Genomic DNA, 111,885 nt, shown 5'->3' with positions numbered 1-111,885 from the left:
GCACCTGGGCCTGGAGGATGAGGTGCCGAGGAAGGACGAGATCCTCGCCCTCGTGCGGGACGGCAAGCAGGTGCAGGCGATCAAGCTGTACCGCGAGGCCACCGGCGCGGGCCTGGTCGAGGCCAAGCAGGCCGTCGACGCGATGAGCTGAGCGCGGGCCCGGGCCTCAGAGGCCCTTCGCCCCACGGCCCGCGTGGCGCCGCGACCAGCGGCCCCCGCCTCCACGCGGCACGCCCGCCGGTGCGCGCGTGCGGCGGGAGACGAGGGCCGGCCCTCGGCCCCTCGGCGGCGCCGGACACGTGGTCGCTGCCCTCCGCGTCGCAAGCTCACCGAAGCGCACGTGCGAAGGCGCGTGGGGGGACGGCCTCATGGTCTCCACGGCGGCGGCGTAGCCTTCGGCGGTGCCGGACAAGGCCTCGCCGGAGCCAGCGCGGCACGCCTGCCGGAGCGCGCGTGCGGCGGGCGGGTGGGGACGGCGCTCGGCCCCACAGCCCTTCGAGCCTTCGGCGGCGCCGCACAAGTGGTCGCTCCCCCCGGCGCCGCCCGCCAGCCCGTGCGTGCCACGGGCGAGTGGGGCACCGCTCCCTGTGCCCCTTGGCCTTCGGCCTTCGGCCTTCGGCCTTCGGCGGCGCGGCCCTCGGCGGTGCCGGACAAGGCCTCGCCGGATTCCGGGTCGCCCGCGCACCGAACCGCGCGGGCCGCGCCCGTGGCGGGGTGGCTGGGACGTCGGCCCCGGCCATGGCGGCACCGTCGCCCCGACGGTGTCGTCACCTCAGACCTGCAGCCGCCCCTGTCGCGCGACCTCCGCGAGCCGGTCCGCGCCGAGTTGGGTCATCGCCTGGGTGACCTCGGCCCGCACCTCGCCGAACCCGCCGTTGGTGAGGACGATCGTGTCCTCGCCGACGCGGAGCGCCGCGAGGTCCACGGTGAGCCGGGCCGGGGCGGCGTCCGGTCCGCCGCCGGTCAGCGTCACCCGCAGCGCGGCGCGGGCGTCCCCGGCGGTGTCCGGCAGCGGCAGCTCCGTCACCTCGACGTCCTGCGCACCGGACCGGGCGGTCCTCGCCCGGAACCGCGCGCACTTCTCGGGCAGCGTGCGCAGCCACTCCAGCGCGCGCTCCACGTCCTCCGGCCCGTGCGCGCCGACCTGCTCGCGCAGCTGGGTGCCCTCGGCGGTGTCGTCGAGGGTGACCGAGGCGCGCGGCCCGGCCGGCGCGCCGAACGGCTCCTCCGTGTAGAGGACCTCCAGCAGCCGCCGGCAGTCACCGTCGTCCGCGGTCGCCTTCAGCGTGCCGTCCCGCCACAGAGCGGGCCCCTGGGCGGCGGCCCACGCCGGGCCCAGGTCCGCCTCGGTGATCAGCGCGGCCTTCAGCTGCTCGTCGTTCAGCACGGGCGTGGACCGCCCCGGCACCGCGGAGGACGACGCCGTCGCCGAAGGGGAGGGCGACGTCGCGGCGGGCGGCTCGGACACCCCCTGGGGCAGCGCCCGCGGCACGTCCCGCTCGTAGGCCACGCAGGCCGCCGTGATCAGCAGGACGGTGACCGACAGGGCGGAGGCGACGAGAGTGCGGGCGCGGGCAGGGGCGCGGGTCATCGGGATGCCTCCTGGGGGCCGGGCCGTCCACGGGACGTGGCGGTCGTGGTGGACGTGCTCCTACGGCACCACCGGCACAGTCCTCCCACCAGCGCGGCGAGCCGTCCGGGTGAGCGGCCCGCACGCCCGTCGCCGGCGCCGCGAAAACCGCGTGCGCCCGCCCGCCGCCCGTTGCTACCGTCCGCGCCATGCAGCGCGCCCACGTGTTCCGCACGACGACGCCGGAGACCGTCCCGGCGCGCTGACAGCTGACCACTGACGAAGCCCCGGGGCGAGTGCCCCGGGGCTTCGCCGCGCGTGGTGCTCGCCTCCCGACCTCCAGGAGGACACCGTGCGCGACCTCGACCACCGACGCCTCGGCCGTGAACTCGGTCTGTTCGACACCGACCCGCTGATGGGCGCGGGCCTCCCCTACTGGCTCCCGGACGGCGCCGTCGTACGGCACACCCTGGAGGAGTACGTCCGTGAGGCGGAACGCGCGGCCGGCTACCGGCACGTGTACTCGCCCGTGCTCGGCAAGCGCGAGCTGTACGAGCTCTCCGGGCACTGGGACCACTACCGCGACGACATGTACCCGGCGATGGACGTGGGCGGGGAGCAGATGCTGCTGCGTCCCAGCCTGTGCCCGCACCACGCCCTGATCTTCCGCTCCCGCACCCGCAGCCACCGCGACCTGCCGTACCGGATGGCCGAGCTGGGCGGCATGTACCGCTCGGAGCGGTCCGGCGTGCTCGGCGGGCTGACCCGGGTGCGGGCCATCCAGCTGAACGACGCGCACATCTTCTGCACCCCGGACCAGGCCGTCGAGGAGGCCGCCGGGGCGCTCGCGCTCATCTCCCGCGCCTACGCGGACCTGGGCATCCGTGCCTCCCGGCACCGGCTGTCGCTGCCGGGCGGCGGCGGGAAGTACGTTTCCGACCCGGCGCTGTGGCGGCGGGCCACCGCGCTGCTGCGCGAGGTGCTGGACGCGTCCGGCGTCCCGTACGAGGCCGTCGAGGGTGAGGCGGCCTTCTACGGCCCGAAGATCGACGTGCAGATCACCGATCCGGCGGGCCGTGAGTCCACCCTGTCCACCGTGCAGATCGACCTCCACCAGCCGGAGCGCTTCGGCCTGCGCCACATCGGGCCGGACGGCGCCCGGCACCGGCCGGTCATGGTGCACCGCAGCGTCATCGGCAGTGTGGAGCGGGCCGTCGCGCATCTGCTGGAGGAGCACGGCGGAGCCTTCCCGCCGTGGCTCGCCCCTCTGCAGCTGGTGGTGCTGCCGGTGGGCGAGGAGCAGGAGGAACACGCCCACGCCGTCGTCCGGGAGGCGGCCGCGCTCGGTCTGCGGGCCGAGGTGAGCGGCCCGGCCGAGGGCAGTCTCGGCGCCCGGGTCCGCCGGGCGCGGCTGGTGCCGTACCAGACGGTGCTCGGGGCGAGGGAGGCCCAGGACGGCCTGCTCGCCGTGCGGCTGCGGGACGGACGGCGGCCCGGCGTGCTGCCGGTGGCGGAATTCCTGCGACGCGTCGAGGGGCGGGTGCGCGCACGCGGGACCGCGCTCTGGGAGCCCGCGTAAGGTCGACGGGCAGACCTCGCCCGAAGAAGGAGTCCGTCGTGGCCAACGGCCGGCAGCAGGTCCCGGTGATCATCGACTGCGACACCGGCGTCGACGACGCCCTGGCCCTGCTGTTCGCCGTACGGCACCCCGGGATCGATCTGCGGGCCGTCACCTGCGTCGCCGGGAACACTGACGTGGACGGCGTCGTCCGCAACACGCTGACCGTGCTGGAGCGGGCGGGAGCGGCGGACGTGCCGGTGGCGCGGGGCGCCGCGCGTCCGCTGATCGAGGCGCCGCGCTCCGCCCGCCACGTCCACGGCCACGACGGCATGGGCGACCTCGCGCTGCCCGCCCCGCGCCGCACCCCGGTGGACGCGGACGCGGTGACGCTGCTGCGCCGCGAGATCCTCGCCTCGCCCCGCCCGGTCACGCTCGTGCCGACCGCGCCGCTCACCAACATCGCCCTGCTGCTGCGGACGCACCCCGAGGTGACCCGCAACATCGAGCGGATCGTGTTCATGGGCGGCGCGGCGGGTGCCGGGAACGCCACGCCGGTGGCCGAGTTCAACGTGTGGCACGACCCGGAGGCCGCCGCGATCACGCTCACCGCGGGCGTGCCGATCACCATGTACGGGCTGGACGTGTTCACCCGGGTCGTCGTCCCCGGCGACGACGTGCGGCGGCTGCGCGCGAGCGACGAACCGGGCGCCCGGCTGGCCGGCGACCTGCTCGCCCACCGCCCCGCCCACCCGGGCAGCCGTCCCGACGACCCCGGCGAGGACTCCGGCGGCCTCGGCGACGCGGGCGCGCTGTGCGCGGTCGCCGACCCGGAGGGGCTGACCACCCACCGTCTCCCGGTCGAGGTGTCCCTGGCGCCCGGCCCGGCGCGCGGCCAGACGATCGTCGACCGCCGCCCCCGCATCGGGGAGTCGGAGCTGCACGAGGGCACCCGCGAGCAGACCCTGGTGGACGTCGGTCTGGACGTGGATGTGCAGCGCTACGTGAAGCTCTACCTGACGACGGTCGAACACGTCACGCCCTAGTCGGACGCCGGTTCGACCTAGGGGCGCCCGGCGGACGTGCGGTCCGCCACACCCGGGGGGAATGGCACCCCGTTACCGGTGCGTTCGCTTTTACGGTGTTCTGGTCAGTTTCTCCGCCGGTACCCGCACACCCAGAGGAGACCCCGCGTGACCGACCGCCCCACCGCGCCCGACCCCCGGCCGCCGCACCCCGCCCCCGACGCCACGCCCGACCTCTCCTCCCGCGACCCCGACTGGTGGCGGCAGGCCGTCGTCTACCAGATCTACCCCCGCAGCTTCGCCGACGCCGACGGCGACGGCCTGGGCGACCTGCGCGGCATCACGCGGCGCCTCACGCACCTGTCCGCGCTGGGCGTCGACGCCCTGTGGCTCAGCCCGTTCTACCCGTCCGAGCTGGCCGACGGCGGCTACGACGTCGCCGACCCGCGCGACGTCGACCCGCGCCTGGGCACCCTCGACGACTTCGACGCGCTGGTCCGCGAGGCGCACCGGCTCGGACTCAAGGTGATCGTCGACATCGTCCCCAACCACACCTCCCACCAGCACGTCTGGTTCCAGGAGGCGCTGCGGGCCGGGCCCGGCTCCCCGGCCCGCGACCGCTACGTCTTCCGCGACGGCCGCGGCGAGAGCGGCGAACTGCCGCCCACCGACTGGCAGTCGGTGTTCGGCGGCAGCGCGTGGCAGCGGGTGCCGGACGGACAGTGGTACCTGCACCTGTTCGCGGCCGAGCAGCCCGACCTGAACTGGGACCACCAGGACGTCCGCGAGGACTTCCGCACCACGCTGCGCTTCTGGTCCGACCGGGGTGTGGACGGCTTCCGCATCGACGTGGCGCACGCCCTCACCAAGGACCTCGAGGAGCCGCTGCGCGACCTCGGCGACCACGCGGCGGGCGGTGAGGCGGCGCTCGTCGACTTCGCGCCCGGCACGCACCCGTTCTACGACCGCGACGAGGTGCACGAGGTCTACCGCGACTGGCGGAAGATCTTCGACACCTACACCCCGCCGCGTACGGCCGTGGCGGAGGCGTGGGTGCCCGGCGCGCGGCGCGCCCTGTACGCCCGCCCGGACGAACTGGGCCAGGCCTTCAACTTCGAGTACCTCGAAGCCGCGTGGGACGCGGACGAACTGCGCCAGGTCATCACCGACTCGCTGGCGACCGCGCAGGCGGCCGGCGCCTCCGCCACCTGGGTGCTGTCCAACCACGACGTGGTCCGGCACGCCTCCCGGCTGATGCTGCCGCCCGCCACGGACACCAACGCCTGGCTGCTGTCCGGCGGCAACGCCCCCGCCGTCGACCCGGAGGCGGGACTGCGGCGGGCCCGCGCCGCCACCCTGCTGATGCTGGCGCTGCCCGGCTCGGCGTACGTCTACCAGGGCGAGGAGCTGGGTCTGCCCGAGGTCGCCGACCTGCCCACGTCCGTCCTCCAGGACCCCATCTGGGAGCAGACCGGCCACGTCCGCAAGGGCCGTGACGGCTGCCGCGTCCCGCTGCCGTGGACCACGGCCGGCCCGTCGTACGGCTTCGGAGCGAACGGCGCGTGGCTGCCGCAGCCGCCGTCCTTCGCCGCGTACGCCGTGGAGGCGCAGGACGGGGTGGAGGGCTCCACCCTGGAGCTGTACCGGAAGGCCCTGCGTCTGCGCCGCAAGCTGATCGACGGCGAGACGCTGAGTTGGGCGGAGGAGACCCCGGAGGGTGTCCTCCAGTTCGACCGCGGGAACGGCTGGCGCTGTGTGACGAACCTGTCCACCGAGCCGGTCCCCCTCCCGGCGGGCGAGGTCGCCCTCACCAGCGCCCCGCTGTCCGGCGGCCACCTGCCCCCGGACACGACGGTTTGGCTGACGCGCTGAGGTGACGGAGTCGGCGGCGCGTCCGCGGCGCGGGTGACGGGTGACGGGTGACGGGTGGCGGGTGGCGGGTGGCGGCACGGTGCCGGTGCCGCCACCCTCCCGGTCTCACGGATCGTGACCCGTTCACGTGTCCGGCGTCCCGCCGGCGCACGGGCACCGTCGAACGGCCGGACGGCTCGTGCCCCGGGGACCGCGGCCGCGAGGGCCGGGCCCCGTGGCGGGGAAGCCCGCCACCCGGACGGGGGCCGTGGGCGGGCGGGTGGTGAGGGGTGCCCTCAGAGTCGGTCGCAGGTGTGTCCGACGTCCGCCGTACAGGGAGCCCGTCCGCTATGAACAGGTCCGGCAAGGCAGCGGCCGCCGTGTTGACGGCTGCCGGGGTTCTCACCGGCGGGTGGGCGGCCGCCGGACCCGCGTCCGCCGTCGAGGGGACCGCCCCGCCGCCGCGCGAGCGGGTGCTCTGGGGTTCCGTGACGATCCCGCCCGGGCGGGACGGCATCGTCGAGGCGTCGGGGCCGTCCGGGTCCGCCCTCGGATTCGGCTCCAGCCTGACGCTGAGCGCCCCGGCCGGGGCCAAGGTCACCGCGGTACCGCTCACCGCCGCCGGCTACCGGGGCGAGGTGGCCGCCGACGGCCGCAGCGCCGCGTACACGGCCACGTCGGCGGAGGGCCCGTGGCGGACGGGGACCTTTCCCTTCGTGCTGGCGGTGCCCGCCGACGCCGTGCCGGGGACCCGGCTCGGCGGATGCGTGCTGCGGCTCGCGGACGCGGGGGGTACCGAGCGGGCGAGCGGGGGGTGCCAGGTGACGGTGGGGTTGCCGTCGCCGGTGCTGTCCCGGCCCGAGTCGGGGGTGCCGCTGGGCCACCGGCCGGCCGCGTCGGGCACGGCGTACCCGGGGGCGCAGGTGACGGTGTCCGACCAGGACGGGAACGAGGTGTGCGTGGACACGGCGGGAGCCGACGGGGTGTGGAGCTGCGCTCCCGGCGGTGACCTGCCCGCCGGGGCGAACCGGCTTCAGGCGACGGCGACGATGAACGGCGTGTCGGCGTCGGGCGAACAGATCCAGATCACGGTGGGTTCCCCCGCCCCGGAGCAGGCCCCGGCGGCGCCCGCTGTTCCGGCCCGCTGAAAGGTGCCGCTTCCGAATCTGACGTCGCGCAGTTCCCCACGCACCTTCTAGGGCGCGGGCGCGGGGAACTGCGCGAACGGCAGGGCAGGGTGCGACGCCCTGAATCCCGCCCGCCGGGACCGGCAGGTCAGACGTGCCCGGGTCCGCCACTGCCGAACGCCCCGCTGGACCCCGGCAGCCACCGTTTCCTCTGCTGGTCCTTACCGGTCCTGGTACTCGCATGATGCAGCTCGTACGGCATGAGCCGTGAACCGCTGCGAGGCGTGAGAGGTATCTCGTCGGGCTCACGCATCTCCCGCATCTCGCGTACCGCGCCGCCGTCCGGAAGCCTCGGCTGTTCGTCGGGCTGGGGGCGCGGGGACTCCTGGTCCATGTACCGCATTCCCGCGCGCACGGCCCAGACCAGGCCACCTGCCACGATGATGCCGCCGACGAAGGCCGCTGCCACGGCCCACTGGTGGGTGTCGGCGGCCAGCTGTACAAGCGTTGCCGTGTTCATGTTTCCGAGTATGGACCAGGAAATGTGATAAAGCTCCTGCGATGTCCGAATTGGGCCGCAGTCCCCATTCGGCTCTTCCGGAAGGCGGCGCCCGGCACCGGGTGGCAGGCTGCGGCCAGAGGGAAGGCCGGGACGGGCCGTCGCGTCCCCACGTGTGCAGCTCGGGGCCCGGCCCCGGCCTTCCCGTCTCCGTCCCGCCGCTACACAGTCGTCCGCCCGGCGACCGGCTCCCGCGCCTCCGCCGCCCGGCCGGAAGCGGCGTCACCGTCGAGCCGGGGCGCGTCCCGGAACAGCTTCCCCGGCCACCAGAACCACCGGCCGAGGTCCAGCGCCAGCGCCGGCACCATGACCGTGCGCACGAGGAACGTGTCCAGCAGGACGCCGATGCCCACCAGCACGCCCATCTGCGCCATCGTCACCAGCGGCAGCCCGGCGAACACCGCGAAGGTGGCCGCCAGCACCACACCGGCCGAGGTGATCACCCCTCCGGTGCTGGTCAGGCCCTCCAGGACACCCCGCGTGACGCCGAGCCGCGCGGTCTCCTCCCGTACCCGGTGCATGAGGAAGATGTTGTAGTCGATGCCCAGGGCCACCAGGAACACGAAACCCATCAGCGGGATCGACCAGTCGACGCCCGCGTAGCCGAGGACGTGTTCGAAGAGCAGGTTGGACGCGCCGAGCGCCGCGAGGTACGACACCACCACGGTGGCCAGCAGCAGCACCGGCGCGACCAGCGCCCGCAGCAGCCCGATCAGCACGGCGAGGACGACCAGCAGCACCACGGGCACCACGGTGGTCAGGTCCCGGTCCGCGGCGCGCGCGGTGTCCAGGCTCTCAGCGGTGGTCCCGCCGACCAGGGCGTCCGCGCCGTCCACCGCGTGCACGGCCGTGCGCAGCGCGTCGACGGTGTCCTTGGCGGCGTCGCTGTCCGGGGCGTCCTCCAGCACCACCGACAGCATGGTGAGGGAGCCGTCCGGCGTGCGGTCGCCGCCCGGCTCGACCCGGGCCACGCCGTCGACCCCGTCCGCGGCGGTCCGCACCTCGCCCGCTGCGGCGGTGCGGGTGACGATCTGCGCGGGGTCGGAGGCGCCGGACGGGAAGTGCTCCGAGAGCCGCTCCTGCGCGACGACGGACTCGGGCTTGTCCTGGAACATCTGCGACTGGGTGAGGCCCAGGGAGATCCCGGCCGTGGACAGCGCGAGCACCCCGGTGACGGCCACCGACATCAGCCACGACCGGCGCGGACGCCGCGCCACCAGGGTGCCGGTCCGGGACCAGACCGTGTGCTCCTTGCGCGTGGGCGTGCCGAGGCGGGGGACGAACGGCCAGAACACCCAGCGCCCGGCGAGCACCAGCAGTGCGGGAAGCACCGTGACCATGGCGAGGAACGCGCAGACCACGCCGACCGCGCCGACCAGGCCCAGCGAACGCGAGGAGTTGATGTCGGCCAGTGCGAGGCAGGCGAGGCCCACGGCGATGGTCCCGGCCGAGGCGAGCACGGCAGGTCCTGAGCGGGTGAGGGCGATCCGCATGGCCCGGTGCCGGTCCTCGTGCCGGTGCAGCTCCTCGCGGTAGCGGGCGATGAGCAGCAGCGCGTAGTCGGTGCCGACGCCGAAGACCAGCACCATCAGCACGCCCGCGCTCTGCGGGTCCACCGGCAGCGAGGCGTGCCTGGCGAGCAGGTAGGTGGACGCCTGGGTGAGGACGGCGGCGAAGCCGACCGACAGCAGCGGGAACAGCCACAGCACCGGGCTGCGGTACGTGATCAGCAGCAGGGCGGCCACGACGAGTCCGGTGGCGATCATCAGGGTGGCGTCGAGGCTGTCGAACACCGCGACGCTGTCGGTGAGGGAGGCGGCGGGTCCGCCGACCTCGACGTCCGTGCCGGGCGGGGCGTTGGCGCCCGCGATGTCGCGCAGGGCGTCGACGGTGTCGGTGACCTCGTCCTCCGTGTCCAGCGGGACCACCGTCATCAGCGCCTCACCGTCGTCCGACGGCACCGGGCCGGTGATCCGCTGCCCCTCGGCGGTGAACCGGTCGAGGGCGGAGCGGTCGGCGTCCGCCGCCTCCCGGGCGCCCGCCCCGGTGTACACGACGACCACGGGCATGACCGTGTCCGTACGGAACTTCTCCAGTTCCGTGTTGACGCGGGCGGACTCGGCGCCGTGCGGAAGGAAGGCGTTGCTGCTGGTGTCCTCGACGTCGCCGAGCTTCCCGGCCAGCGGGCCGAGGGCGACGGCGACGATCAGCCAGGCCGCGAGCACGGCCCACTTCCCGCGGCGCCCGCCGGGCGCACGCGCGATGCGCTGCAACAGGGCGCGCATGAGTACTCTCCTTGGTGTGAGGCGCACCGCCGGCCGGTGACGGCCGGCGCGGGGCGCACGGATCCCGCACCACGGCGCTCAGGGTGTGACGACCTGCCGTGGTGCTCGGGTCGGGGTGTGTCCGGGGCGTGTGCTTCCTTCGTACGGCCGGGAGTTGCCGCTCCCGGCCGTACACCTGCGCGCACACGCGGACCGGGTCATTCGATCTCGCGCATCATCTTCTCCATCGACCCGACGGCGAGCCGGGTCTGTGCCAGTTCCTCCAGCAGCCGGCGCTGCTCCTCGGCGGTACGGCGCTGCAACTCCACGGTGTCCTCCAGGAGTTGCGCGTACCGGGTGGCGAGCTCCTTGTACTGCTCCTCGCGCGCGGCCAGCAGGCGGGCGCGCCAGGTGGCCGCCACCTGCCAGACGATCACGATCATCAGGGTGAAGAACCCGGCCGCGCCGACGGCCCCGACCAGCACGCCGAGTTCTTCGGCGCCGGCGGCCTGCGTCACCAGTTCGTCGTTCACTTCGCTTCCTCTTTCGCGCCTCGGTCCGAGCGGCCCGTGCCGCGGTCGGCGGTGCCCGCGCCGTCGTCGGTGAGCGTCGCGGCCGCGCGGGCGACGGTGTGCGGGGTGAGTTCGCAGACGAACGGCGTGACGTCGTAGTACTTCACCGTCTTGCCGTCGTCCGCGGCTTCGAGCGTGCCGGTGACGAGGCCCGCGGCCTCCAGCCGCTGCAGGTGCATGTGCAGCAGCGGCCGGCTGATGCCGATCTCGCGCGCCAGCGCGCTGACGTATGTGCGGTTCTCCACGAGCGCCGCCACGATCCGCATCCGGTGCGGGTTGCCGAGCGCGGTCAGGATCTTCAGCAGAGCGTCACCCGTGGGCGCCGGCGGCGGGACCTCGGGCATCAGGGCCCCTTTCCCTCGTACCTGTCAGAAAATGCTGACAGGGGTCGGAGACACCTGTCAAAGATTTCTGACACATCTCAGGGTCGGATGGGGGATCCCTCAGGGTCGGCTCCGGGAGGCCCCGACAGCAGAGTGTTCCGGCCGAGGCGTACGGGGAGTTCGGTGAGGCCGCGCAGCAGCGTGCCGGCACGCCAGGTGAGGGACTCGGGGTCGGCGTCGAGGGTGAGAGCGGGGTGCCGTTCCAGCAGCAGGCGCAGGGCGACGGCGGTCTCCGTGCGGGCGAGCGGGGCGCCGAGGCAGTGATGGACGCCGTGTCCGAATCCCAGGTGACCCTGGGGGCGCCGGGTGAGGTCGAAGCGGTCCGGGTCGGGGAAGGCGAGCGGGTCGCGGGAGGCCGCGGCCAGGGAGACCAGCACGGCGTCCCCGGCGGCCACGTGGGTGCCGGCCAGCTCCAGCGGCTCCGCCGCGAACCGGAACGCGCCCGCGTGCACCGGCGAGTCGAGCCGCAGCGACTCCTCGGCGGCGGCGCCGGCCAGCTCCGGGCGGGCGCGCAGCAGGGCGAGCTGGTCCGGATGGGTGAGCAGGCGGAGGACGGTCGCGGAGATCAGGTTGACGGTCGTCTCGTGCCCGGCGACCAGCAGCAGGAACGCCATGCCGAGCGACTCCTCGGGTGACGGCCCGTCGGACGCGCCGGGGGCGGCCAGGTCCGCGAGCAGGGTGCCGTCGGGGGTGCGGGCCTTCCGGGCGATCAGGTCCGTGAGGTAGCCGGTGAGCGCGGCGGCCGAGGCGGCGGCGGCCTTCGCGCCGGTGGGCGCGACCAGTTCGTTCGACCAGACGTGGAAGTCCTCGCGGTCCCCCGCGGGCACGCCGAGGAGGTCGCAGATCACGGTGACCGGCAGCGGCAGCGCGTACCCGCCCACCAGGTCGGCGGCGCCCGCCTCCGGCATCCGGTCCAGCAGGCCGCGGGCCACGGCCTCGACACGGGGGCGCAGCGCCGCGATCCGGCCCGGGGTGAAGTGGCCGGCGACCAGCCGTCGCAGCCGGGTGTGGTGCGGCGGGTCGCTCTGCAGCATGTTGCGGCCGACGGCGTGCCCGCCGTCTGTCTCCCAGCCGGCCGAGTGCCGGATGTCGTTGCGCAGCCGGGGATCGGTGAGCGCCGCGCGCACCGCGTCCCGGGTCACCACCAGCCAGGCGTCTCCGCTGCCGGGTACGTGCACCCGGTGCACCGGGCCTTCGGCGCGCAGGGCCGCGAGCCGGTCGAAGGGGAAGGGCGTGGGGGCCCACTCCAGGGGCGCGGGTCCGTCGGCGCACACGGTGTGTCCTCTCCGGCAGCCATAACCAGGGAGCACTCCCCAGTTTTCTCGGGGACGATAGCATCCGCCCGGGGAGCACTCCCCGGTTCGTACGGAGGGACCCATGACCGTCGGTGAAGGACCCGAGAAGCCCGCTCCGCCCCGGCTGCGGCGGGACGCGCTGCGGAACCGGGAGCGGCTGGTGGAGGCGGCGCACGCGGTGTTCGCCGAGCAGGGGCTCGAGGCGCCGCTGGACGTGATCGCGCGGCGCGCCGGGGTGGGCAACGCGACGCTCTACCGCCACTTCCCCACCCGGGCCGCGCTGGTGGACGCCGTGTTCCGCGGCCAGCTCACGGGGACCATGGAGGCCGGTGAGCGCGCGCGCCGCGCGCCCGACGCGTGGGCCGGCCTGGCGGGCTATCTCGACGCCGTGTTCGCCACCCTTGCGGCCGATCGCGGCACCAACGACCTGATGACCACCCGTCTGCCGGACGTCGAGACGCTCGGCGCGGTGCACGCGCACAACCGCGAGACCGTCGACGTGCTGCTGGGGCGCGCCCGCGCGCAGGGCAGCGTGCGCGCCGACGTCACCACCGAGGACCTTCTCTTCACCCTTGCGGCACTGGGCCGTGCCGTGCCTCCGCTGGCCGTCGCCGCCGGCCCCGACGCCTGGCGACGTCCTCTCGCCCTGTTCCTCGAAGGGCTGCGCTGCCCCGCGCGTGAGCCCCGCCCGCTGCCCGGACGGCCGCTCGACGAGGAGGTACTGGGCCAGGTGCTCGGCGAGATGGGACCTCACCGGGCCCGGCCCACGGACGGGCCAACCGGCGGGGCCGCGGCGGACGGCAAGGCGTGACCGAGGACATCTGCTCGCGCCACGACAGATTTTCCGCCGAGGCGACTAGAGTTTGTCGGTGGGGAACCTGTCCCCGTGGCGGACCGTGACGCTGTGGTCCGCGGAAAGGTGCGTATGCCCTCGGAAAGTCAGCCGTACGCCGACGGCCGGCAGCCGGACCAGGACCGGCCGCCCGTCGCCGACCTGCTCGACGACGACCACTTCCCGGCCTACACCATGGGCAGGGCCGCGGAACTGGTCGGAGCGACACCCGCGTTCCTCCGCGCTCTCGGTGAGGCGCGGCTGATCACCCCGACCCGCTCGGACGGTGGTCACCGGCGCTACTCGCGCCACCAGCTGCGGCTCGCCGCCCGCGCCCGCGAGCTGGTCGACCAAGGCACCCCGGTGGACGCCGCGTGCCGCATCGTGAGCCTCGAGGACCAGCTCGAGCGGGCCGAACGGACGAACGAGGAGCTCCGTCGGCAGGGTGTCGACACGGTCCACGGACACCGGTGAAAATCTGTCCCGGCCGACGCAGAATTTCCGCCCCGTCCGCGAGAAATTCCTTTCGCTAAACATGCCGTCCGGGTTTATTCCAGTGATTTTCCTCGCTTGCCGAGAATCTTTTCCGTGCTAGGCTGACGTCAGTTGCAGTTGTGGTTGCCAGTTTGAACCGGTTCTCCGGGCAGGTGATCATCGCGACGATGTAGGGATTCGTAAAGTGCGATTCCCGCACTGTCTCAGGAGAAAATTATGGCCACCGGTACGGTCAAGTGGTTCAACTCGGAAAAGGGCTTCGGCTTCATCGAGCAGGACGGCGGCGGCGCTGACGTGTTCGCCCACTACTCGAACATCGCCACCTCGGGCTACCGCGAGCTCCAGGAAGGCCAGAAGGTGACCTTCGACGTCACCCAGGGCCAGAAGGGCCCGCAGGCGGAGAACATCGTTCCCGCCTGACCTTCCTGACCTGCACGCAGGTTTGGATGAGCGGGTGCTCGCACGTTATGTGCGGGCACCCGCTTTTCGTTTGTTCACGGACATTCTTTCCGTACGTTTTCCGCCGCGTCCGGCGTGACGGTCAGCGCGACGAGCGGAACGCCCTCGCGCGCAGCGCGTCCACCGCGATCCGCGCCGCCGTGCCGATCACCGCGTCGGCCGCCGGCAGGGTCGCCGCCGTGTGGGCGGTCCGGGTGAAGACGGCGACCGCGTAACGGCCCCCGTCCGGGTACTCGACCACGCCCACCTCGTTGCGCAGGGTCGGCAGGCTGCCGGTCTTTCCGGCGACATGGACGTCGTCGAAAGGAAAACCCGAGGCCAGACGGTGCGGCCACACCTGAAGTCCCATGATCCGCCGCATGGCGGCGCCGTGCTCCGGGGTGCACGCCTCGTCCCGCCACACGGCGCCCAGCAGCCGGGTCATGTCCCGCGGGGTACTGCGGTTGGTGCGCGCCGGGTCCAGCGCCCGCAGCCGGCTCACCACCCGTGGATCGGCCAGCGCCCGAGCCCCCTCAGGCCCGGCGTCCTCCTTGATGGTGGCCAGCATCTCGCCGAAGGAGTGCACGGCCCTCGTCCGGGTGAGGCCCAGCCGGCCCGTCGTCGCGTTCACGGCGTCCATACCCACCCGGCGCAGCAGCAGGTCGGCGGCCGCGTTGTCGCTCACCGCGATCATCAGATAGGCGAGGTCGCGCAGGGACATCCGGGCCGCGTCCAACATGGCCGCCACGCCCGTCGGCCCCGCCGTCCGCCCCTCCGGCACGCTCTCCACCTGCTCGGCCAGGTCCAGCGCGCCCCGCGCCGCCTGCTCGTGCAGCGCGACCAGCAGACACAGCTTGTGCACGCTCGCCGTGCACACCGGCTGGTCGGCCCCGGCGTCGAGCTGCTCGCCGGAGTCGATGTCCAGGGCGTGCAGCCAGCCGGTGACCCCGGCGTCGGTGAGGGCCGCGTGGATGCGGGCGACGGCGTCCGTCACAGCCAGTACTCCGATGCCGGTCGCAGATGCAGGGGACGGGCGGGCACGTCGGGGACCGCGCCGGCAGCGGTACGCAGGGCGTGCGTGGCCGCCTCCGCGAACGCCTGCACGGCCGCGTCACCGCGCCCCTTCGGCCAGGCCGCGGAGTGCCGCAGCGCGGGCGCCCCGCCGGTCAGCGGACGCCACACGACGTCCGCCTCCCCGTCCCCCTGCCCCGCGGGGGCCGCGTCACGCGGGCACAGCGCGACCGCCCCCGAGGACAGCACGAGACCCTTGACGAAGCTGGTGCCCTGGCCGTGGCGGACGGCGCCGGGCGTGAAGCCGCCGCGGGCGCAGGTGGTCAGCAGCTCGTCGTAGAGGGCGGGGGCCGCCGTGCGGGGGAAGAGGATCAGGTCGCGGCCGGACAGCGAGGGCAGCGGGACCTCGTCGAGGGCGGCCGCCGCGGTGCCGGCGGGCAGCAGCACGCCCATCTCCCTGCGCAGCACCGGGCCCAGCTCCAGACCCGTCACGTCGCACGGGTGGTGGACGACGCCCACGTCCAGGTCGTGCGCGGAGAGCCGGTCGAGCTGCTGGGCGGTGGACAGCTCGTGCAGCTCCAGTTCCAGCCCCGCGTGACGCCCGCCGAAATCCGCGAGCAGGGCGGCCACCGTCTCGCCGGAGAGGTCCGGGGGCAGCGCGGCGCGCAGCAGACCCGTCTCGCCGTCGCGCACCCTGCGGGCGGCGGCGAGGAACGCCTCCGTGCGGGACAGCACCTCCCGCGCCTCGGCCAGCAGCAGCGTCCCGGCCTCCGTGATCCGCACCTGACGGCTGGTGCGCTCGAAGAGCCGCACGCCCAGCTCGCGTTCGAGCCGCTGCACGCGCTGCGAGAGAGGGGGCTGCGCCATGCCGAGACGTGCGGCGGCACGGCCGAAGTGTGACTCTTCGGCAACAGCCACGAAGCACTCCAGGTGCCGCACCAGGTCCACGACCAGTCATCATATCGAGTGTTTATCGGTCCATGATTGATAGCGGACTTGGACGGATGGCCCTGGGCACTGCTGTGGTCGGGGCATGAACACGTTTCCCGACCTTCCCCGTACCGGTCCCCGCCGCCGCCCCCCTACGGCGGTCAAGGCGCTCGTCGCCGTCACGGCGGTCGCCGCCGTCGGCGTCGGCGGCGCCTGGGGCGCCGGGCTCGGCCCCTTCGCGGGCGAGTCAGGGCCCGACCCGGAGGCGGCGGCCGAGGCTCGCGCGTTCCTCGCCGACTGGGCCGCCGGACGCCTCCCGGACGCCGCCGCCCGCACCACCGGACCCGACCGCGCCCAGGAGGTGCTGAGCAGCTTCACCTCCGGGCTCGACATCGAGAAACCCGTGCTCACCGCGGGCGAGCCCGTGGAGGACGCGGAGTCCGACGGGCGCGCCGTCACCGTGCCGTACACCGCGCGGATGCCCGTTGCCGGCCTCGGCACGTGGACGTACACCGCCGAGCTGCCGCTGCGGAAGCGGGGCGGCGAGTGGAAGGTGGACTGGCGGCTGTCGCTGGTGCATCCGCGGCTGAGCGGCACGGAGAAGTTCCGTCTGGAGCGGGAGGAGGCCGAGCCGGTCCGCGCGAACGACCGCGCCGGCCGCGCCCTGTCGGCGGCCACCCATCCTTCCCTCGGTCCGGTCCTCGCCCAGCTCGGCCGTGCCACGGGCGGCGGCGGGCCGCGCGGGGCGGTGCTGCTCGTCGACCGCGTCACCGGGGACGTGCGCCGCACCGAGGCGGCCTTCGGCCGCAGGACGCACGAGGACGAGGGGCCCGTACGCACCACCCTCGACACACGCTGGCAGTCGGCCGCCGAGCAGGCCTTGAAGAAGGCCGACGGCAAGAACGCGGCGCTGGTCGCCCTGCGCGTGGACGACGGACAGATCCTCGCCGTGGCCAACTCCCCGGCCGACGGCTTCAACCGCGCCGTCTCCGGCACCTACGCCCCCGGATCCACCTGGAAGATCGTCACCAGCAGCGCCCTGCTGCTGAAGGGCGCGGTCGCCCCGGACGACGTCGTGGACTGCCCCCGATACCTCACCGTCGGCAAGCAGTTCCAGAACGTCGAGACCTCCGCCCACCCGGGCGCCACCTTCCGCAAGGCGTTCACCGAGTCCTGCAACACCGCGTTCATCGGCCTGCGTGGCCGGCTCGGTGACGGCGAGCTCGGGGAGGTCGCGGCGAGGCACTTCGGCGTCGGCCAGACCTGGCACGTGGGCGTCCCCTCGTACGACGGGTCCGTGCCGGAGCCGCGGGACGCGACGGAGAAGGCCGCGTCGATGATCGGCCAGGGCAGGGTGCAGGCCAACCCGCTGATCATGGCGTCGGTCACGGCGACGGCCGTGTCCGGCCGCTTCCACCAGCCCGTCCTCGTCGCCGGCACCGAGGACACCACCAGGACCGAGCCGCTGCCGCCCCGCGTCGTCGGTCAGCTCCGCACACTGCTGCGGGCCACGGTCACCGAGGGCACCGCGCACGCCCTGGCCCCGCTGGCCGGGGAGGTCGGCGGGAAGACCGGCACCGCCGAGGTCTCCGACGAGCAGGAGAACAACGGCTGGATGGTCGCCCACCGCGACGGCGTCGCCGTGGCCTGCGTCGTCGAGGAGGGCGTCACCGGCGGCGGCTCGGCCGGACCCGTGCTGCACGCCCTGCTGTCCGCCGCCCCCAGCTCCTGAGCCACCCCCCTACCGTTGAAGGACGTCCCGTCATGACCCCACGCCTCTCCCGCCGCTCGCTGCTGCTGACCGCCGCCCTCGTCCCCGTGGCGGGCTGCGCCACCGACACCCAGGACCGCGCCCCGGCCTCCGGCTCCTCCGCGACCGCCGGCCGCGGCACACCGTCCCCGGTCAGCCCCCGGAACCTCGCCGCGCTGGAACGCGAGTACGGCGCCCGGCTCGGGGTGTTCGCCGTCGACACCGGCACCGGTGCCGCCGTCGTCCACCGCGCCGACGAGCGCTTCGCGCTCTGCTCCACCTTCAAGACGCTCGCCGCCGCCGCGGTCGTGGACCGGCGCCCCGGCGCCCGCCTGGACGAACGGATCCCCTACGGCACGGCCGACCTGGTGCCGTACTCGCCCGTCACCGAGAAGCACACCGGGGAGGGCATGACACTGCGGCAGCTGTGCGACGCGGCCGTCCGTTACAGCGACAACACGGCCGGCAACCTGCTGCTGCGGGACATCGGCGGCCCGCGCGGCCTCACCGCGTACGCGCGCCGGCTGGGCGACCGGGTGACGCGGCTGGACCACACCGAGCCCGAGCTGAACAACAACCCGCCCGGCGACCCGCGGGACACGACCTCGCCCCGCGCGATCGCCGCCGACTACCGCGCCCTCGTGCTCGGCGACGCCCTGCCCGCCGCCGGGCGCGCCCTGCTCACCGACTGGCTGGTGCGCAACACCACCGGCGACCACCGGGTCCGGGCGGCGGTGCCGCGCGGCTGGAAGGTCGGCGACAAGACGGGCAGCGCCGACTGGGGCCGCGCCAACGACGTGGCCGTGCTGTGGCCCGGCGGGGGCCGCTCCCCGCTGGTGCTGTCGGTGCTGACGGAACACCCCGACCGCGCCGCGTCCGGCCGGGACGAACTGGTGGCGGAGGCGGCGCGGCGGGTGCTGGACGTGCTGGGGTGACGTCCGCCGGTCAGTCCTGGCGGGGCGCCGCCTGCTGGACCACCTCGAAGGACCACAGGGTGGCGTCGGTGGCCGCCGGACGCGGCTTGTCGCCCTGCGGGCCGGCGTGGGCGGCCTGCCCGCGGCCGTCCCTCCAGCGCTCGAAGTCCTCCTCGCTGCGCCAGCGGGTGTAGACGAGGTAGGTGTCGGTGCCCTCGACCGGGCGGAGCAGCTCGAACCACTCGAAGCCGTCCGAACTCTCCACCGCCCCGGCCCGCGCGGCGAACCGCTTCTCCAGGGTCTCGCGCTGGTCCTCGGGAACCGTGAGTACGTTGATCTTGACGACGCTCATGCCGCGATTGTCCCGCAGTCCCCGTCCGGACCGCCGGTCGGGGCGGTGCGGTCAGCCGAGGCAGATCACCAGCAGGCAGAGGCGGGGGTCGCGCGGCTCGTCGGCGGGCGGCGGGGTGCTGGGCGCCGGCTGGGTGGCCGAGCCGTCGCCCTGGTCCGGACCGCCGTCGCCGCCCGTGTCGCCGCTGCCGTCGTCGGCGGAGGGCGGGGGCGAGGAGGGGCGCGTGGGGGCCGTCGAGCCGCCGGAGCCCGGGACTGTGCCTCCGGTGCCCTGGCTCGCCTCGGAACGGTCACCGGAACGGGAGACCGACTCGGACGCGTCCGAGCGTCCCCCGGCGGGCACCTCGGTGGCGGCGGCGCCGTCGGTGCGGGTGCCGGACGGGGGCGCGGTGGTGGTGGGCGCGGCCTCGGGACGCGTGGTGGTGCGGCGGTCCGCTGCCCGCGGCGGGGTGGTCGTACGGTCCGGGGAGACGGACGGGGCGTCGGCCGCCTCGTCCGTGGTGCCACCGGTCCCGCCCATGCCGTGCAGGTCGGGCGCGGTGGCGGCCTGGGTGCGGTCGCCGCCGCCCCGGTCCGTCGAGGCGAGGGTGATGCCGCCGCCGACGAGCGCCACGGCCGTGGCGACCAGGGCGCGCCGCTGCGTCTTCTTCCAGCGCGCCAACTGCCGCCGTCGCGCGGCACGTCCGGTCCCGGGGCCTGCCGGCAGGGACCGTGCGGTGTCGGCGGCGGTGCCGCCGGCCTCCTCGGGCCGCGCGGTCTCGGCGGGCGGTGCCGGGGCGGCGTACACCGCGGCCTCGGCACGGCGGGCGGGGACGACGGATCGTATGCCTTCGGCGGGGGGCGCGGTCTCCCCGCCCGGCCGGCCGGCGCCGACGGGGCGCGGGGCGCCGCCCGCCCGTGCGCCGCCGAAGGGCCGCGCGGCGCCCGCGGAACCGGCGGGCCGTGCGGCCTCGTCGGGCCCCGCGGTGTCGCTGGTCCGTTCGGAACCGCCCGGCCGCGCGGATTCATTGCCGATCGCGCCGTGCCGCGTGGGGTCGATGGGCCCCGTGGTGCCGACGGCCCGTGCGGAACCGGCTGGCCGCAGACCGTTGTTCGGCCGCGCCGTCTCCGCGGGCCGTCCGCCGCCGGCCGGCCATGTGGTGTCGGCGGACCGTGCGCCGTCGAGGGACCGACCGGCGCCGGTGGTCCGTGCGGAACCGGCGGGCCGTGCGGCCTCGTCGGGCCCTGCGGAGCGGGCCGGCCGTCGGCCGTCGTTGGGCCGCGTAGTCTCCGTGGGCCGGGCGGGAGCGGTGAACCATCCGCCTTCCGCGGGTTCTTCGGCGGCGCGGTGCGCCGGTCCCGTCGTCGCCGCTCGTCCGGGGACGCGGTGGCCGCCCACCATGCCGGGGGCGATGTCGGGGGCGTAGGCGCCGCAACCCGGGCAGACCAGGGCGCCGTTCAGGTGCCGGCGACACGTGGAGCAGTAGTCCATCCGCTGTCTTCCTGAGGTGTCGTACCGGGCGTCCGCGCAGGCGCGGCCGGCCCGGTCCGGGCAGGGAACAGCCACGCTAGCCAGGCACTCGTCCCCCTGTGTGCAGCCCGTGTGCCGCTCCTGCGCACATTCTCGGCGTGCCCGGGGTGAAGGTCGTGAGCACGCGTGCCGCACCACCGCACAACGGACACACTGCTGAGCAACGTTCTGGGCCCGGCCGGACGTCGGCCCCGACGCCGCACGGAGTGCCGCGTCGGCCGTCCAGCTCCACCCCCATGCCGCACGCCCCGCCCGGAAGGCACCCCCATCTTGAAGCCCCGTACCACCGCTGCCGCCGCACGCCGTTGCGCCCTGCTGCTGACCGCTTCCCTCACGGCCCTCTCCCTCACCGCCTGCGGTGCGCTCGGACCGGGTGACGACGAGGACAGCGCCGACGCGCGCGTCGACTACGACATCACAGTGGGCCTGCTCCTGCCCGACCGGGACACGGCGCGGTTCGAACAGTTCGACTACCCGCTCATCAAGGAGCGCATCGCCTCGCAGACGAACAAGCAGGGCGACGTCGTCTACGCCAACGCCGAGGGCAGCAAGGAGAAGCAGAGCGAGCAGTTCCGGCAGATGATCGGCCGGAAGGTCGACGTCATCCTCGTGGACGCGGTGGACGCGTCCGCCGTCGCCCCCGACGTGCGCCTGGCCAAGCGGGCGGGCATACCCGTCATCGCCTACGACCGGCTCGCCGAGGGCCCGATCGACGCCTATGTGTCGCACGACAACGAACTCGTCGGCCAGGTGCAGGGCCGCGCCCTGGTCAACGCGCTCGGTGAGAAGGCCGAGAACAAGAAGGTCGTCATGATGAACGGCGAGCCCGCCGACCCGAACACCGCGCTGTTCAAGAAGGGGGCGCTGGACGAGCTGGACGGCGCGGTGGACATCGCCGCGTCGTACGACACCAGGAAGTGGCTGCCCGAGGTCGCGGCGGAGAACATGCGCAAGGCGATCAAGAAGGTCGGCGCGGGGAACGTCGCCGCCGTCTACTCGGCGAACGACGGCATGGCCGGCGCCGTCATCGAGGAGCTCCAGCAGGCGGGGCTCAGCGAACTGCCGCCGGTGACCGGGCAGGACGCGGACCTGGAGGCGGTGCGGCGGGTCGTCTCCGGCACCCAGTACATGACGGTGTACAAGTCCTTCCTGCTGGAGGCGACCGGGGCCGCGGACATGGCCGTGGCGAAGGTGCAGGACCGGGCGATCCAGTTCGACGCGCTCGCGCAGGACGTCATCGACAGCCGGTCGCGGAAGGACATCCCGGCGATGCTGGTGCCGGTGGTCGCCCTCACCCGGGAGAACATCGAGGACACGGTGATCGCCGACGGCGTCTACACCGTCAAGGACATCTGCACCCCGGCGCACGCGGACGACTGCGCGGAGATCGGGCTCACCGGCTGAAAGTGACGCGGGTCACGTCCGGCCGCCGATCAGTTCGCGTCCTCCCTCCGGTCTTCATGGGCGTAGGTGTCCGCGAGCGGAGGAAGGACCGGTCGTCATGAGCGCACAGGTGAAGGGCCCCGCCAGCTATTTCCCGTCCATCGAGAAGAAGTACGGCCGCCCCGTGGCCGAGTGGAAGGAGCTCATCCGCTCCTCGCCGCTGACCCGGCACATGGAGTTGGTCGCCTGGCTCAAGACCGAGCACGGCCTGGGCCACGGGCACGCCAACGCCCTGGTCGCCCACACCCTCGCGGAGAAGGGCTGACCGCGGGGCGCGCCGGCGGGTGCGACCGCGGGCGCGGCGGGCGGGCGTGAAGGCGGGCGCGGACGCCGGGTCGTGCCTAGGATCGCGGCATGTCTGCGCCCACGAGCGACGTGAACCGGTTCCTCGCCGCCAGGCCCCGGCTCGAGGCCATCGCCTACCGGCTGCTCGGCTCCGCGAGCGAGGCCGAGGACGCCGTGCAGGAGACGTATCTGCGCTGGCAGGGCGCGGACACGGGGCGGATCGAGGTGCCCGAGGCGTGGCTGACGAAGGTGCTCACCAACATCTGCCTCAACCAGCTCACCTCGGCCCGTGCCCGGCGCGAGACGTACGTGGGCCAGTGGCTGCCCGAGCCGCTGGTCGCCGGGGACCCGATGCTGGGGCCCGCCGACACCGCCGAGCAGCGGGAGTCGGTGTCGTTCGCGATGCTCGTACTGCTGGAGCGGCTGTCCCCGGACGAGCGCGCGGTGTACGTGCTCCGGGAGGCGTTCGGCTACGCGCACAAGGAGATCGCCCAGATCCTCGACGTCAGTGAGGCCGCCAGTCAGCAGATCCTGCACCGTGCGAGGAAGCACGTGGCGCAGGGCAGGGCGCGCCGGGAGATCGACGGGGCCGAGGCGCGGCGGGTCGTCGAGGAGTTCCTCGCGGCCGCCACCAGCGGACGGACCGAGCCGCTGGTCGCGCTGCTCACGCGGGACGCCGTCGCGGTCGGCGACGGCGGCGGGAAGGTGCCGGCGCGCGCGAAGGCGTTCGAGGGCGTCAAGGCGGTGGCCACGTTCCTGCGGGGCCTGTTCACGCCGGGCGCCGGGAAGCGGGCGGTGGCGGGCGGTTCGCCCGAGCTGTACGCGACGACCGCGAACGGCGATCCGGCCGTCGTGGCGGTCGTCGACGGGCGGGTGATCGGCGTGATGTGCCTGGAGGTCACCGAGGACGGCATCGCGGCGGTCCGCAGCCAGGTCAACCCCGACAAGCTGGAGCGTGTGGCGGAGCGGTGGGCCGCCGTCGACCACGGGGAGCCGCTGGTGAGGGCCGTCTACTGAGCCGCCTCCGCGCGATGTGACGCAGGTAACATTCCGGAGGTGTCAGGGATCGGCGGGCTGCCCGGTTCAAGGGGCGAACCAGTCGACGACAGGAGCCTGCCATGCAGCACCGCATCATCGTCCTCGGAGCCGGATACGCCGGAGCCTCCGCCGCCGGACGCCTGGCCAGGCGGCTGCACCGCGACGACGTCTCCCTCACCCTCGTCAACGCCGAGCCCGACTTCGTCGAGCGGGTCCGCAACCACGAGCTGGCCACCGGACGTGAGCTCCCGCACCGGCCGCTGGCCGACGTGCTCGCCGGGACCGGCGTCGACCTGAAGGTCGCCCGCGTCACCGGCGTCGACGCCGACCGCAAGGTCGTCGCCGTCACCGGCGACGGCGGCGCCGAGGAGCTGGCGTACGACACGCTCGTCTACGCCCTCGGCAGCCGCTGGGACGACCACGGCGTCCGCGGCGCCGCCGAGCACGCCCACGAGATCGCCGGGCGGGCCGGCGCGCTGCGGGTGCGTGAGCGGCTGGCGGGACTCGCCGCCGGGCAGCCCGTGGTCGTGGTGGGCGGCGGCCTCACCGGTCTCGAGGCGGCCACCGAGATCGCCGAGGCACGTCCGGACCTGGAGGTCACCCTCGCCGCCCGCACCGGCCTCGGCGACTGGCTGTCGCCCAAGGGGCAGGGTCACCTGCGGGCGGTGTTCGACCGGCTCGGCATCACCGCGCGCGAGAACGCCGAGGTCACGGCCGTGGAGGACGGCCGCGTGGTCACTGCCGACGGGACGGTCCTGCCGTCCGCGCTCACCGTGTGGACCGCCGGCTTCGCCGTCCACCCGATCACCCGCGCCACGACCCTGAAGGTCGGTGACACCGGGCAGATCGTGGTCGACGGCACCATGCGCTCGCTCTCGCACCCGGACGTGTACGCGGTCGGCGACGCGGCGCTGGTGCAGGGGCCCGGCGACAAGCCGCTGCGGATGTCGTGCGCGACCGGCACGCCCACCGCGTGGCAGGCCGCCGACGCGATCGCGGCCCGCCTCACCGGCGGCAAGCTGCCGCACGTGCCGCTGCGGTACTTCAACCAGTGCATCTCGCTCGGCCGCAGGGACGGCCTCATCCAGTACGTCACCGCCGACGACCGTGCGAGGAGCGCCGCGCTGACCGGCCGCGTCGCGGCGCTCTACAAGGAGCTGATCTGCAAGAGCGCGGCCTGGGGCGTCGCCCACCCGACCCTCGGCCTCCCCACCCGCCGTCGCCGGATCACCCACCCCGCCCCGACGGCATCCGCGGCCCCGGCGCCGGCACCGGAGTCGGCTGCCTGAGCACGGGATCCGGCCGCCGGGTGTCCACGGCACCCGGCGGCCGGGCGGACAGGTCCCAGGCTCGGCGCGCGAAGATCACTGTGCGGGCCGCGGAGGAGTCGGACCTGCCGGCCGTGCCCGCCCTCCACGGCGAGCTGAACCCGGACGACCCCCCGCTGCCTCCCGCGTCCGCCGCCGCCGTCTGGGCGGCCATGCCGGATCAGCAGGGCCGGACGGTCCCGGTCGCCGTCGTCGGCGAGGCCGTGGCCGGGACGGCCGACTGCATCGTCGTACCGAACCTCACCCGCGGCGGACGGGCCGTGCTGTTCGCGGAGAACCTGGTCGTGGCCGCGGCCTGTCGACGGCGCGGCGTGGGGCGTCGGTTGACGGGCGCCGGCCTGCGGCTGGGCGAGGCCGCCGGGTGCTACGAGGTCCAGCTGCCGGCGGCGGACGACGCCTACGTCCACACCTTCTACTTCCACGAAGCGTGCGGCCTCACGGGCCGGGCCGCGGGCTTCCGCCGCTCCCTCGCCCGCCCCGAGTAGGGCCCTCGGCCCTCCTTCTGCACCCAGCGACAGAGACCCGGATCCCCCTTGAGCCGGAGGGGGAGGCAGGGGTCCGCGACCTAGCCTGAACGGGTCATGAAACGCATCGACGACCGGCTGGTACCGGTCCTGCTGTTGTGCGCCCAGGCCCTGGTGTGGCCGGGGGCGGCACTGGTGCGCGGCGAGGTTCCGTCCGCGTCCTCCCTGCTCGTGGCGGTGCTGGTCGCCGGCCCTGTCACCGCCGTACTGGCGCTGCGCCGGAGCCGCCCGGTGACCGCCCTCGTCGTGGTCGCCGTCGCCTGCGCGCTGGGCGCCGGTCCGCTGCCCGTCGGGGCGACGGCGGTGCTCGGGACCGCCGGGGTCGCGCTCGCGCTGTGGACCGTGGCCGTCGAACGGGACGCCTTCACCACCGTGCTGTGCGGGGTGTCCCTCGCCGTCTGGCAGCTCCTGCACGGGCTGACCCTGCACCGGCTCAGTGAGCGTGACGGGCTGGACCTGGTGCTCACCGCCCTGCTGTACGCGGCCGCGTGCGGGACCGGGCTGCTCGTCCGGCGGTCCCGGGGCGCGCGCCGGGCGTCCGAGGACCTGCTGCGTCGCGCGGAGTCGGAGCGGCACCGGCTGCCCGCCGTCGAACGGCGGCGGATGGAACGGGAACTGCACGACGTCAGCGCCCACCATCTGACCGCGGTGGTGGTCACCGTCGGCGCCGCGCTGGGGCTGCGTGACCGGCGTCCCGAACTCGGCGACGAGGCGCTGCGGTTCGCCGTGGACACCGGGCACGAGGTGACCCGGGCGCTCGGTGCGGTGCGGTCCCCCGCCCCTTCGCGGAGCGGCCTGCCCGCGCCCGAGGAGCGGCTGCCGGCCCTGGTCGAGGGGTTCCGGCGGATCGGCCAGCCCGTCGACTGCGCGACCGACCCGCTGCCGGAGGGCGCCGTCGCCGACGCCGTGTACGGCATCGTGCGGGAGGCGCTCACCAACGTGGCCCGGTACGCGCCGGGCGCGGCCACCACCGTGCGGTGCCGGTACGGCGACGACCGTACGGACGTCGTGGTGACCAGCGGCGCTCCGCTGCCCGGTACTCCCGCGCACGGCGCGGACCTCGGCGGCGGACGCGGCCAGGGCATCCTGCGCTCCCGCGCCCGGGAGGCCGGCGGCACCCTGACCACCGGTCCGACGGAGGACGGCGGCTGGGAGGTGCGGGCGGTCCTGCCCGGACGGACCGCCGGAGCCGTTGACCGGCCGGGTGCGCGGGGCCACCGCGCCGCCCAGGTCACGGCTGCCACCGGACTCGTCCTCCAGCCGCTGCTGCCGGTGCTGGCGATACGGACGGAGGACGCCTCGACGGGGCCGGAGGTGTCGGCGGGCGTGCTGTTCGCCCTGCTCGCGGCCGCCCAGGCGGTCACGCTGCTGTGGGTGCGGAGGGCTCCGCGCACCGCGTACGGCGTCCTTGGCGTCCTCGCCCTGCTGTGGCCCGCCGCGGCGGTGGCCGGCGGATACTCCGGGCCGGTGCTGCTGCCGCCCTTGCTGGGCGCGGTCGCCACGTGCGCGGCACTCGCCGTGGACGGGGCGGTGCGGGCCGGAGGGAGCTGGTCACGCGGTTCCCGGCGCCTCTTCAGGGCGCCGGCCGGGCCGCCCGCCCAGGGGCGCGGGGAACCGCGCGAACGGCCACGACGGCGCCGCAGCCGCCCACTGACCCGCCTTGACCTCCTCGTCGGCGCGATCGTGGTGCACACGGCCGCCGTCACCACTGCCGTGCTGGACCGGGGAACCACCGCACCCGTCTGGGCGGTCGTCACCGCGGCCCTCGCGGGGACGGCCCCGGTGATGTACGCGGCGCACCGCATCGCCACCCTGCGCGCCCGCCGGGCACGGGCGGCCCGCGCCGAACGGGACGGCCGCCTCGGCGCGCTGACCGGCGAGGCGGTCCGCGACGCGTGGGCCGAGCGGCGCCGGATCGCGGGCGGACTCGAGTCCACCGTGCTGGCCCGCACCGCCGACATGGTCGCCGAGGCCGAGGCGGGCAGGCTGGAGGCGACCGCCGAGCGCGCCCGGGAGGCGCTGGCGGCGATGCGCGCCCTGCTGGACACGGTCCGCGACGGCGAGGACCGGCCGGCGCTGCGCCCGCAGCCCACGCTCCAGGCGCTGGACCTGCTCGCCCGGCAGTGCCGGGCCACCGGCCGGGAGGTGGAGATACGCCTCACCGCGCGGGTACCCGGTCGGCTGCCCGCCGCCCTGGACCTGACCGCCTACCACGCCGCCGAGACCGTGCTCGCCGCCGGCGGGGAACAGCAGCCGGCCACACTCGAACTGGACGCGGACGGCGGTACGTTGACGCTCAGCGCGACCGGGGTTCCGTCCGCCGTCCACCCGGCCGTGCGGGAGCGCCTGGCCGCGCGCGTCGCGGCGCTCGGCGGCGCGCTGACCACCGGACCGGCGGACACCGTCCGTCTGCTGCTGCCCCTCGCGCCGGACGACGGGGAGGAGAGGGAACGATGAGCCTCAGGGTGCTGGTCGCCGACGACCAGGGCATCGTGCGCGCGGGATTCGCCGCCGTGATCGACGCCGAGGAGGACATGACCGTCGTGGGTGAGGCCGCCGACGGTGCGGCCGCGGTGCGGCTCGCCGGACAACTGGCGCCGGACGTCGTGGTCATGGACGTACGGATGCCCGAGCTGGACGGCATCGCCGCGACCCGGATCATCACCGGCCGCGCGGGTGCGCCCAGGGTGCTGGTGCTGACCACCTTCGATCTCGACTCCTACGTCTTCGACGCGCTGCGGGCGGGCGCCTCCGGCTTCCTCCTCAAGGACGTGTACGCCTCCGAACTGCTGCGCGGGATCCGTGTGGTGGCGGCGGGCGAGAGCGTCCTCGCCCCGTCCGCGACCCGTCGGCTCGTCTCCCACTACGCGACGGCGGGGGACGGCCCCGCGGCGCCGGTCCCCGAACTGTCCGGTCTGACCGGCCGGGAGCGCGGTGTCCTCACCCTGGTCGCCGCCGGCCTGACCAACGCGGAGATCGCCGACCAGCTCGGCATCGCCGTCGGCACCGTGAAGTCCCATGTCAACGCGTTGCTGCGGAAGTTGGGGCTCCGCGACCGGGTGCAGGCGACGATTCTCGCCTACGACCTCGGCCTCGCCCGCCCCCACCCGCCCGGCACCGCCCTTTAGAACCGGCGTTCCGCGCGCCACCTGTACCCACCACACCGACCCGAGGATCATGAACATGACCACCATCAGCACCGGCGGCAGCGCGCCTCAGGAGCCCACCATGACCGGACGTGACCGCACCCTTCTCACCCGCCTGCGCCACCTCTACGGTGACGTCTTCGCCCTCGCCTACCTGGGCGTCTGCGTCGCCCTCACCGTGTGGGCGTTCGCGGCGAGCGCGGGTGAGAACGAGGACGCGTCCTTCGCGGGCGTCATCCCCGTACTCGCCACCGCCCCGGCGAGCCTCGTCGGCCTCGCCCTGCCGGGCGGTCTGCCCACCTTCGTGTTCGCCGTGGCGATGGGGGCGCTGGTCAACGCGGCGGTCATCGGCTGGTGCGCACGCCGCCTGCGCGGAGCCCCGACCCGCTGAGACGCGCCCGTTTCACGTCGGGACCGACGTCGGCCCGCCCGCGCAAGCACCGTGGACGCACACGCGTCCGGACGCGGGAGGGGTGACCGGTGCCCGCGACGACGGGCCGGTCGCCGCAGGGGCGCCTCCCGAGGCGCCCCTGCCCCGGGAGGCGCGGACCGGCGCCCGTCCGGACGGTCCGCCGGACGCCGGGGCGCGGCTCGGCACCCCAGGCGCGCGGGACGCCGCTCACATGGGGCGCGGGCGAGCCGGAGCCGGGACCTGCGCGGCCCCTGCACACCCGAGGGCGCACCGCACACCGCCCCCGAGACGCAGGAGCCCACGGCACGGAGGCGAGGGCGGGCGCGCCGGTCCGGACGGCCCGCCCCCGTACTCCGACGCTCCCGTGCGTCCTCGGCGGTCCGGGTGACCGCACCGCGTGGCCTGGGGTGAGCGCGCGGACGACGTGACCCGGACGCGCCCTTCACATTCCCGTCGTGTCGAACACCTCCACCGCCGAGAGGAGGTCCTCCGACGCCTCCTCACCCAGGCGCTGTTCGGACCAGATCGTCTTGTCCTGGCGGCCGTGGCGTACGCCCCAGTGGGCGCTGAGGCGCATCACGATGTACAGGCCGCGTCCGCCCTCGTCGCCTGCGCGGGCGTGGCGGAGGTGAGGGCTCGCGCTGCTCGCGTCCGTCACCTCGGCGAGCAGGCGTTCCTCGTCGTGGATGAGGCGCAGGCGGACAGGGCCCTCGCCGTGCAGAATCGCGTTGGTGACGAGTTCGCTGACGATGATCTCGGTCGTGAAGGTGCAGTCGTCCAGGTCCCAGGCGGCGAGCTGCTGGCCGACCAGCCGGCGGGCCGTGCCGACGACGGAGGCGTCCGAGGGCAGCGTCCAGTCGCCGACCCGGTCGGACGGCAGGCACTCGGTCCGGGCGAGAAGCAGGACGGCGTCGTCGTGGCGCGAGGGCGTCATGCGGTAGACGGCGGTGTCGCACAGCTCGTGGAGCGGCCGCGACGGAGTCGCCAGCACATGCTCCAGGCGGCGCACGGCGTCCGCATGGCCGTCGCCTTCCTCCTCCGCACCCAGCAGCCCGTTGGTGACGTGTGCGATGAGGCAGCCCGGCGGGAGCTGGGTGACCGCCGGGACGTACGCGGCGCCGCCCTCCGAGCCCAGCGGCGGGCCGAGCGGCACGTCCACGTGGATCGGCGCCCCGTCGGGGTCGACCAGGACGGGGGCGGGATGTCCGGCCCGCGTCATGGTGCACTGCCGGGAGACCGGGTCGTAGACGGTGACCGCGCAGGTCGCCAGGTAGGGGTGTGCCCCGCGGGCGTCGACGGCCGTGAGCTGTCCTGCGACCTCGTCCAGATGGGTCAGCACCTCGTCGGTCTCCAGGTCCTGCAGCGCCAGGGTGCGCAGCGCGACGCGCAACTGCCCCATGGTGGCCGCGGCCTCGATGCCGTGACCGGCCACGTCCCCGACGACCAGCGCCACCCGGGTCCCGGAGAGCGGGATGACGTCGAACCAGGCCCCGCCCGCGCTGTCCGGCAGATACACGTGCGCGGTCTCCACCGCCGACAGCCGCGGGGTCACGCCCGGCTGGAGCCGCCGCTGGAGGGCGGACGCCACCGTGTGCTCACGGCGGTAGCTGCGCGCGTTGTCCAGGTGCACGGCCGCGGTGGCGGCGGCCTGCCGGGCCACGTCCAGGTCGGCGTCCTCGAAGGCGTCGCCCCGGCTGCGGTACAGCGTCAGCAGTCCCAGCACGGTGTCCCGCGCGGTGAGCGGCGCGACGATCATGGAGTGGACCTTCCGGCCGAGCAGGACGGCGAAGCCGTCCGGGTCCGTCGCCAGCCACGGGTCGTCCGGGGTGACCTGCACCAGACGCGCGTGCGCGTCGCTGAGGGCCTGGGTGTACGGCGTGGGGAACGGGAAGGGACGGCTGTCGCCGGTGTGCCGTGACGGCTCGACGGAGTCGGGGGCGGCGAACGCGACCCGGCGCAGCGGCACGGACGTTGGCAGGGGACCGGACGGGGGCGCCGCCCCGGAGGGGTCGTCGTCCAGCAGATCCACGGACGCCGCGTCGGCGAAGTCCGGCACCAGCGCGTCGACCAGGGCGTCCGCCGTGGCCCGCACGTCGAGCGTGCCGCCGACGGTCCGGTGCACCGTGCTGAGCACGGCGAGACGGTCCGTCGCGGCCTGCCGGTCGGTCACGTCCTTCACCACGCCCACCACACCGGGGCCGTCGTGGAGCGGGAACAGGGACACCTCCACGGCGAGCGTCCGGTCGGGTTCGGACGGGGAACGGCCGCGCAGCAGCCGCCCGAGCACCGGCTCGCCCGTGGCGAGCACCTTGTCGATCAGCTGCCCGAGCTCCGGTTCGAGGTCGGGCGCGAAGTCGCGCACGTCGTGGCCGACGACGTCCTCGGCCGGAAGGGCCCGCACCCCGCGCGCGGACAGGTTGTACCGGCTGACCTTGCGGTCGGCGTCGAGCACGAACAGGCCCTGGGGCGAGCCGGTGAACAGCGCGTCCAGCACCGCGGCGTCGTCGACGGGACCGTCCGGCACGGCACCCTCCCTTCGCGGGCCATCCCCCTCCCGGCCTTCTCTCACCTTCTCGCATCATCCGCACGCGGCAACTCGGCCGGACGGGTCACCGCGTCCGCAGCAGCAGCAGCGCCACGTCGTCACTGCGGTGCGCGCTGCGCCGTACGTCCTCGACGAGCACGTCGGCGAGACCTTCCTCGTCCAGGTCACCGGCGTCGGCCCGCCGCGCGGCGAGCGCCTCGAAGGAGTCCAGGAGGTCGGTGCCGGGCACCTCCACCAGGCCGTCGGTGCAGAGGACCAGGACGGAGCCGGGCGGCAGGTCGACCTGGGTGCACGTGCAGTCGGCGGCGGCGTCGACGCCGAGCAGCAGGTTCGGCGGGACGCGCAGCACCTGGGCGCGCCCGTCGGGCCGGCGCAGCACCGGCGGCGGATGCCCGGCACCGGCGAGCCGCGCGCGATGCCGGGCCAGGTGGACGTAGAGGCAGCTGGTGAACAGGCCCGGGCCGAGGCCGGTGAGCAGGCGGTTGGTGCGGACGAGCACCCCGGCGGGCGGCGCGCACCTGGCGGCGCCCCTCGGGACCTGACCCTGTGGACGCCGGGAAGAACCGGATCCGCGCGGCCGCTGCGGCAGGCCGGACCGTTCCGCCGCCCCGGGCGCCCATACCGGGACGGTATGCCCGGTGCGCGGGGCGGGCACTCGGTGGAGGGCCCGGCCGGGCGGCCGTCGGAGCGTGGGCCGGGCACCCGGTGGCGGGCGGGCCGGGCGGCCCCACGGACGCCCGCGGGAAGTCCGCGCGGAGAAACTTCCCGGCGGGTGTCATCCGGAGGGCGGGGGGCCGGGGTTTGTACGGATGGAGAGGCGCCCTCCGCCCGTCAGACCACCTGGGCCCGCAAGGGCCCGTCATCCGCGAGGAGTTGCCCGCATGAAGCGGACCCCGAAGTACCTGGCCGTCACGGCCGTCACGGCCGCCGTGGCCGGCATGGCCACGATGTCGTACGCGGCGCCCCACGACTCGGCCGGCCGGGCACCGCACTCCGCGACCGTGACGGCGGCCGCCCCGGCCGCCGCCCCCGCGGCCGTGGCGAAGCACGCCCCCACGCCCCGCATCGTCCAGCCTGGCGAGCGCGTCACCGGCGCGCCGGGCTTCGAGCTGTGGCTGACGCCCGAGGGCAAGCACTGGACCACGCCGGACATGCCGGAGGGCCAGTTCCGCAGCGTCGTCGACGGCAACGTCGACCTGAGCCGCCCCGGCGTCTCCGTCCAGTCCGAGGGCACCCCGGAACTCGTCTACCTCTCCGGCCTGTACTACGGCGGCAAGGGCACGGCGTCGACCGTCGAGCTCCGTACGGCCGCCGGGACCCTGCAGGGCAAGCTCATCGAGCTGCCCGGCCGTCCCGGCTGGGGGGTCTGGTACGCGGTCGCCGACACCGTTCCGAGCGACGGCTCGTGGAGCTTCGTGTCCGAGGTGACGGTGCGCAACACCAAGGGCAAGGTCTACGCCTCGCTGTCGCTGCGCTGACCCCGCGGGCGGGGGACCGGCCGGTCCCCCGCCCGGCCGCCCCCCGTACCCGACGCAGAGGAACCTGTCCGTGCCGCACGAGACGTCCGCCGCCTTGCCGGAACACCCCGACTTCGCCGCCTACGCGGGTGCGGCCTGGGCCCGTCTGGTGCGGACCGCCCTCCTGCTCACCGGGGACTTCCACGAGGCCGAGGATCTCGTGCAGACCACGCTGGCCAAGGTGTACGCCCGCTGGGGACGCGTCCCGCCGGACGACGTCGACTTCTACGTCCGGCGCTCCCTGGTCAACAACAACATCAGCCGGACCCGCAGACGCCGGGTCACGCATCTGCTGATGCCGTTCCTGCCGGAGCGGGTGCACCAGCGCGACCAGGGTCACGCCGAGTCCGTCGAGTCCCGGGCCGAGATCACCGAGGCGCTCGGCTCGCTGTCCACCCGGCAGCGGACGGTGCTGGTGCTGCGGTACTGGGAGGACCTGCCGGAGACCGCCATCGCCGAGGTGCTCAACTGCTCGCCCGGCACGGTCAAGACGCATGCGCGGCGCGGCCTCGAGGCCCTGCGCTCCCATCCCGCGTTCGCCGCCGCCGAGCGCCCGCACCCCCTTCCCGGAGCCCGCCCATGAACCACCTCGACCCCGGAGCAGAACGGGACGCCGAGCCCGCCGGGACCGGACGCCTGCGCGAGTCCCTGGCCGCCGCCGCGTACGACGTCACGCCGTCCCGGGTGCCGCTGGCGGCCGTGGAGCGCCGCGGCCGGACGATCCGGCGCAGGCGCCGTACGACGGTGCTGGGCGCGGGTTGCGCCGTGCTGCTTGCGCCGCTGGCCTTCGTCACCCTGCACGGCCCGGACGGCGGTGACCGTGTCACGCGCCCGGCCGCCACGGTGTCCTCCTCGCCCGCGCCGTCCGCCTCACCCACCGTGTCCGCGCCGACGCCGCGCATCGTCGATCCGGGCGAGCGGGTGACGGCGGCGCCGGGGTTCGTGCTGTGGCTGACGGAGGAGGGGAAGCACTGGACGACGCCGGACATGCCGGAGGGGCAGTTCCAAAGCGTGGTGGACGGCAACATCGACAGGACGCGGCCCGGAGTCTCGCTGCAGACCGAGGGGATGAGCGGCGGAACGGTGCTGGCCTCGGGCGTCTACTACGGGGGTGAGGGGACGGCGTCGGTCGTCGAGGTCGCGTCGAAGGACGGCCCGGTGCGCGGCAAGCTGCTGGAACTGCCCGGCCGGCCGGGGTGGGGCGTCTGGTACGCCGTCGCCCCCACGGACGTCGAGACGCCGGTCACCGTCCGCGACACGGAAGGCCGCGTCTACGCCACGTTCCCCTGACGGGGGGGGAACGTGGGAGGGCGGCCACGACACCCCCCAGCCGGTGTCGTGGCCGCCCGTTCCTCCTGCTCGCCCACCCGCCTACTTGCTGACGGCGAACCGCATCAGGGCGTGCTCGTCGCCCTGCTTGATCTTGCCGGTCTCGTTGATCACCTGGAGCTTCCAGCCGTTGCCGACCTTCACGGCCTTGGCGACGGCACAGCCGTTGTCCTGGCTGAGCATGCTCGGCCAGATGTCGGCGACCTGCTGGCTGCTGCCGCCGGTGGCGTCGTAGACCTTGAAGCTGATGTTGCGGGCCTTCTGGAAGGAGCTGCCCTTCTTGTAGGCGGCCGCGACGAACACGATCGAGGTGATCGCGCCGGGCAGGCGGGAGAACTCGACGGTCACCGTCTCGTCGTCCCCGTCACCGTGGCCGGTCTGGTTGTCGCCGCTGTGCAGGAGGGAGCCGTTGCCCATCGGGTCGAGCGAGTCCAGGCCGGCCAGGCGCACCGGGTCGCCGCCGGACATGGCGATGGCGATCAGGTCGAGGTCCGTACCGGTCTTGCGGCGCAGCTTGCCGAGCACTCCGCCGCTGGATCCGGCGGTCGGGTCCCAGGAGACGCCGATGGAGAGGTGCGTGACCCCGTCCAGGTCCGCGGGGCCGTCTTCCTTGGTCAGCGTGATCATGAACGAGCCATCCTTCGTCGACGGGTGTACGGCCTTGAGTCTGCCTGGCGCCGCTCCATCCTGAACAGGCGGGTCTGCCCTGGAACGTGATTGTTGCGGACGCTCAACGCACCGGGAAGCCGAAGGAGTAGCCCTCCTCCTTCAGCCAGGGCAGCACGCGGCGCAGCGCCTCGACGGTCTGCGCGCGGTCGCCTCCCGCGTCGTGGAAGAGGATCGTCGGGCCGTTGGGCAGCTCCCGCTGCACGGTCTCCACGATGGAGTCCGCGCCCGGCTGCTCGAAGTCCTTGGTGTCGACGTTCCAGCCCAGCGGGCGCATGCCGCGGGAGGCTGCGACGGCGCGGCTGTGCGGGGTGAACGCACCGCCGGGCGCCCGGTAGTAGAGGGGACGGACACCCCCGGACGCCTCGGTGATCATGCGCTCGGCGTCGAGGATCTCCTTCGACTGGTACGCCTCGGATTTCCGGTCCATGGCGGTGTCGTGGGAGACGGAGTGGTCGCACAGCACGTGCCCGTCCGCGACGATCTCCTTGACCAGGCCGGGGTGGGTCCGCGCCTGGATGCCGGTGAGGCAGAAGGTGGCCTTCACACCCTCCTCGCGCAGCAGCTCCAGCACCTGCGGCGTCCAGCGCGGGTCGGGGCCGTCGTCGATGGTGATGTTGACGCCGCGCGGGCCCGCGTCGGAGGCGTGGGCGATCGTGGGGGAGACCCGCTTCACGGCGGCGGGCTTCGCGGACGCGCCGGCCTCCGGGACGCCGTTCACGACGTCGGCCTGGGCGGTGTACACCGAGGCGCCGACGGCGAGCATCGTCACCCCGAGCGCCGCCCCGGCCACCTTGCCGTACCAGCTCCGTCCACCGCTGTGCCGCGCCATGTCCCGCCCCGCTTTCCTGCTGTCGCTCGTCGCCCGCGTCCCGGACTTCTCCGGGAACCACTGGGCAGGACGGGACACGGACGTCCCCGGATGCGTCCGTTACGGATCACGGACACATCCGGGGACGTTCACGGACAGAACGGGGATGTCCGTACGGACCGGGGGCCCGGTCACCGTGGTGACCGGGCCCCCGGGGGGTGGTGCGATGACGCGGTGCAGCGCGTCACCACCGGTACCAGCGGCCGCGACCACCGCCCGCGTTCGTGGAGCGCATGACGAAGCCGAGCAGCCAGATGACGAGGACCGCGATGGCGATCCACCACAGGACCTTCACGGCGAAGCCGGCGCCGAAGAGGATCAGGGCAAGAAGCAGAACGAGCAGCAAGGGAACCATAGTTATCGACCTCCTGCCGCTCCGTTTGCCCTCGACCCGCAGTCGCACACCTCGCTGTCGCCTTGTTTGTGAAGGGGAAGTGGGGGCACCCGTGGCCTGACCACACAGTGCCCGAACGCTACGAGGAGGCATGTTCCGTGAGTGCCGGTGAGAAGGCCAAGGCGAAGACCGAGCAGGCGCAGGGCAAGGCCCAGGAGGCCCTGGGACGCGCCGCCGGGAACGAGCGCATGGAGGCGGAGGGCCAGGCCACGAAGAGCAAGGGCGACGCCCGCGAGGCCAAGGAGAAGACGAAGGACGCGTTCAAGCACTGACCCGCTTGTCGCACGCCCGTGTGGGGCCCCCGGTGCGCAACCGGGGGCCCCACACGGGTGTGCGCGTCTCAGGCTCGCCGGGTGGCGAGGCGGTGGATGCCGTAGGTGATGCGGTGGATGCCGTAGGTGATGCCGAGGATGACGTCGACGGCGGCCCGGAGTGCGATGAAGCCCGACGCCGATGGCGGTGCCCGTGTCGCCGGATGCCCGTACCGGGCCCGGGCGGGAGCCGTAAGACTTTCGTCATGGGCCGGGCGGCCCGGCGCGCCCCGCCTTCCTGTTGACTGGCGGAACCGAACGATCACAGGGGTGGGGCGACATGGGACGCGTGCGCAAGGCGATGTCCGGGCCGCGGACGGCCGGAGTGCTGGTGGGGGTGGTTGCCGTGGCGGGCTTCGGGCTGTACTGGTTCCAGCCGTGGAAGCTGTGGCAGGACGAGACGGTGCGGGAGGCGCTGCCAGGAGCCGCGACGACCGCCCCGGACGTAGTCCTGCCGGACGCACCGTCTGCCCAGCCCTCCCGCAGCCCGGTCACCTTGGCGAGCGGTGAACTGATCAGCCACGAGCACGCGACCACCGGCACGGTGAGCCTCGTGCGTCTGGCCGACGGCAGTCACGTGGTGCGACTGGAGGGGCTCGACACCAGCAACGGCCCCGACCTGCGCGTGTGGCTGACCGACGCGCCGGTGAAGGAGGGACGCGCCGGCTGGCACGTCTTCGACGACGGCCGGTACGTCGACCTCGGAGCGCTGAAGGGCAACAAGGGCGACCAGAACTACGCCCTCCCCCATGACGTGGACCCGTCCGGCCACAGCAGCGTCAGCATCTGGTGCGACCGTTTCAACGTCTCCTTCGGAGCGGCGGAACTCGCCCCGGCGGTCTGACCCCGCCGGTCACGCGGCCGGTCAGGCGGCCGGTCCCGTGACGAGGTCGCCTTCCTCGTCGTACGGCCAGGCGTTCGCCATGCAGCCGTTCAGGCCCTTGATCTGCTGCATCATCACGGGCGCGAGCCGTCCTTCGCCGCCGCAGGTCATGTGGGAGTGGCCGAGGAAGTGGCCCATCTCGTGGTTGATGATCAGCGCGCGGTAGTCGTGGATCGGCCCGTCGAAGGTGGGCGAGCCCTCGACCCAGCGCCGGAGGTTCACCACCACCCCGTCCGGCACCTCGCAGTTGTACTCGCCCCCGGTGTCCTGCCCGATGCCCTCCCAGCACAGGGCGTCCGCCGTGGCAGGGGTGGCGATCTTGATCGAGAGGTCGTGCGGGGCGCCCGCGCCCACCAGCCGGAACGCGTTGTCCGGATCGTGGGTCCAGCCGCGAGGGGCGGCCAGGATCCCGGCGATCTCCTCGGCCGCGTCGGACGGCGAGACGTCCAGCCCGTCCTCGACCTCCACGACGTACCGCAGCGGCCGGGACCCCTCGCCCACCGTCTCCCCGCCGGACCGAGCGGTGACGAACGTCCCGCTGCCCCGCTCCGGCACCTCGATCGTGGTCCGGGTGGGGGAGGGGGCCGTGCGGACGGGGGGCGGTGACGGGGGAGGGGCAGGCGTGGAGGTGGCCCGTGAGGGCCGTGCGTCCGGCGTGCCCTGCTGGGCGGCGCCCGCGTCCTGCAGTTCGGCCCGCAGGAACGCCGCCGCGCCCAGCAGCGCCACCGCGATCAGCACGGTCAGCAGCACGCGCCCTCGTCTGCGGGGGCGCACACGACGGCGGGAGGACGGCCGTCGCCCGCCGGTGCGGCGAGCGGCCGCGCTTCTGCCGGTGGGGGGTTTGGGTCGCCTCTCCCGTACCGGATCTCGTACCGAACGCATGGCAGGTCAATCTGGTCGTCCCAGTTGATCGCCCTGAGCCCACGAGGTCTCGGAACGGTAACGACGGTTCGGCGTCAGGGGATCCAGGGCGGCCGCGTCCGCCGTTCACCCGCCCTGCTTAAACTGCCGCAATGCCACGGATCCTGATCGTCGAGGACGACTCCATCGTGCGGCAGGCCGTGCGTCTGGGCCTGCGGCACCAGGGCCACGAGGTCGTCGCGGTGGAGACGGGCGAGGAGGGGCTGGAGCAGCTCCGCGCCGTCCGCCCCGACGTCGTCGTGCTCGACCTGATGCTGCCCGGCATGTCCGGCCTGGACGTGTGCCGCCGGATCAGGGAGCGCGACCAGGTACCGATCATCATGGTCACGGCCCGCGGCGACGACATCGATGTAGTCCTCGGCCTGGAGACGGGGGCGGACGACTACGTGGTGAAGCCCGTGCAGGCGCGGGTCCTCGACGCGCGCATACGCGCCGTCCTGCGTCGGCAGGACGCCTCCCCGCCGGACGGCGCGCGGCCCCGGCCCGAGACGCACGGCGACCTGGTCGTCGACCGCGCCGGACTGGAGGTGACCCACCGGGGCGAGCCCGTCACCCTCGCTCCCTCCGAACTGCGTCTGCTGCTCACCCTCTCCGCGTCCCCGGGCCAGGTGTTCAGCCGCCAGCAACTGCTGGAAGCGGTCTGGGAACACGGCTACCACGGCGACATACGCCTCGTGGACGCCTGCGTGAAGCGCCTGCGCAACAAGCTCGGCGAGGGCAAGGACCCGCGCTATGTGCAGACCGTCCGCGGCTTCGGCTACCGCTTCGGCACCGGCCGCGCGTGAACGGCGACCCGTCCGCGGAGCAGCGGAACACCCCGGGGCGGGGGGACGTCCCGGACGTGGGGGACGTCCCGGAGCAGCGGAACGCCCCGGACGCGCGGAACACCCGGACGCAGGGGAACCTCCTGGACGCGCGGAACACCCCGCGGCAGGGGAACGTCCGGGACGCCCGGAACACCCCGGACCCGGACCCGGCGTCGCTCGCCGGCCCCCGGCGCCTCTTCCGCGCCGTGGTGACCCGCATCCCGCTCCCCCTCCGCGGCCTGCGCTCCCGCCTCCTGATCTCCTTCGTCCTCGTCGCCATGGCCAGCTCCCTCGGCACCGGCGCCCTCGCCTTCCGGGAGGCGCGCACGGGAGTCCTCCAGCAGAGCCAGGACTCCGTCATCAACCGCTTCCGCGCGAGCGTCGAGGCCGTCGCGCCCGCCGTCCCGCACGCCCCCGCCGCGTCGGACCTCCAGTGGACGGTCAACCAGATCATCCACGACAACCGCCTGTCGGGCTGGCGGGTCATGGCCACCTACGGCGACCGCCGCGCGTACGCCCCCACACCCCGGTTCACCCGGCCCAGCCCCGAGATGCTCCGCTCCGTGCGGACGCGGCGCGCGGCGGTGTTCCAGCGGGTGAACGTCGACGGCAGCCCCCGTCTCCTCGTCGGCATGCCGATGACGTACACGACGGAGGACGGGGAGCAACGGCTCTCCGGGGTGGTGATGTACCTGGAGGTGCCGCAGACCGCGGAGGAGGGGTACGTCGAGGCGATGGTCAGCGGCATCGAACGGGCCACCCTGGTGGCGCTGTGCCTCGCCGTCGTCCTGGCGCTGCTGGCCGCGAGCGGCGTACTGCGCCCCGTACGGGCCCTGCGCGGAGCGACGCGCAAGATGGCCGCGGGCCGGCTCGACGTGCGGCTCAAGGTGACCGGCTCCGACGAACTGGCGGATCTCTCCCGCTCGTTCAACGAGACGGCCGCCGAACTGGAGCGGACGGTGGCGGAGCTGCGGCGCCTGGAGGCGCGAGGCCGCCGGTTCGTGGCGGACGTCTCCCACGAACTGCGCACCCCGCTGGCGGCGATGACGGCCGTCACCGACGTCTTGGACCAGCGGGTCGAGGGCGAGACGGGCGAGGCGCTGCGACTTGTCAGCGAGGGCACGCAGCGGCTGAGCGTGCTGGTCGAGGACCTGATGGAGATATCCCGCTTCGACGCGGGCGCGGCGCGGCTCAACCGCGACGACATCGACCTCGCCGAGTCCGTCCGGCGCACCGTCGCCTCCCGCTGGCGCCCGGAGGAGGTCGGACTGCGGCTGCCCCCTCCGGGCGAGCTGCGCGCCCGCGTCGACCCGCGCCGGCTCGACGTGGTGACCGCCAACCTGGTCGGCAACGCCCTGCGCCACGGCGAACCGCCGGTCCGGGTGACGCTGGAGGCGCGGGACGGCCTCGCCGTCCTCGAGGTGACCGACAACGGCCCGGGCATCGCGGAGGAGGTGCTGCCGCACATCTTCGAGCGGTTCTACAAGGCGAGCACCTCACGGGCGAGGAGCGGGCACGGCGGCGGGGACGGGGACAGCAGCGGCCTGGGCCTGGCCATCACGGCGGAGAACGTCCGCCTCCACGGCGGCCGTATCCACGCGGCGAACCGCCCGGGCGGCGGGGCGGTCCTCACGGTGGAGCTGCCGCTGGACCTGGACGGCGAGGGAGGCGCGGAGTGAGACACAGGGTGAGGCTTCTCGCGGGACTCACGGGACTCATGGGGCTCACGGCGCTGACCGGATGCGGAGTCCCGGCGTCCGACGTCATCGAGGCGGGCGCCCCGGCGAGCGGAATGCCGGGGCCGGTCCCGACGGCGGACCTGACGGCGCCGGCCACCGTCCCGCTCTTCTTCCTGAAGGACGGCGAACCGACGGCGTACCTCCGCCCGGCGACGGACGCGGCCGACCTGACCTCGGTGGTCCGCCTCCTCCTCGATGGCCCGAACGAGAAGGAGGAGGCGCTGTCGGCGACGACGGACCTCCCGCGCCTGTCGGGCGCTCCGTCGGTGACGGTGACCGACGGCTTCACGATCGCGGTGACCCTCCCGGACACTCCCACGCCGGTGTCCCGCGAGGCTCTCCTCCAACTGACCTGCACGGTCCGCTACGCCTCCCCGCAGGCCCCCACGGCGGTCCCCCACCCGTCGGACACCCCCGGGGAGGCGGCCCGCCCCGTCCCCGCCCTCAAGGTCAGCGGCACGTCCTGGACGATGACGTCCCCGACCTCGGCCTGCCCCACGAACCCGCCGGCCGAGACCGGAGGGGGCGGGCCGTTCCCCGGAGACGGGGAACGCTGACCGGCGACTCGAACCCGACGGGCCCCGCCCGTCCCGCCGCCGACTCCGTCGTGCGGCGTGCAGACGACCCACCCCCGCGTCGGGTCGAGCGGTGCCGTCCGTCCACCCCCGGACGAACGGCACCGCGGCCTCTCGCCGAGCCGTCTACTTCGCCGCCTCCAGCGCCGCCAGGGCCTGTGCCCAGCGGACGTACTTCAGGTTCGCCAGGTCCGCGACGGTCTTCACGCCGAACGCCTCCTGCAGCAACTCGCCGTCACGGTCGGAGACCCCCTTCAGCGCGGCGACGGGCGCGTCGAGGATCTCCGGCAGGCTCTTGTCCGCCCACGACTTGTCCAGCACCTTGTCCAGGTCGATCGAGGCCATGAGTGTCGTCTCCAGGGATGCGCGGCCGGGCAGGACCCGGACCTGAGTCTCTACAAACGTGTAGAAGAATAGGCGCGTCCCGTGGGCCGGGGGCGGCCTTCCTCCCCACGGCGCCGGAAACGGCCGAATACCGCCCCTGACCTGGCCGGACACCCCCCTGGACCCCCTGACGCACGATCGCAGGCACCCGCCCGCGGTGCCGCACATGCGAGGAGAAGCACCCGCACGATGTCCGAGCAAGGAGCACGCCCGGCCCGTACGGCCCTGGCCGCACGGGCCCGCGCCGTCACGGAGGCGCACTGGTTCACCGCCGCCGTCGTCACGCTGATCCTCGCCAACGCCGCACTCCTCGGCGTCGAGACGTACTCCGGGCTGGCCGCCGACTGGCACCGCTGGTTACGGACGGCCGAGCACGTCTGCCTCGCCGCCTTCACCGCGGAGATCCTTCTGCGCCTGGCCGCCCACGCCGACCGCCCCCGCGACTTCCTCAAGGACCCCTGGAACCTCTTCGACCTGGCGGTCGTCCTCTGCGCCTTTCTGCCGGTACTGCGCGAGAACGGCACGGTCCTGCGCCTCCTCCGCCTGGCCCGCGTCCTGCGCACCGCCCGCTTCCTGCCCCAACTGCGCGTCGTCCTGGTCGCGGTGGTCCGCAGCCTCCCCGGCACCCTCAGCTTCCTGCTCGTCGGCGCGCTGCTGCTGTACGTCTACGCCATGGTCGGCTGGGTCTTCTTCGGCCGTGCGGATCCCGAGCACTACGGTTCGCTCGGCCGCGCCGTGCTCACCCTGTTCCTGCTGATGACCCTGGACGGCGTGGGCGACGCGGTCCGCGCGGGCCTGGACATCTCCCGCTGGAGCCTCCTGTACTTCGCGTCCTACGTCCTGCTCGCCTCGTTCGTCCTGGTCAACGTCCTCATCGGGGTGGTGATCACGTCCCTGGGCGAGGCCCGGGACCTGGACCGCGAAACCTCGCAGGCGGCGCCCCCGCCCGCGGGCGACTCCCTGCGCCTGCGCATCGAGGAGGCCCGCCGGGCGCTGGACGCCCTGGAACGCGAACTGCCGGGCGCGGCGCCCCCACCGTCGGACTCCCTGCCGGCGCTGCCCCCACGACGTCGGGCATAGGAGAGCCGGTCGGGACCAGCCGACCGACGGTCGACAGTCACATCTTCTTCACATCGCCATCATCGTATGAACACCTTCGGTATGCTCCGGACGCTTCATTCGCACCACTGAGGGGGGAACCTCATGTTCATCCGGCGCACCGTGACCGCTGCCGCCACCGCCTCCGCCGCAGCCGCGCTCGCCCTCACGGCGGCGATACCGGCGCACGCGGCCGAGTACTCCTCCGCGCTCAAGATCAAGGGTGTGCAGTACGACGCCCCCGGGCGGGACTCCAACAAGTGCTCCGGCGGGAACACGAAGAACGAGTACCTGACGATCAAGAACTACTCGAAGAAGTCGAAGGTCAACCTGAAGGGCTACAAGGTCAGGGACAAGGCCGGCAACACCTTCGTCTTCAAGTCGAACCACATCCTGGAGCCGGGCGACTACGTCCACCTGCGCGGGGGCCGGGGCACCGACTCGGACGGCAAGAACGTCGTGTACCGCCAGAACTGCAACTTCATGTGGAACAACGACAAGGACACGATCTACTTCTACAAGCCGGGCGGCAAGCCGGCCGACATCCACGCCTACACCAAGAAGGCGCACGACAAGGACGGCAACGGCTACATCAAGTACCACGGCTGACGGCACGTCCGCCTCGGCAGGTCCGGCTCGGCACGAAGGGCCCGGGGCCGTCGTCGTCCCCGGGCCCTCCCGCTGTACCGCCTCAGGCGCGCCCGAGCGCCCCGCCTCCCCTCCGTCCGCGCCGGACCGACGCCGCTCCCCGCGCGACGGCCACCGCCCCCGCCGCCAGCGCCCCGCCCCCCGCGAACACCGCCAACGCCGGCCAGGCGTACGTCGTCTGCGCCAGCGTCCCCGACCGGAACATCAGCAGACCGACCAGCGAGCCGAGCTGGGTGAGGACGAGGACCGGCAGCGTCAGCGGCAGCAAGCGCAGCACCGTCCACCACCACGCCCGCCCCTCCCGGCGCCGCGCCCACACCCCCGCCCGCAGCACACCCCGCACTCCGAGCCCCACCGCCGCCACCGTCAGCGCCGCCAGCACCCAGTCCGCCGTCATCGAGAACGGCTTCTCCACCTCCGGCTCCACGCCCCGCGCGAGGTCGACGAGCCCCGACGTGATCTGCGCGGCGTCGTCCCCGGCGAGCATCCCCGTGTTGGTGACGACCGCGATGCCGACTCCGCTGTCCGGCAGCAGTGTGGCCATGGCGTTGTGGGTGAGGAGCTGCCCGTTGTGCCGGATCACCTCGGTGCCGGAGTCGTCCCGGTGCCCCAGCCACCCCATCGCGTACTCGGTGTCCGCCGGCGCCGTCGGCGGGGTGTGGGTCAGCGCGACGGTGCGGGCCGTGGCGACACGGCGGCCCTCCGCGGAGACGCCCCCGTTGCTCTGGGCGACCAGCCACCGCGCGAGGTCGTCGGCGGTGGTGACGACACCGTGGCCGCCCGCCGTGAACCACCGCGGGTGCGGGCGCGCGACCACGGTGCCGTAGGCACGGACGTACCCCCGCGCCCCGTCGGGCATCTCGCTCGTCGAGTCGACGGACACGGTGTCCGTCATCCCCAGCGGTCGGAAGACCTCCGCGGACAGGTACTCCGCGAACGGCCGGCCGCTCACCACCTCCACCAGCCGTGCGGCGACGAAGTAGTTGGGGTTGTGATAGCGGTACCGGCTGCCCGGATCGGCGGAGAGCGGCGCTCCCCTCATCGCGGCGACGGCCTCCTCCAACGTGTACGGTTGCGCCCGCGTGAGATCCGGGTACGCGAAGTCGTCCATCCCGGAGGTCTGCGTCAGGAGCTGCCGGACGGTGATCTCCCGGTGGCGCCCGTCGGCCATGACGAACTCCGGCAGGTACCGGACGACGGGCAGGTCCAGCTCCACCTCCCCCGCCTCGACGAGCTGCATCACCGCCAGCGCGGTCATCGCCTTGGACAGCGAGGCGACGGGCAGCCGCGTCCGCCCGGTCATGTCCCGCCCGGTCGCCGTGTGCCCGTACCCGGCCGTGTGCACGACCCGCTCGCCCTTCGTCACGGCGACCACCGCCCCGGGCAGCCCGGTCTGCTTCACGTACTCCTCGACGAACCGGTCGACGGAGTTCGCGTCCAGCACGGCCCGGGACGACGACGGGGCGGCGGCGGGGGCAGCCGGTACGACACCGACGGTGAGCGCACCCGCGAGGCCGATCGCGGCCGTGACGGTGCCGAGAACAGAGGTCAGCTTCATGCCGCCCACTGCACCCCGCGCCACCCCTCCGGCACACGGGCACTCACACGAGTCCCGGAGGTAGTGCGCGCACTACTGTCCCGCGCCCGCCGCCTCGCTAGGTTCGACGGATGCGACACCGGACCGCCTGGCAGGCGCTGGGCCAGAACCCGTTGAAGGTGCTCGGCTCCAGCTGGCCGTGGCGCTCACTCGCGTACCTCACGACGGGCGTCGCTCTCGGCGCCGTGGCCGTCTCGGCACTCCTCGTCCTGCTCGTCGCGGGCGTCGTGTCGCTCGTGGTGCTGATCGGCGCCCCGATCCTCCTCGCCGCCGCCCTGTCCGGCGTCGCCGTCACCCGCTTCGAGCGCCGGCGCCTGCGCCTGGTGGACCTCGACCCCGTACCCGACCCGCACCGCGCGCCCGACGCCCCGGGCCTCAAGGCCTGGGTACGGACCCGGCTGCGCGAGCCGGTGACCTGGCGCGAGCTGGGCTTCACGGTCGTGTCCGCGACGGCGCTGTGGTGGGTGGACCTCCTCGTCCTGGCCTTCGCCCTCGCCAACCCGGTCCTCCTGATCATGACGCCCGCCGGCGATCTCGGCGATCCCGGAGCCTGGTCGGTGGCGGTGGTCGGCGTGATCCTGCTGGCCGCGGCGCCCTACACCATCACCGCCTGGGCCGGCGCCCGCGCGGCCGTCACCCGGCTGATGCTGGCGCCCCGCGACGACGAACTGGGCCGTGAACTGACCGACGTACGCGCGTCCCGTGCCCGTCTGGTCGACGCATTCGACGCCGAACGGCGGCGTATCGAACGTGACTTGCACGACGGTGCGCAGCAACGGCTGGTCTCGCTCAACGTGATGCTCGGCCTGACCGCGCTGGACACCGAGCCGGGCTCGCCGGTGGCGACGCGTCTGGCCGAGGCGCAGGAACAGGTCACGCTCGCGGTCGAGGAGCTGCGCGAGCTGAGCCGCGGGGTCCACCCGAAGGCGCTGACCGACCAGGGCCTGGCGGCCGCGGTCGAGAACGTGGCGGCGCGCTCCTCTCTTCCCGTCACGGTGGACATACGCCTGCCGCACCGGCTCCCGCTCCCTGTGGAGACGACGGCGTACTTCGCGGTCGCGGAGGCGCTGGCCAACGCGGTGAAGCACAGCGGGGCGAGCGGGGTGGAGGTGCAGGCGCGTCTGCACACTGACGTGCTGACCCTCTCCGTCCGCGACGACGGCGTCGGTGGCGCCGACCCGTCGGTGGGTACGGGACTCGTGGGCCTGGCGGACCGCATCGCCACGGCGGACGGCAGATTCCGTGTGTCGAGTCCTCAGGGTGGGCCTACGCTGCTGCACGTGGAGCTGCCGTGCCGCTGACCGTCGTACTCGCCGAGGACTCCCCGCTGATGCGGGACGGTCTGGTCGGGGTCCTCACCCGCTTCGGCCACGAGGTCCGGGCCGCCGTGGGGGACGCGGACGCCTTGACCACCGCGGTCCGTGAGCACGCCCCGGACATCGTCGTCACCGACGTCCGCATGCCGCCGGACAACACGGACGACGGCCTGCGCGCGGCGGTGGCCCTGCGGCGCGAACACCCCGCCCTGCCCGTCCTGGTCCTCAGCCAGTACATCGAGCAGTCCTACGCCGCCCACCTGCTCGACCTGGGCAGCGACAGCGGCGTCGGCTACCTGCTGAAGGACCGCGTCAGCGCGGTGAGCGAGTTCGTCGAGGCGGTCACGCAGGTCGAGGCGGGCGCGACGGTCGTCGACCCGGAGGTCGTACGCCAGCTCCTCAACCGCCGCCGCGACCCCCTGCAACGCCTCACCCCGCGCGAGCGCGAGGTACTCGCCCTGATGGCGGAGGGCCGCACCAACACGGCCATCGCCCGCGAGCTGTACGTCACGGAGGCGGCGGTCAACAAGCACGTCAGCAACATCCTGCAGAAGCTGGACCTCCACCTGGACGGGCAGACGCACCGGCGGGTGCTGGCGGTGCTGACGTACCTGCGGGCCTGACCACGCTGCCTCAGCCGGCGACGTCCACCCCGTACCCGCGGGCGAGGACGTCGAGACCGTGGTCGTACCCCAGGTCCAGGGCGACGGTCTCGCGTCGGGTCCTCATGCCAGAGACTCGAAGTAGGCCTTCTGCGCCGGGTAGTAGTCCTCGAAGTCGGGCCGGGGCTCGTCCGTGCGTGAGGCGGTGAGCATGTCCAGGTAGTACTCCCAGTCGGGGCCGGTCGAGCCCAGCTGATCCGTGGAGGTGAGGTGGTGGATCAGCCGGACCTCGGTGGTTCCCCCGGTCTCGGTCAGCAGCAACTCGAGCGGCCAGGAGCCGGCCTCGTCCTGCATCGAGACGGCGAGCCGCCGCGGGGGCTCGCACGCTTCGATCCGGATCGGGCACCAAGGCGCCGACTCCTCGTACGACAACTGCACTTCGACGGTGCGGCCGGGCGCTGCCTCACCGCGCCAGGGGCCGAACCAGCGGGCGGTGCGTTCGGGTTCGGTGACGCTTGCCCAGACGTCGTCGGCGGAGGCGCGGTAGGTGCGGGTGAGGATCAGGTCGTATCCGGACGGTGTGGGGACGAGCCGTCCAGTGGGTTCGGGCTTCATGCAGTCTCCTCCTCGGGAGGGTGCGGGGTGGTGACGGAGGCGGCCCGGGACCGGTCCCGTCGGGTGCGGTGGACCTCGGTCTCCAGCGCCGCGAGGCGCTGCGACCAGCCCGGGTGCCGTGTGTCGAACTGGCCGAGCCACGTGGCGAGGGCGCTCAGCCCGGTGGCGACGAGCGTGTAGCGGCGGTGCCGTCCCACCTGCTCGTCCCGGACCAGGCCGCTCTCCCGGAGTACTCGCAGATGACGGCTTACCGCCGGGCGGCTGACGGGGAACCGGGCGGCGATCTCCCCCGCCGTCAGCGGCGTGTGGCGCAACATGGACAGGATCTCCCGGCGCACCGGATCGGCGACGGCGGCGGCCACTTCGGTCAGCGCGTCCGCCCCGGTCGGCCCGTCCCTCCCGGCCGGCTCGCCCGCCTGGATCAACCCGTCCACTTCGCTCAGTCCACCCACCTGTAAAGCGTAACCCATCGGTTACGCGTTTCCCGGCACTTCGCGGACGCGTGGTGCAGCAGAGTCAGGGCACCTCGCGGGAGACGGCTCCACCCACGGTCCGGCCAGGCGCAGTCGGCGTTCCCGCAATGCGGTCTCGCCGGTTCGCCGGGGCGTCACATCGCGGCGACGCCCTCCTGCCGGACTCGGCGAACGCGGGCAAGCCCTCGGCGGCGGGGACCTCGGTGAGGGACCGTTCCTCTCGAGGCGTGAGCCGTCGATCGTGACGGAGGTGGAGTCCTGGGTACAGGCGAACTTCTCGTCCCCGACCACGACGATGCTGTCCGCCCTGCGCTTCGGCCGATGGCGGGACGTCCACGCCGACCTCGCTGATCCGGGCGTCTGTGTCGGTTCGTAGGCCAAGAGCCTGCCGGACGCTCCACTCGGGCTGAACAGCCCTTCCGACTGCCCTGCGACCGGTTCAGATTTGGCCGAGGTCGATCTCCGCTGCGAACGGGGCGGTGATCTTCAGGACGCCGGCGAACACGTCCCCCTCGCGGTACGTCCTCGTCGCCGGGTCGAGCAAGTACGTGTACACCAGCGGTGTGCCCGTGGCGGCCTGCTCGATCCGCCAGTAGAAGCCGATCCCGGCCTTGGCGTACTGGTCCACCTTCACGATCCGGTCGGTGGTCTCCGAGCCCGGCGACACGACTTCGGCCACGAGCAGTACGTGCTCGGGCCGGGTGGGCGTGATATCGATCGTGTCCGCACGGTAGACGGTCACGTCGGGGCGGCGATTGGTCAGTGGGACGTCCTGAAGCCGGACGTCGAAATCCGTGTCGGCGTTCCAATCGGGGCCGGCCGCGGCGTCCAAGGCGTTCGCCAGGAGCCGGGCCAGCCGGTTGTGCCGCTTGGAGGCGCTAGGGCTCACGACGACCATTCCGTCCACGATCTCGATGCCGGCGCACTGCTCCTCGGACCACGACTCGTACTCCTCGGCCGTGATCTGCTGGTGCATCCACGCCGGGGCCACCATCTCGGCAGTCATGAAACGCCTCCCGGACACTGTGCGGCGGGCCCGATCCCGCTGCCCTCAGCGTACTGACTCCCAAGCGCCGGGGCGGTACGGAGACCTTTGCCGCCTTGACGTATTCCCTTGCCGAGTGGAAGAGCGGCGTGTGGGCCATGAGCATCGGGCTTGACCCACCACGCTGCCGGTCCGGCGCCGGCCTGCGATTCGTTCAACGGCTCTGCTGCTCATGTCCTCCCCCAGCGATCCAGACGATCAGTGTTCTGACGCGAACCTGGCACGCTGCGAGTGATCACAGTGGACAGCAAGAGGACCCAGGTCTTCGCCGTGCGCACCACAGGGAGGAGCCGTCGGCGGACTGTTGGTGCGGTTGTGGTGCGGCAGTCGCCCACAGGTGTCCAGACAACAAAGAACCCCCGGGTCGATGACCTGGGGGTTTCATATGGAGCGGGTGACGAGAATCGAACTCGCGCTCTCAGCTTGGGAAGCTGATGTTCTACCATTAAACTACACCCGCGCAAGATCCAGATCCGCTCCGTCGGGAGTGGTCCGAACGCTCGCTCACTCTACCTCATCGCAGGCCCCCGGTGTCCAAGACCCGGGGGCCTGACGGTGTTTCAGGGTGTGGAAGCGGCTGCGGCGGGCACACGGCGAGGCGTACCGTGAGGCCGTGGCGAGCGTCCGGGGTGCCGCCTGGAGGACCGTTCCTTTCATCCCGTAACGTGGCTTTTGTCGTCAGGGCAGCAAGCCAGACGCGGCTCTTGGGGAAGGGACTCTTGGACTTGATGGAGCGCACCGTCGTCCGCTGTGCCGATGGGCACGTGTTCACCGCCGCCTCGTTCCCGATGCAGCAGGCCGAGCGCCTCGGCCCCGGCCGGCTGCTGCGGTGTCCGCGCTGTGCGCGGCTTCGCAGTGTCGTGCCGGTGGCCTTGCAGAAGAGGTAGCCGGGCAGGGTCGGCAGGGAAACCCGCAGACAGAGGGCGCAGGCGCGCGGGGCGGCCGGGTTCGGTCGCCGCGCGCGCCTTGCGTATTCTCGGGGCGTGCTTCTCTCAGACAAGGACATCCGGGCCGAGATCGACGCCGGGCGGGTGCGGATCGATCCCTACGACGCATCCATGGTGCAGCCGTCCAGCATCGACGTACGTCTCGACCGCTACTTCCGGGTGTTCGAGAACCACCGCTACCCCCATATCGACCCCTCGGTCGAGCAGACGGACCTCACCCGGCTCGTGGAGCCGGAGGGCGACGAGCCGTTCATCCTGCACCCGGGCGAGTTCGTGCTGGCGAGCACGTACGAGGTCATCACGCTGCCCGACGACCTCGCCTCGCGCCTGGAGGGCAAGAGCTCGCTGGGGCGGCTCGGCCTGGTGACGCACTCCACGGCCGGCTTCATCGACCCCGGGTTCTCCGGGCACGTGACCCTGGAGCTGAGCAACCTCGCCACGCTCCCCATCAAGCTCTGGCCCGGCATGAAGATCGGGCAGCTCTGCATGTTCCGGCTCACCTCGCCGGCCGAGCACCCGTACGGCAGCGAGCGGTACGGCTCCCGTTACCAGGGGCAGCGCGGGCCCACGGCCTCGCGGTCCTACCTCAACTTCCACCGGACGCAGGTGTGAGCGGCATGCGCGAGAACCTCAGCTACGAGCAGTTCGGCGTCGCCGTCCGCGAGCTCGCCCAGACCATCGCCGACGACGGCTACCAGCCGGACGTGGTGCTCAGCATCGCCCGCGGCGGCGTCTTCGTCGCCGGCGGCCTCGCCTACGCCCTCGACTGCAAGAACATCCACCTCGTCAACGTGGAGTTCTACACGGGCGTGGGCACGACCCTCGAGATGCCCGTCATGCTCGCGCCCGTCCCCAACTCGATCGACTTCACCGACAAGAAGGTGCTGATCGCCGACGACGTCGCCGACACCGGCAAGACCCTCAAGCTGGTCCGCGACTTCTGCCTCGACGCCGTCGCCGAGGTGCGCAGCGCCGTCATCTACGAGAAGGCGCAGTCGCTGGTGAAGTGCGAGTACGTGTGGAAGCGCACCGACGAGTGGATCAACTTCCCGTGGAGTGTTTTGCCTCCAGTACGTAAGTCAGGGGAGCCGATTGCGCCCTCGAAGGAGGCCCTATAGCTCTAGGGCGCGGCGGACCCCTGTTGCAAACGCGGGGGTGTCAGCGCCTACCGATATGCTCCTGCCGTCCACTTCCGGTCCATCCCGCGCCTCAGCCCAAGGTGTTGAGGACCCCGAAACCATCGGGGTAGGCACGACCCGACAGGAAGTGAGACATTGCGGTACTGCGAGAGTCTGAGCAGCCGGAAGAGCCGGATGATCGGGGACGGGGACATACGAAGACCCAGATCCTGATTGCGGTCCTTACGACTTTGACGGCGATCGCAAGCTGTGTGGAACAGCTGGCGGCGCGCTAGCGCGGCGAAGAAGTGGGCGGTGAGCCGGACGAAGGCAGGGCAAAGTAAAGCGAGCCCGGCCGTGACTTAGTCGGCCGGACCCGCTCAACGACTCCACGCATGAGCCCGGATCCTGGCGGCAACCAGGGCCGGGCTCCTCTGCGTAGAGCCAAACCTTGTGGAAGCTTCCCTGAAAGGGGAGCCAAGCCCGTTCATGCTCCCCTTTGACTATAGCTCGCAGGTCCTCGCAGGTCCTCGCAGGTCCTCGCAGGTCTGGCGCCGTATATGGCCCGCGGCGGATGCTCTGATCAGGCACTATCGCAAACGGGCTGCTGCAGGGTGAGCGACGGGGCAGTGGAGTGAACTGCTCCGCCCAGCCCTGGACGGGTCGCATGGAGGGTCCTCGCGCGTAAGCCGGCACTAGTGAGCACTGCTAGGCGGTACACATCTACGGGCCTCATCCTTATCAGGTCAACCACTGGGGCCGCCGAGGCAGGAGGAAAGGTGCCTGGCTCCGCTGCCAAGACCGCTGGGGACCGCTTCCGTCCAGCCCTGTCCGCAGCTGTTGGTGTCAGCTACTGGTGTCAGATCGGCTGTCAGTGCTTCATGGCACCCTGCCGCCATGACGACAACGACAGAGCTGACCCTCTTCGCCGATTACTTCCAGATACATGTATCCGATGCGGATTCGGACGGTGATCTAAGCGACGCGTGGACAGACCAGGCCGTTGCCGATCACCTCGCGGTTGCACGGGATGCGCTGGGTATCGGCACGGTGGTCAATGTCAACGTATCCGTCACTCTGGTCGTCCTGCCTCACGAGCCGAGTGATGACAGCTCGGAATTCGATCACGTTGTTGAGGCCAGCCTCGATGTGCCGTCGGGTCGCCTGATGGTTCTGGGCTGCACGGACTATGCCCCCGATGCGGCCACGTTCGAGGTCGCGCCAGGCTGGAACCGCGTCCGCGTATCCCAAAGCAACTTGGCTCGGGCAGCTCAGGCCGACGTCGACTCCGACGAGAGCCCCGAGACGACTGAGAAGATCCGTATCCAGGTGTGGGCGGCCTCGGAGTCTCCAGCAACGATCACCAAGCGATGGTCTTAGCCCGATGGAGTCTCTGATAGCTGGCTCGTCTGCCCGTCCTTCGAGCTTCACCGTGACCACCATCAGTTACCCACCACTCTCCCCAGCTCCCATCCCGTCCGCCGTCGACCCACACACCGTGGAGCGGGCGTGGTTCAGGGCGTCCAGGTGGAGCGCGCCACTGTACGAACGACCTGGACGCCCTGGGCCGCGTCTGCTCGGCTCTGCCTGGGTCGATGGTGGACGGGATGGGAGCACCCCGCTCATGCCACTACCGGCCCGCGCCGCGGGGCATGCGCTCCCGTGTCGTCGGGCTGGTGGCTCCGGTGAACACGAGCAGGGGGGCCAGGCCGCGCTTGTACAGGTCCACGGCGGTGTCAGCCACCCCCAGGTCGTGACTGCCCAGTCCGATGGCCACCGAGCACGGCCGAGGCGCATGGCCCATCTGGTGGTAGTCCCATACGCGCCGGGCGTCGGCCCAATCCTGCGTCGAGATCACTGCTGTCCTTCTCCATCCCTCGCCGAGTCGGGCACCTTGAAGTCGTACTCCCACGCGAAGCGTGATGCCGCGTGTACCCCGATGGCGAACTCCACGACGGTGCCGTCCGCCGTGTACGTCGTCCGGTGCAGCTCGACCACCGGTTCGCCCGGCGGCAACTGGAGCTGCTTCACCTCGTCCGGGGTGGCGGCGCGAGCGAACAACTGCTCCTTCATGTGGTCGATCTCGTAACCCGCGTCGTACAGCACGCGGAATCCGCCGCCTCGGCCAGCGGGGCCTGGGTGCGGTCGGGGTAGAGCGGATGGAGGTCGAGGCAGGCGGCGATGAGCCGGGCCGGGTGCTCTGGGACGTCGAGCAGGACCAAGGCTTCCTTGTTGCCGATGCGGGTGCCGGGGGACGAGCCATGGCCGAACGCGTCCGTGCTTGCTGATGTCGAGGCGGACATCGCTGCCTTGACGAGGGCTGCGAAGGCCAAAGAGATCACGGTCTCAACGCTGCTTCAGCTCCTGCCGGACCTGGAGCGGCGGCGGGACGAGTTGAAGCTGGAGCGAGGGCGCCACAGCAAAACCCGTCAGCAAACGGCCTCACTGAGCATCGACACCATCGAGGACTTCCGCGCGCTCCCCATCGAACGCCAACAGGCATTGATCTTGCACAGCCTCTCGGCGGTGCTGATCCATCCGGCGGGAAGGGGAGCGCGCAGGTTCGACCCGAGCTTGATCGAGCCCGTCTGGCACTGACACGCAACACCCAGAACGCGAGGCTGCGCATCCGCCGGCCTCGCGTTCTTACGTATCCGCGAAACGTCCTGACCAGGCAAAAGACTGCGAACCAACTACCGTCATCGAGTCAACGACGCCTGGAGCGTCTTGCCGCCGGTCACCCCCTCCGGTGAGGCGCCCGCCGTGAACCGGGAAGCCCTCTAGCCAGGTCCGGTCACAGCAGCACCACGATTTTTCCGCGCACGTGCCCGCCCTCCGACCGGGCGTGCGCCTCGGCGATCTCCTTCAGCGGGTACGTCCGCGCCACACGCGGGGTGTAGCGGCCCTGCGCGCCGAGCTCGGCCGCCTCGGCGAGCCACGCCGAGTCGTTCGCCGCGTTGGCCACCCGCACCCCCAGACGCTCCGCGTTGCGGTGGTCGGTGACCGTCACCACCCGGGCCGGGTCGCCGGCGATCTCCACGAGGGCGTCCAGCGAGCCGGAGCCGGCCGCGTCGAGGACCAGGTCGATCCCGTCCGGCGCCAGGACGGCCAGACGCTCGGCGAGGCCCGCGCCGTAGGTCGTCGGCACGGCCCCCAGCGCCGTGAGGAACGCGTGATTGTGCTCGCCGGCCGTGCCGATCACCGTGGCGCCCTGGGCCACCGCGATCTCCACCGTCGCGCCGCCGACCCCTCCGGCGGCGCCCTCGACCAGGAGCGTACGGCCGGACAGCGGGCCGAGCGTCTTCAGGCCGCTCAGCGCCGTCACGGCGGCCAGGCCCGCCCCGGCCGCCTCCTCGTCGCTCCACTCCGCGGGAGCCGGCGCCCAGGCCGACAGCACCGCCAGTTCCGCCGTGGCGCCCGTCACCCCGCCGAGGCCGAAGACGCGGTCGCCGACTCCGACGCCTTCCACTCCGGCGCCGATCCGGTCCACCCGGCCCACGGCGTCACGGCCGGGGATCGCCGGCAGGTCCACGGGAAGGACGTCCCGCAGGGCGCCGCTGCGGACCTTCCAGTCGACCGGGTTGACGCTCGCCGCGGCGACCCGGATCCGGATCTCGCCCGGGCCCGGTACCGGGTCGGGGGCCTCCTCGACGGTGAGCACCGTCGTGTCGCCGTACTCGTGGTAGCGGGCTGCGCGCATGATGATCTGCCTCCTGTTGCCGGGAAAGCCGGAATGACTTCGACACCCACGACGCTAGGACCTGACGTCGGCGTCAGATGCAAGTCGCGCGCCGCACGTCGGGTGACGGCCGTCGATCGGAAGGCTCGTATGCGGATCGGTGAGGTGGCGCGGAGGGCCGGGGTGAGTGTCCGGGCGCTCCGCTACTACGAGGAGCAGGGGCTGCTGCCCGCCGAGCGCGGCCCCGGAGGCCAGCGGCAGTATCCCGGCTCCGCCGTCGACCGGGTCCGTCTGATCCGGCAGCTGTTCGCCGCCGGGCTGGCCAGCCGCTCCGTGCGCGAGGTGCTGCCGAGCGTGTACTCCGGCTCGGTCCCGCCAGGGCTCGTGGAGCATCTGGAGAACGAGCGGGTGCGGATCAGCGAGCGGATCGCGGAGCTGTCCGAGGCCCGTGAACGGCTCGACGCCGTCATCGCCAACACCCGTAATCCGCCGCCGGAATGCCGCCATCCGCGGGAGTAGTCACAAAGGGAAAGGGCTCCGCAGGGCGCCTCGCACCATCACGTCCGTCACAACGGGGACGGCCCCCGGCGGGATGTCCACACCGGGGGCCGTCCTCGTCTTCCGCGTTCGGGTCAGTGCAGGCCCTTGAACGAGTTCCAGCCGCCCGAGCCGACCAGCACCCGGCTGCTGTACGCGCCGGTTCCCGTGGACGCGTACCGCCACAGCTTCCCGGCGGTGTCGCGGGCCAGCAGGTCGGTGCGGCCGTCGCCGGAGAGGTCGCCGGTGCCGACGACGGCGGAGTAGATGTTCCAGCCGCCGGCGAGCCGCTCCCGCTTGGTCACGCTGCCGGCGGCGGTGCCGTAGTACCGCCACAGGACACCGGCGGAGTCCTGGCCGAGCAGGTCGCCGCGTCCGTCGCCGTTCAGGTCGCCGGCGCCGGTGATCCACTTGTACAGCTTCCAGTTCAGCTGGATCCGCACCCGGGTCTTGAGGTGGTGGTCCGCCGTGCCCGCGTAGAAGTAGATGTCGCCTGTCGTGGTCTGGCGGGCTATCAGGTCGGTGTAACCGTCGCCGTCGAGGTCGCCGGGTGACGTCAGCTGGTCGTACTGGCCCCAGCCCTGGCCGATCACCGTGTACGGCGACGAGGCGCCGACGACCTTGCCGCAGCCGGGGCGGTAGGCCCGCAGCTCGTTGCCCAGCCGGACCAGTACGTCGGCGCACCGGTCGCCGTCCACGTCGCCGACGGGCACGAGCACCGCTCCGGCGGGAAACGCCCCTGCGGTGCCGGCGGTGCGGGAGTTCACTCCGCCGGTCCCGGTACCCCGGTACATCCACACGACCCCGGCGGAGTCCGTGGCGAGCAGGTCGCCGAAGCCGTCGTCGCCCGCCATGTCCCGCCACACCGCGGCGCCCCCGGTGACCGGCACGGTCCCGGAGACGGACAGGTCGGCGCCGGTGCCGTCGGCGGGCTTCGCGGTCAGGGTCCAGGTGTAGGCGCCGTTCGGCACGTACCGCCCGGCCGCGTCCTTGCCGTCCCAGGAGGCCGACAGGAAGCCGCGGGCCTCGCCGCCGGACAGGGCGCGCACGGCCTTGCCGCTCGCCTTGTTCTTCCAGGTCAGCGTCCAGGAGGCGGCGGGCTTCGACAGCCACCAGCGCGACGTCCAGGTCTTTCCGGCCTTGATGTCCAGGGCGGACGACGACGTCTCCGCGTCGATGACGGCGATGCGGGAGGCAGGGACGCCCGAGGGGACGATCCGCACCCGGCGGTCCGCGCCCGCGTAGGCGACGTGTCCGCCGAAGCGGTCCACGGTCCATCCGGCCCGGGGCACGGTCCGGTCGCCCAGTTCCGCCGCGGTGACGATGACGCGCCGGGGCAGGTCCGCCTCGGTGGCACCGGCCTGGAAACCTTCGTGCAGGTCGACGAGGGTGAGGCCGGTCGCGTCCGACTGGCGGACCAGGTAGCCGTCCCCGAGGAGCGTCTTGTCGGTGCCGAGCTTCAGGGAGCGCTTGGCCTGCCGGTCGTAGAGGCCGCCGCCCCGGTAGTTGGGCCAGGAGTCGTGGCACTGCCAGTACACCCAGCGCCCCACGGCCTGCAGTTCGCGGGGGACGCACCCGGCGTCGAAGGTCTCGCCCGCGGCTCCCGTCGACAGGTCCTTCGCCGTCACCGTGGTCGGGAGGTTCAGCCCGGGGTCGTCCCAGCCGGCGGTGGCGCTCCACAGGGTGCTGCCCCAGGCGGCCGACGCGACGATCTTCCGCTTCTCGAGGACGCTTCCGGCGTTGCCGTCCTCGAAGCGCAGGACGGCCTGCGAACCGCCCCAGGCCTGATTCACCACGCCGTACCGGCCGGACAGGTCGACGAGTTCGGGGCTGCCGAGTCCGGAGGTCACCCGCGGGCCCCAGGCGGAGTCGCCGTTGCGGTAGAGCATGGTGACGTCCTGCTCGGTGCCGGCCTCGCGGCCGTGGTGCCCGTCGCCGGAGGCGAACATGGTCACGCAGGGGCCGCTCTCGGAGTCGCCGCAGTCGACGTCACGGCCGCTGACGAGGCCGTCGACGGTCGAGTGCAGCTCCTCGGGACGCCCGGAGGTCTTCAGCCAGGTGCTGCGGTAGCCGCCGACGTAGGTGCCCGGCATGTAGAGCTTGGAGTCGTCGGCGGTGGTGAGGATGCCGCTGCCCAGCGAGATGCCGAACGGTTCGGCCTCCCGGTCCTCGATGTCCGCGACGCGCTTGCGGGTGACGGTGCCGTCGGCGGCGGGCGTGAGGAGGTAGTACCCCCAGTCGAGCGGGCCGTAGTCGGTGTCCTTCTCGGCGCCGGTCACCAGCAGGGAGCCGTCGGGCGTGCGGTGCACCGAGGGGGAGGCGACGGTCAGCAGCGACTTCCAGTTGCCCTCGGTGTCCTCCAGGGCGAGGTGGTTGCCGCGGTACTCGTTGGCGCCGGGGTTGGGCGGGGCCACGGTGGCGAACTGGCCGGCGAAGGGGAGGATCGTGTAGTCGTGCGCGCCCACCTCCCGCAGGTCCAGGGTGGTCGGCTCCGCGTCCAGGTCGTCCCGTCGGTACACCTGGGCGGCGTACGGCTCCGGGGCGCCGAGGTGGAAGACGGTGTCCTGGTCGAACCAGACCTGCTCGCCGTGGGTGGAGAGTGCCTTCACCGTGCCGGTGGCGAGGTCGACGACCCACCACCCCTGGTGCATCGTGGTGTCCTCCCACTTGATCGCGCGGACGGCCACGGACCGGGAGTCGCCGGTGCTGATGGTGAGGTTCCAGCCTTCCGGCAGGCCCTCCAGCTTCTGGTCCCGCACCTGGCCGTCCTCCGTGCGCAGCAGGTGCAGGCTCGTTTCGGCGTCCTCGGCGCCGGTGCGGGTGATGACGGTGTCGCCGTAGGTGGCGACGTACGACTGGCCCTGCGGGATCGGGACCGTGACCGTCGGTCCGTCGCCAGCCCGCTGCTGGAGCGTCACGTGCGGGGACGGGGAGGCCGCGTAGAGGGCGACGGTGTCGGAGCCGTGACCGAAGTCCCCGGGGTGCCCGGTGAAGCGGAGGCCGTCCACGTCGTAGGCGAGCGGCTTGGCCAGCCGGTGGTCGAGGACGGTCGTCGTGCCGGTGGCGTAGTCGATCCAGCGCAGGCGGTCGTCGCCCTCCTGCGCGGAGAGGAAGCCGGTCTCGCCGGTGTTGAGGACGAGGGTGGCGCGGGGCACGAAGCGGGCGCCGGGGCTGACGACGACGGGTTCGGCGGACGCCGTGGTCGTGTCGGCAGTGGCCGTCCCCGTCGTGGCGCCGATGCCGGCGGTCACGGCGAGCGTGACGATGAGAGCGGTACGGCCGAGCGCACGCCGACGGCGCACGGCCCGCTTGTCCAGCGGACGATTCACTTGTGAAGTCCCTCCCCAGGGCGCCGCGCAGGGGGGCGTGTCACGATGTCGCCGCTCGTCCTGCGCGAGCAGGGGGACAGTAGCAGGAGGTGATCACGGCGCGGCAGGGGTGGGCCCCGGCGTGACGTGCACACCGGGGGTCCGACCGGGCGGGCCCGGAGCGGGTCTAGAACGTGCCGAGCTTCACGATCGACAGCAGCGCGATCAGCTGGATGGACGAGGCGCCCAGGGCCTTCGGCCAGGGCAGGTCGTGCGAGCGGCTCACCATGAGGGTGAGCAGCGCGCCGCCCGCCACCCACGTGGCCCAGCCGAGGATCTGCACGAACGCGGCGTCGCCGCCCGCGAACATGGCGAACACCAGACGCGGGGCGTCGCTGATGGACATGATCAGCATGGACAGGCCGACCGTGGGCTGCCAGGCGCCGTTGCCGCCGAGCTGGCGGGCCAGCGTGTGGGTGACCACACCGAGGACGAACGCGCTGATCACCATCGCCACGGCCGTCGTCAGCACGATGGGGATCGCGTTGGACAGCGTCGCGTTGATGGCGTCCTCGCGGGCGCCGTCGAAGCCGAAGACGGCGAGCAGGCCGTAGAGGAACGTCACGACGAGGGCGGGGCCCCACATCGTGTAGTCGCGCATCTGAAGGAACGTCTGCGGCGGCGCCAGGACGATGCCCTTCAGCAGGGCCTTCCAGTGCAGCCGAGGGCCGACCGGGCCGGCGGGCGGCTGGTAGGCGTCGTCCTGGTGGTACGGGTCGCTGATGGAGAACGCCTGCGTGTGACCGGGGTTGTTGGCCGCGTACGGGTCGTGCGGGGCGCCCTGGGGTGCGGCGGGGTAGCCGCCGTCACCGAAGTACTCGGGCTCGCCGTGACCGCCGTGACCCCCGCGCCCTCCGTAGCCGCCCGGGCCGCCGTGACCGGCGTGCGGCTGCGGCCAGGGGTTTCCGCCGCCCGCGCCCTGCCCGTAGGCGGGCGGCTGCGGTGCCTGCGGATAGCCGTACGAGGGCGCCTGCGGCGTCTGCCGCCCGTGCGGGGGGTGGGGCGGGCGCCCCTGGGGCGCACCGTCGTTGTTCCGTCCGCGTCCGATCCTGAATCCAGCCACGCCCTCGAACGTACCTGTTCCCGGGCGGCCGTGTGCCGGGCCCCGGCCACGCGGGCGGGCATTGCTGCCGAGCTGTGACATCCCCTAAGGGGAGTACCCGGACCCGCCTCGGGGCGGGTCCGGGCGGGCGGTCAGGAGTTGTTGTGGGACGGGCCGAAGAACTCGATCTCGGCTATCGCCACCTGCTTCTTCGGGCCCACGTCGTAGGCCGACCGCAGGACGAAGCGGACGGTCGTCACCTCGCCGACCCGGAACGAACGGCGCTGGCCGCCCGCGCTCTGGTCGAGGGTGAGGGTACGGGTGATCTTCTCGCCGTCGGCGAGGGTGATCTGCGCGTCGATGCGGCGCGGAAGGGCCGACTCCGACAGCTGGTCCGCGCGGGTGGAGGTGCCGGGGGTGATCACCAGGTCCAGCAGCCGGGTCGGCTGGTCGAAGGTGACCTCCAGCCACTCGCCCTCGGCGGCCTGCGCGATGCCGGGACCCCACCATGTGTTGTTCAGCTTGTCGAAGGCGAGTCCCGCGCCGTGCCCGGTGTACGACCGGGACGCCTTCACGGCGGACGGGCCGACCGGGGCGCGCTTGGCGAAGTGGTCGCGGGTGGCCTGGATCATCGTGCCCAGGTTCATCACCAGGGCGACGACGAGGCCGATCACCACGGCGCCGACCACCCAGTTCCACACCCGGCCGAACCCCCGGTGCAGACGCGGCCGTTCACCCGCCCACGCCGCCTCGGCGGTGCGGTCCGCGAACATGCGGCGCCACCACGGGAGGCGCTGCGGGGCGTCCTCGTCGCGCGCCATCGACATGGCGCAGCGCGCGCAGAAGTGCCGTTCGGGGCGGTTGGGGGTGGAGCACCAGGGACACGGGACACCGCCCTCCGCGTCGGCCTGCGGTCCCACGGTGCGGACCTGGGGACGGCGGGCGGCCGTCCGGCCGGGGAGCACCGGGGCGACGTCGGGGTCCTCGGGCCCCTCGCGCCGTTCGCTGTCGGCGACGGGGACGAGGAGCGAACGGGCCCGCTCGGCCGCGTCGGTGTCGGCACTGCCCTGGGCGCGTGGCGGCTCGGTGGCCGTTGACGGCACGGCGGGCAGGGGCTCGGTGTCGTCCTCGGCGTCCGTGGCCCGGTCCCGGTCGTCCGGGGGGACGGCGGTCGAGGCCGGGTCCCGGCCGCCCGCGGCGGCGGACGCCGCGCCGTCCGTGCGACTCGCACCGGCCGGGCTGCCTGTGCCGGCCTCGCCGTCCATGCCGGCCGCACGGCTGCCGCCGGCCGGGACGGCCCCGGCACCACCGGAGGCCCCGGCCGACCCGGCCGGACCGTTGGCCGCGGTGGCGCCGGATGCTTCCGCCGCTTCGGCCGGCCGCCCGACGGCACCGTAGGCCCCGGCGGCGGAGCCGCCGGAAGCTGCCGCGGCCGGGGCCGCGGGCTCCGTCGTCCCGGCCGCGGATTCCGTCCGCGCGGGCTCCGTACGGACGGGCTCCGTACGGACGGGCTCCGTACGGACGGGCTCCGTACGGGCCCGCTCGGCGCGGCCCGCGAGGCCGCCCCCGTCGGCCCACCCCAGCACCGCTCCGCACGAGTCGCAGAAGGACTGGCCGGGTTCCGCCGGGGTGCCGCAGTCGGCGCAGCGGGAGGCGGTCCGGCCGCCCGGGCCGGAGGACGGGCTGGTCATCTGTCGGTGGTCCTTTCGGCGACGGCCGAGGTGACGACCTCGACCGTGTACGGCATGTGGGCGGGACGGGCGGCCGCGACGAGGGCGTCCAGCCGGTGGTGGTCGGCCGACGTCGGGTCGGGCAGCCGGAGGGTGACGTGCAGGTGCGGGCGGCGGTCGCCGGGGACCGGGCCGAGCGGGCGGGCGTGCCAGGCGGCGGCGCCGCTCTCCCGGATCTCGGGCGGCACGCCGAAGACCAGGCGTACGGCCTCGGACAGCCCGCGCCGGGTGCCGCGCACGCGGTGCAGACGGGCGGCGGCGGCCACGGCGGCCCGCAGGCGCAGCTCGGCCGGGAGGGCGCCCGCCCGGCCCGCGCCGGGGCGGACGCCGTTGGTCTCCGCGAGGGCCGGACCGATACCGGAACCGATACCGGGACCGACGCCGGAAGCGCCCGCCGGACCGGCGTCAGGCCCGGCGCCGCCCGCCTCGGCACCCTTCGGCTCGATGCCGTCGGTCCCGGCGCCCTCCGGCTCGATGCCCTCGGTCCCGGCGCCCTCCGGCTCGATGCCGTCGGTCCCGGCGCCCTCCGGCTCGATGCCCTCGGTCCCGGCGCCCTCCGGCTCGATGCCCTCGGTCTCCGCGCCCACCCAGTCGGCGAGCCAGCGGGTGAAGTCCAGCGGGGCGAGCGCCGGGTCGAAGTACGCGTCCAGGTTGTCGAGGACGACGAGGAAGGGCGCAAGGACCTCGTCGAGGCCGGCGACGAACCGCTGGGCCAGGTCGTCGTCGGCGAAGATCGCGGGCAGCATGGCGCCGATCGGCGCCGACGAGCCCAGCCCGTCGACGGAGCCCCTCATGCGCCGTCCCCGATCACGCGGACCCGGTGGTCGAAGGAGAACACCAGGGACGGGGCGGACAGGTCGATGCGGTCGGTGGCCTCGCCGCGCTTGCCGGTGATCGGGTCGGCGGGGTGCAGCAGCACCTGGTCGACGAGCTCGACGCCGGGGACGCGCTGGAGCACGGCGAAGATCTCGCCCGCCTGGACGGGCCGGCCGAACGGCCAGCCGGTGCCGTCGGCGCCCCCGGTGAGCGGGTCGAGGTGCCGGTAGAGGGCGTCGTGCGCCTGTCGGCGGACCCGGTCGGTGTCGACGCCGCGGAAGGCGTGCACGGTCGCGACGACGGTGACGCCCTGGTAGTACGGCGGGCCGACGGCGAGGCGCGTGCCGATCAGCCGGCGTTCGTCGAGGTGGCGGGTGATGCGGGAGAGCAGCGCGTCGCCGGGGACGAGCTGCTCGAAGCGGAGCCGCCCGCCCGGGTCGGGCACGGCCTGGGGGACCACGAGGACCCGGACCGCGTAGGCGCCGTGCTCGCTCTCGTCGCCCTCCAGGCAGGTGATGCGGGCGGTGTCGGGCGCGGCGCGGCGGGCCAGTTCCTCGTAGTCGCGCAGGGTGACGGCGCGTTCCTGGGCGCGCAGCGTGATGGGCGCGCGCCGCTTCGCCTCCTCGACGGTCTCCCCGTCGACGCCGCCGCGCGCGGCCTCCCGGTTGACGACCTCGGCGAGGTACGGCACGGAGCGGCGCAGGACGCGGACGGCGCCGCGGGCGACGTTGCCTGCCCTGCCCCCGCCGGTGCGGTAGCGCAGGGCGCGGATGACGGCGCCCTTCGGGGGGACGGCGCCGTACTGGCGCAGGGTGCCGTCGGGTTCGCGGACGGCGGGGCCGAAGGCGATCTCGCCGGTGGTGGCGTCGAGGGTGATGTGCCGGTCGTGCGGGCGGGAGCCGGCGAAGTGGGGGACGACCTCCCAGTCGGCCCAGCCGCCGTGCTCGGCGGTCTGGAGCAGGACGGGCGGGGTGTCGCCGACGACGGGCGCGTGCGCGAGGCGCAGCCGCTGTCCGGGCAGGCCGGTGGACTCGCCGAGCGCCTCGTCGCGGACGGTCTCGGCGTGCACGGCGGAGGTGGTGCCGCCCAGGGTGTACGCCTCGGCGGCCCGCACGGACGGGGAGGTGGTGTAGAAGGGCTGGCCGGGGAGGGGCTCGGTGACGCGGCAGCGCAGCCAGCCGCCCTCGTGGCCGCCGTTGCGGGACAGCACGTGTCCGCCGGGGACGTGCAGGACGACCTCGCCGGGCCGGTTGAGGCCGCCGGTGACGTCCCGTTCGACCTCGCACTCGGTCCAGCCGTCCTCGGTCCACGCCTCCCACACCAGCGGCGGCTGGCGCGGGTCGACGCCGACGCCGTCGACGCGGCTGTCCAGCTCCAGGGCGACGGCGCAGTGCGGGACGGCGGCGCTCAGCCCGAACAGCATGCAGTCGCCGGGGGCCGGCGCCTCGGAGAAGCAGAGGACGTCCTTGCCCTCGGCGAGGTCGTCGGTGCGGTCGGCGACCGGCTCCCCCTGCTGCTGCGCGGCGATCCTGCGCAGCGAGCAGGGCACGAGCGCCAGGTCGCGTTCGGTGGCGAAGACCACGGCCTCGTCCCGCTCGGTGCGGGTGGTGGCGACCTCGGTGCCCTCGGGCACCACCACCGGGTCGTCCTGCGGCGCGGACAGCCAGAAGGTGACGTCGGTGCGGGCGGCGGTGGGCGGGAACCGGGTGATGCCGACCAGGTCGAGGAAGGCCAGGTGGTTCTTCTCGGGCACCCGGTTGAGGCGGTACACGATCTGGTCGGCCATGTGGGCGACCGCCTCGATCAGGGTGACGCCCGGGTCGGAGACGTTGTGGTCGGTCCACTCCGGGGCGCGCTGCTGGATGTAGCGCTTGGCGTCGTCGACGAACTGCTGGAAGCGGCGGTCGTCGAGGTTGGGGGAGGGGAGGGCCATCAGCGGTCGCTTTCGGGGTGGGGGCCCCACTCGCCCGCACCGGCCGTGCCGCTCGTGCCGGGCTCGTCGTGGGAGGGGATGACGTAGAAGGGGAAGACGAGGCTGCGCGGGTTGTTGGTGCCGCGGATCGAGTAGCGGACGTCGATGTGGAGCACGCCCTCGCCGGGGCCCGCGGTGACCTGGACCTCCTCGACCTCGATGCGCGGCTCCCAGCGGTCGAGGCTCGTGTACACCTCGTGCTGGATGCGGCCGGCGGTGGCCTCGTTGACGGGGGCGAAGACCATCTCGTGGATGGCACAGCCGAACTCCGGGCGCATCGGCCGTTCGCCCGGCGCGGTGGCCAGCACGAGCCGGATGGCCTCCTCGATCTCCTTCTCGCCGCTGACCAGGGCGATGCCGCCGGTGGGTCCGATACGCATCGGGAAAGCCCAGCCGGAGCCGACGAACTGCTCGGCCATCAGATCACCGGCTTTCCGTTGGCGGTGAGCAGCCCCATGACCGGCACGGTGGCCGCGCGGATGCCCACGCTCGCCACCGCGTTGATCTGCACGCTGCCCATCGCGGCGATGCTGGCGAGCCCCGCGGCCTTCAGGGACAGGGCGCCCTTGGCGTCCACGTTCACCGCGCCGACCGACGAGCTGAGGGTGACCGCGCCGCGCCCCCGGAGGGTGAGGGGACCGCCGCTCTTGATGGTCACCGACCGCTTGCCGTTCAGGGTGAGGTCGGTGCCTGCCTCGACGGACACGGACCGGCCGCCCTTGATGACGACGGCGCCCTCGCTGTCGACGGTGATCTCCGTCTTCGTGCGGTCGAGGTTGATGACCAGTCTGTCGTCGCCGGAGGCGATCCGGACGCCCTGTTTGCGGGCGCCGTTGGTCTGGCTGAGCAGGTCGACGCGGTTGGCGTCGCGGTCGGACAGGGTGTGCCGGACCGCCCGCCGCCTCACGCTGTCGTGCAGGGGGACGTCCCGCACCGGGGACGGCTTGTCCACGCCGTTGTAGAGCCCGCCGACGACGAACGGGTGGTCCAGCGCGCCCCGGTCGAACGCCACCAGCACCTCGTCGCCCACGTCCAGCGGGAAGATGCTCCCGCCGCGCTTCCCGCCGAGCTGCACGGTCCGCGTCCAGTCGGAGACGTAAGTGTCGTCCAGCCACGGGAACCTCAGCTTCACACGGCCCTGCTTCAGCGGGTCCTGCACATCGGTGACCAGCGCGTTGGCGACGCTCGGCAGCCGGGGCGCGGCAGCGGCGGCGCCGCTTCCCCCGCCGCCGGAGGTGAGCCCGAACAGGGAGCGCCACTGGCGTCCGCTGACGGTGATCCAGGTCTCGTAGTGCTTGCCGTCGCCGAACACGTGCCGGGCGGACGTCACCGTGTACTTGCCCTCGAAGGGCGCGCCGACGTCGGTGAGGGTGACCGGCACGCCGGGCCGCAGCTTGGGGTTGCCGCGCACGACGACCTCCAGCTCGGCGAAGGACGAGGTGACGTCGTCGGCGAGCGAGTCGGCGGCGTACTTCACCTCGTTCTGCCGGTCGTACGGCTTCTCCGTCTCGACGAGGGTGACGGTCCCGAAGGCGGAGGCGGCCTTCTGCGGGGTGGTGCCGATGTCGATGCCGGGGTGGGCGGTGGTCGGGGCGGTCGCGGTCAGCTCCTTCTTCGCGACGACGTCCCAGCCGCGCGCCTCGACCCGCCCGAACTGGTCGGCGGCGGTCACCGCGGCCCGGCAGCGCAGCACGTCGGTGCCGGCCTGGAGGACGTACGGGCTCTTCTCGCCCGGGGTGCTGGTGGGCGGCGCGCCGGACGCCGGGTCGGGGCCGGTGAACTGGAAGCGGCCCTTGGCGTCCAGGGACATCACCCGGTCGTTCTCGTCGGCGAGCCGGGACAGGAAGTCCCAGTCGGTGACGTTGGCCTGGCTGATGAACTCGTAGACCGTCCGAGTGCCCTCCACGGTGCCGAGGGTCAGGCCGTCCTGCGCGGCGAGGGTGCGGGCGATGTCGGACGCGGTCTGGTTGCGGTAGGCGGCGACGCGGCGGCGGCGCATCATGCGGTGCCCGCGGTCGTAGCCGCGGATCACGGTGAAGGTGCCGGTGCCGTCGTAGTCGGTCTCCATGCCGGTGACCTCGCCGGTGAGCAGCGGCTCACCGGCGCCCTTGCCGTGCGCGACGGGCGCGATCACCACCTCGGTGCCGAACTTGATGCCGAGCTTGCCGAGCACCAGGCCGTGCGCGTCGCGGAACGTCACCCGGAACGCGCCCGGCACGCCCGCGCCCAGGTCGACCCAGCCGCCGACCAGCAGCGGGGCGAAGTACGGCGGGACGGGCTTCCCGTCGAAGGTGACGTCGACGATGTTGGAGAAGGAGGGCTTGACCATCGGTTACGCGACCTCCCCGGCCGCCGGAAGGATCAGTTCGGTGCCGTTGGGCAGCCGGGACGGGTCGTCGATGCCGTTGGCCTCGGCGATCGCCCGCCAGGCCGCCGCGTCCCCGTACTCCCGCCAGGCCAGCGACTGGAGCGTGTCGCCCGCGACCACCCGGTGCACGCGCCGCGCGGTCAGCGCGCCCGACGTCGGGTTCTGGCCCTTGGTCTGCCCGGGGATCTCGTTCAGCTCCACCTGACACGCCGCCCGGATCGGCACCCCCGTCGTCCCGAACAGCGTGTACGTCGCCTGCACGCTCCCGATGTACGCGGTGAACCGTGCCGTCGAGAACGACCCCCACTCGAACACCACCCACGGCGTCGACGGCTGGTCCGCCGCGATCGACTTCGCGGTCACCTCGCAGCAGGAGAACAGCGCCTCGACCTTTTTCAGCACGCTGCTGTCGCCCGGGTCGCCGGAGCAGTCCAGGAAGACCTCCATCGACAGGCTGCGCCCCTCCGCGCCCATGAACTCCGGCAGCGGGCCGTCGCGCAGGGCGGCGGACGGGGTGCTCTTCCACTGGGCGCGGCGCGTCAGGGTCAGCTGCGCCGGGTTGAAGTCGAAGTCGAAGGTCCTGATCAGACCGCCCGGTGTGGTGCTGTCGCCGATGGGGGGCTCGTGGATGGCGAGCGTGGCGCGCACCAGGCTCTTGCCCGCGCCGCCCGTGGAGCCCTTGCCTCCCTTGCCTGCCATGTCCTTCGTCTCCGTCCTGGTGTCGTTCCGGTCGTGCTGGTGCGGGGGTGGGTCAGTCGGTGAAGCCGTGGTGGGCGATCTCCAGGACCTCCGTGGCCACGCCCGGGTTCGCGGGGTCGAGGGACGGCCCCTGCCAGCTGACCGGCAGCACGTCGATCAGCCCCCAGCGGGCCACCTCGGACCCGTCCGCGCGCAGGGCCGAGATCTGCGCGGTGGGGCGGGTGACACCGGTCGTCACGGACGAGATCCACGCGGCGACCTTCGACGTGTCCGGGGTCAGCGGGCGGGTCAGCCGGATCGTGGAGAAGGTGACGCGGGTGGGCAGCTGCCACACGAAACCGTTGTTGCCGCCCTCCTGGTACTGCTCCACCTCGACGCTCGACGCGAGTCCCTCACAGCCGTTGAAGGCGCCGAGGCTCTCGCCGTCGATGGTGAGGGTGAAGAAGATCGTGGATCCCGGATCGAGATCGCTGGGCATCGCGGGGCCTTTCGGGGGCGTCTTCGGGCGGTGGGTTCAGGTCAGGTGCGTGGGTCGCGGAGGCGGCCGATGCGTTCGCGGTCCATGCGCAGTTCGGTCCGCAGGAGCCGGGTGAGGGGGCCGACCAGCCGGTGCGTCAGCTCGTCGAGCTGGCCGTCGGTCAGCGACCGGGGGTCGAAGGGACCCTCACCCGGCGGACCGCCCGGCCCCGGGTGCGGGTCACGGGCGCTGTACGGCGGGGGCGGGCCCGGGTCGTACGGCGGGGGCGGGCCCGGGTCGTGCGGCGGGGGCGGGCCCGGGTCGTACGGCGGGGGCGGTGTCGCGCGCTGTACGGGGAGAGCGGGGGGCGGGGTGACGGCGGGGAGCGCGGGCGGAGGGGTGGCGGGCGAGGTGGAGCGCTGGACGGGCGTGGTGCCCTGCTCGGTGGGGGCGGGGCCCGTGCCCGCAGGTGTGACGGGTGCGATGCTGCGCCGAAGGGGAGCACCGAGGCCGGTGCGTGCGGTCGGCGCGTCGGGTCGCGTGAGGGGCTGTACGGGAGCGCTCGCGGTCCCGTCGCGGGGGGTCCGCGAGGGGGAGGGTGAGGCGGTCCGGCCCTCAGCGGCCGGGGTGGCGGGCGCGGACGGCGCTGCCGGAGGCGTGGGGCGTCCTGCCGCGAGCCTCTGGATGGGAGGCCCGACAGGGGCCGGCGAGGAGGCGGGCGCGGCGGGCGACGGAACGGTACGGGCAGGCCTCGGTACCGGGACGGAGGTGGACCCGAGCGGCGGCAGCACGGTACGGCCGCTCGCCGGAGCCGGAGCATCCCCGGAGGGCGTACGGCGTTGCCGCACGGGGGTGTTGAGGGGAGCCGCGGGCGTGGACGTGGCCGGGGGCCGTGCTCCGGGGGCGGCCGGCTTGCCCACGCCGGCCGCGGGAGAGGGCGTGGCCGATGCCGACTTCGGGGCCCGCTGGACGGGTGCCGCCTGGGGCGCGGGGGCCGCGAGGGGCAGGACCGGAACGTCGGTCACGCCCGGCGTGGCGGCGGTTCGCTGAGCGGGCGTGGTGGGGGCGGAAGGTGTCGTGCCCGGGGCGCTGGTGCGCTGGACGGCAGGCGTCTCGTGTGCGGGTGGCGTGGCGGTCCGGGGCGGGGTGCCGGGCGCAGGGGGGAGGGACGGCGTCGTGGTGAGCGGTGCTGTGTCCGGCCCACCGGTCTGCCGCGCGGGGGTTGCCTCGGATGCGGGTGGCGTGGCGGTCCGGGGCGGGATCGCGGTGGCGGGAACCGCGCCCGGTGCGGTGGTCCGCCGGACGGGGGTTGCCTCGGATGCGGGTGGCGTGGCGCTCCGGGTCCGGGCCGTTGTGGGGGTGGACGGTGTCGTGCCCGGCGCGGTGGTCCGCTGGACGGCAGGCGTCTGGGCTGCCGGTGGCGTGGTGGTCCGGGGCGGGGTCGCGATGGGGGGAGCCGTGTCCGTCATACCCGTCCGCTGGACGGCGGGCGTCTCGTGTGCGGGTGGTGTGGTGGTCCGGGGCGGGGCCGCGGAGGGGGTGGACGGTGCCGTGCCCGGTGCGCTGCTCCGCCGGACGGCAGACGCCTCGGACGCGGAGACCGAGGCGGGCCGAGCCGAGGGCGTCGGCGTGGCCGGAGCCGTGGGGACGTCGACGGCCCGGGGCACCGGTGCCGTCGGGAACCGCCGCAGCGGTGCGACGGGCACCGCGGAGCCGGGCCGGGCAAGGCGCTGGACCGCGGCCACGGGAACAGCGGCCGGCGCGGGTACGCCGCCCTCGTCGTTCGCTGCCTCCCCCGAGCCACCGGGCTGCCCTACAGGCGCGCGCCCCACCGCCGGAGCCCCGGTCGGCGCCCCCGGCGTGACCGAAGGGCGTGCCGAGCGCACCGGCGCCTCAGCCGCCGTGGGCATGGAAACCGCCGCCCCTGGGCCGCCGGACGGACCGGAGGGCTCGGGCGTCCGCGCGGCCGGAGCACCCCCGCCGGACCGGGCCGCGCGTCGCTGCACGGCGGGCGCGGTCCGCCGCAGAGGCACGGCCGCGGATGCGGGACGAAGGTGCGGGGCCACAGGCGACAGCGCGGACGGCGGGGAGGGAGCCAGCGCACGGGTCGGCGTCAGAGGCCGCACGGGAGGCGCCGCGCCGGCGGACACCGGTGACGGCGCCTGGGCGGTTCCCTCCGGCGCCTCCGGGACGGCCCGTTGACGTACGGGCACACTGCCGGACTCCCGGGGGACGGACGTCACCGGTGCTTCCCCGGACACGGGAGAGCCCGAGGCCGCACCGGCGACCGGAGGAACCGACGACGGCGAGGCGGCCGAGGCGGTCGAGGACGTCGAGCGGGCCACGGGAACCGGCGACGGGGAGGGCGACGAGCCTCCCGGAGTCGCTGCGCGCGGCTCGGGAGCCTTCGCCCCCGGTGGCGGAACCGTCAACGGCGCCCCGAGCAGGGGTCGTCGGCGCGGCGCGGACGCCGTACCACCGCTTCCCCCGGAGCCCGCCGGGTCGCCTGCGGGACCCGAACCCGAGCCCCGCGTCTCGACCGGAGCCGTCTGAACCGGAACCGTCTGAACCGGCACGGTTCCGACCGGCGCCTTTCCCGCCGGCACCGTCGCGGCCGGCAGCGTCCTCCGCTGCACAGGCGCCGCCGCCGGTCCCCCTGCCCTGGTCAGGGACGCGGAACGTCGCGCGGGGGAGGGAGACGCCGTCACCCTGAGGGGAACGGCCGCGCGCTGCACCGCCGGCGGCTCCTCACCCTCCGTCGGGTGACCGGCCTCCTTCGCGGGCCTCGCCACCGGCAGGTCCAGCGTGGGCAGTTCCAGCCCCGCGGACGGTCGCGCCGACGCGGTGAGGACTCCCTCGACCAGCCCTCCTGGCGCGCCGTCCAGCACGGCGTGGGAGAGCGTGCCCGCGAAGGACGGGTTCTGCCAGGTGCTCAGCCTGCCGCCGAACCCCGCGTCGGCGACGGGCCACGACGGCCGTGAAGTCGCCCGCTGGACAGGCGGCAGCAGAGGCCACGCAGCCGTGCGCACGGGCGCCTGAGGAGCCACCGGGGTGCGGCCGTCGTCCCCGGGAGCCGCGGACGCGCCGCCCCTGCGCCGCAGCCGGTCGAGGAATCCCATGCCGCGTCAGCCTTCCGCCGACGCGCGCGTCACGAGCGCGGTGATCTGCTCCGCGTACCGGCGGCGGTCACCGTGTTCGAGGTCCAGGATGTCCTCCAGGCTCCAGTGGAAGTGGTAGGCGATGTACGCGATCTCCTCGTGCAGCCGGTCGGTCGCGTACGTCACGATTCCCCCAGGCGGCTCCCGCCGAGTTCGACCTCGAACGGCTGCTCGCAGTGGGGGCAGGTCACGCCGGCACGGGTGTGGCCCTCGGCGTTGACCTGCCGGTAGAAGTCCTGGAGGAAGGCCAGGTCGGAGGCGAACATGTTCTCCACGACCCCGTCGTGCACCATCGTGAGCGTCCCCAGCCGGGTGATGACCCGGCCGAGCAGCACCACCGACAGGTACGCGGGGTTCTCCTGCACCCGGATGTCGCGCAGCGGGACCAGTTCGTCCCGGGCGGTCGCGAGCCGCATCGTCCCGTGCCGGTGGACGGTGCCGTTCTCGTCGACGTAGCCGCGCGGCAGCTCGAAGGGGAACTCGGTGCGCAGCGCCCCGGAGCCGGACGTGGCCTCCTCCGGCTCCGCGACGGCGGCCGGAGCCGCCTCCGCGGGCCCCGGGCCGGCCGGGAGGGCTCCCGGCCGGGCGGCGGTGGTGCGTCGCATTACTCGATGACCAGTTCTTCGAACGTGATGGTCACCGTCTCGGTCAGCGCGGAGGCCTCGCCGGCCTTCACGGTGCTGGTGTCGATCTTGCTGCACCAGGCGTTGCGCATGTTGTACCGCTTGACCGGATTGTTCTGGTAGTCCATCACCATGATGGTCGCGTTCTTGCGGGCGGTGCCCATCGCGCCGTTGACCGACTCGTTGATCCACTCGTTGAACGCGGGGGACTGGGTCATGCCGCGCACGACCGTGCAGGTGCCGGCCTTCTTCACGCCCGGCATCTTCTTGGTGACGGGCTTGCCCTGGGCCGAGACCTGCTGGTACTCGATCACGTCCTGCTCGATGCTGAGGCCGCTGACCTCGGCGAGGTACTCGACCATGACGCCGTCGATCTGGAGGCCGAAGTTGTGTGAGGTGAGGGCATCACCCGGCTGCAGACTCATCTGTCGCTACTTTCCTTCGCAGAGGGGGAGTTCGGAGGGAGGGCGGAGTGCGGGGGTCTCCCCTACTCCTCCAGCTCGCCGCTCCCGCTGGAGAACTGGGCCAGCCGGAAGATCACGAACTCGGCGGGCTTGACCGGCGCGATGCCGATCTCGCAGACGACCCGGCCGAGGTCGACGGACTCCGGCGGGTTGGTCTCCTCGTCGCACTTGACGTAGAAGGCCTCCTCCGGCCGGGAGCCGAACAGGGCGCCGGAACGCCACTCGTTGACGAGGAAGGCGGAGACGTTCCGCCGGATCCTGGCCCACAGCTGGTGGTCGTTGGGCTCGAACACCACCCACTGGGTGCCGATCAGGATCGACTCCTCGAGGTAGTTGAAGTACCGGCGGACGTTCAGGTAGCGCCAGGCCGGGTCGGATGCCAGGGTGCGGGCACCCCAGACGCGGATGCCGCGGCCGGGGAAGGCGCGGATGCAGTTGACGCCGATCGGGTTGAGCAGGTCCTGCTCGCCGCGGGTGATCTGCAGCTCCAGGTCGACGGCGCCGCGGACGACCTCGTTCGCGGGCGCCTTGTGCACGCCGCGCTCGAAGTCGTTGCGGGCCCAGACGCCGGCGACGTGGCCGCTCGGCGGGACGACCCGGCTCTGGCCGCTCGCCGGGTCGAACACCTTGATCCACGGGTAGTACAGCGCCGCGTACTTGGAGTCGTAGCCGGCGGTCTCCTGGCGCCAGACGCGGATGTCGCGGGCGTTCAGGCCGGGCGGCGGGTCGATGACGGCGACCCGGTCGCCCATCAGCTCGCAGTGCGCGATCAGGCCGAGCTGGACGGCCTTCACCGCCTCCAGGTCGATGTCGCCGCGCTGGTAGGCGGCCATCAGGTCGGGGACGGCGACCATGGAGATCTCGTCCACGGCCTCCAGGCCGCCGAAGCCGGTGCGGTCCGCGGAGTCGCCGACGTACTCGGCCGGGCCGGGGCGGACGGCGCCGTCGGCGGTGGCCGGGACGGCGGGCGCGGGGGCGGGCGGCGTCGCGAGCGCCACGGTCTGGTTCTCGGGACGGGCGAGCTGCGCGGCGGGCGCCGCCTCCTGCACGGTGATGAGCTTGGAGCGCTCCTTCACCTGCGTGACGACATAGGTGCGGCTGCTCTTCTTCGCGCTGACGTCGAACGTCTCGACGGGGCGGTCGCCGTCCTTGACTGTGAGGCGGAACCGCTCGGCCGGGCCCTCGCCCTCGGGGTCGGATACCTCGACGCTGAGCGGGCCGGACCCGGCGGCCACGGCGGTCACCGTGAAGGTGCCGAGCTGGGCGGGCGTCCCGGCGGGCAGGGCGGCCTGCGCGGGCGCGCCCGTCACCTCGGCGGGCGTGCCGGACGCCTCGCCCGCGACACCGCCGGGGGCGCCGCCGACCCGCACCACGTAGGCCGCGCTGCCGCCGTTGTTGAAGAAGCCGTAGACGGAGTGCGCCAGGTAGTACCCGTCCGTGAAGGCGCCGAAGGCGGCGACGAACTGGGTCCAGTTGGTGACCAGGGTCGGCTCGTTCAGCGGGCCGGTGGGTGCGAGGCCGACGAAGGCCGCCACCGATGTGCCCACTCCTTCGATGGGGCGCGAGCCGCTGGCCACCTCCTCGACGTAGACGCCCGGCGACAGGTAGGACGGCATGCTCTGCTCTCCTCGGGGTACGAGTCAGGTCTGTACGCACCCTCGCGCGCGCGTCGCGCCCGCCGGAACGGCTGGGAGTGCCGTGTCCGGGGCACGGCCGCTGCCCGTAAGGGCAGGGCGTCCCGCGTCTGCCCACGCGTCTGCCCCGACGGCCATTCCCTGCCCCACGCCCGCCTGGCAGTCTGCGGACCGACGTGTGTCCACCATCGAGGGGAGCGCCCGTGCGCGGGCAGGAAGACAGCCAGAACCAGGCACGGACGCCCGGCGCCCGGCCGGCGAAGCCGCGTGCGGAGGCCGGCCGTCCGGCCGGTACGACGGATGCGCGGTTGCTCGCGTTGCAGCGGACGGCGGGGAACGCCGCGGTGGCCCGGGCCGTGGCCGAGGAGCGCCACCGGCACGACGCGAACTGCGGTCATCAGCCCGGACAGGACCGGCCTTCGGTGCAGAGGTCGGCCGTGCACCAGGTGCTGCGCAGCGCCGGCCGGCCCCTGGACGCTCCTCTGAGGACGGAGATGGAGGCCCGGCTCGGCGCGGACTTCGGTGACGTGCGGCTGCACACGGACGCCGTGGCGCAGCGGTCCGCCGAGGAGATCGGCGCCCGCGCCTACACCTCGGGCAGCCATGTGGTGGCGGGCCGGGACGGCCTGGACAGGCACACCCTGGCGCACGAGCTGACGCATGTCGTCCAGCAGCGTCAGGGGCCGGTCGACGGTCACGACCACGGCGGCGGGCTCAAGGTCAGCGACCCGGGCGACCGCTTCGAGCGCGAGGCCGAGGAGAACGCCCGCCGTGTGATGAGCGGAGCGCCACCGGCGCTCTCCGAGGCGGCCGGGACGGTGGGCGGCCAGGGCCTGCAGCGGGCCGTGGACATGGGGGCGCCCCGGGTCCAGCGTGTTCCGGAGACGGCGGAGGCCGCCGCGCCGGGGTTCCGGCAGACGAAGCCGACGGCGGAGGAGGACCGGGACGTCACCCTGCGCATGCTGGACCGGATGTCCCGCATCGCGCTGGACACGATCAGGGCCACCAACGGTCAGTTCGTCGACAAGAAGAAGAAACCCGTCCGCAGCGTCAAGAAGATCACGCCTCATCTGGCCGTGTCCCTGGAACAGGACGGCTACCTCGCGATCGCCGGGAACACCGGCGACAAGAAGGTGACCGAGAACGACAAGAAGGTCGTCGAGGCCGAACTGGCTCGGTTCGTCAACGGTTCCGACGAGGTGGCACGGGCCGAGGACGCACAGCGCAGCAGGGCCGGCAGGGACCAGACCAAGGTCCGCGCGCTGGTCGAGGGCTCCTACCTCAGTGAGCACAGCGGCGCCGGAGGGCTGCTCGCCGTGAAAAAGGCCCTGGAGGAAGGGAAGGTCCGGTGGTACGCGGTCGGTGGCGCCTCGGCGCCGAACACCTCCCAGCACGGTGAGATGACGGTCCTCGGACAGCATGTCGCGAAGTGGCTGAGCAATCCGAAAGCGAAGGACGAGGCTCCGGAGAAGGTCATGATGGGCGGGGTCAAGCTGGCCTGCGCCTGCTGCGAGTGGGCCTTCCAGGCCGTCAACGAACACATCGGGCGGGCCACCGGGTACGAGGTCGTGGCCGCGGGCGCCCATGGACAGTTCTTCCCGGGCTGGCTGATGCCGGAGTGGATGAGGGAACACGAAGCGGTGGTGAACGCTGTCCGTGAGAAAGCCGAGGCGAACGGCAAGGAGCTGACGGAGCGGTGGGTGATCGAGGGCGAGATGTCGACGGAACGCGTCACCCACGACCCCGACGGCTCCGCCTCCGAATGGGAGGAGAGCTGAGCCGGGGCACCCCGTTGCCTTTCCGGGCAGCCGAACCTGCCTCGCAGCCTCGTGACCGCCCGGAGGGTGTCAACTAGCGTCGACGCGTGAGCCTTTGGACTTCTCTTGAGCCGGCGTCGGCGACGGTCGACCCGGGCGGCCGTACGACGGTGCGGCTGCGGGTGCGCAACACCGGTGACGTGGTGGACGAGTACCGGTTCGAGCCGGTGGGTGACCTCGCGCCGTACGCGCGGGTGGAGCCGCCTTCGCTGCGCCTGTACCCCGGGACCACGGGGACCGTCGAGGTGTCCTTCGACGTGCCGCGCACCCCGGACGCGGCCGCGGGACCGCATCCGTACGCGGTCCGGATCACGCCGACGGAGCACCCCGAGGCGACCACCGTCCCCGAGGGGAACGTGACGGTCACGCCGTTCACCGAGGTGCGGGCCGAGCTGGTGCCGCCGGTGGTGAAGGGGCGGCTGCGGGGCAAGCCCGTGCTCGCGGTGGACAACGTCGGCAACACCAAGGTGACCGCCTCGCTGAGCGGCAGCGACAACGGCGACCAGCTCTCCTTCGACCTGGACCCGGGAAACGTCCAGATCGAACCGGGGCGGGCGGCGTTCGTGAAGGCCCGGCTGAAGCCCCGGGAGATCATCTGGTTCGGCTCCAAGCAGGAGCGTCCCTACACGCTCATGGTGCAGCGCTCCGGCGTCGATCCGCTGGGCGTGGAGGGGAAGTTCGTGCAGCGCGGCTTCCTGCCGGGCTGGCTGGCCACGGTGCTGGCGACGACGGTCGCGCTGGCCGTCGCGTTCGTCGTGATCTGGCTGACGTACAAGCCGGACGTGCGGTCGCTGGCCACGGAGAAGACGGCGCAGGCCGAGGCCGGCGTGATCCCCGCGCCGCAGGCCTCCGCGTCCGCGCCGCTCACCCTGCCGAGCGCCGGGGCGTCGCAGGAGGTGAAGCCGCCCGAGCAGGAGGCGCCCGGCGGCGGCAGCTCGGCCGACGCGGGGTCCGGCGAGAAGGAGGAGAAGCCGGCCTCCGGCGGCGGGGGCGGCGGAGGCGGAGGCGGCGAGGAGAAGCAGGCCGAGTCCGAACCGCTGGTCGGCGACCAGATCGTGGGCGTCGGGTCCGACCGCTGCGTCACCGTCCCGCTGAAGAAGGGCAAGGCGAACGACGGCACCGGCCTGGTGATCCAGGACTGCGACGCGAAGGCCGCCAACCAGCGCTGGGAGTTCCGCGGCGACGGCACCGTCCGCTCCATGGGCATGTGCATGGACGTGGCCTGGGCCTCGCGGGACGACGGCACGCTGATCCAGCTCGCCCGGTGCAGCGGCAACCCGGCGCAGACCTTCGCGATGAGCCCCGCCGCCGACCTGGTCAGCGTGATGGCCGACAAGTGCGTGGACGCCATGTGGAGCGGCACCGCCAACGGCACCGGGCTGCACCTGTGGACGTGCGGCGGCACCCCCAACCAGAAGTGGACGCTGCGCACGCCCTGATTGCCGCCGCGGCTACCAGGTGCCCTCGCCCGGCACCAGCCGCCCCGCCTTGCGGTACTCCCGCCGCGCCCCCTCCAGGAGATCGGCCGTGGTGACCGTGGTGTCCCGGTCGGCCGCCGCGTAGGCGGCGGTGACCACGGCGCTGCGGATGGACCCGCCGGCCAGCTCGAAGTCCCGTGCCACCCGCGACACGTCGACGTCGTCCGCGCACGGCACGCGGGACAGGCAGTGCTCCCACAGCGCGAGCCGCTGCCCGGCGTCCGGGAACGGGAAGTCGACCACCAGGTCGAGGCGGCGGGTGAACGCCTCGTCGATGTTGGCGCGCAGGTTGGTGGTGAGCAGCGCGATGCCGTCGAAGGACTCCAGACGCTGGAGCAGATAGGCGCTCTCCATGTTGGCGTACCGGTCGTGGGAGTCCTTGACCTCGGAGCGCTTGCCGAACACCGCGTCCGCCTCGTCGAAGAGGAGCACGGCGTCGGTGCGGTCCGCCTCGGAGAAGACCCGCTCCAGGTTCTTCTCGGTCTCGCCGACGTACTTGTCCACGACGGAGGAGAGCCGTACGACGTAGAGGTCGAGGCCCAGTTCGGCGGCGACGACCTCGGCGGACAGGGTCTTGCCGGTGCCCGAGTCGCCCGCGAACAGTGCGAGGACACCCCGGCCCCGGCCGCCTCCGGCGCTGAGGCGCCAGTCGCCGAGCACCCGGTCGCGCAGCCGGGCCCGCCGGGCCAGTTCGCGCAGCTGGGTCAGGGGCGCCTCGGGCAGCACCAGGTCGTCCCAGGTCACCGCGGGCCGGATGCGGCGGGCGTGCTGCTCGAGACCGGACGTGGACTGCTGGCGGGCGGCGAGCCGCAGATGGGCGGGGGCGAGCGGGGTGCCGTCGAACGCGGCGAGGGCCCGCGCGGCCCGCACCGCCCGCGCCACCCGGTCGGTGCCCAGGTGGTAGGGGGCGACGGTGGCGGCCAGGTCGAAGCCGGGGCCGGCGGTGCCCGTAGGGGCATCGGGGTCACCGTCGCGCAGGGCGGCGGCCCAGGCGTGCACGGCGTTCGTGCCCAGCCGGGGGGCGTCCAGCACCAGCGGGTCGTCGTCGCACCACTGCGGGTCGTACGGCCCGGAGCCGGTGAACACCACGGGCACATCGGGCACGGACAGTGCCCGCACGAGTGCCCCCGGGTCGTCCTGCGGCACCGGGACGACCAGCGGGCGGTCGAGCAGCCGGGCCTCGCGGACCAGGGCGGCCAGCGGCTGCCCGGTGTGCGGGCCGTGGGGCGTGTAGTGCAGGGCGCCGTCGGGCAGCGCCCGTGCCGCGTGCGCCAGGCCCTCGCCCTCGCGGTGCTCGCGCAGATAGACGGTGAGCGGCTCCTCCTTCAGCCGGGCGGCGAGCCGTCCGGTGAAGCCGTCCTCGCCGGGGGGCTCGGACGGTACGGGGAGCGGGCGGACGCGCCCGGCGAGCGACGGGTCGGGGGTGTCGTCGCCGAGGAGATGGGCGACGACCCGGCCCGGCACCCGCAACGAGCGGCTCAGGAAGGGGCGTTCTGGTTCCTCGACGTCCAGCAGGGCGAACGTCCGCAGCGGTGCGGAGGGGTGGAACACCGCGCGGGACTCGGGCCGGTGCACGGGCGCGCCGGCGAGGTCGAGCGCGAGACCGGTGGTGGCGCGGCGGCGGCCCACGTCGTCGTTGAGATAGCCGTACAGCGGCTCGAAGGACCGGTCGAGGTCCGGGGCGAGCGCCGCCAGCAGCACCGTGACCTCCGGCGGGTGCAGGCCGAGCCGTCGCGCGAGCGGGCCGAGCCGGTCGCCGGGGGGCTCCTCGTCGTCCGGGCCGTCCGGCAGGGGCGCGGGGGTGGTGTGCAGGTGGTGGCTTGCGGCCGCCTCGGAGAGGTAGAGGCCGCGCAGGGGGTCGTCGGCGGTGGGGTCGTCCGCGGAGCGGAGCTCCACCAGCCGGGCGACGCGGGCGCGGAGCCGGGTGACGCGGGCGAGGAGGGCGTCGGCGGGGTCGGGGTGCGGAGTGTTCACCGGGTGCCCCGTCCGCCCTCGAGGTGGTGCGGGCGGTGGGCGCGGGTGGTGTCCCGGGCGCCGTCGACGGAGCGGACCCGGACGACCGCGCCCTCGGTGACCGGCGGTCCGGCGTCGTACTCGGGGTAGGACGGGAACGGGACCAGCGCCACCAGGTCCAGGGACGGCTTTAGCTCACCGCCGAGCGCGGACCAGATCTCGGCCAGCGACCGCGACTCGGTCTGCGTCCCGGCGACGGACAGGGTGACCGACAGTCCCAGCGCGGACAGGGAGGGCGGGAGTTCGGCGGGCGGGAGGATCTCGCGGGGGAGCAGCGTGGCCAGCGCGGCCGACAGCAGGCGGTGCTCGTCCTCGGGCTGCCGCGTCCAGGCGGTGACCAGGTAGGACAGGCGGAACCAGCGCGGCGGCATCCGGCGCCGCACCACCTGGCCGGTGTCGTCGGTGACCGCGACCGTGCCGCGCTCCCGGCGGGAGACCTCCTCGCGGATGTCGTACAGGTAGGCGTTGAGGGTGGGCGCGTTGCGGCGGGCCGCCCAGTCCCGGGTCGGGGCGTCCAGGGACACCTCGACGCCCGAGCCGGCCAGGGCGCCGCCCTTGAGGAGGCCCTTGAGGACCTCGTCCACCTCGTGGATCACCGTCGTACTCCTGCTCTGCCGTCGCGCGGTCCCCGGGTCGTCCGGCCGCCGGCCGCCTCAGTCGACGCCGGACGCCTCACCGCCGACGGCACGTCTCCGGGTCCCGTCGATGGTGCCGGGGGCGCGCCGCACGGGGTCCGGCGCCGGGGTGGGCGCGCGGGCACGGGGCGGTGCCCGAGGGGCCCCAACCCGGGTGCCTGGACGGTCAGATGTAACCTTCCCGAAGGGCGTACGCGACGGCGTGCGCCCGGTTGCGGAGGTGCAGCCGGGTGGTGATTCCGTGCAACACGTTCTTGACCGTCCGTTCGGAGTACGCGAGTTTCCCGGCGATCTCTCCGGTGTCCAGCCCTTCGGAGACGAGCCGCAGGACGTCGACCTCGCGGGCCGTCAGCCCGCTCGCCGGGGCGCCGGAGTGGCCGGCGGACGTGCGGTGCAGTGTGCCCACCCGGTTGATGAGCCTGCCCAGCAGGTCCCCGGGGAGGTCCCCGTCGCCCCGCGACGCCGCGACGACGGCGCGCACCAGCCGCTGCGCGGTGGCCTCGTGACGCCAGACGATCGCGCCGACGCCGCACTCGACGACGTCGAGCAGTTCGCTCTCCCGGATCGCGCCGACCACGAGCACCGCGCGGCTGCCGTCGCTGCGGACCAGCTTGCGCATCCGCGTCAACAGGTCTTCGTCCAGGTGGTCGTTGACCAGGAGGGCCACGGTGCCGGGGCCGGGCCGCCCGTCCTCCACCAGGTCGATGACCGGGTGGCGGCGCAGTTCGCTGACCGCGCCGGCCCGGGAGATCGGGTCGGGGGCCTCCACCACCACGGGGATACGGCTTCCGGGCCCGGTGGGCGCTGCCGTCTCCGGGCCTGTCAACGACGTGCTCTGCAACCGATTCCCCATACCCGACCGTGCGACCGCCGCCGGGGCGGCCGCGTCCGACGCTGCGGATCCACACTCCTGTGGCGGGTGGGGCGCGGACAATCGTGGAGAACCACGAGACGCACCACGAGATCGGGGCATGCGGGCACGCACGCCTCCGTGACCAGGTCACGGCTCTGCGGGCATGGAACACGACCCGGTGTTCCGCGTCCATACCCGCGGCGCGCATTCACACCTCACGCTTACTTTCTGCCTCAACAGGCCGCTCCCGTAGGCCCGTCGGGGCACCCGTACGCCTTTTTCCGCGTCCTTCAGACCGGGGCCGGTGTCCGTGGCGGCACCGTCGCCCGCCCACGATCCGCCCGGCCCAGGAGGAACCCGTGCCGTTAGCAGAGCCCTTGAGCGAACGGGACGACGCCCTGCGCCTGCTGGCCGCGCAGGGCGAACGCGCCCGTGCCGGCGCGGGCCGTCTCGTCCTGCTGCGCGGCGCCACCGGCACCGGACGCACCGCGTTGCTGGGCGCCGCCGCCGAGCAGGCGGCCGGGCGGGGGATGCGGGTCCTGCGGGGGCGCGGCACCCCGGAGGACGGCGGCGCCGACTGGGGCGTCGCCCGGCAACTGTTCGGCGCCGACGCGGACTTCCTCCAGGAGCCCCCGGCGTCGGCCGGCACGTCCCCCGCCGAGCACCGGCGGACGCAGGGCGGGCTGTTGTGGCGGCTGCTGGAGACGTATGCGCGGCGCGGGCCGCTGTTCGTCGCGGTCGACGACGTGCATGCCGCCGACGCGGCCTCGCGCCGCTGGCTAGCGGAGGCCGCCCGGCTCGTCGACGGGCTGCCCGTGCTGCTCGTGGTGACCGAACGCAGCCAGTACGACATCGACCCGGCCGGCCACGGACTCGCCCACGGGCTGTCCCCCGCCCTCGTCCACACCCACACCGTCGCCCCGCTGAGCGCGGGCGCCGCCGCGGACCTGGTGCGGGCCGCCTTCCCGGACGCCGAGCCCGGCCGGGTGGCGGACTGCGTGCGCGCCGGGGCGGGCAACCCGCTGCTGCTGCGGGCCCTGCTGCACGACCTGTCGTCCTGGACGGGGTCCGCCACGGAAGGCCCCTCCGCCGCACTGCCCGAGACGTGCGCCGCGCTGTACCCGGGGGCGTACCTGGACGTCGTCTCGTGGTGGCTGGCCGGCGCGGGCGGGGCCACGGCGCGGGTCGCCCGCTGTCTGGCCGTGCTGGAGAGCGGGGAGGCGGATCGGGCGGCCGCGGCCCGTACCCCGAAGACCGCGGATGACGGGACACGGCGCGAGTGGTGCCCGGGGGACTGCCCCGAGGAGCGCCGCGACACCCAGGCGCGGACCGTGGCCCGCATGGCGCAGGCCGACCCGGACCGGGTGACGGGCTGGCTCACGGCGATGACCCGCCTCGGCCTGCTGCGGCGGGACCAGGACGGACTCCACCGGTACGCCCATCCGCTGCTGCGGGACGCCGTGCTGAGCGGCTGGACCAGCGGGCGCCGCAGGGAGGCGCACCGGGCCGCCGCCGAGGAGCTGATGCGTGAAGGGGCCCCGGTCGGCGCCGTGGCCTGGCACCTGCACCACGGGGCCGCGGTGGCCGAGCCGTGGGCGGTCGACGTGCTGCTGGAGGCGGCGGCCGAGGAGGTGCGCGCCGACCGGCCGCGCTGCGCGGTGGCGTTCCTGCGGCGCGCCCTGGACGAGCCGATGGAGCCCGTCCGCCGGGCCACCGTCCTGATCCAGCTCGGTTCCCTGGAGTGCGCCGCCCACCCGTCGGGCGGGCTGCCCCGGCTGGCCCAGGCCGTACGGCTGCCCGGCGGCTCGCGGGACCGGCTGCGGGCGACGGTCGCCCTGGCCACGGCGCTGGCCCGCAGCGGGGACGTCGCCGCGGCGCGGCGGATGCTGCGGGAGGAGGAGCAGCGGTTCGCGGGGCGTCCAGGTCCGGTGCGGACGCTGCGTGCGGTCACCGTGCTGCTGTCCGACGCCACCCCGCACGTGTCGCGCGCCGGCGACGAGCCGCTCGCGCCCGAGCCGGAGGGCGACGGGCCGGACCTGCTGGACGCGGCGCACCGCATGCTGGCGGTGCGGCACGGTGCGACGGGTGGGCTGATCTCCTCGCGGGAGGCCATGGAGCGGATCCGCGCGCTCACCGAGGGGCCTGCGGATCCGGTCGCCGTGCCGTTCCTGTACGGCATGGCCGCGCTCGTGGCGCACTGGGCGGACGAGCTGGACGAGGCGGAGCGGCTGGTCCGGCGGGCTCTGGATCCGCTGGCGTCGTTCCTGCTGCACCCGATGCACCACATCCTCACCGACATGCGGGTGGACGTCGCGGCGGCCCGCGCCGACTGGGACGCGGTCCTCGCCGAACCGCACGCCCGTACCGCGCGGATCCGGTCGTCGGGGCCCGGTCCCACGAGCGCGCACACCCAGGCGGTGATCGCGCTGGTGGAGACGGGGCGGCGGGAGGAGGCCGAGCGGCTGGTGGACGGCTTCGACCTGCCGACCGCGCCGGACTCCTGGCGCACGCACCGGTTCCTGTACGCGCGGGCGGTGCTGCTGGCCGCGTCCGGGCAGCCGGAACGGGCGCTGGAGGACTTCCTGGAGTGCGGGCGGCGCCAGGCGTCCCTGGAGGGGCATCTGTCCGTGGTGTCGCCGTGGCGGGTGGGCGCGGCCGAGTGCCTGCTCGCGCTGGGCAGGCCGCAGGAGGCGCTGGCGCTGGCGGAGGAGGAGGCGCGGCTCGCCGAGGTGTGGGGCACGGCGCGGGTACGGGGCCGGGCGCTGCGCATGCTGGGCGAGGCGACGGGCGGCCGGCGGGGTCTGCGGCTCACGGCGCGGGCGGTCGGACTGCTGCGTGCGGCGCCCGGCGGGGCCGAGCTGATCGCCGCGCTGATCGCGCACGGAAGGCTGTTGCTCGCGTTTCGGGAGCGCTCCCAAGCGCGGGAGGCGCTGCACGAGGCGGTGGAGCACGCGGAGCGTCTCGGCGCGGTGCGGCTGCGCCGCGTGGCGGAGGACCTCCTCCACGAGGGCGGCGCCCGCCGCCCCGGCGCGCCCCGCACGGGCCCGGAGGCCCTGACGGACAGCGAACGCCGCATCGCCGGTCTGGCGGCCGAGGGCCGCACCAACGCGGAGATAGCGGCCTCCCTCCACCTGGCCCGCCGCACGGTGGAGACCCACCTGACGGCGGCCTACCGCAAGCTGGGCATCGCCCGCCGCACGGAGCTCCCGACGGCCCTCCCCCCGGCCCCCTACGGAGCCGCGGCCCGCGCCGGCTGACGGAGCCTGCAGACGGCGAAGGGGGCCGCCCTAGCGGGCGGCCCCCTTCACTGCGCGGTGTGGACTACTTCACCGGCTCCGGCTCGGGAGCCGGTTCCGACTCCTCCTCGCCGGCCGGGTCGACCGGGGTCTTGACCGACTCCAGCAGGAGCTGGGCCACGTCGACGACCTGGGTCGACTCCTTGGCCTTGCCGTCGTTCTTCTTGCCGTTGACCGAGTCGGTCAGCATGACCAGGCAGAACGGGCAGGCGGTGGAGATGATGTCCGGGTTCAGGGACAGGGCCTCGTCGACGCGCTCGTTGTTGATGCGCTTGCCGATCCGCTCCTCCATCCACATCCGCGCGCCGCCGGCGCCGCAGCAGAAGCCCCGCTCCTTGTGGCGGTGCATCTCCTCGTTGCGCAGGCCGGGGACCTTGCCGATGATCTCGCGCGGAGGCGTGTAGATCTTGTTGTGGCGGCCCAGGTAGCACGGGTCGTGGTAGGTGATGAGGCCCTCGACCGGGGTGACCGGGATGAGCTTGCCCTCGTCCACCAGGTGCTGGAGCAGCTGGGTGTGGTGGATGACCTCGTAGTCGCCGCCGAGCTGCGGGTACTCGTTGCCGAGGGTGTTGAGGCAGTGCGGGCAGGTGGCGACGATCTTCTTCGACGCCTTCGGCTTCCGCGACTCCTCGGTCACCTTGCCCTCGTCGTCCATCTCCTCGCCGAAGGCGGCGTTGAGGGACATGACGTTCTCCATGCCGAGCTCCTGGAACAGGGGCTCGTTGCCGAGGCGGCGGGCGGAGTCACCGGTGCACTTCTCGTCGCCGCCCATGATCGCGAACTTGACGCCCGCGATGTGCAGCAGCTCCGCGAAGGCCTTGGTGGTCTTCTTGGCGCGGTCCTCCAGGGCGCCGGCGCAGCCGACCCAGTACAGGTACTCGACCTCGGACAGGTCCTCGATGTCCTTGCCGACGACCGGGACCTCGAAGTCGACCTCCTTGAGCCACTCCAGGCGCTGCTTCTTCGCCAGGCCCCAGGGGTTGCCCTTCTTCTCCAGGTTCTTGAGCATCGTGCCCGCCTCGGACGGGAACGCGGACTCGATCATCACCTGGTAGCGGCGCATGTCGACGATGTGGTCGACGTGCTCGATGTCCACCGGGCACTGCTCGACGCAGGCGCCGCAGGTCGTGCAGGACCACAGGACGTCCGGGTCGATGACGCCGTTCTCCTCGGCGGTGCCGATCAGCGGGCGCTCGGCCTCGGCGAGGGCGGCGGCGGGCACGCCGGCCAGCTGCTCCTCCGACGCCTTCTCCTCGCCCTCCATGGTCTTGCCGCCGCCGGCCAGCAGGTACGGCGCCTTGGCGTGCGCGTGGTCGCGCAGCGACATGATCAGCAGCTTCGGGGAGAGCGGCTTGCCGGTGTTCCACGCGGGGCACTGCGACTGGCAGCGGCCGCACTCGGTGCAGGTGGAGAAGTCCAGCAGGCCCTTCCAGGAGAACTGCTCGACCTGGGAGACGCCGAAGACGTCGTCGTCACCGGGGTCGGTGAAGTCGATCGGCTCCCCCCCGGAGGTCATCGGCTGCAGCGCGCCCAGCGCGGTCCCGCCGGCGGCCTCACGCTTGAACCAGATGTTGGGGAAGGCGAGGAAGCGGTGCCAGGCCACACCCATGTTGGTGTTGAGCGAGACGACGATCATCCAGACGAACGACGTCCCGATCTTGATCATCGCGGTCAGGTAGACCAGGTTCTGCAGCGTCCCGGTGGAGAGCCCGTCGAAGGCCTGCACCAGCGGGTACGACGCGAAGTACGACGCCGAGTAGCCGTCGACGTGGTGCAGGGCGCCCTCGAGGCCGCGCAGCACGTAGATGGCGAGGCCGATGGTGAGGATCACGTACTCGACGAAGTACGCCTGGCCGGCCTTGGAGCCGGTGAAGCGGGACTTGCGGCCGGGCCGGGACGGCAGGCTGAGCAGACGGATCACGATGAGCACCGCGATGCCCAGGACCGTCATGACACCGATGAACTCGATGTACATCTCGAACGGCAGGAAGTCGCCGATGACCGGCAGCACCCAGTCGGCCTGGAAGAGCTGGCCGAAGGCCTGGGCGAGGGTCGGCGGCAGGGTCAGGAAGCCGACGGCGACGAACCAGTGGGCGATGCCGACGACGCCCCACCTGTTCATGCGGGTGTGGCCGAGGAACTCCCGCACCAGGGTCACACTGCGCTGGTAGGGATTGTCGGTCCGGGTGCGGGCCGGGACCGGCTGGCCCAGCTTGAAGTACCGGACGAACTGGCCGATCGCGCGTGCGAGCAGCGCAACGCCGACCACGGTCAGGACCAGCGACACGATGATCGCGGCGAGTTGCATGGGGGCTCCTCGGGCCTGCGAGGGGTTCAGGGTGTGGAGTGGTTGTCGGGGGCTTCACCGGGGTGTGCCGTCCGGCTTCCCCGAGATTACTAAGCGGTAACTTATGCAGTCCGTCTGAGACTACCCCCATCTCCGGCCGCACTGTAGCCGGGCACGGGGTGATCTGAGTCGCTGAGGGTTGCCTATGCGGGCGGCCCGTGAAGGCGTCCCGGAGTCGATCGTGTTATTCACGCCAAATCAGTCCATACGCCCCTAACTTATATCCGTGCTCTACGGGATCACCGCGGCCGCCACCGCACTGCTGCTCTCCGCCCTCCTCACCGGGGTGCTGCGGACCCCCGCCCTGCGTCTCGGGATCACCGACCGCAGGCGGCGCCGGCCCCTGCCGCTGTCCGGGGGAGCGGCCGTCGCGCTTGCCACCGTCCTGGTCGCGGGAGGCGCCGACGCCGCCGGTCTGCTGCCCCTCGGGGCCGGGGTCGGCCAGGTGGTCGCGGCCGCCGGCTGCGTCGCCCTGCTCGGGCTGGCCGCCGACCTCCGGCGGCTGCGCTGGTGGGTCACGCCGGCCGGGACGGCGGTCGCGGCGGGCTTCGTCGTGCCGTACGAGGAGACCGGTGCGGCCGCCGGAGCGGCGGCCGTGGTCTGGATCGCGGTCGCGACCACCGCCTTCCGCGGGCTGGACCACGCCGACGGGCTGGCCGGAGCGGTCGGCGCGGTGGGCGCGTTCGGGGTCGCCGCGTGCGCCACGGCCGAGCTGATGGACTCCCTCGCCGCGCTGATGGGCGTGCTGGCCGCCGCGCTCGCCGGGTTCCTGCTGCACAACTGGTTCCCCGCGCGGGCGGGCCTGGGGTCGGCCGGTGCGCTCTTCACCGGATTCCTGCTGGCCTCGTCAGCGGTTTTCGTGCGGGCGGGGCAGGGAATCGGAGCCGGGGCGGCCGTGCTGTACGCGCTGACGGCGATCGCGTGTGCGGACGCGGCCCTGGTGGTACTCGGGCGGCGGCTCGACCGCCGGGCGCTCACCCGTGGGCGCCCCGACCATCTCGGGCACCGGCTGCGGCGGCTGGCCCTCGCGCCCCGCGCGGTGCCGGTGCTGCTGGGCGCCGGGTCCGCGGGAGGGGTGGTCGTCGCGGTGTGCGTGCACACCGGCAGGCTGTCCCCCGGGGCGGTGTGGTGGGTCGCGGCGGCCGCCACGGTGCCCGTCCTGGTGCTCGTGAGGCGTCCCGTCACCCCTGTTTTCCGTCCGCGTCAACGTGTCGCCAGCGCGTCGTCGCAGGTCAGCGAGCAGTTGCGTGTAAGGAGCGGATAAGAGTTGAGTCTGCCTGACTCAGCTCTGTTGACCCGGCGGCGGACGTCATGCATGCTTGAGTCTGTTCCACTCAAGTCAGCTGGAGGAATCGAAATGGCACGTGCGGTCGGCATCGACCTGGGCACGACTAACTCCGTCGTCAGCGTTCTGGAGGGCGGCGAGCCCACCGTCATCACCAACGCCGAGGGCGCCAGGACCACGCCTTCCGTCGTCGCCTTCGCCAAGAACGGTGAGGTGCTGGTCGGCGAGGTGGCCAAGCGCCAGGCCGTGACCAACGTCGACAGGACCATCCGGTCGGTCAAGCGCCACATGGGCACCGACTGGAAGATCAACCTGGACGGCAAGGACTTCAACCCGCAGCAGATCAGCGCCTTCGTGCTGCAGAAGCTGAAGCGGGACGCCGAGGCGTACCTGGGCGAGAAGGTGACCGACGCGGTCATCACCGTCCCGGCGTACTTCAACGACGCCGAGCGCCAGGCCACCAAGGAGGCCGGCGAGATCGCCGGTCTGAACGTGCTGCGCATCGTCAACGAGCCGACGGCCGCCGCCCTGGCGTACGGCCTCGACAAGGACGACCAGACGATCCTCGTCTTCGACCTCGGTGGCGGTACCTTCGACGTCTCCCTCCTGGAGATCGGCGACGGTGTCGTCGAGGTGAAGGCCACCAACGGTGACAACAACCTCGGTGGTGACGACTGGGACCAGCGCGTCGTCGACTACCTGGTCAAGCAGTTCCAGGCCGGTCACGGCGTGGACCTGGGCAAGGACAAGATGGCGCTGCAGCGTCTGCGTGAGGCCGCCGAGAAGGCGAAGATCGAGCTGTCCTCGTCCACCGAGACCTCGATCAACCTCCCGTACATCACCGCCTCCGCCGAGGGCCCCCTGCACCTCGACGAGAAGCTGACCCGCGCCCAGTTCCAGCAGCTGACCGCGGACCTGCTCGAGCGCTGCAAGACGCCGTTCAACAACGTGATCAAGGACGCCGGCATCTCCGTCAGCGAGATCGACCACGTCGTTCTGGTCGGCGGTTCGACCCGTATGCCCGCCGTCGCCGAACTGGTCAGGGACCTGACCGGCGGCAAGGAGGCCAACAAGGGCGTCAACCCGGACGAGGTCGTCTCCATCGGCGCCGCGCTCCAGGCCGGTGTCCTCAAGGGCGAGGTCAAGGACGTCCTCCTGCTCGACGTCACCCCGCTGTCCCTCGGCATCGAGACCAAGGGCGGCATCATGACCAAGCTGATCGAGCGCAACACCACGATCCCGACCAAGCGCTCCGAGATCTTCACGACGGCCGAGGACAACCAGCCGTCGGTGCAGATCCAGGTCTACCAGGGCGAGCGCGAGATCGCGGCGTACAACAAGAAGCTCGGCATGTTCGAGCTGACCGGTCTGCCGCCGGCGCCGCGTGGCGTCCCGCAGATCGAGGTCTCCTTCGACATCGACGCCAACGGCATCATGCACGTCACGGCGAAGGACCTCGGCACCGGCAAGGAGCAGAAGATGACCGTCACCGGCGGCTCTTCGCTCCCGAAGGACGAGGTCGAGCGCATGCGTCAGGAGGCCGAGAAGTACGCGGAGGAGGACCACGCCCGCCGCGAGGCCGCCGAGTCCCGCAACCAGGGCGAGCAGCTCGTCTACCAGACCGAGAAGTTCCTCACGGACAACGCGGACAAGGTGCCCGGCGAGATCAAGACCGAGGTCGAGGCCGCCGTCGCCGAGCTGAAGGAGAAGCTCAAGGGCGAGGACACCGCCGAGATCCGCACGGCCACCGAGAAGGTCGCCGCCGTCTCGCAGAAGCTGGGCCAGGCGATGTACGCCGACGCCCAGGGCGCGCAGGCCGCGGGCGGCTCCTCCGCCGGCGCCGGTGAGGCCAAGGCCGACGACGACGTCGTCGACGCCGAGATCGTCGACGAGGACCGGAAGGACGGTGCGGCGTGACGGAAGAGACCCCGGGCTTCGACGACCAGCAGCCCGATGTCCCTTCCGGCGCACCGTCCGACGACGCCGAGCCGCAGGCCGCCGCTCCCTCTCCCGAGGAAGAGGCGGCCCCGGCCGGGGACACCGAGCAGGACGCCGCTCTGGTGGCCCAGCTGGACCAGACCCGCAGCGCGCTGAACGAGCGCACCGCGGACCTCCAGCGCCTCCAGGCGGAGTTCCAGAACTACCGTCGCCGTGTCGAGCGGGACCGGGCAGCCGTGAAGGAGACCGCCGTGGCGAATCTCCTGACCGAACTGCTCCCGGTGCTCGACGACATCGGCCGGGCACGTGAGCACGGCGAGCTGGTGGGCGGCTTCAAGTCGGTCGCCGAGTCGCTGGAGACCACGGTGGCCAAGCTGGGCCTCCAGCAGTTCGGCAAGGAGGGCGAGCCCTTCGACCCGACGATCCACGAGGCCCTGATGCACTCCTACGCGCCGGACGTCACCGAGACGACGTGCGTGGCGATCCTGCAGCCGGGGTACCGCATCGGCGAGCGCACCATCCGCCCCGCGCGGGTGGCCGTCGCCGAGCCGCAGCCCGGCGCGCAGACGGCTCCGCCGGCCGAGGAGGGCTCCGAGGCGCAGGCCGACGGGGAGAACAAGGAGAGCGGTGGCCCGGAGGAGGGCTGACGTTACAGCTGACGCAGGGAAGGAGGGACGTCGGGGATGAGCACCAAGGACTTCATCGAGAAGGACTACTACAAGGTCCTCGGCGTCCCCAAGGACGCCACCGAGGCCGAGATCAAGAAGGCGTACCGGAAGCTCGCCCGCGAGTACCACCCGGACGCCAACAAGGGGAACACCAAGGCGGAGGAGCGGTTCAAGGAGATCTCCGAGGCGAACGACGTCCTCGGCGACCCCAAGAAGCGCAAGGAGTACGACGAGGCGCGCGCCCTCTTCGGCAACGGCGGGTTCCGCCCGGGGCCGGGCGCGGGCGGCGGTTCCTTCAACTTCGACCTGGGTGACCTCTTCGGAGGTCAGGCCGGCGGCCAGGCGGGCGGCTTCGGCGGCGGCCTCGGTGACGTCTTCGGGGGCCTGTTCAACCGGGGCGGCCCGGGGGCCACCCGGACCCAGCCGCGACGGGGCCAGGACATCGAGTCCGAGGTGACGCTCAGCTTCACCGAGGCCATCGAGGGCGCGACCGTCCCGCTGCGGATGTCGTCGCAGTCGCCCTGCAAGGCCTGTTCGGGCACCGGCGACAAGAACGGCACGCCGCGCGTGTGCCCGACCTGCGTCGGCACCGGACAGGTGGCGCGGGGCTCCGGCGGCGGCTTCTCGCTGACCGACCCCTGCCCGGACTGCAAGGGCCGCGGCCTGATCGCGGAGGAACCCTGCGAGGTCTGCAAGGGCAGCGGGCGGGCCAAGTCCTCGCGGACGATGCAGGTGCGCATCCCCGCGGGGGTCAGCGACGGCCAGCGGATCCGGCTGCGCGGCAAGGGCGCGCCGGGCGAGCGCGGCGGCCCCGCGGGCGACCTGTACGTCGTCGTGCACGTCGGCACCCACCCGGTGTTCGGCCGCAAGGACGACAACCTGACGGTCACGGTGCCGGTGACGTACCCCGAGGCGGCCCTCGGGGGCGAGATCCGGGTCCCGACGCTGGGCGGTCCGCCGGTGACGCTGAAGCTGCCGCCGGGCACACCCAACGGGCGCACCCTGCGCGCCCGCGGCAAGGGCGCGGTCCGCAAGGACGGCACCCGCGGCGATCTGCTGGTCACCGTCGAGGTGAGTGTCCCCAAGGACCTGACGGGGAAGGCTCGTGACGCCCTGGAGGCGTATCGCGAGGCAACCGCGGACCAGGATCCGCGGGCGGAGCTGTTCCAGGCCGCGAAGGGAGCTTGATGCGATGGACGGCCGTCGACGCAACCCGTACGAACTGACCCAGGACACCCCGGTCTACGTCATTTCGGTGGCGGCCCAGCTCTCCGGCCTGCACCCGCAGACGCTGCGTCAGTACGACCGTCTGGGACTCGTGTCGCCGGACCGTACGGCGGGCCGGGGCCGGCGCTACTCGGCCCGTGACATCGAACTGCTCCGTCAGGTGCAGCAGTTGTCACAGGACGAGGGCATCAACCTGGCCGGAATCAAGCGCATCATCGAACTGGAGAACCAGGTCGCCGCGCTCCAGGCCCGTGTGGCCGAACTGGAGGACGCGCTCGACGGCGCGGCGGCGGCCATGCGTCAGCGCGAGGCCGCCGTGCACGCCTCGTACCGTCGTGACCTGGTGCCTTACCAGGAGGTGCAGCAGACCAGCGCGCTCGTGGTCTGGCGTCCCAAGCGTCAGCAGCAGTCCGACTGACGGCGCGCGCAAGCGAAGAGGGGCCCGTGGGTTCGCAGAACCCACGGGCCCCTTCTCTCATCCACGACCACAGCTGTGGCTATGGTATGCCTGCGTGTCCAGGTGATCCCCGCGGCGTGTTCGCAGGACTTTCACGAGTTCAGCGCACCGTGTCGTGTTCATCTCGTTAAGTGGCTGCCTCTTGACGCGGTGGTCGCCGAAGCGTTGGCTTTTCAGTCACATGGGCCGCAAAGCTGTGCCCACGTCCAAAACGCACCTGAAGTGAGCCCTCGCATGCGTCGTATCGCCATATCCGTGGCCGCCGTCTCCATGTCCGTCACGCTCGCCGGCTGCGGCATGCTCGGCGCGACAGGCAGCAGCGACGACGCGACCCCCGCCAAGGGGGACGACATCACGGTGGGCCTGCTCCTCCCGGAGAAGGCCAACACGCGCTACGAGCAGTGGGACTACCCCATGTTCAAGAAGAAGGTGGAGTCGCTCACCGACAACAAGGGCAAGGTCGAGTACGCCAACGCCGAGGCGGACGCGGACAAGCAGGCCGGCCAGATGCAGCGCATGATCGAGAAGAAGGTCGACGTCATCGTGCTGGACGCGGTGGACGCGCACGGCATCGCGGAGAGCGTCTCGAAGGCGAAGGAGGCCGGCATCCCGGTCATCGCCTACGACCGGCTCGCCGAGGGCCCGATCGACGCGTACATCTCCTTCGACAACTCCCTCGTGGGCGAGGTGCAGGGACGCTCACTGCTGGAGGCGATGGGCGGCAACCTGAGCATCACCGACAAGATCGTGATGATGAACGGCTCGTCGACCGACCCCAACGCCAAGCAGTTCAAGGCCGGGGCGCTGTCCGAGCTCAAGGGCAAGGTCACCATCGCCAAGTCCTTCGACACCAAGGACTGGGACCCGAAGAACGCCGAGAAGAACATGAAAGAGGCGATCAGCGAGATCGGCCTCGACAACATCGAGGGTGTGTACTCCGCCAACGACGGCATGGCGGGCGGCATCGTCAAGGCGCTGCGCGCCGCGGGTGTGACCAAGCTGCCGCCCATCACCGGCCAGGACGCGGAACTGGCCGCGGTGCAGCGCATCGTGGCCGGCGAGCAGTACATGAGCGTCTACAAGTCCTACCCCGAAGAGGCGGAGAACGCCGCGGAGATGGCCGTGGCGAAGGTCCAGGGCCGCGGCATCCAGTTCGACGCGCTCACCCGGGACCGTGTCGACAGCCCCACCGAGCAGGACATCCCGGCGCAGCTGGTGCCGGTGGTCGCGCTGACCCAGGACAACCTGGAGGACACCGTCATCGCCGACGGCTTCTACGAGGTGTCCGACATCTGCACCGGCGAGTTCAAGGACGCCTGCGCGGAGATCGGGCTCAAGTAACCCCCGTACGCCTTCGTACGAATCCGGCCACCCGCCGGCCTCCGGGCCGGTGCGGTGGCCGGTCCCGTGTTGCACAGCAGGTTCCGGCCGCGCATAGTTGCGCTCGCGGAAAGACGCTGAACCGGGGGTGGGATGGGCGATGGCCGGGCACGGGGCGGACGAGCATCCGCACGGTGCTGACCGACTGTGCGAGGCCGGGGACCGCGTGTACTCCCGGGCCGTACGGCGCGGACGGCTGCCGCGCCGGGAGGCCGAGCGGGTCCCCTGCCTGATGGAGCTGGCTCTGCTGCACCCCGACCCGGACGACATGGACTGGCTGGTCCCCACCTCCCCGCAGGAGGTCATGACCCGGCTGCTGCGCGGCATGTACGACGAGGTGAGGGCGAGTCAGCGCCGGGTCGGCTCGGCGGTCGCCGCCTTCGAGTGGTACGCCGGTCTCGGCCGCCAGGTGCCGGCGGGCGGGGCCTCGGAGGGCCCCGCGATCCGTGTGCTGGACGGACTGGCACGTATCCAGGCGGCGATGGACGAGGCGACGCAGGCGTGCACCACGGAGGTGCTCACCGTCCAGCCCGGAGGCATCCGGCGCGAGGCCGAGCTGTCGGAGGGCCTGCACCGGGCGATGGCGCTGCGCGGGCGCGGTGTGCGGATGCGGGATCTGTACACCCATGTCGCGCGGCACGGGCACGGGTTGCTCAACTATCTGGAGCTGATGGGCGACGCGGTGGAGGCGCGCACGCTGGACGAGGTCATCGAGCGGCTCATCCTCTTCGACCGCACGGTCGCCTTCATCCCCGCCAACGCCGAGCGCACGATGGCCCTGGAGCTGCGCCACCCGGCGCTGGTGGAGTACCTGGGCACGGTCTTCGAGCGGCTGTGGCGGCTCGCCATCCCGCTGACCGCGCCGCTTCCCGACACGGGCATCGAGGGCATCTCGCACCGCGAGCAGTCCATCGCGGCGCTGCTGGCGGAGGGGCATCAGGACGCGGTCATCGCGGAGCGCCTGGGTATCAGCGTCCGCACCTGCCGCGCCCACATCGCCCGCCTCTCGGAGACGCTGGGCGCGGCGAGCCGCACTCAGCTGGGGGTGCGGATCGCCCAGGCGGGGCTGGACAAGCCCCGGGGCCCCGAGGTCACTCTGTCCGGTCGAGAATCCCGGACTGCCCGATGAGGTAGCCGAGCTGGGCCCGGCTCTGGCTGCCCAGCGTCGCGGCGAGCTTGGCGATGTGGACGCGCGCGGTGCGGATGTTCATGCCCAGCCGGTCGGCGACGACGGCGTCGGTGTGTCCCTCGACCAGCAGCCGTGCGATGGCCCGCTGCCGGGCCGTGACACCGCCCAGGGAGGGCGGCTGGACGGCCTGGGGGTGCATGGGGGTGGCGAGCCGCCAGAAGCGGTCGAACATGTTCACCAGGTAGTCGACGACCGCCGGGTGGCGGATCTCCAGGGCGATGTCGGAGTGGCCCTCGTCGTCCCCGGGGATGAAGGCGACCGTCCGGTCCACGATGATCATGCGGCCGGTGACCTCGTCCAGGGTGCGGGCCTGGGCGTCGCCCCTCAACTGCTCGTACCGGGCGACGACCAGGGGGATGTGCCGCTGCGTGTGCGGGTAGATCACGCGGATCCTGCCGCCCCGGTCGAGGAACTGCTGGTCGCGGACCATGGCGGCGGCCTGGGCGGTCCTCGCGTACTCGGACGTCTGGTAGTTGTTCGGCGGCTGGATGCACAGGACCTCGCGTGTGCCGTCGGCCAGCGCCTGCGCGATGGCGCCGTTGATCCGGTGCAGGCCGCTCAGCAGGGAGAGCGTGGGCGTGCTCGCCTCGCCGCCGGGTCCGCCGCCGGTGCCCATGAGCGCGTGGAAGGTCTCGGCCAGCCACTCCTCACGGCGCCGTTCCGCCGCGATGCGCTCCCCCGAGCGGCGCAGCAGCTGCTGGAGGGCGATGGCGGGGGGCAGCGGCTCCAGGGCGCCCAGGTCGTCCACGGCGGGCCGCAGCAGGCCCAGATCGACCGCGCAGGGCGCCGCCTGCGCCTCGTCCGCGTCGAGCCGCCCCTCACGCAGCGCCCGCTCGTACAGCCCGGTCCCCGCCGGGCACAGCTCGTCCGCCCTGTGCTCCGCGTGCGGCGCGCGGGTCACCGGGGGCCGCCGTCCTGGTCGAGGATGCCGGACTGGGCGATGAGGTAACCCAGTTGGGCGCGGCTGCCGCTGCCGAGGGTCGCGGCCAGCTTGGCTATGTGCGCCCGGCAGGTGCGGACGTTCATGCCGAGCCGGCGCGCGATGGCCTCGTCCACGTGGCCTTCCACCAGGAGTTTCGCGATGGAGTGTTGCACCTCCGTCAGTCCGTCGGGCGCCGGTTCGTAGGGTGCGCCGGCGTTGAGCGACACCGCGCGGGTCCACATGAACTCGAAGACCTTGATGAGGTAGCGCACCAGGCCGGGGTGGCGCAGTTCCAGGGCCACCTGCCGGTCCTCCCGGATGGGGATGAAGGCGACGGTCTCGTCGAGGATGATGAGCCGCTCCACCAGTTCGTCGATGGTCCGGTACTCCACCTTGGCCGTGTCGAAACGCGCCACGTAGGCGAGAGTCTCGGGGCTGTGCCGGGCGGTGTGCTGGTAGAGGGTGCGGATGCGCACCCCGCGCTCGGTCATCTGCTGGTCCCGGTCCAGCGCCTGGGCCAGCGTGTGCTCCAGGCGACGGCCGCCGGGCTGTACGCTCAGCATCTCGGAGCGGCACTGCGAGGTGGCCAGGTCGAGCGCCGCGTTGATCCGGTCGAAGCCCTCCAGCACGGTCATCGAGTTGGTGCTGGTGGTGGCCTGGGCGCTGAGGGCCATGAACGGCTCGAACGCGTCGGCGAGTTCGATCGACATCCGCCGGCGTTCCGTGATCTCGCGCTCCAGCGGGTTGAGCCGCTGGGCCAGCGCCACCGCGGGCGACACCGGCCGCAGCCAGTTGGGGTCGTCCGGATCCGGGTGCAGCAGGGCCAGTTCCATGAGGCAGGGGGCGGGATCCGCGTCGCCGCGCGGAATGCGTCCCGCGCGCAGTGCTTCGCCGTACAGGCGGCTCCCGGCCTCGCACAGTTCGGTCACCGCATGGGGATGTGCGTCATTGGTCCGATTCGTAGTCAAATCTCCACCCCCCAGGGTCCTGAACATGCAGGAACATGATGCACCGATTGTGTGGCCATGACGTGCCCGAATGAGCCATCGTCTTACTTGACGGGGGAAGGGTGACTTTCGAGTGAGGACGAAGCCGACTATGCGCAAGAGAACGCTTCGCTCGGTACTTGTCGCCGCCTTCTCTGCCGTCATGGCCTTCGGAGTACTGAGTGGCCTGGCCGGCGCGGAGGGCGACGTCCGGGCTGACAGCAGCTGGGGAGCGGGTGCGGCAGGGGTGTCCCTGCCGCCGGACAGCAGCTGGGGTCCTGTGGCTCCTCGGACCACAGACGACAGCAGTTGGGGCTGAGAGATGACCACCCCACCAGACGACCGTTCCTTCCGGCGCGAGATGGCGACCGCCTACCGGTCCGGATGGCACTTCATCGACCTGGTCACCGCGATCCCCCACAGCGGTGACTCGTTGATGGTGACCGTCTTCGGTGAGCCCGTGGTCGTCACCCGCGACGAGGACGGCGACGTGCGGGCGTACCGGTGCCTGCGCCGGCCCAGGGGGGCGCCGAAGCCCGTCCGGTGTGCCATCCGGTACGGCATGATCTTTGTGAACCTGGACCAGCGGGACCACCGGCAGGTGGAGCCCGACTCCCGGTCCCCGCGGACCATCTCGGCCACCCCCCGCAGTGCCTGACGCGATTCCCCCGTCGTAACAGATCGCGCAGGTGCTTCCCCCCGCAGCGGCGTCACCGTGACCTGAACACGGTGACGCCGCTGCAGTTTTGGGGGACATTTCCGGGTATCGGCAGGATCGGGTGATGGCCGGAAGCCGCTGCTTTCCGGTGATGATCACACCGCTCCTCACCCGCGCCCCATCGCCCGCGTGAGCGCGATCTCGATGACGACCCGGTCCGGGTTGGGTCCCGGCGTCCGCCCGTACCGCTCCGCGTACCGCTCCACCGCGTCCTGGACGCGCGCCGGTTCCGTGCGCACCCGTGCGCGTCCCTCCAGCGTCGCCCACCGGCCGCCGTCCACCTGGCAGACGGCGACGGGCGCGCCCTCCTCCCCGGCCGCCCGGATGTGGCGGACCTTCGCGCTGGTCCGGTTGGTGATCACCCTTGCCAGCGACTGCTCCGGGTCGTAGGTGACTCCGACGGGTACCAGATGCGGCGTGCCGTCCGGGCGGAGCGTCGTCAGCGTGCACAGGTGCCGCTCGCGCCAGAAGCTGAGATAGGGGGCGTCCGGATCGCCCGGATCGACCGAATACGTGAGGGCCATGCCCGGGAACTTAGCCCTCTGCCTCTCGCGGGGACTACCTTGAGTGGAATAGACTCAAGTTTGTGGACGTTGGCAGAGTCAGCCAGACATACGCCGAGGGTCATCGAAGGGCACCAAGGAGGAGAACGGACACGTGGACGCCGAGCTGACCAACCGGAGCCGGGACGCACTGGGCGCCGCCGGCAACCGGGCCGTGACCGAGGGACACCCCGACCTCACCCCCGCGCACCTGCTGCTCGCCCTGCTCGCCGGGCAGGAGAACGAGAACATCACGGACCTGCTCTCCGAGGTCGACGCCGACCAGGCCGCCGTGCGCGCCGGGGCCGAGCGCGTCCTCGCCGGGCTGCCGAGCGTCACCGGATCGACGGTGGCGCCGCCCCAGCCCAACCGTGAGCTGCTCGCCGTCGTCGCGGACGCGCAGTCCCGCGCGCAGGAGCTGGGCGACGAGTACCTGTCCACCGAGCACCTGCTGATCGGCATCGCTGCCAAGGGCGGGGCCGCAGGGGAGGTACTGTCCCGGCAGGGCGCCACCGCGGACAAGCTGCAGGAGGCCTTCCAGAAGGCGAGGGGGACGCGCCGGGTGACCACTCCCGACCCGGAGGGCCAGTACAAGGCCCTCGAGAAGTTCGGCACCGACCTGACCGCCGCCGCCCGTGAGGGCAGGCTGGACCCCGTCATCGGACGGGACCAGGAGATCCGGCGGGTGGTGCAGGTGCTGAGCCGCCGTACCAAGAACAACCCCGTGCTGATCGGCGAGCCGGGCGTCGGAAAGACCGCCGTCGTCGAGGGCCTCGCCCAGCGGATCGTCAAGGGTGACGTGCCCGAGTCACTGAAGAACAAGCGGCTGGTGGCGCTGGACCTGGGCGCGATGGTCGCGGGCGCCAAGTACCGCGGCGAGTTCGAGGAGCGGCTGAAGACCGTCCTCGCGGAGATCAAGGAGTCCGACGGGCAGGTCGTCACGTTCATCGACGAGCTGCACACCGTGGTGGGCGCCGGCGCCGGCGGCGACTCCGCGATGGACGCGGGCAACATGCTGAAGCCGATGCTCGCGCGCGGCGAGCTGCGCATGGTCGGCGCGACCACGCTCGACGAGTACCGCGAGCGGATCGAGAAGGACCCGGCGCTGGAGCGGCGCTTCCAGCAGGTGCTGGTCGCCGAGCCGTCCGTCGAGGACTCCATCGCGATCCTGCGCGGCCTCAAGGGCCGTTACGAGGCGCACCACAAGGTGCAGATCGCCGACAGCGCGCTCGTCGCCGCCGCGACCCTCTCCGACCGGTACATCACTTCCCGCTTCCTGCCGGACAAGGCCATCGACCTCGTCGACGAGGCGGCCTCCCGGCTGCGCATGGAGATCGACTCCTCGCCCGTCGAGATCGACGAGCTGCAGCGGGTCGTGGACCGGCTGCGGATGGAGGAGCTGGCCATCGGCAAGGAGACGGACCAGGCCTCCAAGGAGCGCCTGGAGAAGCTGCGACGCGACCTCGCCGACAAGGAGGAGGAGCTGCGCGGTCTCACCGCCCGCTGGGAGAAGGAGAAGCAGTCCCTCAACCGGGTCGGTGAGCTGAAGGAGAAGCTGGACGAACTGCGCGGCCAGGCCGAGCGCGCCCAGCGCGACGGCGACTTCGACACCGCGTCCAAGCTGCTCTACGGCGAGATCCCGGCCGTCGAGCGGGACCTGGAGGCCGCTTCGGAGGCCGAGGAAGAGGTCGCGAGGGACACCATGGTCAAGGAGGAGGTCGGCGCGGACGACATCGCCGACGTCGTCGCCTCCTGGACCGGTATTCCGGCAGGCCGTCTGATGGAGGGCGAGACGCAGAAGCTGCTGCGCATGGAGGACGAGATCGGCAAGCGGCTGATCGGGCAGTCCGAGGCCGTGCGCGCCGTCTCCGACGCGGTGCGGCGTTCCCGGGCCGGGGTCTCCGACCCGGACCGGCCCACCGGCTCCTTCCTGTTCCTCGGCCCGACCGGTGTCGGCAAGACCGAGCTGGCCAAGGCGCTCGCGGACTTCCTCTTCGACGACGAGCGGGCGATGGTCCGCATCGACATGTCGGAGTACAGCGAGAAGCACAGCGTCGCCCGTCTGGTCGGCGCGCCCCCCGGCTACGTCGGCTACGAGGAGGGCGGCCAGCTCACCGAGGCGGTGCGGCGCCGGCCGTACAGCGTGGTGCTGCTCGACGAGGTGGAGAAGGCGCACCCGGAGGTCTTCGACATCCTGCTCCAGGTGCTCGACGACGGCCGTCTCACCGACGGCCAGGGCCGCACGGTGGACTTCCGCAACACGATCCTGGTGCTGACGTCCAACCTGGGCAGCCAGTACCTGGTCGACCCGGTCAGCTCCGAGGAGGAGAAGCGGGAGCAGGTGCTGGAGGTGGTCCGGGCGTCGTTCAAGCCGGAGTTCCTCAACCGCCTGGACGACCTGGTCGTCTTCTCCGCGCTGACCAAGGCCGAGCTGGAACGGATCGCGGGGCTCCAGATCGAGGCGCTCGGACGGCGGCTCGCCGAGCGGCGGCTCACGCTGGACATCACGCCCGAGGCGCTCCAGTGGCTGGCCGACGAGGGCATGGACCCGGCGTACGGCGCGCGGCCGCTGCGCCGGCTGGTGCAGACCGCGATCGGTGACCGGCTCGCCAAGGAGATCCTGTCCGGAGAGATCAAGGACGGCGACACGGTCCGGGTGGACCGTTTCGGGGACGAGCTGATCGTCGGCCCCGCCACGGGCAAGACACTCTGAGTCACGATTCCGGTTCCCGGGCCCGACGTGACGTGCGGATCTCCCGCGCGCACGTTGGGCCCGGAGCCTTTCCGGGTACCCCGGAGCTGACCGGATCGAGTCAGCCCTCGGCTGACAGGCCCGTCGGGGCTTGCCACCCCCCTCCCCGCATGGGGGAGGATGGCGGGATCCGTACGAAGGGAAATTCACGGTGACCATCGACCCGTCCTCGATTCCGAATTTCGGGGGCCAGCAGCCCGAGCCGCAGCCCCAAGGACCGGCGGGCCCCGTCGTCCCGGATCAGGACCTCGTGAAGCAGCTCCTCGACCAGATGGAGCTCAAGTACGTCGTCGACGACGAGGGTGACCTCGCGGCGCCGTGGGAGCAGTTCCGCACGTACTTCATGTTCCGTGGGGAAGGCGACCAGCAGATCTTCTCCGTCCGGACGTTCTACGACCGGCCGCACCAGATCGACGAGAAGCCCCAGCTGCTCGAGTCCGTCGACGACTGGAACCGCCGCACGCTGTGGCCCAAGGTGTACACGCACACCCATGACGACGGCACGGTCCGTCTCATCGGTGAGGCCCAGATGCTGATCGGCATGGGCGTCAGCCTGGAGCACTTCGTCTCCTCGACGGTCAGCTGGGTGCGGGCCGCCATCGAGTTCGACAAGTGGCTCGTCGAGCAGCTCGGCCTGGAGCAGGAGATCAACGACGCGGACAAGCCCGACGACGACGCGTAAGCGCCCTCGCGCGCGAGCGGCGGCGCCGGCCAGGCGCACGCCGTAGGAGCCCGGCCCGGCCCGGAGGCCGGCCCACGTGGCCGGCCGCGGGACCGGGCTCTCCCATGTCCGGCTTCCGGCCCGCCACGCCCGCCTATCCTTGGGGACATGACAGCCCAGCCCGCCCCGCGTGACGACGACCGAGGTGGCCTGCGCGCCTCCCACGACGACCGGGAGGCGGTGGTGGAGCAGCTGCGTGACGCGGCGGCCGAGGGACGCATCGACCTCGACGAGCTGGACGAGCGGCTGGAGCGGGCGCTCACCGCGAAGACCTACGCGGAGCTGGACGCCCTCACCGCGGACCTGCCGAGGCCGCCGGCCCCCGCCGACCTGCCGCCCCTTGAGCTCGCGGGCGGCTACTACGGGGCGTCCCGCGGCCCCGGGCCCTGGGACGTCCCCGCGCGGGTGATCGCCCGCGGCGGCCTGGCCGGGGTGAAACTCGACTTCAGCCGCGCCGAGTGCCGCTTCCCCGAGGTCACGGTGGAGGCGTACGGGGAGTCGGCCGGCGTCGTGATCGTCATCCCCGACGGCTGGGTGGCCGACACCGGCGCCGTGAAGTCCGGCCTGGGGGGCCTGAAGGACACCACGACCCCGGACCGCCTCCCCGGCACCCCCCTGATCCGCGTCGTCGGCTCCGGCGGCATGGCGGGCGTGGTGGTCCGCCACCCGAACCGGTGGGAGCGGCGGAAGCTGGCGAACGACCGGGCCTGAGGCCTTTCGTTCGGCTCAGGCCGTGTCAGTGCCGGGGCGCGGCCATGGACGCGAGGTAGGTGAGGGCCTGCGCGCTGCGGCTGCCCGGTTCCGCCGACCCCACCAGCAGTTCCTGGCCGGGCGCCGCCCGTACGTCGAAGCTTTCGTAGGTCAGCTCGATGCGTCCGGCCTCGGGATGGACGAACACCTTGAACGCCCGCGCGAGACCGGCGGCCTTCTGGTCGTCCCAGAGGGCGCGGAACTCCGCCGACTCCTCCCGCAGTTCCCGGACCAGCCCGTCGATCTCCGGGACGTCGCTGAAGCGGGCCGCGTTCAGACGCAGCGCGTACACGGTCGCGCTGGTGACCAGCCGCCGGTCCGGGAAGACGTCGCGGGCCCGCGGGTGGGTGAAGAGGATCCGCGGCATGCTGGTCTCCCCGTCGAAGGGGGACAGGAGGGCGTCGGCCAGCACGTTGGTGGCCAGGATGTCGAACGCGGGTCCCAGGACGTAGGCCGCGGCGTGGGGGAAGGCGTCGAGCAGACGCAGCAGGTCGGGGTGCACCTGGTCGCGCGGGCTGCCGACCTCGGCCAGGGGGCTCAGCCCTGCCAGCCGGTGCAGGTGGACACGCGCGTCGGCGTCCAGCCGCAGTGCCCTGCCCAGCGCGCCGACGACCTGCGGCGAGGGGTGGGTCTCCCGGCCCTGCTCCAGTCGCACGTAGTAGTCGGCGCTCACCCCGGCCAGCACGGCGACCTCTTCCCTGCGCAGGCCCTTGACCCTGCGTGTGCCGCTGCCGGCGGGGAGCCCGACGTCGGACGGCTCCAGGCGGGCGCGGCTCGCGCGGAGGAAGTCTCCGAGTGACTGGGCGGACGCACGGTGCATGAGGCCGACGGTACTGCGCGGCGGACGCGGCAGCCTGGGTGCCGCGCACCCAGGCTGCCGCGGCCTTCCTGCGCACGAGCCCGGCGGGTGGACTGATGCCGGTGGCCGTCACCACGCGCCACCTCGTGCACACGAAGGAGATCACCCTCATGCCTGCGTCCACCCCCCTGGAGAAGAAGGTCGTCCTGATCACCGGGGCCAGCAGCGGCATCGGCGAGGCCACGGCCCGTCACCTGGCCGCCGCGGGCCATCACGTCATGGCCGGGGCCCGTCGTACGGACCGGCTGGCGGAGCTGGCCCGGGAGGTGCGCGGGGCGGACGGCGCCCTGGACCACCGCGCGCTCGACGTCACGCGGCGCGACAGTGTCGAGTCGTTCGTCGACGCGGCACTCGACCGGTACGGCCGGATCGACGTGCTGGTGAACAACGCCGGCGTGATGCCGCTGGCGCCGATGGCGGATCTCCGCGTCGAGGAGTGGGACCGGATGATCGACGTCAACGTGCGGGGCACGCTGTACGGCATCGCCGCGGTGCTGCCGAGGATGCGTGAACAGGGCGGCGGGCACATCGTCAACATCGCCTCGGTGGCCGGTCACCGCGTGGACCCGACCGCGGCGGTGTACTGCGCCACCAAGTACGCGGTGCGGGCCCTCTCGGAAGGGCTGCGCCAGGAGAGCCGCGACATCCGCGTCACGGTCGTCAGTCCCGGTTTCACCGAGAGCGAGCTGCTGGACCGTGGCGGCGCCGTCGAGGCGCAGGCGGCGGCGCGCGCCGCCGCACGGCAACTGGCCATCCCGGCGTCCGCCGTCGCCGAGGCGATCGGCTTCGCCCTCGATCAGCCGTCCACCGTGGACGTCAACGAGATCGTGGTCCGCCCCACCGTCCAGGGCTGACCCGCGGGCCGGGGACCGACGGGCGGCGGGACCGGACCGGGTACCGGCCCCGGCCGGATTCCGCGGCGGGTCGGCCCGCCGGCCGCACCGACAGGGGCAAGCTCCCCGTGCCCCTGGCCGTCACCGTCGTCCTCCGCACCCTCACCGCGGCCTGACGGGCGCGCCGGGCGGCTCCAGCGCGCACTCCGCCCACACCGTCTTGCCCACGGGCTCACGAGGCTCCCAGCCCCAGCGCTCCGCCAGGACGTCCACCAGGAGCAGGCCCCGGCCTGACTCGCCCTCGGGCGGCACCAGGGGCGTGGCCAGGGGAGGCCGCCTGTCCGCGGCGGCGTCCGCGACCTCCGCGCGGACCAGGCCCGCCGTCCCGTCCAGCATCAGCCTTACGCCGAAGTCCCGGCCCGGGACGCGTCCGTGCCGTACGGCGTTCGCTGCCAGCTCCCCGACGATCAGCGCGACGGTGCACGACACGTCCGACGCCGGCGGGTGTCCCCACCCCTCCAGACACCGCACGGCGAACCGCCGGGCGAGCCGCGCGCCGTGCGGCGAGGAGGGGAACTGCGCTGCGGCCGTGAGGGCGAGGGGTTCTGTGAGCATGGCGCGGTCCATCCTTGTCCGTAAGCGTTTTGTCACGTTCCGTGTTCAGGATTCGTCGGCCCGCCCTACTCTCAAAAGGGGATGCGGGCTTACCTTTCAGGGCATAAGGAACGGAAGTGACGCTTTGGCCAACGGAATTGACCCCAGTACGTCGATGGCCGCGCTGTTCGGCGCGCGGGTGCGGAGACTGCGGACGGCGGCCGGACTCACGCAGGCCGAACTCGGCGGGCTGACCCATGTGGTGAGCACCCGGATCACGCAGATCGAGCGGGCGTCGGGGGCGAGACCGACGCTGGAGCTGGCCCGGGCCCTGGACGCGGCGCTCGGTGCGGATGACCTGCTGGTCGAGCTGTGGCCGTACGTGTACCGGGAGGCGTTTCCGGACTGGTCGCGGAAGTTCATGGAGTACTCGGAGCGGGCGGTGGCCGTCCGGCAGTACGCGGCGCATGTGGTGCCGGGTCTGTTGCAGACGGAGGAGTACGCGAGGGCGGTGCTCAAAGTCGGCCGAACGCTCAGCAATGAGGCGCAGCTGGAGGAGCGGGTCGCCCTCCGCATGGGACGGCAGGAACGCCTCGGCGCACCGGACCGGCCGGAGCTGTGGGTCGTACTTGATGAGGCGGTGCTCCGGCGCCTGGTCGGCGGGTTGCCGGTGATGCGCGACCAGTTGGCGCGGCTGCTCGCTTCGGCGACGGAGCCCCACATCACCGTGCAGGTGCTGCCGTTCGATCAGGGAGAGCACGAAGTCATGGGCGGCTCCCTGACGGTTCTCACCATGCCGGACGGCAGGGAGGTGGCCTACACGGAAGGCGCGCACCACGGTCAGCTCGTCGAAGAACCGGACGAGGTCGCGAGTCTCGCGCTGACCTACGATCGGCTGCGGGCGGCAGCTCTGCCCCCGCTCATGTCGCTCGACATGATCCGATCCGTGAGGGAGGACAACCACCGTGGAGCGAACGTCCCGTCCCGATCTGAGCGTCGCCGTGTGGCGCAGGAGCAGCTACAGCAATCAGGAAGGGGGCGACTGCGTGGAGGTGGCCGACGGCCTCCCCGGCATCGTCCCCGTGCGTGACAGCAAGGCCCCGCAGGGGCCGACCCTCCGCTTCGAAGAGGCCTCCTGGGCGGCCTTCATAGGCGACTTGAAGTCCCCCCGCTCCTGAGCCGGTCCGGGCCCACCGATCCCTCGTCCGCGAGGGTCCGGTGGGCCGCTGGCCCCCCCAAAGAACCGGGAGAAAGAACTACCCGCCCGCCCACCCTCCCCGCCGGACGGCGGCGCTTCACTCGTGCGAGTGACCGGCTTGCAGGGGCGGGACACGGGCCGTTACGTTCGCCGCGACAACCGCAAGAAGTGAGGCGCGCCGCCTCCTCCTCCAGTACCTGGCGCCGCTTGCAGAAGGCGAAGCGGGCGCGCCCATGTCCTGATGCAGCGGTAGTGAGCTGTTGTGTACACGTGGCACACTTGGTACTCTGGGGTGCATGACACAGCCCCTGCCCATAGAGTCGATCCGCGATGTCCGGGCACACTTGGCCGAGGTCGTGGAGCGGGCGGACCGTGACGACGTGCCTACCGTCATCACCCGGCGCGGCAAGCAGGTCGCCGCTGTGGTGTCCATCGAGGTGCTGCGCAAGTACCAGGAGTGGGAAGAGCGCGAGATCAACCGGATCATCGACGAGCGCATGACCAACCCGGCACCCGGCATCCCGATCGAGGACATCATGAGGGAGACGCTGGCGCGCAGTGAGTAAGTACCGCACCGTCTTCCGAGCCGAGGCTCAGGACGAACTCCGCAAGGTCCCGCGAGACATGGCCCTCCGCATTTTGGCCAAGCTGACTGAGCTGGAGAACGACCCGACGGGACTCAACACCACGGCCCTCGTCTCCCAGCCCGACCGGCGCCGCCTACGGGTGGGTGACTACCGGGTGATCTACACAATCGACAACGGCGAGCTGGTGGTGTGGGTCGTACACGTCGGGCATCGCTCCACCGTTTATGACACCTGAGCGCTCCTGACATCGGCCAGAATGGTCAGCACCGATCCCAGGTCCTGGGGTACCTGCGTGTCACGCGCCGGGATGCGCCCGACCTGATGCTGACCATGACCATTCGTGGGGGTCAGCGCGCGAACGCCTTGCGGAGCCGTTCGGCCGCGTCTGTCAGCACCTCGGTGCGCTTGCAGAACGCGAACCGCACGAACGGGGCGCCCTGCTCGCGGTGGTCGTAGAAGACCGCCGTGGGGATGGCGACGACGCCCGCGCGCTCCGGGAGGGCGCGGCAGAAGGCGATGCCGTCGGACTCGCCGAGGGGGCGGATGTCGGCGGTGACGAAGTAGGTGCCGGACGGGCGGTAGACGGCCAGTCCGGCGTCCTCGAGGCCCGCCGCGAGGATGTCCCGCTTGGCGAGCATGTCCGCGCGGAAGTCCGTGAAGTACGACTCGGGCAGGGCGAGCGCCTCGGCGACCGCGTACTGGAAGGGCCCCGCGGAGACGTAGGTGAGGTACTGCTTGGCCGAGCGGACGGCCGTGACCAGCTCGGGGGAGGCGGTGATCCAGCCTACCTTCCAGCCGGTGAAGGAGAACGTCTTGCCGGCGCTGGAGATGGTGACCGTGCGGTCCCGCATGCCGGGGAAGGACGCCAGCGGGACGTGCTCGGCGTCGTCGAACACCAGGTGCTCGTAGACCTCGTCGGTGACGACGAGAAGGTCCCGCTCGACGGCGAGCTCGGCGATGGACGCCAGCTCCTCGCGGGTGAGGACCGTGCCGGTCGGGTTGTGCGGGGTGTTGATCAGCAGCAGCCGGGTGCGGTCGGTGACGGCGTCACGCAGCTCGTCCAGGTCGAGGCGGAAGCGGCCTTCGCTCGGGCGGAGCGTGACGGGGACGCGGGTGCCGCCCGCCATGGCGATGCCGGCCGTGTAGGAGTCGTAGTACGGCTCCAGTGCGATCACCTCGTCGCCCGGCTCGACCAGCGCCAGCAGGGAGGCGGCGATCGCCTCGGTGGCGCCGGCGGTGACCAGCACCTCCGTGTCGGGGTCGAAGGACAGGCCGTACCGGCGCTGCTGGTGGGCGGTGACCGCGGTGCGCAGCTCGGGGACGCCGGGGCCCGGCGGGTACTGGTTGCCGCGTCCGTCCCGCAGCGCCCGCACGGCGGCCTCCCTGACCTCCTCGGGGCCGTCGGCGTCGGGGAATCCCTGCCCGAGGTTGATGGCCCCGGTGCGCAGGGCCAGCGCCGACATCTCGGCGAAGACCGTCGTCCCGAACTCCGCGAGGCGACGGTTGAGAAGAGGACGATCACTGGAGGTCATGCGCCCCATCCTCCGCCGGATCGGGGACGTCCTCAAGCACGGCCGGACCGACGCGTCGCCTCACCCGGCGCTCGCGTCCGGCCGGCCTCCCCGCCCCAGGCGCCGGCCCGGTTCCCGGCGGGAAACCTCTGGAGTTGCTCAACTCTGCTTTGGCCCGGAAGCGGGGAGGGCATGTCCCGGTCACACCGTGAGCCGGGCACCCACGGGGGGATGCCACGGGGGACCACGGGGACACGGAAGGAGGGTGACGCCATGTTCGTCGGCATCATCCTGGTCGTCGGATTCGTCCTGCTCGTGACGTTCGCCGTGCGGGCGTCCCGCGGCTCCGCAGCGGGCTCGGGGAGCGGCGGCAGCCACTCCGGCGGCCACTCCGGTGGCTGGTGGGCCGGGGACGGGGGGAACAGCGGGGGCTGTGGATCGTCCTCCGGCGGAGGCTCGTCCTGCGGAGGCGGGTCGTCCTGCGGAGGGGGCGGATGCGGCGGTGGAGGCAGCTGACACGGGGCAGCGCGGCTCCACTTCGGGAGAACGCATCCGCGGCAGCGGGGTCCGCATCTGGGGCGGGCCCCGCTGTGGTGTCTCAGGCGGTGGTGAACCTTCCGGTTCCGGTTGGCGCGTTGTGCGCCGGGGTGCGTCGAAACCGGGGGCGTACGCCGTAGTTGAACACGTGAGCTGTGGAGCCCCCGAGGGGATGGAAAGCCCACGAAGTTGGGTAAAAACGCTGTGGTGGCGGCACAGTTCATGATTCCCTATAAATCAACCAGCGCAGCCATCGGATCTCCCCGCGGACCCTCCTCCGGCCGGGTGACCGGGCTGACGGGCCGAGTCCCCCGTCCCCGGGGTGCGCGGACCCGAATCTCCCCCTGTGTGCTTGCGGAGCCGATCCATGCTCACGACCCTGAACACCGCCTATTCAGATACGCGCGCCGCCGATCTCGCCTGGGCTCTGGGCCGCGAGCCGCTTCCGGCGCTGGCCACCCTCGACCTGGAACTCCAGGGCGCCAAAGTCCAGTTGAGACTGCTCGGCGCCTCCCACCAGGTGCTGCTGGAGGAGGAGCGGGGCCTCTGCTCCGAGACGGTGGCGTGCATCCCGGGCTGCAGCACGCCCCTCCCGCTCGGCGTGGCCAAGCGGGTGGACGACTGGGAGTACGAGTTCGCCGCCCGGGTGGAGGAGCTCCCTCCAGGGGCCTTCGCCGGCCGGGCGCAGGAGCTGCTCGCCCTGGTCTCCGACCACCCGCAGGGCCTGGCCGGGGTGTTCCCCGGGAGCCCGCACGCGTTCACCGCCATGCTCGCCCGCTGTCACGAGGGCCAGTTCCACTGGCGCACCTGGCACGCCTACCCGCAGGACGGCCAGCTCGTGGCCACCCGGACCCGGGTCGGAGCGCGCGTCGCCGCCCACGCCGGGGCCGTGCGGGCGTAAACAAATATCACGCGTGTGGGTGACGTTGTGCGATGAGTGCGTGACGTAACGTCCCTGGGGTGATCGATCGGCAGGCCCCCGTCCCGCCCGGCGCCACGCAGACCTTGGACGGTCCGGACGGCCCCCGGGCAGACGCCCCGGGTGACGCGGGGAGCGTGATGCCGCTGCCCGTGCGGCAGGGCACCGGGCGGTGGCTGGTCCTCGCCGGGGTGTTCGTCTGCGCGGCGTGCGGACTGGTGTACGAGCTGGAACTCGTCGCGCTCGCCACGTACTTGATGGGCGACTCGGTCGCCCAGACCTCCGTCGTGCTGTCGGTGATGGTCTTCGCCATGGGCATCGGCTCGCTCGCCGCGAAGCGGCTGCGGCGGCACGCGGCGGCCGGGTTCGGCGCGATCGAGGCGGCCCTCGCGCTGGTCGGCGGAGGCAGCGCGATGGCGCTGTACGCGGTGTTCGCCTGGACCGGAGACTGGGGCGGGATGTGGGCCAACGGCCCGCACTGTCTGCTCGTCGCCTTCTCCCTCGCCACGGGGCTGCTCATCGGCGCCGAGGTGCCGCTGCTGATGGAGCTGATCCAGCGGATCCGGCGGCAGGACGCCGGCGGCGCGGTCGCCGACCTGTCCGCCGCGGACTACGTGGGCGCGCTGGTCGGCGGACTCGCCTTCCCCTTCCTCCTCCTGCCCCTCCTCGGCCAGTTGACCGGCGCCCTCATCACCGGCGCGGTCAACGCCGTCGTCGGCGGCGCGCTGGTCCTCGGGCTGTTCCGGCACGACCTCGGCCGGCGCGCCCGCCGCCTGCTGCTCACCGCCAACATCTGCGTGCTCGCGCTTCTCGCCTCGGCGGCCGTCCTCGTCGACGACTTCGAACGCGCCGCCCGGCACGCGCTGTACGGCCCCGACGTACGGGTCGCCGTCCACACGGACGTCCAGGAGGTGCTGCTCACCGGCGGGCGGGACGGACGGCCGCTCAACCTGTTCCTCGACGGGCGGCTGCGGGTCAGCGGACGCGACGAACTCCGCTACCACGAGGCCCTCGTGCACCCGGCGATGACCGGGCGCCACGCGCGCGTGCTGGTGCTCGGCGGGGGCGACGGGCTCGCCGCCCGCGAGGTGCTGCGCCATCCCGGCGTCCGGCGGGTCGACGTCGTCGAGCTGGACGCGGGCGTGGTGCGGCTGGCCCGCACCGACCCCGCGCTGTCCCGGCTCAACGCGCACTCCCTCGACGACCGCCGCGTCCACGTGGTCACCGCCGACGCCTTCGACTGGCTGCGGACCGCGCCCGCCGGGGCGTACGACGTGGTGGTGTCCGACCTGCCGCACCCCGGGATCACCGCCAGCACCAAGCTGTACGCACAGGAGTTCTACGGGCTGGCCCGGCAGGTGCTCGCACCGGGCGGTCGGCTCGTGGTGCACGGAGGCGCGGTGGAGTCCCGGCCCCGTGACTTCTGGACCCTCGACGCCACCCTGCGCGCGGCCGGCCTGCGCACCACCGCGTACCGGGTGCGCGGACGGCAGGCCGGGTACGCGGCCGGACCCGACCGGGGGCCTGCGGACACGGCCCGCGCCCACCGCGACTGGGGGTTCGTGCTGGCCGCCGAGCGGCACACCCCGCGGCCCCGCCTCGACCCGGCCGGACCCCGGCCCCGTACGCTCACGGACGCGTCCCTCGCCGCGGACGTCCGAGCGGCGGAACGCACCCGGGTACCCGGACTTCCGCCGTCCACCCTGGTCCACCCCCGGTACAGCGACTGACGCGCCGCGACTTCCCGCGGACGGGGGTGCGGTACGGCGTGGCGTGGGTAGGCTCCGCACTCATGGAGCACGAGGTGTTCGTTCCGGTCGAGGCGCAGCGGCTCAGGGAGGTGCTGGACGACCCCGCGCGGGTCGCCCGGGCGGTGCCCGGGCTCCAGCACGACGCCGGTGCGGAACCCGTCACCGGACGGCTGAAGGTACGGATCGGCGGCTCCTCCATCACCTATCGCGGGTCGGTACGCGTGTCGGCGGGGGACGACGGCGTCTACGTGGTCGAGGGCGAGGCGTCCGAGTCCCGGGGCGACGGGACGGTCCGGCTGTCCCTGCGGCTGAACCCGCGCCCCGTCGACGCGGGCACGGCGCTCGCCGTCACGGGCACCGCCACGGCGGACGGCCGCGTCAAGGACCTCCCGCAGGACGCGGTCACCTCGGCGGTCGTCCGCCTGCTGACCCGCTTCGCGGAGAACCTGGCAGCGGCGACGAAGGAGGGCGCGGTCCCGCCCGAGTCCGAGGACGCGGTCCCGCCCGAGTCCGAGGACGCGGTCCCGCCGGAGTCCCCGGAACAGCTCGCGGCCGGCGACTTCGAACCCGGCGTCACGACGGACTTCGAGACGACCCCCGACGCGGAAGACGCCCCTCCGCCACCACCGCAACAGCCGAGCGACGCCGCCCCGGACGAGCAGCCGGGCCCGGCGACGGCCCCCGGCCCGAGCGCCGAGGGCGGTCCCGCCGCGGGCACCACGCCCGCCCAGGAGAGCGCGTCCGGCCCCGGGACCGAGTCAGGATCGGACGCCGTGCCCGGCCCCGGGACCGAGCCGGGGCCGGAAGCCGCGTCCCCTCCGGACGCCGGGTCCACCCCCGAGCCGGAGAGCCCGGACGCCGGTGCGGTCCCGGCGACCCCCGAGCCCTTGGACGCGGAGTTCACGGGCGGCATCGACGGGCGGCCCCTCCCCGGGGACGACGATGACGACTCCCTCGCGGAGGCCGCGCACGCGCGGCGGACGATGATCGGGCGCAGTGCCGAGGAGGTCGACCACGCACCCCCGCGCGGCCGCTACGCCCCGGTCCCGGCCCCCCAGACGGTCAGCTCCTCCGCCCCCCTCCGCTGGGCGGCCCCCGCAGCGGCCCTGGCGGTCGCCTCGGCCGTGGTCGCCATCCGGGCCCTGCGCCGCCGGCGCTGACGCCCTCTCCCCCGCACGTGGGTGATCGTCCCGTTAGGGTCGAGGTGTGAGTGACGAACACATCACGCTGACCGCGGGTGACGCGGAGGTGGACGTGCTGCCGGGGAACGGCGGACGGGTCGGGGGGCTGCGCCTCGGGGGTGTGGAGCTGCTGCGGCAGGGAGAGCGGTTCGGGTGTTTCCCGATGGTCCCCTGGTGCGGACGGCTGCGCGACGGACGGTTCCGGGACGGCGCCGCCGTGCGGCAGATGCCGCTGAACGCGCCCCCGCACGCCATCCACGGCACCGCGCGCAACGCCCCCTGGCGCACCGCGCGCAAGAGCACCGACGAGGCCGTGCTGACGTACGACCTGACCGACCCGTGGCCGTACCCGGGGCGGGTCACCCAGCAGGTGTCGCTCACCG

The 111,885-nt window shown here is 73.1% G+C and carries 103 protein-coding genes, 1 tRNA gene and 4 pseudogenes (2 of these 108 running past the window's edge); 59 read left to right on the top strand and 49 right to left on the bottom strand.

What is annotated here, in order from left to right:
* Positions 1-151, top strand: the 3' portion of a protein-coding gene (locus tag ACF1AG_RS13325) for a hypothetical protein (protein ID WP_387795953.1). 125 nt of this gene lie to the left of the window's left edge; 151 of the gene's 276 nt are visible here — the last part of the coding sequence; the start codon falls outside the window, past its left edge; it ends in the stop codon at positions 149-151.
* Positions 152-772: 621 nt separating this feature from the next.
* Here the strand turns inward: ACF1AG_RS13325 and ACF1AG_RS13320 are convergent.
* Positions 773-1,591 (bottom strand): hypothetical protein, encoded by an 819-nt coding sequence (locus tag ACF1AG_RS13320; RefSeq protein WP_387795951.1) that lies wholly within the window; start codon positions 1,589-1,591, stop codon positions 773-775.
* Positions 1,592-1,922: 331 nt separating this feature from the next.
* Between ACF1AG_RS13320 and thrS the strand changes: the two genes are divergently transcribed.
* The 4 genes from thrS to ACF1AG_RS13300 all read left to right on the top strand — a co-directional run bounded on the left by thrS (position 1,923) and on the right by ACF1AG_RS13300 (position 7,152).
* A complete protein-coding gene (thrS, locus tag ACF1AG_RS13315; RefSeq protein ID WP_387795950.1) occupies positions 1,923-3,149 on the top strand; it encodes a threonine--tRNA ligase in 1,227 nt (408 codons plus the stop codon).
* A gap of 38 nt (positions 3,150-3,187) precedes the next feature.
* Positions 3,188-4,174, top strand: coding sequence for a nucleoside hydrolase (locus tag ACF1AG_RS13310; RefSeq protein ID WP_359600512.1), 987 nt, complete (start codon positions 3,188-3,190; stop codon positions 4,172-4,174).
* A 147-nt stretch (positions 4,175-4,321) separates the two neighbouring features.
* Complete coding sequence (locus tag ACF1AG_RS13305; protein ID WP_391809757.1) at positions 4,322-6,025, top strand: glycoside hydrolase family 13 protein; 1,704 nt, start codon at positions 4,322-4,324, stop codon at positions 6,023-6,025.
* Between the two features lie 329 nt (positions 6,026-6,354).
* Positions 6,355-7,152, top strand: a complete 798-nt coding sequence (locus ACF1AG_RS13300) for a carboxypeptidase regulatory-like domain-containing protein (protein ID WP_391809756.1) — start codon at positions 6,355-6,357, stop codon at positions 7,150-7,152.
* Between the two features lie 127 nt (positions 7,153-7,279).
* Here the strand turns inward: ACF1AG_RS13300 and ACF1AG_RS13295 are convergent, their stop codons facing one another.
* The 5 genes from ACF1AG_RS13295 to ACF1AG_RS13275 all read right to left on the bottom strand — a co-directional run bounded on the left by ACF1AG_RS13295 (position 7,280) and on the right by ACF1AG_RS13275 (position 12,183).
* On the bottom strand, positions 7,280-7,651 hold the full coding sequence (locus ACF1AG_RS13295) for a DUF6479 family protein (RefSeq protein ID WP_391809755.1): 372 nt from the start codon (positions 7,649-7,651) through the stop codon (positions 7,280-7,282).
* Positions 7,652-7,851: 200 nt separating this feature from the next.
* A complete protein-coding gene (locus ACF1AG_RS13290) occupies positions 7,852-9,975 on the bottom strand; it encodes an MMPL family transporter (protein ID WP_359600520.1) in 2,124 nt (707 codons plus the stop codon).
* Between the two features lie 197 nt (positions 9,976-10,172).
* Entirely contained in the window at positions 10,173-10,487 is a 315-nt protein-coding gene (locus tag ACF1AG_RS13285) for a hypothetical protein (RefSeq protein ID WP_359600522.1), read from the bottom strand.
* Positions 10,484-10,870, bottom strand: a complete 387-nt coding sequence (locus ACF1AG_RS13280; RefSeq protein ID WP_048457112.1) for a winged helix-turn-helix domain-containing protein — start codon at positions 10,868-10,870, stop codon at positions 10,484-10,486. Before ACF1AG_RS13280 ends, ACF1AG_RS13285 begins: the two co-directional genes overlap by 4 nt.
* A gap of 77 nt (positions 10,871-10,947) precedes the next feature.
* Entirely contained in the window at positions 10,948-12,183 is a 1,236-nt protein-coding gene (locus tag ACF1AG_RS13275) for a cytochrome P450 (RefSeq protein ID WP_391809754.1), read from the bottom strand.
* Between the two features lie 103 nt (positions 12,184-12,286).
* Here ACF1AG_RS13275 and ACF1AG_RS13270 point away from each other — a divergent pair, with 103 nt between their 5' ends.
* From ACF1AG_RS13270 to ACF1AG_RS13260, 3 genes are all read left to right on the top strand, one after another.
* Entirely contained in the window at positions 12,287-13,015 is a 729-nt protein-coding gene (locus tag ACF1AG_RS13270) for a TetR/AcrR family transcriptional regulator (protein WP_391809753.1), read from the top strand.
* Positions 13,016-13,129: 114 nt separating this feature from the next.
* Positions 13,130-13,510, top strand: coding sequence for a MerR family transcriptional regulator (locus ACF1AG_RS13265; protein WP_359600528.1), 381 nt, complete (start codon positions 13,130-13,132; stop codon positions 13,508-13,510).
* Between the two features lie 237 nt (positions 13,511-13,747).
* Entirely contained in the window at positions 13,748-13,951 is a 204-nt protein-coding gene (locus ACF1AG_RS13260) for a cold-shock protein (protein WP_006134583.1), read from the top strand.
* Positions 13,952-14,072: 121 nt separating this feature from the next.
* Here the strand turns inward: ACF1AG_RS13260 and ACF1AG_RS13255 are convergent, their stop codons facing one another.
* Both ACF1AG_RS13255 and ACF1AG_RS13250 read right to left on the bottom strand, forming a co-directional pair.
* The gene (locus ACF1AG_RS13255; RefSeq protein WP_359600530.1) at positions 14,073-14,963 is read right to left on the bottom strand and encodes a serine hydrolase; all 891 of its coding nucleotides are present in this window, start codon (positions 14,961-14,963) and stop codon (positions 14,073-14,075) included.
* The gene (locus ACF1AG_RS13250; protein ID WP_387795943.1) at positions 14,960-15,928 is read right to left on the bottom strand and encodes a LysR family transcriptional regulator; all 969 of its coding nucleotides are present in this window, start codon (positions 15,926-15,928) and stop codon (positions 14,960-14,962) included. Before ACF1AG_RS13250 ends, ACF1AG_RS13255 begins: the two co-directional genes overlap by 4 nt.
* A gap of 85 nt (positions 15,929-16,013) precedes the next feature.
* Between ACF1AG_RS13250 and ACF1AG_RS13245 the strand changes: the two genes are divergently transcribed.
* Both ACF1AG_RS13245 and bla read left to right on the top strand, forming a co-directional pair.
* A complete protein-coding gene (locus ACF1AG_RS13245; protein ID WP_387795941.1) occupies positions 16,014-17,642 on the top strand; it encodes a penicillin-binding transpeptidase domain-containing protein in 1,629 nt (542 codons plus the stop codon).
* A 32-nt stretch (positions 17,643-17,674) separates the two neighbouring features.
* Entirely contained in the window at positions 17,675-18,595 is a 921-nt protein-coding gene (gene bla, locus ACF1AG_RS13240) for a class A beta-lactamase (RefSeq protein WP_387795940.1), read from the top strand.
* A 10-nt stretch (positions 18,596-18,605) separates the two neighbouring features.
* Here bla and ACF1AG_RS13235 read toward each other — a convergent pair whose 3' ends face one another.
* Both ACF1AG_RS13235 and ACF1AG_RS13230 read right to left on the bottom strand, forming a co-directional pair.
* Positions 18,606-18,926 (bottom strand): antibiotic biosynthesis monooxygenase, encoded by a 321-nt coding sequence (locus ACF1AG_RS13235; RefSeq protein WP_033276614.1) that lies wholly within the window; start codon positions 18,924-18,926, stop codon positions 18,606-18,608.
* Positions 18,927-18,977: 51 nt separating this feature from the next.
* Positions 18,978-20,396, bottom strand: a complete 1,419-nt coding sequence (locus ACF1AG_RS13230; RefSeq protein WP_387795939.1) for a hypothetical protein — start codon at positions 20,394-20,396, stop codon at positions 18,978-18,980.
* Between the two features lie 309 nt (positions 20,397-20,705).
* Here ACF1AG_RS13230 and ACF1AG_RS13225 point away from each other — a divergent pair, with 309 nt between their 5' ends.
* The 8 genes from ACF1AG_RS13225 (at position 20,706) to ACF1AG_RS13190 (ending at position 28,590) form a co-directional block, all read left to right on the top strand.
* On the top strand, positions 20,706-21,839 hold the full coding sequence (locus tag ACF1AG_RS13225) for a sugar ABC transporter substrate-binding protein (protein ID WP_391809752.1): 1,134 nt from the start codon (positions 20,706-20,708) through the stop codon (positions 21,837-21,839).
* Between the two features lie 97 nt (positions 21,840-21,936).
* The gene (locus tag ACF1AG_RS13220; protein ID WP_006134592.1) at positions 21,937-22,143 is read left to right on the top strand and encodes a DUF4287 domain-containing protein; all 207 of its coding nucleotides are present in this window, start codon (positions 21,937-21,939) and stop codon (positions 22,141-22,143) included.
* Positions 22,144-22,232: 89 nt separating this feature from the next.
* Complete coding sequence (locus tag ACF1AG_RS13215) at positions 22,233-23,180, top strand: RNA polymerase sigma-70 factor (RefSeq protein ID WP_359747895.1); 948 nt, start codon at positions 22,233-22,235, stop codon at positions 23,178-23,180.
* Between the two features lie 101 nt (positions 23,181-23,281).
* The gene (locus ACF1AG_RS13210; protein WP_359600543.1) at positions 23,282-24,490 is read left to right on the top strand and encodes an FAD-dependent oxidoreductase; all 1,209 of its coding nucleotides are present in this window, start codon (positions 23,282-23,284) and stop codon (positions 24,488-24,490) included.
* Positions 24,491-24,510: 20 nt separating this feature from the next.
* The gene (locus ACF1AG_RS13205; RefSeq protein ID WP_387795936.1) at positions 24,511-25,014 is read left to right on the top strand and encodes a GNAT family N-acetyltransferase; all 504 of its coding nucleotides are present in this window, start codon (positions 24,511-24,513) and stop codon (positions 25,012-25,014) included.
* Between the two features lie 96 nt (positions 25,015-25,110).
* Positions 25,111-27,510, top strand: a complete 2,400-nt coding sequence (locus ACF1AG_RS13200; protein ID WP_387795934.1) for a histidine kinase — start codon at positions 25,111-25,113, stop codon at positions 27,508-27,510.
* Positions 27,507-28,181 carry a response regulator gene (locus tag ACF1AG_RS13195; RefSeq protein WP_387795932.1) on the top strand — a complete coding sequence of 225 codons (675 nt, stop codon included), beginning with the start codon at positions 27,507-27,509 and terminating at the stop codon, positions 28,179-28,181. Before ACF1AG_RS13200 ends, ACF1AG_RS13195 begins: the two co-directional genes overlap by 4 nt.
* Before the next feature lie 100 nt (positions 28,182-28,281).
* Complete coding sequence (locus tag ACF1AG_RS13190; protein ID WP_359600560.1) at positions 28,282-28,590, top strand: SCO4225 family membrane protein; 309 nt, start codon at positions 28,282-28,284, stop codon at positions 28,588-28,590.
* Positions 28,591-29,053: 463 nt separating this feature from the next.
* Here ACF1AG_RS13190 and ACF1AG_RS13185 read toward each other — a convergent pair whose 3' ends face one another.
* On the bottom strand, positions 29,054-31,135 hold the full coding sequence (locus tag ACF1AG_RS13185) for a SpoIIE family protein phosphatase (RefSeq protein ID WP_359600551.1): 2,082 nt from the start codon (positions 31,133-31,135) through the stop codon (positions 29,054-29,056).
* An 85-nt stretch (positions 31,136-31,220) separates the two neighbouring features.
* Positions 31,221-31,811, bottom strand: a complete 591-nt coding sequence (locus ACF1AG_RS13180; RefSeq protein ID WP_387795930.1) for a PP2C family protein-serine/threonine phosphatase — start codon at positions 31,809-31,811, stop codon at positions 31,221-31,223.
* Positions 31,812-32,037: 226 nt separating this feature from the next.
* Between ACF1AG_RS13180 and ACF1AG_RS13175 the strand changes: the two genes are divergently transcribed.
* The 3 genes from ACF1AG_RS13175 to ACF1AG_RS13165 all read left to right on the top strand — a co-directional run bounded on the left by ACF1AG_RS13175 (position 32,038) and on the right by ACF1AG_RS13165 (position 33,963).
* Positions 32,038-32,634 carry a hypothetical protein gene (locus ACF1AG_RS13175; RefSeq protein ID WP_387795929.1) on the top strand — a complete coding sequence of 199 codons (597 nt, stop codon included), beginning with the start codon at positions 32,038-32,040 and terminating at the stop codon, positions 32,632-32,634.
* 70 nt (positions 32,635-32,704) lie between these two features.
* Positions 32,705-33,256 (top strand): SigE family RNA polymerase sigma factor, encoded by a 552-nt coding sequence (locus ACF1AG_RS13170; RefSeq protein WP_359600556.1) that lies wholly within the window; start codon positions 32,705-32,707, stop codon positions 33,254-33,256.
* Positions 33,253-33,963: a hypothetical protein gene (locus ACF1AG_RS13165; protein ID WP_387795928.1), complete on the top strand. Its 711-nt coding sequence runs from the start codon at positions 33,253-33,255 to the stop codon at positions 33,961-33,963. The genes ACF1AG_RS13170 and ACF1AG_RS13165 overlap by 4 nt, the downstream gene beginning before the upstream one ends.
* Positions 33,964-34,044: 81 nt before the next feature.
* Here the strand turns inward: ACF1AG_RS13165 and ACF1AG_RS13160 are convergent, their stop codons facing one another.
* The 3 genes from ACF1AG_RS13160 to ACF1AG_RS13150 form a co-directional block, all read right to left on the bottom strand.
* On the bottom strand, positions 34,045-34,629 hold the full coding sequence (locus tag ACF1AG_RS13160) for a TerD family protein (RefSeq protein ID WP_359608167.1): 585 nt from the start codon (positions 34,627-34,629) through the stop codon (positions 34,045-34,047).
* Between the two features lie 103 nt (positions 34,630-34,732).
* Positions 34,733-35,500 (bottom strand): polysaccharide deacetylase family protein, encoded by a 768-nt coding sequence (locus tag ACF1AG_RS13155; RefSeq protein ID WP_359745891.1) that lies wholly within the window; start codon positions 35,498-35,500, stop codon positions 34,733-34,735.
* A 223-nt stretch (positions 35,501-35,723) separates the two neighbouring features.
* Positions 35,724-35,894, bottom strand: a complete 171-nt coding sequence (locus ACF1AG_RS13150; RefSeq protein WP_033276627.1) for a hypothetical protein — start codon at positions 35,892-35,894, stop codon at positions 35,724-35,726.
* A gap of 137 nt (positions 35,895-36,031) precedes the next feature.
* Between ACF1AG_RS13150 and ACF1AG_RS13145 the strand changes: the two genes are divergently transcribed.
* A complete protein-coding gene (locus tag ACF1AG_RS13145; RefSeq protein WP_078493159.1) occupies positions 36,032-36,205 on the top strand; it encodes a CsbD family protein in 174 nt (57 codons plus the stop codon).
* Positions 36,206-36,524: 319 nt separating this feature from the next.
* Positions 36,525-37,088: a DM13 domain-containing protein gene (locus ACF1AG_RS13140; protein WP_359600260.1), complete on the top strand. Its 564-nt coding sequence runs from the start codon at positions 36,525-36,527 to the stop codon at positions 37,086-37,088.
* A 21-nt stretch (positions 37,089-37,109) separates the two neighbouring features.
* Here the strand turns inward: ACF1AG_RS13140 and ACF1AG_RS13135 are convergent, their stop codons facing one another.
* Positions 37,110-37,877: a DUF3152 domain-containing protein gene (locus ACF1AG_RS13135; protein WP_387795927.1), complete on the bottom strand. Its 768-nt coding sequence runs from the start codon at positions 37,875-37,877 to the stop codon at positions 37,110-37,112.
* 263 nt (positions 37,878-38,140) lie between these two features.
* Here ACF1AG_RS13135 and ACF1AG_RS13130 point away from each other — a divergent pair, with 263 nt between their 5' ends.
* From ACF1AG_RS13130 to ACF1AG_RS13120, 3 genes are all read left to right on the top strand, one after another.
* Complete coding sequence (locus ACF1AG_RS13130; RefSeq protein ID WP_359600263.1) at positions 38,141-38,833, top strand: response regulator transcription factor; 693 nt, start codon at positions 38,141-38,143, stop codon at positions 38,831-38,833.
* Between the two features lie 227 nt (positions 38,834-39,060).
* The gene (locus ACF1AG_RS13125; RefSeq protein WP_387796126.1) at positions 39,061-40,533 is read left to right on the top strand and encodes a sensor histidine kinase; all 1,473 of its coding nucleotides are present in this window, start codon (positions 39,061-39,063) and stop codon (positions 40,531-40,533) included.
* Positions 40,530-41,150 (top strand): hypothetical protein, encoded by a 621-nt coding sequence (locus ACF1AG_RS13120; RefSeq protein ID WP_387795926.1) that lies wholly within the window; start codon positions 40,530-40,532, stop codon positions 41,148-41,150. The genes ACF1AG_RS13125 and ACF1AG_RS13120 overlap by 4 nt, the downstream gene beginning before the upstream one ends.
* A gap of 144 nt (positions 41,151-41,294) precedes the next feature.
* On the opposite strand, the gene ACF1AG_RS13115 is transcribed toward ACF1AG_RS13120, so the two are convergent.
* Positions 41,295-41,513: a hypothetical protein gene (locus tag ACF1AG_RS13115; RefSeq protein WP_359600267.1), complete on the bottom strand. Its 219-nt coding sequence runs from the start codon at positions 41,511-41,513 to the stop codon at positions 41,295-41,297.
* Between the two features lie 228 nt (positions 41,514-41,741).
* Between ACF1AG_RS13115 and ACF1AG_RS13110 the strand changes: the two genes are divergently transcribed.
* Together ACF1AG_RS13110 and ACF1AG_RS13105 are read left to right on the top strand one after the other, a co-directional pair.
* Complete coding sequence (locus ACF1AG_RS13110; RefSeq protein WP_387795924.1) at positions 41,742-42,632, top strand: ion transporter; 891 nt, start codon at positions 41,742-41,744, stop codon at positions 42,630-42,632.
* A 123-nt stretch (positions 42,633-42,755) separates the two neighbouring features.
* On the top strand, positions 42,756-43,259 hold the full coding sequence (locus tag ACF1AG_RS13105; RefSeq protein ID WP_359600270.1) for a lamin tail domain-containing protein: 504 nt from the start codon (positions 42,756-42,758) through the stop codon (positions 43,257-43,259).
* Between the two features lie 82 nt (positions 43,260-43,341).
* Here ACF1AG_RS13105 and ACF1AG_RS13100 read toward each other — a convergent pair whose 3' ends face one another.
* Positions 43,342-44,856: a serine hydrolase domain-containing protein gene (locus tag ACF1AG_RS13100; protein WP_387795922.1), complete on the bottom strand. Its 1,515-nt coding sequence runs from the start codon at positions 44,854-44,856 to the stop codon at positions 43,342-43,344.
* Positions 44,857-44,966: 110 nt separating this feature from the next.
* Between ACF1AG_RS13100 and ACF1AG_RS13095 the strand changes: the two genes are divergently transcribed.
* Together ACF1AG_RS13095 and ACF1AG_RS13090 are read left to right on the top strand one after the other, a co-directional pair.
* Positions 44,967-46,196, top strand: a complete 1,230-nt coding sequence (locus tag ACF1AG_RS13095) for a sensor domain-containing protein (RefSeq protein ID WP_359600273.1) — start codon at positions 44,967-44,969, stop codon at positions 46,194-46,196.
* Positions 46,187-46,834 carry a response regulator gene (locus ACF1AG_RS13090; RefSeq protein ID WP_391809751.1) on the top strand — a complete coding sequence of 216 codons (648 nt, stop codon included), beginning with the start codon at positions 46,187-46,189 and terminating at the stop codon, positions 46,832-46,834. Before ACF1AG_RS13095 ends, ACF1AG_RS13090 begins: the two co-directional genes overlap by 10 nt.
* A gap of 102 nt (positions 46,835-46,936) precedes the next feature.
* Here ACF1AG_RS13090 and ACF1AG_RS13085 read toward each other — a convergent pair whose 3' ends face one another.
* On the bottom strand, positions 46,937-47,428 hold the full coding sequence (locus ACF1AG_RS13085; RefSeq protein WP_391809750.1) for an SRPBCC family protein: 492 nt from the start codon (positions 47,426-47,428) through the stop codon (positions 46,937-46,939).
* Positions 47,425-47,880, bottom strand: coding sequence for an ArsR/SmtB family transcription factor (locus ACF1AG_RS13080; RefSeq protein WP_391809749.1), 456 nt, complete (start codon positions 47,878-47,880; stop codon positions 47,425-47,427). Before ACF1AG_RS13080 ends, ACF1AG_RS13085 begins: the two co-directional genes overlap by 4 nt.
* Positions 47,881-48,142: 262 nt before the next feature.
* On the opposite strand from ACF1AG_RS13080, the gene ACF1AG_RS13075 reads away from it, so the two are divergent.
* Positions 48,143-48,277 (top strand): hypothetical protein, encoded by a 135-nt coding sequence (locus tag ACF1AG_RS13075; protein ID WP_359745845.1) that lies wholly within the window; start codon positions 48,143-48,145, stop codon positions 48,275-48,277.
* A gap of 63 nt (positions 48,278-48,340) precedes the next feature.
* Here the strand turns inward: ACF1AG_RS13075 and ACF1AG_RS13070 are convergent, their stop codons facing one another.
* Together ACF1AG_RS13070 and ACF1AG_RS13065 are read right to left on the bottom strand one after the other, a co-directional pair.
* Complete coding sequence (locus ACF1AG_RS13070; RefSeq protein ID WP_359600279.1) at positions 48,341-48,907, bottom strand: Uma2 family endonuclease; 567 nt, start codon at positions 48,905-48,907, stop codon at positions 48,341-48,343.
* 425 nt (positions 48,908-49,332) lie between these two features.
* Positions 49,333-49,406, bottom strand: a tRNA-Gly gene (locus tag ACF1AG_RS13065).
* A 523-nt stretch (positions 49,407-49,929) separates the two neighbouring features.
* On the opposite strand from ACF1AG_RS13065, the gene dcd reads away from it, so the two are divergent.
* The 3 genes from dcd (at position 49,930) to ACF1AG_RS13050 (ending at position 52,391) form a co-directional block, all read left to right on the top strand.
* Positions 49,930-50,505 carry a dCTP deaminase gene (gene dcd, locus ACF1AG_RS13060; protein WP_093549193.1) on the top strand — a complete coding sequence of 192 codons (576 nt, stop codon included), beginning with the start codon at positions 49,930-49,932 and terminating at the stop codon, positions 50,503-50,505.
* 5 nt (positions 50,506-50,510) lie between these two features.
* Positions 50,511-51,011, top strand: a complete 501-nt coding sequence (locus tag ACF1AG_RS13055; protein ID WP_391809748.1) for a phosphoribosyltransferase — start codon at positions 50,511-50,513, stop codon at positions 51,009-51,011.
* A gap of 897 nt (positions 51,012-51,908) precedes the next feature.
* Complete coding sequence (locus tag ACF1AG_RS13050; protein WP_391809747.1) at positions 51,909-52,391, top strand: hypothetical protein; 483 nt, start codon at positions 51,909-51,911, stop codon at positions 52,389-52,391.
* A gap of 262 nt (positions 52,392-52,653) precedes the next feature.
* On the opposite strand, the pseudogene ACF1AG_RS13045 reads toward ACF1AG_RS13050, so the two are convergent.
* Both ACF1AG_RS13045 and ACF1AG_RS13040 read right to left on the bottom strand, forming a co-directional pair.
* Positions 52,654-52,869, bottom strand: a pseudogene (locus ACF1AG_RS13045) (YdcF family protein); the annotation flags it as partial.
* Positions 52,866-53,156, bottom strand: a pseudogene (locus tag ACF1AG_RS13040) (UTRA domain-containing protein); the annotation flags it as partial. The pseudogenes ACF1AG_RS13045 and ACF1AG_RS13040, both read right to left, overlap by 4 nt.
* A 132-nt stretch (positions 53,157-53,288) precedes the next feature.
* Between ACF1AG_RS13040 and ACF1AG_RS13035 the strand changes: the two are divergent.
* A complete protein-coding gene (locus ACF1AG_RS13035) occupies positions 53,289-53,609 on the top strand; it encodes a hypothetical protein (protein ID WP_391809746.1) in 321 nt (106 codons plus the stop codon).
* A 196-nt stretch (positions 53,610-53,805) separates the two neighbouring features.
* Here ACF1AG_RS13035 and ACF1AG_RS13030 read toward each other — a convergent pair whose 3' ends face one another.
* A complete protein-coding gene (locus ACF1AG_RS13030) occupies positions 53,806-54,711 on the bottom strand; it encodes an NADP-dependent oxidoreductase (RefSeq protein WP_359600316.1) in 906 nt (301 codons plus the stop codon).
* 129 nt (positions 54,712-54,840) lie between these two features.
* Between ACF1AG_RS13030 and ACF1AG_RS13025 the strand changes: the two genes are divergently transcribed.
* The gene (locus ACF1AG_RS13025; RefSeq protein WP_359600317.1) at positions 54,841-55,209 is read left to right on the top strand and encodes a MerR family transcriptional regulator; all 369 of its coding nucleotides are present in this window, start codon (positions 54,841-54,843) and stop codon (positions 55,207-55,209) included.
* A 113-nt stretch (positions 55,210-55,322) separates the two neighbouring features.
* Here the strand turns inward: ACF1AG_RS13025 and ACF1AG_RS13020 are convergent, their stop codons facing one another.
* The 14 genes and pseudogenes from ACF1AG_RS13020 to ACF1AG_RS12955 form a co-directional block, all read right to left on the bottom strand.
* Complete coding sequence (locus ACF1AG_RS13020; RefSeq protein WP_391809745.1) at positions 55,323-58,556, bottom strand: FG-GAP-like repeat-containing protein; 3,234 nt, start codon at positions 58,554-58,556, stop codon at positions 55,323-55,325.
* A 166-nt stretch (positions 58,557-58,722) separates the two neighbouring features.
* Complete coding sequence (locus ACF1AG_RS13015; RefSeq protein ID WP_387795913.1) at positions 58,723-59,739, bottom strand: YIP1 family protein; 1,017 nt, start codon at positions 59,737-59,739, stop codon at positions 58,723-58,725.
* A gap of 50 nt (positions 59,740-59,789) precedes the next feature.
* Positions 59,790-61,328, bottom strand: a complete 1,539-nt coding sequence (locus ACF1AG_RS13010) for an NADase-type glycan-binding domain-containing protein (protein ID WP_391809744.1) — start codon at positions 61,326-61,328, stop codon at positions 59,790-59,792.
* Positions 61,325-61,648, bottom strand: a pseudogene (locus ACF1AG_RS13005) (phage tail protein); the annotation flags it as partial. The gene ACF1AG_RS13010 and the pseudogene ACF1AG_RS13005, both read right to left, overlap by 4 nt.
* A gap of 270 nt (positions 61,649-61,918) precedes the next feature.
* Positions 61,919-62,161 (bottom strand): annotated as a pseudogene (locus ACF1AG_RS13000) (phage tail protein); the annotation flags it as partial.
* Entirely contained in the window at positions 62,158-64,116 is a 1,959-nt protein-coding gene (locus ACF1AG_RS12995; RefSeq protein WP_359603521.1) for a putative baseplate assembly protein, read from the bottom strand. The gene ACF1AG_RS12995 and the pseudogene ACF1AG_RS13000, both read right to left, overlap by 4 nt.
* A complete protein-coding gene (locus ACF1AG_RS12990; protein WP_359603519.1) occupies positions 64,116-64,574 on the bottom strand; it encodes a GPW/gp25 family protein in 459 nt (152 codons plus the stop codon). The genes ACF1AG_RS12995 and ACF1AG_RS12990 overlap by 1 nt, the downstream gene beginning before the upstream one ends.
* Positions 64,574-66,484: a VgrG-related protein gene (locus ACF1AG_RS12985; protein WP_359603517.1), complete on the bottom strand. Its 1,911-nt coding sequence runs from the start codon at positions 66,482-66,484 to the stop codon at positions 64,574-64,576. Before ACF1AG_RS12985 ends, ACF1AG_RS12990 begins: the two co-directional genes overlap by 1 nt.
* Before the next feature lie 3 nt (positions 66,485-66,487).
* A complete protein-coding gene (locus ACF1AG_RS12980; RefSeq protein WP_359603515.1) occupies positions 66,488-67,222 on the bottom strand; it encodes a tail protein X in 735 nt (244 codons plus the stop codon).
* Between the two features lie 52 nt (positions 67,223-67,274).
* Positions 67,275-67,700: a phage tail protein gene (locus ACF1AG_RS12975; RefSeq protein WP_359603513.1), complete on the bottom strand. Its 426-nt coding sequence runs from the start codon at positions 67,698-67,700 to the stop codon at positions 67,275-67,277.
* A gap of 3,104 nt (positions 67,701-70,804) precedes the next feature.
* Positions 70,805-70,963 carry a DUF6760 family protein gene (locus ACF1AG_RS12970; RefSeq protein ID WP_359603511.1) on the bottom strand — a complete coding sequence of 53 codons (159 nt, stop codon included), beginning with the start codon at positions 70,961-70,963 and terminating at the stop codon, positions 70,805-70,807.
* A complete protein-coding gene (locus tag ACF1AG_RS12965) occupies positions 70,960-71,442 on the bottom strand; it encodes a hypothetical protein (protein ID WP_359603509.1) in 483 nt (160 codons plus the stop codon). Before ACF1AG_RS12965 ends, ACF1AG_RS12970 begins: the two co-directional genes overlap by 4 nt.
* Positions 71,442-71,885, bottom strand: coding sequence for a phage tail protein (locus ACF1AG_RS12960; RefSeq protein ID WP_033274777.1), 444 nt, complete (start codon positions 71,883-71,885; stop codon positions 71,442-71,444). Before ACF1AG_RS12960 ends, ACF1AG_RS12965 begins: the two co-directional genes overlap by 1 nt.
* A 62-nt stretch (positions 71,886-71,947) precedes the next feature.
* A complete protein-coding gene (locus tag ACF1AG_RS12955; protein ID WP_391809743.1) occupies positions 71,948-73,540 on the bottom strand; it encodes a phage tail sheath subtilisin-like domain-containing protein in 1,593 nt (530 codons plus the stop codon).
* 221 nt (positions 73,541-73,761) lie between these two features.
* On the opposite strand from ACF1AG_RS12955, the gene ACF1AG_RS12950 reads away from it, so the two are divergent.
* Positions 73,762-75,336 (top strand): DUF4157 domain-containing protein, encoded by a 1,575-nt coding sequence (locus ACF1AG_RS12950; protein ID WP_391809742.1) that lies wholly within the window; start codon positions 73,762-73,764, stop codon positions 75,334-75,336.
* A gap of 86 nt (positions 75,337-75,422) precedes the next feature.
* Complete coding sequence (locus ACF1AG_RS12945) at positions 75,423-76,814, top strand: RICIN domain-containing protein (protein WP_359603505.1); 1,392 nt, start codon at positions 75,423-75,425, stop codon at positions 76,812-76,814.
* Positions 76,815-76,826: 12 nt separating this feature from the next.
* Here the strand turns inward: ACF1AG_RS12945 and ACF1AG_RS12940 are convergent, their stop codons facing one another.
* From ACF1AG_RS12940 to ACF1AG_RS12930, 3 genes are all read right to left on the bottom strand, one after another.
* Positions 76,827-78,827 (bottom strand): ATP-binding protein, encoded by a 2,001-nt coding sequence (locus ACF1AG_RS12940; protein ID WP_391809741.1) that lies wholly within the window; start codon positions 78,825-78,827, stop codon positions 76,827-76,829.
* The gene (locus ACF1AG_RS12935; RefSeq protein ID WP_359603502.1) at positions 78,824-79,462 is read right to left on the bottom strand and encodes a DUF4255 domain-containing protein; all 639 of its coding nucleotides are present in this window, start codon (positions 79,460-79,462) and stop codon (positions 78,824-78,826) included. The genes ACF1AG_RS12940 and ACF1AG_RS12935 overlap by 4 nt, the downstream gene beginning before the upstream one ends.
* 205 nt (positions 79,463-79,667) lie before the next feature.
* Positions 79,668-80,354 carry a LuxR C-terminal-related transcriptional regulator gene (locus ACF1AG_RS12930; protein WP_359603500.1) on the bottom strand — a complete coding sequence of 229 codons (687 nt, stop codon included), beginning with the start codon at positions 80,352-80,354 and terminating at the stop codon, positions 79,668-79,670.
* Positions 80,355-80,713: 359 nt separating this feature from the next.
* On the opposite strand from ACF1AG_RS12930, the gene ACF1AG_RS12925 reads away from it, so the two are divergent.
* On the top strand, positions 80,714-83,611 hold the full coding sequence (locus tag ACF1AG_RS12925; RefSeq protein WP_391809740.1) for an AAA family ATPase: 2,898 nt from the start codon (positions 80,714-80,716) through the stop codon (positions 83,609-83,611).
* 64 nt (positions 83,612-83,675) lie between these two features.
* Here ACF1AG_RS12925 and ACF1AG_RS12920 read toward each other — a convergent pair whose 3' ends face one another.
* Positions 83,676-85,958 (bottom strand): (Fe-S)-binding protein, encoded by a 2,283-nt coding sequence (locus tag ACF1AG_RS12920; RefSeq protein WP_391809739.1) that lies wholly within the window; start codon positions 85,956-85,958, stop codon positions 83,676-83,678.
* A 265-nt stretch (positions 85,959-86,223) separates the two neighbouring features.
* Here ACF1AG_RS12920 and ACF1AG_RS12915 point away from each other — a divergent pair, with 265 nt between their 5' ends.
* From ACF1AG_RS12915 to ACF1AG_RS12885, 7 genes are all read left to right on the top strand, one after another.
* The gene (locus ACF1AG_RS12915) at positions 86,224-87,261 is read left to right on the top strand and encodes an undecaprenyl/decaprenyl-phosphate alpha-N-acetylglucosaminyl 1-phosphate transferase (RefSeq protein WP_359603494.1); all 1,038 of its coding nucleotides are present in this window, start codon (positions 86,224-86,226) and stop codon (positions 87,259-87,261) included.
* Positions 87,262-87,354: 93 nt separating this feature from the next.
* On the top strand, positions 87,355-89,199 hold the full coding sequence (gene dnaK, locus ACF1AG_RS12910; protein ID WP_359603492.1) for a molecular chaperone DnaK: 1,845 nt from the start codon (positions 87,355-87,357) through the stop codon (positions 89,197-89,199).
* Positions 89,196-89,867 (top strand): nucleotide exchange factor GrpE, encoded by a 672-nt coding sequence (grpE, locus tag ACF1AG_RS12905; RefSeq protein ID WP_391809738.1) that lies wholly within the window; start codon positions 89,196-89,198, stop codon positions 89,865-89,867. Before dnaK ends, grpE begins: the two co-directional genes overlap by 4 nt.
* A 36-nt stretch (positions 89,868-89,903) precedes the next feature.
* Positions 89,904-91,076: a molecular chaperone DnaJ gene (gene dnaJ, locus ACF1AG_RS12900; RefSeq protein ID WP_391809737.1), complete on the top strand. Its 1,173-nt coding sequence runs from the start codon at positions 89,904-89,906 to the stop codon at positions 91,074-91,076.
* A 4-nt stretch (positions 91,077-91,080) separates the two neighbouring features.
* Entirely contained in the window at positions 91,081-91,533 is a 453-nt protein-coding gene (locus tag ACF1AG_RS12895) for a heat shock protein transcriptional repressor HspR (RefSeq protein ID WP_006134641.1), read from the top strand.
* A 273-nt stretch (positions 91,534-91,806) separates the two neighbouring features.
* Complete coding sequence (locus ACF1AG_RS12890; protein WP_359607084.1) at positions 91,807-92,913, top strand: substrate-binding domain-containing protein; 1,107 nt, start codon at positions 91,807-91,809, stop codon at positions 92,911-92,913.
* A 139-nt stretch (positions 92,914-93,052) separates the two neighbouring features.
* Positions 93,053-94,081, top strand: coding sequence for a helix-turn-helix transcriptional regulator (locus tag ACF1AG_RS12885; RefSeq protein ID WP_359607082.1), 1,029 nt, complete (start codon positions 93,053-93,055; stop codon positions 94,079-94,081).
* On the opposite strand, the gene ACF1AG_RS12880 is transcribed toward ACF1AG_RS12885, so the two are convergent.
* Positions 94,044-95,042, bottom strand: coding sequence for a helix-turn-helix transcriptional regulator (locus ACF1AG_RS12880; RefSeq protein ID WP_359607080.1), 999 nt, complete (start codon positions 95,040-95,042; stop codon positions 94,044-94,046). The genes ACF1AG_RS12885 and ACF1AG_RS12880 overlap by 38 nt on opposite strands.
* On the bottom strand, positions 95,039-96,058 hold the full coding sequence (locus tag ACF1AG_RS12875) for a helix-turn-helix transcriptional regulator (RefSeq protein WP_359607078.1): 1,020 nt from the start codon (positions 96,056-96,058) through the stop codon (positions 95,039-95,041). The genes ACF1AG_RS12880 and ACF1AG_RS12875 overlap by 4 nt, the downstream gene beginning before the upstream one ends.
* Positions 96,059-96,371: 313 nt before the next feature.
* On the opposite strand from ACF1AG_RS12875, the gene ACF1AG_RS12870 reads away from it, so the two are divergent.
* Positions 96,372-96,707: a hypothetical protein gene (locus tag ACF1AG_RS12870; protein WP_033274792.1), complete on the top strand. Its 336-nt coding sequence runs from the start codon at positions 96,372-96,374 to the stop codon at positions 96,705-96,707.
* Between the two features lie 167 nt (positions 96,708-96,874).
* On the opposite strand, the gene ACF1AG_RS12865 is transcribed toward ACF1AG_RS12870, so the two are convergent.
* Complete coding sequence (locus ACF1AG_RS12865) at positions 96,875-97,291, bottom strand: TIGR03618 family F420-dependent PPOX class oxidoreductase (protein WP_359607076.1); 417 nt, start codon at positions 97,289-97,291, stop codon at positions 96,875-96,877.
* A gap of 133 nt (positions 97,292-97,424) precedes the next feature.
* Here ACF1AG_RS12865 and clpB point away from each other — a divergent pair, with 133 nt between their 5' ends.
* The 3 genes from clpB to ACF1AG_RS12850 all read left to right on the top strand — a co-directional run bounded on the left by clpB (position 97,425) and on the right by ACF1AG_RS12850 (position 101,493).
* Positions 97,425-100,022: an ATP-dependent chaperone ClpB gene (gene clpB / locus ACF1AG_RS12860; RefSeq protein WP_359607074.1), complete on the top strand. Its 2,598-nt coding sequence runs from the start codon at positions 97,425-97,427 to the stop codon at positions 100,020-100,022.
* A gap of 190 nt (positions 100,023-100,212) precedes the next feature.
* Positions 100,213-100,743, top strand: a complete 531-nt coding sequence (locus ACF1AG_RS12855) for a YbjN domain-containing protein (RefSeq protein ID WP_048457056.1) — start codon at positions 100,213-100,215, stop codon at positions 100,741-100,743.
* 147 nt (positions 100,744-100,890) lie between these two features.
* Entirely contained in the window at positions 100,891-101,493 is a 603-nt protein-coding gene (locus ACF1AG_RS12850; RefSeq protein ID WP_359607072.1) for a DUF1707 domain-containing protein, read from the top strand.
* Between the two features lie 25 nt (positions 101,494-101,518).
* Here ACF1AG_RS12850 and ACF1AG_RS12845 read toward each other — a convergent pair whose 3' ends face one another.
* The gene (locus tag ACF1AG_RS12845; protein ID WP_359607070.1) at positions 101,519-102,352 is read right to left on the bottom strand and encodes a helix-turn-helix transcriptional regulator; all 834 of its coding nucleotides are present in this window, start codon (positions 102,350-102,352) and stop codon (positions 101,519-101,521) included.
* Positions 102,353-102,501: 149 nt separating this feature from the next.
* Between ACF1AG_RS12845 and ACF1AG_RS12840 the strand changes: the two genes are divergently transcribed.
* On the top strand, positions 102,502-103,245 hold the full coding sequence (locus ACF1AG_RS12840; protein WP_391809736.1) for an SDR family oxidoreductase: 744 nt from the start codon (positions 102,502-102,504) through the stop codon (positions 103,243-103,245).
* Positions 103,246-103,386: 141 nt separating this feature from the next.
* Here the strand turns inward: ACF1AG_RS12840 and ACF1AG_RS12835 are convergent, their stop codons facing one another.
* Entirely contained in the window at positions 103,387-103,839 is a 453-nt protein-coding gene (locus ACF1AG_RS12835; protein WP_359600251.1) for an ATP-binding protein, read from the bottom strand.
* A gap of 154 nt (positions 103,840-103,993) precedes the next feature.
* On the opposite strand from ACF1AG_RS12835, the gene ACF1AG_RS12830 reads away from it, so the two are divergent.
* From ACF1AG_RS12830 to ACF1AG_RS12815, 4 genes are all read left to right on the top strand, one after another.
* Positions 103,994-104,908, top strand: coding sequence for a helix-turn-helix domain-containing protein (locus tag ACF1AG_RS12830; protein WP_391809735.1), 915 nt, complete (start codon positions 103,994-103,996; stop codon positions 104,906-104,908).
* On the top strand, positions 104,865-104,996 hold the full coding sequence (locus ACF1AG_RS12825) for a DUF397 domain-containing protein (RefSeq protein WP_359600247.1): 132 nt from the start codon (positions 104,865-104,867) through the stop codon (positions 104,994-104,996). The genes ACF1AG_RS12830 and ACF1AG_RS12825 overlap by 44 nt, the downstream gene beginning before the upstream one ends.
* A 316-nt stretch (positions 104,997-105,312) precedes the next feature.
* A complete protein-coding gene (locus ACF1AG_RS12820; RefSeq protein WP_093544945.1) occupies positions 105,313-105,582 on the top strand; it encodes a type II toxin-antitoxin system Phd/YefM family antitoxin in 270 nt (89 codons plus the stop codon).
* Positions 105,575-105,838, top strand: a complete 264-nt coding sequence (locus ACF1AG_RS12815) for a type II toxin-antitoxin system RelE/ParE family toxin (RefSeq protein WP_359600245.1) — start codon at positions 105,575-105,577, stop codon at positions 105,836-105,838. The genes ACF1AG_RS12820 and ACF1AG_RS12815 overlap by 8 nt, the downstream gene beginning before the upstream one ends.
* 112 nt (positions 105,839-105,950) lie before the next feature.
* Here ACF1AG_RS12815 and ACF1AG_RS12810 read toward each other — a convergent pair whose 3' ends face one another.
* Complete coding sequence (locus ACF1AG_RS12810) at positions 105,951-107,144, bottom strand: pyridoxal phosphate-dependent aminotransferase (protein ID WP_391809734.1); 1,194 nt, start codon at positions 107,142-107,144, stop codon at positions 105,951-105,953.
* An 874-nt stretch (positions 107,145-108,018) separates the two neighbouring features.
* Between ACF1AG_RS12810 and ACF1AG_RS12805 the strand changes: the two genes are divergently transcribed.
* The 4 genes from ACF1AG_RS12805 to ACF1AG_RS12790 form a co-directional block, all read left to right on the top strand.
* Positions 108,019-108,552: a DUF2617 family protein gene (locus ACF1AG_RS12805; protein ID WP_391809733.1), complete on the top strand. Its 534-nt coding sequence runs from the start codon at positions 108,019-108,021 to the stop codon at positions 108,550-108,552.
* Between the two features lie 59 nt (positions 108,553-108,611).
* Positions 108,612-110,300 (top strand): polyamine aminopropyltransferase, encoded by a 1,689-nt coding sequence (locus tag ACF1AG_RS12800; protein WP_391809732.1) that lies wholly within the window; start codon positions 108,612-108,614, stop codon positions 110,298-110,300.
* Between the two features lie 62 nt (positions 110,301-110,362).
* A complete protein-coding gene (locus ACF1AG_RS12795) occupies positions 110,363-111,481 on the top strand; it encodes an SRPBCC domain-containing protein (protein ID WP_391809731.1) in 1,119 nt (372 codons plus the stop codon).
* A 46-nt stretch (positions 111,482-111,527) separates the two neighbouring features.
* A protein-coding gene (locus ACF1AG_RS12790) for an aldose 1-epimerase (RefSeq protein WP_359600238.1) crosses the window boundary here: on the top strand, positions 111,528-111,885 show its 5' portion. The gene runs 431 nt beyond the window's last position; 358 of the gene's 789 nt are visible here — the first part of the coding sequence; it begins with the start codon at positions 111,528-111,530; the stop codon falls past the right edge of the window.

The organism is Streptomyces sp. NPDC014764, assembly GCF_043082785.1.
GTDB lineage: Bacteria > Actinomycetota > Actinomycetes > Streptomycetales > Streptomycetaceae > Streptomyces > Streptomyces althioticus.
Note: the sequence above shows the minus strand (reverse complement) of the source record. Positions and strands in the feature narration are given on the sequence as shown.

Bases quoted from the DNA above. Each gene is read 5' to 3' on its own strand.
- ACF1AG_RS13320 (WP_387795951.1), bottom strand. From the start codon at position 1,591: ATGACCCGCGCCCCTGCCCGCGCCCGCACTCTCGTCGCCTCCGCCCTG.
- ACF1AG_RS13300 (WP_391809756.1), top strand. From the start codon at position 6,355: ATGAACAGGTCCGGCAAGGCAGCGGCCGCCGTGTTGACGGCTGCCGGG.
- ACF1AG_RS13295 (WP_391809755.1), bottom strand. From the start codon at position 7,651: ATGAACACGGCAACGCTTGTACAGCTGGCCGCCGACACCCACCAGTGG.
- ACF1AG_RS13290 (WP_359600520.1), bottom strand. From the start codon at position 9,975: ATGCGCGCCCTGTTGCAGCGCATCGCGCGTGCGCCCGGCGGGCGCCGC.
- ACF1AG_RS13280 (WP_048457112.1), bottom strand. From the start codon at position 10,870: ATGCCCGAGGTCCCGCCGCCGGCGCCCACGGGTGACGCTCTGCTGAAG.
- ACF1AG_RS13270 (WP_391809753.1), top strand. From the start codon at position 12,287: ATGACCGTCGGTGAAGGACCCGAGAAGCCCGCTCCGCCCCGGCTGCGG.
- ACF1AG_RS13265 (WP_359600528.1), top strand. From the start codon at position 13,130: ATGCCCTCGGAAAGTCAGCCGTACGCCGACGGCCGGCAGCCGGACCAG.
- ACF1AG_RS13260 (WP_006134583.1), top strand. From the start codon at position 13,748: ATGGCCACCGGTACGGTCAAGTGGTTCAACTCGGAAAAGGGCTTCGGC.
- ACF1AG_RS13245 (WP_387795941.1), top strand. From the start codon at position 16,014: ATGAACACGTTTCCCGACCTTCCCCGTACCGGTCCCCGCCGCCGCCCC.
- bla (WP_387795940.1), top strand. From the start codon at position 17,675: ATGACCCCACGCCTCTCCCGCCGCTCGCTGCTGCTGACCGCCGCCCTC.
- ACF1AG_RS13235 (WP_033276614.1), bottom strand. From the start codon at position 18,926: ATGAGCGTCGTCAAGATCAACGTACTCACGGTTCCCGAGGACCAGCGC.
- ACF1AG_RS13230 (WP_387795939.1), bottom strand. From the start codon at position 20,396: ATGGACTACTGCTCCACGTGTCGCCGGCACCTGAACGGCGCCCTGGTC.
- ACF1AG_RS13220 (WP_006134592.1), top strand. From the start codon at position 21,937: ATGAGCGCACAGGTGAAGGGCCCCGCCAGCTATTTCCCGTCCATCGAG.
- ACF1AG_RS13215 (WP_359747895.1), top strand. From the start codon at position 22,233: ATGTCTGCGCCCACGAGCGACGTGAACCGGTTCCTCGCCGCCAGGCCC.
- ACF1AG_RS13210 (WP_359600543.1), top strand. From the start codon at position 23,282: ATGCAGCACCGCATCATCGTCCTCGGAGCCGGATACGCCGGAGCCTCC.
- ACF1AG_RS13200 (WP_387795934.1), top strand. From the start codon at position 25,111: ATGAAACGCATCGACGACCGGCTGGTACCGGTCCTGCTGTTGTGCGCC.
- ACF1AG_RS13195 (WP_387795932.1), top strand. From the start codon at position 27,507: ATGAGCCTCAGGGTGCTGGTCGCCGACGACCAGGGCATCGTGCGCGCG.
- ACF1AG_RS13190 (WP_359600560.1), top strand. From the start codon at position 28,282: ATGACCGGACGTGACCGCACCCTTCTCACCCGCCTGCGCCACCTCTAC.
- ACF1AG_RS13175 (WP_387795929.1), top strand. From the start codon at position 32,038: ATGAAGCGGACCCCGAAGTACCTGGCCGTCACGGCCGTCACGGCCGCC.
- ACF1AG_RS13165 (WP_387795928.1), top strand. From the start codon at position 33,253: ATGAACCACCTCGACCCCGGAGCAGAACGGGACGCCGAGCCCGCCGGG.
- ACF1AG_RS13160 (WP_359608167.1), bottom strand. From the start codon at position 34,629: ATGATCACGCTGACCAAGGAAGACGGCCCCGCGGACCTGGACGGGGTC.
- ACF1AG_RS13155 (WP_359745891.1), bottom strand. From the start codon at position 35,500: ATGGCGCGGCACAGCGGTGGACGGAGCTGGTACGGCAAGGTGGCCGGG.
- ACF1AG_RS13150 (WP_033276627.1), bottom strand. From the start codon at position 35,894: ATGGTTCCCTTGCTGCTCGTTCTGCTTCTTGCCCTGATCCTCTTCGGC.
- ACF1AG_RS13140 (WP_359600260.1), top strand. From the start codon at position 36,525: ATGGGACGCGTGCGCAAGGCGATGTCCGGGCCGCGGACGGCCGGAGTG.
- ACF1AG_RS13130 (WP_359600263.1), top strand. From the start codon at position 38,141: ATGCCACGGATCCTGATCGTCGAGGACGACTCCATCGTGCGGCAGGCC.
- ACF1AG_RS13115 (WP_359600267.1), bottom strand. From the start codon at position 41,513: ATGGCCTCGATCGACCTGGACAAGGTGCTGGACAAGTCGTGGGCGGAC.
- ACF1AG_RS13110 (WP_387795924.1), top strand. From the start codon at position 41,742: ATGTCCGAGCAAGGAGCACGCCCGGCCCGTACGGCCCTGGCCGCACGG.
- ACF1AG_RS13105 (WP_359600270.1), top strand. From the start codon at position 42,756: ATGTTCATCCGGCGCACCGTGACCGCTGCCGCCACCGCCTCCGCCGCA.
- ACF1AG_RS13100 (WP_387795922.1), bottom strand. From the start codon at position 44,856: ATGAAGCTGACCTCTGTTCTCGGCACCGTCACGGCCGCGATCGGCCTC.
- ACF1AG_RS13095 (WP_359600273.1), top strand. From the start codon at position 44,967: ATGCGACACCGGACCGCCTGGCAGGCGCTGGGCCAGAACCCGTTGAAG.
- ACF1AG_RS13085 (WP_391809750.1), bottom strand. From the start codon at position 47,428: ATGAAGCCCGAACCCACTGGACGGCTCGTCCCCACACCGTCCGGATAC.
- ACF1AG_RS13070 (WP_359600279.1), bottom strand. From the start codon at position 48,907: ATGACTGCCGAGATGGTGGCCCCGGCGTGGATGCACCAGCAGATCACG.
- ACF1AG_RS13055 (WP_391809748.1), top strand. From the start codon at position 50,511: ATGCGCGAGAACCTCAGCTACGAGCAGTTCGGCGTCGCCGTCCGCGAG.
- ACF1AG_RS13050 (WP_391809747.1), top strand. From the start codon at position 51,909: ATGACGACAACGACAGAGCTGACCCTCTTCGCCGATTACTTCCAGATA.
- ACF1AG_RS13030 (WP_359600316.1), bottom strand. From the start codon at position 54,711: ATGCGCGCAGCCCGCTACCACGAGTACGGCGACACGACGGTGCTCACC.
- ACF1AG_RS13025 (WP_359600317.1), top strand. From the start codon at position 54,841: ATGCGGATCGGTGAGGTGGCGCGGAGGGCCGGGGTGAGTGTCCGGGCG.
- ACF1AG_RS13015 (WP_387795913.1), bottom strand. From the start codon at position 59,739: ATGTCACAGCTCGGCAGCAATGCCCGCCCGCGTGGCCGGGGCCCGGCA.
- ACF1AG_RS13010 (WP_391809744.1), bottom strand. From the start codon at position 61,328: ATGACCAGCCCGTCCTCCGGCCCGGGCGGCCGGACCGCCTCCCGCTGC.
- ACF1AG_RS12995 (WP_359603521.1), bottom strand. From the start codon at position 64,116: ATGGCCCTCCCCTCCCCCAACCTCGACGACCGCCGCTTCCAGCAGTTC.
- ACF1AG_RS12990 (WP_359603519.1), bottom strand. From the start codon at position 64,574: ATGGCCGAGCAGTTCGTCGGCTCCGGCTGGGCTTTCCCGATGCGTATC.
- ACF1AG_RS12985 (WP_359603517.1), bottom strand. From the start codon at position 66,484: ATGGTCAAGCCCTCCTTCTCCAACATCGTCGACGTCACCTTCGACGGG.
- ACF1AG_RS12980 (WP_359603515.1), bottom strand. From the start codon at position 67,222: ATGGCAGGCAAGGGAGGCAAGGGCTCCACGGGCGGCGCGGGCAAGAGC.
- ACF1AG_RS12975 (WP_359603513.1), bottom strand. From the start codon at position 67,700: ATGCCCAGCGATCTCGATCCGGGATCCACGATCTTCTTCACCCTCACC.
- ACF1AG_RS12965 (WP_359603509.1), bottom strand. From the start codon at position 71,442: ATGCGACGCACCACCGCCGCCCGGCCGGGAGCCCTCCCGGCCGGCCCG.
- ACF1AG_RS12960 (WP_033274777.1), bottom strand. From the start codon at position 71,885: ATGAGTCTGCAGCCGGGTGATGCCCTCACCTCACACAACTTCGGCCTC.
- ACF1AG_RS12955 (WP_391809743.1), bottom strand. From the start codon at position 73,540: ATGCCGTCCTACCTGTCGCCGGGCGTCTACGTCGAGGAGGTGGCCAGC.
- ACF1AG_RS12930 (WP_359603500.1), bottom strand. From the start codon at position 80,354: ATGGGGAATCGGTTGCAGAGCACGTCGTTGACAGGCCCGGAGACGGCA.
- ACF1AG_RS12920 (WP_391809739.1), bottom strand. From the start codon at position 85,958: ATGCAACTCGCCGCGATCATCGTGTCGCTGGTCCTGACCGTGGTCGGC.
- dnaK (WP_359603492.1), top strand. From the start codon at position 87,355: ATGGCACGTGCGGTCGGCATCGACCTGGGCACGACTAACTCCGTCGTC.
- dnaJ (WP_391809737.1), top strand. From the start codon at position 89,904: ATGAGCACCAAGGACTTCATCGAGAAGGACTACTACAAGGTCCTCGGC.
- ACF1AG_RS12895 (WP_006134641.1), top strand. From the start codon at position 91,081: ATGGACGGCCGTCGACGCAACCCGTACGAACTGACCCAGGACACCCCG.
- ACF1AG_RS12890 (WP_359607084.1), top strand. From the start codon at position 91,807: ATGCGTCGTATCGCCATATCCGTGGCCGCCGTCTCCATGTCCGTCACG.
- ACF1AG_RS12885 (WP_359607082.1), top strand. From the start codon at position 93,053: ATGGCCGGGCACGGGGCGGACGAGCATCCGCACGGTGCTGACCGACTG.
- ACF1AG_RS12875 (WP_359607078.1), bottom strand. From the start codon at position 96,058: ATGTTCAGGACCCTGGGGGGTGGAGATTTGACTACGAATCGGACCAAT.
- ACF1AG_RS12870 (WP_033274792.1), top strand. From the start codon at position 96,372: ATGACCACCCCACCAGACGACCGTTCCTTCCGGCGCGAGATGGCGACC.
- ACF1AG_RS12865 (WP_359607076.1), bottom strand. From the start codon at position 97,291: ATGGCCCTCACGTATTCGGTCGATCCGGGCGATCCGGACGCCCCCTAT.
- ACF1AG_RS12850 (WP_359607072.1), top strand. From the start codon at position 100,891: ATGACAGCCCAGCCCGCCCCGCGTGACGACGACCGAGGTGGCCTGCGC.
- ACF1AG_RS12845 (WP_359607070.1), bottom strand. From the start codon at position 102,352: ATGCACCGTGCGTCCGCCCAGTCACTCGGAGACTTCCTCCGCGCGAGC.
- ACF1AG_RS12840 (WP_391809736.1), top strand. From the start codon at position 102,502: ATGCCTGCGTCCACCCCCCTGGAGAAGAAGGTCGTCCTGATCACCGGG.
- ACF1AG_RS12835 (WP_359600251.1), bottom strand. From the start codon at position 103,839: ATGCTCACAGAACCCCTCGCCCTCACGGCCGCAGCGCAGTTCCCCTCC.
- ACF1AG_RS12830 (WP_391809735.1), top strand. From the start codon at position 103,994: ATGGCCGCGCTGTTCGGCGCGCGGGTGCGGAGACTGCGGACGGCGGCC.
- ACF1AG_RS12820 (WP_093544945.1), top strand. From the start codon at position 105,313: ATGACACAGCCCCTGCCCATAGAGTCGATCCGCGATGTCCGGGCACAC.
- ACF1AG_RS12810 (WP_391809734.1), bottom strand. From the start codon at position 107,144: ATGGGGCGCATGACCTCCAGTGATCGTCCTCTTCTCAACCGTCGCCTC.
- ACF1AG_RS12805 (WP_391809733.1), top strand. From the start codon at position 108,019: ATGCTCACGACCCTGAACACCGCCTATTCAGATACGCGCGCCGCCGAT.
- ACF1AG_RS12795 (WP_391809731.1), top strand. From the start codon at position 110,363: ATGGAGCACGAGGTGTTCGTTCCGGTCGAGGCGCAGCGGCTCAGGGAG.